This window comes from Enterobacter sp. 168J2 (genome assembly GCF_034107265.1).
Classification (GTDB): Bacteria; Pseudomonadota; Gammaproteobacteria; order Enterobacterales; family Enterobacteriaceae; genus Enterobacter; species Enterobacter nematophilus.
In genome coordinates this window covers 1426658-1542000 of sequence record NZ_JAWNEB010000001.1, presented here as the reverse complement: position 1 = coordinate 1542000, position 115343 = coordinate 1426658, and the positions used below count along the sequence as shown (strand labels likewise).

The 115343-nt window shown below is 57.1% G+C and carries 104 protein-coding genes and 2 pseudogenes (2 of these 106 running past the window's edge); 69 read left to right on the top strand and 37 right to left on the bottom strand.

Going from position 1 to position 115343, the window contains the following annotated elements; all coding sequences use genetic code 11:
• On the bottom strand, window positions 1-563 hold the 5' portion of the coding sequence (locus USG84_RS07385) for a VirK/YbjX family protein (protein WP_151412602.1). 379 nt of this gene lie to the left of the window's left edge; the window shows 563 of its 942 coding nt (coding positions 1-563); it begins with the start codon at window positions 561-563; the stop codon falls past the left edge of the window.
• 168 nt (window positions 564-731) lie between these two features.
• Between USG84_RS07385 and pphA the strand changes: the two genes are divergently transcribed.
• Window positions 732-1376: a protein-serine/threonine phosphatase gene (gene pphA / locus USG84_RS07380; protein ID WP_151412603.1), complete on the top strand. Its 645-nt coding sequence runs from the start codon at window positions 732-734 to the stop codon at window positions 1374-1376.
• A 34-nt stretch (window positions 1377-1410) separates the two neighbouring features.
• On the opposite strand, the gene USG84_RS07375 is transcribed toward pphA, so the two are convergent.
• The 4 genes from USG84_RS07375 to yebS form a co-directional block, all read right to left on the bottom strand.
• Window positions 1411-1650 (bottom strand): YebV family protein, encoded by a 240-nt coding sequence (locus USG84_RS07375; protein WP_006176013.1) that lies wholly within the window; start codon window positions 1648-1650, stop codon window positions 1411-1413.
• 105 nt (window positions 1651-1755) lie between these two features.
• Window positions 1756-3198 (bottom strand): 16S rRNA (cytosine(1407)-C(5))-methyltransferase RsmF, encoded by a 1443-nt coding sequence (gene rsmF / locus USG84_RS07370; protein ID WP_151412604.1) that lies wholly within the window; start codon window positions 3196-3198, stop codon window positions 1756-1758.
• 77 nt (window positions 3199-3275) lie between these two features.
• Complete coding sequence (locus USG84_RS07365; RefSeq protein WP_253542433.1) at window positions 3276-5909, bottom strand: PqiB family protein; 2634 nt, start codon at window positions 5907-5909, stop codon at window positions 3276-3278.
• Window positions 5878-7161 (bottom strand): membrane integrity lipid transport subunit YebS, encoded by a 1284-nt coding sequence (yebS, locus tag USG84_RS07360; protein ID WP_061097893.1) that lies wholly within the window; start codon window positions 7159-7161, stop codon window positions 5878-5880. The genes USG84_RS07365 and yebS overlap by 32 nt, the downstream gene beginning before the upstream one ends.
• 132 nt (window positions 7162-7293) lie before the next feature.
• Here yebS and USG84_RS07355 point away from each other — a divergent pair, with 132 nt between their 5' ends.
• The 4 genes from USG84_RS07355 (at window position 7294) to htpX (ending at window position 11717) form a co-directional block, all read left to right on the top strand.
• A complete protein-coding gene (locus USG84_RS07355; protein ID WP_008500476.1) occupies window positions 7294-7791 on the top strand; it encodes a GAF domain-containing protein in 498 nt (165 codons plus the stop codon).
• A 96-nt stretch (window positions 7792-7887) separates the two neighbouring features.
• On the top strand, window positions 7888-8574 hold the full coding sequence (gene proQ, locus USG84_RS07350) for an RNA chaperone ProQ (RefSeq protein ID WP_014884292.1): 687 nt from the start codon (window positions 7888-7890) through the stop codon (window positions 8572-8574).
• 19 nt (window positions 8575-8593) lie between these two features.
• Window positions 8594-10642, top strand: coding sequence for a carboxy terminal-processing peptidase (gene prc, locus USG84_RS07345; protein WP_320738220.1), 2049 nt, complete (start codon window positions 8594-8596; stop codon window positions 10640-10642).
• Window positions 10643-10835: 193 nt separating this feature from the next.
• Complete coding sequence (gene htpX, locus USG84_RS07340; RefSeq protein ID WP_010432647.1) at window positions 10836-11717, top strand: protease HtpX; 882 nt, start codon at window positions 10836-10838, stop codon at window positions 11715-11717.
• A gap of 50 nt (window positions 11718-11767) precedes the next feature.
• Here the strand turns inward: htpX and USG84_RS07335 are convergent, their stop codons facing one another.
• A complete protein-coding gene (locus tag USG84_RS07335) occupies window positions 11768-13141 on the bottom strand; it encodes an MFS transporter (protein ID WP_253542428.1) in 1374 nt (457 codons plus the stop codon).
• 178 nt (window positions 13142-13319) lie between these two features.
• Between USG84_RS07335 and kdgR the strand changes: the two genes are divergently transcribed.
• Window positions 13320-14111, top strand: coding sequence for a DNA-binding transcriptional regulator KdgR (kdgR, locus tag USG84_RS07330; protein ID WP_151412483.1), 792 nt, complete (start codon window positions 13320-13322; stop codon window positions 14109-14111).
• A 64-nt stretch (window positions 14112-14175) separates the two neighbouring features.
• On the opposite strand, the gene USG84_RS07325 is transcribed toward kdgR, so the two are convergent.
• Window positions 14176-14415 carry a YobH family protein gene (locus USG84_RS07325; RefSeq protein WP_041909477.1) on the bottom strand — a complete coding sequence of 80 codons (240 nt, stop codon included), beginning with the start codon at window positions 14413-14415 and terminating at the stop codon, window positions 14176-14178.
• Window positions 14416-14574: 159 nt separating this feature from the next.
• Here USG84_RS07325 and mgrB point away from each other — a divergent pair, with 159 nt between their 5' ends.
• The 7 genes and pseudogenes from mgrB to rlmA all read left to right on the top strand — a co-directional run bounded on the left by mgrB (window position 14575) and on the right by rlmA (window position 19807).
• Window positions 14575-14718 carry a PhoP/PhoQ regulator MgrB gene (gene mgrB, locus USG84_RS07320; protein WP_006175995.1) on the top strand — a complete coding sequence of 48 codons (144 nt, stop codon included), beginning with the start codon at window positions 14575-14577 and terminating at the stop codon, window positions 14716-14718.
• A 74-nt stretch (window positions 14719-14792) separates the two neighbouring features.
• Entirely contained in the window at window positions 14793-15083 is a 291-nt protein-coding gene (locus USG84_RS07315) for a YebO family protein (RefSeq protein WP_061097897.1), read from the top strand.
• Window positions 15084-15106: 23 nt separating this feature from the next.
• Window positions 15107-16096 carry an MBL fold metallo-hydrolase gene (locus USG84_RS07310; protein ID WP_080442009.1) on the top strand — a complete coding sequence of 330 codons (990 nt, stop codon included), beginning with the start codon at window positions 15107-15109 and terminating at the stop codon, window positions 16094-16096.
• A 524-nt stretch (window positions 16097-16620) separates the two neighbouring features.
• A pseudogene (locus USG84_RS07305) lies at window positions 16621-16765 on the top strand (DUF2627 domain-containing protein).
• 13 nt (window positions 16766-16778) lie between these two features.
• Window positions 16779-16988 carry a transcription antiterminator/RNA stability regulator CspE gene (gene cspE, locus USG84_RS07300; protein ID WP_001062678.1) on the top strand — a complete coding sequence of 70 codons (210 nt, stop codon included), beginning with the start codon at window positions 16779-16781 and terminating at the stop codon, window positions 16986-16988.
• 217 nt (window positions 16989-17205) lie between these two features.
• Entirely contained in the window at window positions 17206-18924 is a 1719-nt protein-coding gene (gene ftsI / locus USG84_RS07295) for a peptidoglycan glycosyltransferase FtsI (protein WP_061097899.1), read from the top strand.
• Between the two features lie 67 nt (window positions 18925-18991).
• Window positions 18992-19807, top strand: coding sequence for a 23S rRNA (guanine(745)-N(1))-methyltransferase (rlmA, locus tag USG84_RS07290; RefSeq protein ID WP_253542426.1), 816 nt, complete (start codon window positions 18992-18994; stop codon window positions 19805-19807).
• On the opposite strand, the gene mntP is transcribed toward rlmA, so the two are convergent.
• The 5 genes from mntP to manX all read right to left on the bottom strand — a co-directional run bounded on the left by mntP (window position 19804) and on the right by manX (window position 23963).
• Complete coding sequence (mntP, locus tag USG84_RS07285) at window positions 19804-20370, bottom strand: manganese efflux pump MntP (RefSeq protein ID WP_061099650.1); 567 nt, start codon at window positions 20368-20370, stop codon at window positions 19804-19806. The two genes, rlmA and mntP, sit on opposite strands and share 4 nt — an antisense overlap.
• Before the next feature lie 399 nt (window positions 20371-20769).
• Complete coding sequence (locus USG84_RS07280) at window positions 20770-21228, bottom strand: DUF986 family protein (RefSeq protein WP_061097901.1); 459 nt, start codon at window positions 21226-21228, stop codon at window positions 20770-20772.
• A 54-nt stretch (window positions 21229-21282) separates the two neighbouring features.
• Window positions 21283-22134, bottom strand: a complete 852-nt coding sequence (locus USG84_RS07275) for a PTS mannose transporter subunit IID (protein ID WP_006810994.1) — start codon at window positions 22132-22134, stop codon at window positions 21283-21285.
• Window positions 22135-22146: 12 nt separating this feature from the next.
• A complete protein-coding gene (gene manY, locus USG84_RS07270; protein ID WP_003859914.1) occupies window positions 22147-22947 on the bottom strand; it encodes a PTS mannose transporter subunit IIC in 801 nt (266 codons plus the stop codon).
• A 47-nt stretch (window positions 22948-22994) separates the two neighbouring features.
• Window positions 22995-23963 (bottom strand): PTS mannose transporter subunit IIAB, encoded by a 969-nt coding sequence (gene manX / locus USG84_RS07265; RefSeq protein ID WP_061097902.1) that lies wholly within the window; start codon window positions 23961-23963, stop codon window positions 22995-22997.
• 224 nt (window positions 23964-24187) lie between these two features.
• Between manX and USG84_RS24050 the strand changes: the two genes are divergently transcribed.
• A complete protein-coding gene (locus tag USG84_RS24050) occupies window positions 24188-24436 on the top strand; it encodes a protein YoaL (protein ID WP_414146778.1) in 249 nt (82 codons plus the stop codon).
• On the top strand, window positions 24424-25983 hold the full coding sequence (gene yoaE, locus USG84_RS07260; RefSeq protein ID WP_151412484.1) for a CNNM family cation transport protein YoaE: 1560 nt from the start codon (window positions 24424-24426) through the stop codon (window positions 25981-25983). The genes USG84_RS24050 and yoaE overlap by 13 nt, the downstream gene beginning before the upstream one ends.
• A 241-nt stretch (window positions 25984-26224) precedes the next feature.
• On the opposite strand, the gene sdaA is transcribed toward yoaE, so the two are convergent.
• The 3 genes from sdaA to pabB all read right to left on the bottom strand — a co-directional run bounded on the left by sdaA (window position 26225) and on the right by pabB (window position 29680).
• Window positions 26225-27589, bottom strand: a complete 1365-nt coding sequence (gene sdaA / locus USG84_RS07255; protein WP_320738219.1) for an L-serine ammonia-lyase — start codon at window positions 27587-27589, stop codon at window positions 26225-26227.
• Window positions 27590-27773: 184 nt separating this feature from the next.
• A complete protein-coding gene (locus tag USG84_RS07250; RefSeq protein ID WP_151412485.1) occupies window positions 27774-28352 on the bottom strand; it encodes a CoA pyrophosphatase in 579 nt (192 codons plus the stop codon).
• A gap of 2 nt (window positions 28353-28354) precedes the next feature.
• Entirely contained in the window at window positions 28355-29680 is a 1326-nt protein-coding gene (gene pabB, locus USG84_RS07245; protein WP_151412514.1) for an aminodeoxychorismate synthase component 1, read from the bottom strand.
• Between the two features lie 61 nt (window positions 29681-29741).
• On the opposite strand from pabB, the gene USG84_RS07240 reads away from it, so the two are divergent.
• The gene (locus tag USG84_RS07240) at window positions 29742-29924 is read left to right on the top strand and encodes a YoaH family protein (protein WP_008500497.1); all 183 of its coding nucleotides are present in this window, start codon (window positions 29742-29744) and stop codon (window positions 29922-29924) included.
• 6 nt (window positions 29925-29930) lie between these two features.
• Here the strand turns inward: USG84_RS07240 and USG84_RS07235 are convergent, their stop codons facing one another.
• A complete protein-coding gene (locus USG84_RS07235; RefSeq protein ID WP_151412486.1) occupies window positions 29931-30275 on the bottom strand; it encodes a RidA family protein in 345 nt (114 codons plus the stop codon).
• Window positions 30276-30408: 133 nt separating this feature from the next.
• Between USG84_RS07235 and USG84_RS07230 the strand changes: the two genes are divergently transcribed.
• The 5 genes from USG84_RS07230 to rnd all read left to right on the top strand — a co-directional run bounded on the left by USG84_RS07230 (window position 30409) and on the right by rnd (window position 36788).
• On the top strand, window positions 30409-32319 hold the full coding sequence (locus USG84_RS07230) for an ATP-dependent DNA helicase (protein WP_023293935.1): 1911 nt from the start codon (window positions 30409-30411) through the stop codon (window positions 32317-32319).
• 66 nt (window positions 32320-32385) lie between these two features.
• Window positions 32386-33081, top strand: coding sequence for a tRNA (adenosine(37)-N6)-threonylcarbamoyltransferase complex dimerization subunit type 1 TsaB (gene tsaB / locus USG84_RS07225; protein WP_061097906.1), 696 nt, complete (start codon window positions 32386-32388; stop codon window positions 33079-33081).
• Window positions 33082-33118: 37 nt separating this feature from the next.
• The gene (locus USG84_RS07220) at window positions 33119-33700 is read left to right on the top strand and encodes a Slp family lipoprotein (protein WP_151412487.1); all 582 of its coding nucleotides are present in this window, start codon (window positions 33119-33121) and stop codon (window positions 33698-33700) included.
• Between the two features lie 203 nt (window positions 33701-33903).
• The gene (fadD, locus tag USG84_RS07215) at window positions 33904-35589 is read left to right on the top strand and encodes a long-chain-fatty-acid--CoA ligase FadD (RefSeq protein WP_151412488.1); all 1686 of its coding nucleotides are present in this window, start codon (window positions 33904-33906) and stop codon (window positions 35587-35589) included.
• An 83-nt stretch (window positions 35590-35672) separates the two neighbouring features.
• Entirely contained in the window at window positions 35673-36788 is a 1116-nt protein-coding gene (gene rnd / locus USG84_RS07210; RefSeq protein ID WP_151412515.1) for a ribonuclease D, read from the top strand.
• A 75-nt stretch (window positions 36789-36863) separates the two neighbouring features.
• Here rnd and minE read toward each other — a convergent pair whose 3' ends face one another.
• The 3 genes from minE to minC are packed head-to-tail and all read right to left on the bottom strand — an operon-like array spanning window position 36864 to window position 38677.
• The gene (minE, locus tag USG84_RS07205) at window positions 36864-37130 is read right to left on the bottom strand and encodes a cell division topological specificity factor MinE (protein ID WP_024909868.1); all 267 of its coding nucleotides are present in this window, start codon (window positions 37128-37130) and stop codon (window positions 36864-36866) included.
• A gap of 3 nt (window positions 37131-37133) precedes the next feature.
• The gene (gene minD, locus USG84_RS07200; protein WP_008500505.1) at window positions 37134-37946 is read right to left on the bottom strand and encodes a septum site-determining protein MinD; all 813 of its coding nucleotides are present in this window, start codon (window positions 37944-37946) and stop codon (window positions 37134-37136) included.
• A 23-nt stretch (window positions 37947-37969) separates the two neighbouring features.
• A complete protein-coding gene (minC, locus tag USG84_RS07195) occupies window positions 37970-38677 on the bottom strand; it encodes a septum site-determining protein MinC (protein ID WP_151412516.1) in 708 nt (235 codons plus the stop codon).
• A gap of 123 nt (window positions 38678-38800) precedes the next feature.
• On the opposite strand from minC, the gene USG84_RS07190 reads away from it, so the two are divergent.
• The 3 genes from USG84_RS07190 to USG84_RS07180 all read left to right on the top strand — a co-directional run bounded on the left by USG84_RS07190 (window position 38801) and on the right by USG84_RS07180 (window position 40317).
• The gene (locus tag USG84_RS07190) at window positions 38801-39076 is read left to right on the top strand and encodes a YcgL domain-containing protein (protein WP_023336061.1); all 276 of its coding nucleotides are present in this window, start codon (window positions 38801-38803) and stop codon (window positions 39074-39076) included.
• A 47-nt stretch (window positions 39077-39123) separates the two neighbouring features.
• Window positions 39124-39783, top strand: a complete 660-nt coding sequence (locus USG84_RS07185; protein WP_061097911.1) for a fumarylacetoacetate hydrolase family protein — start codon at window positions 39124-39126, stop codon at window positions 39781-39783.
• Between the two features lie 93 nt (window positions 39784-39876).
• Entirely contained in the window at window positions 39877-40317 is a 441-nt protein-coding gene (locus USG84_RS07180; protein ID WP_151412489.1) for a YcgN family cysteine cluster protein, read from the top strand.
• A gap of 122 nt (window positions 40318-40439) precedes the next feature.
• Here the strand turns inward: USG84_RS07180 and dsbB are convergent, their stop codons facing one another.
• Both dsbB and nhaB read right to left on the bottom strand, forming a co-directional pair.
• The gene (gene dsbB / locus USG84_RS07175; RefSeq protein ID WP_028013517.1) at window positions 40440-40970 is read right to left on the bottom strand and encodes a disulfide bond formation protein DsbB; all 531 of its coding nucleotides are present in this window, start codon (window positions 40968-40970) and stop codon (window positions 40440-40442) included.
• Between the two features lie 46 nt (window positions 40971-41016).
• The gene (nhaB, locus tag USG84_RS07170; RefSeq protein ID WP_061097914.1) at window positions 41017-42555 is read right to left on the bottom strand and encodes a Na(+)/H(+) antiporter NhaB; all 1539 of its coding nucleotides are present in this window, start codon (window positions 42553-42555) and stop codon (window positions 41017-41019) included.
• 200 nt (window positions 42556-42755) lie between these two features.
• On the opposite strand from nhaB, the gene fadR reads away from it, so the two are divergent.
• Window positions 42756-43475: a fatty acid metabolism transcriptional regulator FadR gene (gene fadR, locus USG84_RS07165; RefSeq protein ID WP_028013515.1), complete on the top strand. Its 720-nt coding sequence runs from the start codon at window positions 42756-42758 to the stop codon at window positions 43473-43475.
• Window positions 43476-43534: 59 nt separating this feature from the next.
• Here the strand turns inward: fadR and USG84_RS07160 are convergent, their stop codons facing one another.
• Window positions 43535-45067 carry a SpoVR family protein gene (locus tag USG84_RS07160; RefSeq protein ID WP_100170101.1) on the bottom strand — a complete coding sequence of 511 codons (1533 nt, stop codon included), beginning with the start codon at window positions 45065-45067 and terminating at the stop codon, window positions 43535-43537.
• Between the two features lie 321 nt (window positions 45068-45388).
• On the opposite strand from USG84_RS07160, the gene USG84_RS07155 reads away from it, so the two are divergent.
• Together USG84_RS07155 and dadX are read left to right on the top strand one after the other, a co-directional pair.
• Window positions 45389-46687 carry a D-amino acid dehydrogenase gene (locus tag USG84_RS07155; RefSeq protein WP_151412490.1) on the top strand — a complete coding sequence of 433 codons (1299 nt, stop codon included), beginning with the start codon at window positions 45389-45391 and terminating at the stop codon, window positions 46685-46687.
• Window positions 46688-46696: 9 nt separating this feature from the next.
• Complete coding sequence (gene dadX / locus USG84_RS07150) at window positions 46697-47767, top strand: catabolic alanine racemase DadX (protein WP_253542412.1); 1071 nt, start codon at window positions 46697-46699, stop codon at window positions 47765-47767.
• Between the two features lie 47 nt (window positions 47768-47814).
• On the opposite strand, the gene USG84_RS07145 is transcribed toward dadX, so the two are convergent.
• On the bottom strand, window positions 47815-49548 hold the full coding sequence (locus USG84_RS07145; protein ID WP_061097918.1) for a potassium/proton antiporter: 1734 nt from the start codon (window positions 49546-49548) through the stop codon (window positions 47815-47817).
• A gap of 88 nt (window positions 49549-49636) precedes the next feature.
• Complete coding sequence (ldcA, locus tag USG84_RS07140; protein ID WP_151412492.1) at window positions 49637-50551, bottom strand: muramoyltetrapeptide carboxypeptidase; 915 nt, start codon at window positions 50549-50551, stop codon at window positions 49637-49639.
• 106 nt (window positions 50552-50657) lie between these two features.
• Here ldcA and emtA point away from each other — a divergent pair, with 106 nt between their 5' ends.
• Window positions 50658-51269: a membrane-bound lytic murein transglycosylase EmtA gene (gene emtA, locus USG84_RS07135; protein WP_041909508.1), complete on the top strand. Its 612-nt coding sequence runs from the start codon at window positions 50658-50660 to the stop codon at window positions 51267-51269.
• 36 nt (window positions 51270-51305) lie between these two features.
• Here emtA and ycgR read toward each other — a convergent pair whose 3' ends face one another.
• Window positions 51306-52037, bottom strand: coding sequence for a flagellar brake protein YcgR (gene ycgR / locus USG84_RS07130; protein WP_151412493.1), 732 nt, complete (start codon window positions 52035-52037; stop codon window positions 51306-51308).
• A gap of 207 nt (window positions 52038-52244) precedes the next feature.
• Between ycgR and USG84_RS07125 the strand changes: the two genes are divergently transcribed.
• Complete coding sequence (locus USG84_RS07125; RefSeq protein WP_151412494.1) at window positions 52245-52499, top strand: GlsB/YeaQ/YmgE family stress response membrane protein; 255 nt, start codon at window positions 52245-52247, stop codon at window positions 52497-52499.
• 112 nt (window positions 52500-52611) lie between these two features.
• Window positions 52612-54714, top strand: coding sequence for a TonB-dependent siderophore receptor (locus USG84_RS07120; protein ID WP_151412495.1), 2103 nt, complete (start codon window positions 52612-52614; stop codon window positions 54712-54714).
• 38 nt (window positions 54715-54752) lie between these two features.
• Here USG84_RS07120 and USG84_RS07115 read toward each other — a convergent pair whose 3' ends face one another.
• Window positions 54753-56438: an alpha,alpha-trehalase gene (locus USG84_RS07115; RefSeq protein WP_253542410.1), complete on the bottom strand. Its 1686-nt coding sequence runs from the start codon at window positions 56436-56438 to the stop codon at window positions 54753-54755.
• A 414-nt stretch (window positions 56439-56852) separates the two neighbouring features.
• On the opposite strand from USG84_RS07115, the gene USG84_RS07110 reads away from it, so the two are divergent.
• Window positions 56853-58193, top strand: coding sequence for a carbohydrate porin (locus USG84_RS07110; protein ID WP_151412496.1), 1341 nt, complete (start codon window positions 56853-56855; stop codon window positions 58191-58193).
• A gap of 14 nt (window positions 58194-58207) precedes the next feature.
• Here the strand turns inward: USG84_RS07110 and USG84_RS07105 are convergent, their stop codons facing one another.
• Window positions 58208-59164 (bottom strand): AraC family transcriptional regulator, encoded by a 957-nt coding sequence (locus USG84_RS07105; protein ID WP_151412497.1) that lies wholly within the window; start codon window positions 59162-59164, stop codon window positions 58208-58210.
• A gap of 115 nt (window positions 59165-59279) precedes the next feature.
• Between USG84_RS07105 and USG84_RS07100 the strand changes: the two genes are divergently transcribed.
• The gene (locus USG84_RS07100) at window positions 59280-60467 is read left to right on the top strand and encodes an MFS transporter (RefSeq protein ID WP_061097925.1); all 1188 of its coding nucleotides are present in this window, start codon (window positions 59280-59282) and stop codon (window positions 60465-60467) included.
• A 39-nt stretch (window positions 60468-60506) separates the two neighbouring features.
• Here USG84_RS07100 and gap read toward each other — a convergent pair whose 3' ends face one another.
• Entirely contained in the window at window positions 60507-61517 is a 1011-nt protein-coding gene (gene gap, locus USG84_RS07095) for a type I glyceraldehyde-3-phosphate dehydrogenase (protein ID WP_253542405.1), read from the bottom strand.
• A gap of 78 nt (window positions 61518-61595) precedes the next feature.
• Window positions 61596-62576, bottom strand: coding sequence for a GlxA family transcriptional regulator (locus USG84_RS07090; protein WP_253542402.1), 981 nt, complete (start codon window positions 62574-62576; stop codon window positions 61596-61598).
• 138 nt (window positions 62577-62714) lie between these two features.
• Between USG84_RS07090 and USG84_RS07085 the strand changes: the two genes are divergently transcribed.
• The gene (locus USG84_RS07085; protein ID WP_151412498.1) at window positions 62715-63686 is read left to right on the top strand and encodes a fatty acid desaturase; all 972 of its coding nucleotides are present in this window, start codon (window positions 62715-62717) and stop codon (window positions 63684-63686) included.
• Window positions 63679-64437, top strand: a complete 759-nt coding sequence (locus tag USG84_RS07080) for a phosphate/phosphite/phosphonate ABC transporter substrate-binding protein (protein WP_151412499.1) — start codon at window positions 63679-63681, stop codon at window positions 64435-64437. Before USG84_RS07085 ends, USG84_RS07080 begins: the two co-directional genes overlap by 8 nt.
• Here the strand turns inward: USG84_RS07080 and USG84_RS07075 are convergent.
• Together USG84_RS07075 and USG84_RS07070 are read right to left on the bottom strand one after the other, a co-directional pair.
• Window positions 64416-65312, bottom strand: coding sequence for a LysR family transcriptional regulator (locus USG84_RS07075; RefSeq protein WP_151412517.1), 897 nt, complete (start codon window positions 65310-65312; stop codon window positions 64416-64418). The two genes, USG84_RS07080 and USG84_RS07075, sit on opposite strands and share 22 nt — an antisense overlap.
• Before the next feature lie 23 nt (window positions 65313-65335).
• Window positions 65336-67624, bottom strand: coding sequence for an FdhF/YdeP family oxidoreductase (locus tag USG84_RS07070; protein WP_320738218.1), 2289 nt, complete (start codon window positions 67622-67624; stop codon window positions 65336-65338).
• A gap of 981 nt (window positions 67625-68605) precedes the next feature.
• Here USG84_RS07070 and USG84_RS07065 point away from each other — a divergent pair.
• The 27 genes from USG84_RS07065 (at window position 68606) to USG84_RS06935 (ending at window position 102874) form a co-directional block, all read left to right on the top strand.
• Window positions 68606-69100 carry a hypothetical protein gene (locus tag USG84_RS07065; protein ID WP_045260279.1) on the top strand — a complete coding sequence of 165 codons (495 nt, stop codon included), beginning with the start codon at window positions 68606-68608 and terminating at the stop codon, window positions 69098-69100.
• Between the two features lie 23 nt (window positions 69101-69123).
• The gene (gene tssJ / locus USG84_RS07060) at window positions 69124-69627 is read left to right on the top strand and encodes a type VI secretion system lipoprotein TssJ (protein ID WP_028013495.1); all 504 of its coding nucleotides are present in this window, start codon (window positions 69124-69126) and stop codon (window positions 69625-69627) included.
• 28 nt (window positions 69628-69655) lie between these two features.
• Entirely contained in the window at window positions 69656-70999 is a 1344-nt protein-coding gene (gene tssK, locus USG84_RS07055) for a type VI secretion system baseplate subunit TssK (protein WP_061097932.1), read from the top strand.
• A gap of 17 nt (window positions 71000-71016) precedes the next feature.
• Window positions 71017-72255, top strand: a complete 1239-nt coding sequence (locus USG84_RS07050; protein WP_061097933.1) for a DotU family type VI secretion system protein — start codon at window positions 71017-71019, stop codon at window positions 72253-72255.
• Window positions 72256-72257: 2 nt separating this feature from the next.
• A complete protein-coding gene (gene tssM / locus USG84_RS07045; RefSeq protein ID WP_253542391.1) occupies window positions 72258-75878 on the top strand; it encodes a type VI secretion system membrane subunit TssM in 3621 nt (1206 codons plus the stop codon).
• 16 nt (window positions 75879-75894) lie between these two features.
• Window positions 75895-76611, top strand: coding sequence for a type VI secretion system-associated protein TagF (tagF, locus tag USG84_RS07040; RefSeq protein WP_028013492.1), 717 nt, complete (start codon window positions 75895-75897; stop codon window positions 76609-76611).
• Window positions 76612-76622: 11 nt separating this feature from the next.
• Entirely contained in the window at window positions 76623-77639 is a 1017-nt protein-coding gene (gene tssA / locus USG84_RS07035; protein ID WP_320738217.1) for a type VI secretion system protein TssA, read from the top strand.
• Between the two features lie 75 nt (window positions 77640-77714).
• On the top strand, window positions 77715-78239 hold the full coding sequence (gene tssB, locus USG84_RS07030) for a type VI secretion system contractile sheath small subunit (protein ID WP_061099651.1): 525 nt from the start codon (window positions 77715-77717) through the stop codon (window positions 78237-78239).
• Between the two features lie 2 nt (window positions 78240-78241).
• Window positions 78242-79741: a type VI secretion system contractile sheath large subunit gene (gene tssC / locus USG84_RS07025; RefSeq protein WP_014884232.1), complete on the top strand. Its 1500-nt coding sequence runs from the start codon at window positions 78242-78244 to the stop codon at window positions 79739-79741.
• Between the two features lie 324 nt (window positions 79742-80065).
• A complete protein-coding gene (locus USG84_RS07020) occupies window positions 80066-80548 on the top strand; it encodes an Hcp family type VI secretion system effector (RefSeq protein WP_008502640.1) in 483 nt (160 codons plus the stop codon).
• A gap of 58 nt (window positions 80549-80606) precedes the next feature.
• Window positions 80607-81098 carry a type VI secretion system amidase effector protein Tae4 gene (locus tag USG84_RS07015; protein WP_023330611.1) on the top strand — a complete coding sequence of 164 codons (492 nt, stop codon included), beginning with the start codon at window positions 80607-80609 and terminating at the stop codon, window positions 81096-81098.
• Complete coding sequence (locus tag USG84_RS07010; protein WP_151412500.1) at window positions 81095-81448, top strand: T6SS amidase immunity protein Tai4 family protein; 354 nt, start codon at window positions 81095-81097, stop codon at window positions 81446-81448. The genes USG84_RS07015 and USG84_RS07010 overlap by 4 nt, the downstream gene beginning before the upstream one ends.
• Window positions 81449-81534: 86 nt before the next feature.
• On the top strand, window positions 81535-83295 hold the full coding sequence (tagH, locus tag USG84_RS07005; protein WP_253542384.1) for a type VI secretion system-associated FHA domain protein TagH: 1761 nt from the start codon (window positions 81535-81537) through the stop codon (window positions 83293-83295).
• Complete coding sequence (locus USG84_RS07000) at window positions 83292-84089, top strand: PP2C family protein-serine/threonine phosphatase (RefSeq protein ID WP_023336024.1); 798 nt, start codon at window positions 83292-83294, stop codon at window positions 84087-84089. The genes tagH and USG84_RS07000 overlap by 4 nt, the downstream gene beginning before the upstream one ends.
• Before the next feature lie 16 nt (window positions 84090-84105).
• Window positions 84106-85098 (top strand): hypothetical protein, encoded by a 993-nt coding sequence (locus USG84_RS06995; protein ID WP_061097938.1) that lies wholly within the window; start codon window positions 84106-84108, stop codon window positions 85096-85098.
• Between the two features lie 9 nt (window positions 85099-85107).
• Window positions 85108-85920: a type VI secretion system accessory protein TagJ gene (locus tag USG84_RS06990; protein WP_151412501.1), complete on the top strand. Its 813-nt coding sequence runs from the start codon at window positions 85108-85110 to the stop codon at window positions 85918-85920.
• A complete protein-coding gene (gene tssE, locus USG84_RS06985) occupies window positions 85913-86476 on the top strand; it encodes a type VI secretion system baseplate subunit TssE (RefSeq protein ID WP_116339346.1) in 564 nt (187 codons plus the stop codon). Before USG84_RS06990 ends, tssE begins: the two co-directional genes overlap by 8 nt.
• A 2-nt stretch (window positions 86477-86478) precedes the next feature.
• Window positions 86479-88350 carry a type VI secretion system baseplate subunit TssF gene (gene tssF, locus USG84_RS06980; protein ID WP_253542380.1) on the top strand — a complete coding sequence of 624 codons (1872 nt, stop codon included), beginning with the start codon at window positions 86479-86481 and terminating at the stop codon, window positions 88348-88350.
• A complete protein-coding gene (tssG, locus tag USG84_RS06975; protein ID WP_061097941.1) occupies window positions 88347-89390 on the top strand; it encodes a type VI secretion system baseplate subunit TssG in 1044 nt (347 codons plus the stop codon). Before tssF ends, tssG begins: the two co-directional genes overlap by 4 nt.
• A gap of 38 nt (window positions 89391-89428) precedes the next feature.
• Entirely contained in the window at window positions 89429-92044 is a 2616-nt protein-coding gene (tssH, locus tag USG84_RS06970) for a type VI secretion system ATPase TssH (protein ID WP_253542377.1), read from the top strand.
• A gap of 24 nt (window positions 92045-92068) precedes the next feature.
• Complete coding sequence (locus USG84_RS06965) at window positions 92069-93484, top strand: serine/threonine protein kinase (protein ID WP_253542375.1); 1416 nt, start codon at window positions 92069-92071, stop codon at window positions 93482-93484.
• A 65-nt stretch (window positions 93485-93549) separates the two neighbouring features.
• Window positions 93550-96111, top strand: coding sequence for a type VI secretion system tip protein TssI/VgrG (gene tssI / locus USG84_RS06960; protein WP_151412502.1), 2562 nt, complete (start codon window positions 93550-93552; stop codon window positions 96109-96111).
• Window positions 96111-96809: a hypothetical protein gene (locus USG84_RS06955; protein WP_253542373.1), complete on the top strand. Its 699-nt coding sequence runs from the start codon at window positions 96111-96113 to the stop codon at window positions 96807-96809. Before tssI ends, USG84_RS06955 begins: the two co-directional genes overlap by 1 nt.
• An 84-nt stretch (window positions 96810-96893) precedes the next feature.
• On the top strand, window positions 96894-97334 hold the full coding sequence (locus tag USG84_RS06950; protein ID WP_028013471.1) for a DcrB-related protein: 441 nt from the start codon (window positions 96894-96896) through the stop codon (window positions 97332-97334).
• 3 nt (window positions 97335-97337) lie between these two features.
• Window positions 97338-101762: an RHS repeat-associated core domain-containing protein gene (locus USG84_RS06945; protein ID WP_253542371.1), complete on the top strand. Its 4425-nt coding sequence runs from the start codon at window positions 97338-97340 to the stop codon at window positions 101760-101762.
• Between the two features lie 8 nt (window positions 101763-101770).
• On the top strand, window positions 101771-102334 hold the full coding sequence (locus tag USG84_RS06940) for a hypothetical protein (protein ID WP_061097954.1): 564 nt from the start codon (window positions 101771-101773) through the stop codon (window positions 102332-102334).
• Between the two features lie 114 nt (window positions 102335-102448).
• Entirely contained in the window at window positions 102449-102874 is a 426-nt protein-coding gene (locus USG84_RS06935) for a hypothetical protein (protein WP_151412503.1), read from the top strand.
• 59 nt (window positions 102875-102933) lie between these two features.
• On the opposite strand, the gene ychF is transcribed toward USG84_RS06935, so the two are convergent.
• Both ychF and pth read right to left on the bottom strand, forming a co-directional pair.
• Entirely contained in the window at window positions 102934-104028 is a 1095-nt protein-coding gene (ychF, locus tag USG84_RS06930) for a redox-regulated ATPase YchF (RefSeq protein WP_010432886.1), read from the bottom strand.
• A gap of 126 nt (window positions 104029-104154) precedes the next feature.
• Entirely contained in the window at window positions 104155-104739 is a 585-nt protein-coding gene (pth, locus tag USG84_RS06925; RefSeq protein ID WP_023336005.1) for an aminoacyl-tRNA hydrolase, read from the bottom strand.
• Window positions 104740-105013: 274 nt separating this feature from the next.
• Between pth and ychH the strand changes: the two genes are divergently transcribed.
• Together ychH and USG84_RS06915 are read left to right on the top strand one after the other, a co-directional pair.
• Window positions 105014-105289 carry a stress-induced protein YchH gene (gene ychH, locus USG84_RS06920; RefSeq protein ID WP_008499505.1) on the top strand — a complete coding sequence of 92 codons (276 nt, stop codon included), beginning with the start codon at window positions 105014-105016 and terminating at the stop codon, window positions 105287-105289.
• A 120-nt stretch (window positions 105290-105409) separates the two neighbouring features.
• Complete coding sequence (locus tag USG84_RS06915; protein ID WP_253542369.1) at window positions 105410-106468, top strand: MerR family transcriptional regulator; 1059 nt, start codon at window positions 105410-105412, stop codon at window positions 106466-106468.
• Here USG84_RS06915 and dauA read toward each other — a convergent pair.
• The 4 genes from dauA to lolB all read right to left on the bottom strand — a co-directional run bounded on the left by dauA (window position 106454) and on the right by lolB (window position 110808).
• Window positions 106454-108133, bottom strand: coding sequence for a C4-dicarboxylic acid transporter DauA (dauA, locus tag USG84_RS06910; protein ID WP_253542366.1), 1680 nt, complete (start codon window positions 108131-108133; stop codon window positions 106454-106456). The two genes, USG84_RS06915 and dauA, sit on opposite strands and share 15 nt — an antisense overlap.
• Window positions 108134-108257: 124 nt before the next feature.
• Entirely contained in the window at window positions 108258-109205 is a 948-nt protein-coding gene (prs, locus tag USG84_RS06905) for a ribose-phosphate diphosphokinase (protein WP_003856663.1), read from the bottom strand.
• A 125-nt stretch (window positions 109206-109330) separates the two neighbouring features.
• The gene (ispE, locus tag USG84_RS06900) at window positions 109331-110200 is read right to left on the bottom strand and encodes a 4-(cytidine 5'-diphospho)-2-C-methyl-D-erythritol kinase (protein ID WP_151412504.1); all 870 of its coding nucleotides are present in this window, start codon (window positions 110198-110200) and stop codon (window positions 109331-109333) included.
• A complete protein-coding gene (lolB, locus tag USG84_RS06895) occupies window positions 110197-110808 on the bottom strand; it encodes a lipoprotein insertase outer membrane protein LolB (protein WP_028013462.1) in 612 nt (203 codons plus the stop codon). Before lolB ends, ispE begins: the two co-directional genes overlap by 4 nt.
• Window positions 110809-111009: 201 nt before the next feature.
• On the opposite strand from lolB, the gene hemA reads away from it, so the two are divergent.
• The 6 genes and pseudogenes from hemA to kdsA form a co-directional block, all read left to right on the top strand.
• Window positions 111010-112266, top strand: a complete 1257-nt coding sequence (gene hemA, locus USG84_RS06890) for a glutamyl-tRNA reductase (protein WP_151412505.1) — start codon at window positions 111010-111012, stop codon at window positions 112264-112266.
• A 41-nt stretch (window positions 112267-112307) separates the two neighbouring features.
• Window positions 112308-113390: a peptide chain release factor 1 gene (gene prfA, locus USG84_RS06885; RefSeq protein ID WP_021240360.1), complete on the top strand. Its 1083-nt coding sequence runs from the start codon at window positions 112308-112310 to the stop codon at window positions 113388-113390.
• The gene (gene prmC, locus USG84_RS06880; RefSeq protein WP_253542363.1) at window positions 113390-114220 is read left to right on the top strand and encodes a peptide chain release factor N(5)-glutamine methyltransferase; all 831 of its coding nucleotides are present in this window, start codon (window positions 113390-113392) and stop codon (window positions 114218-114220) included. The genes prfA and prmC overlap by 1 nt, the downstream gene beginning before the upstream one ends.
• Before the next feature lie 8 nt (window positions 114221-114228).
• A pseudogene (locus USG84_RS24045) lies at window positions 114229-114324 on the top strand (siroheme synthase); the annotation flags it as partial.
• Window positions 114325-114353: 29 nt separating this feature from the next.
• On the top strand, window positions 114354-115163 hold the full coding sequence (sirB1, locus tag USG84_RS06875) for an invasion regulator SirB1 (protein WP_028013460.1): 810 nt from the start codon (window positions 114354-114356) through the stop codon (window positions 115161-115163).
• Window positions 115164-115199: 36 nt separating this feature from the next.
• Window positions 115200-115343 carry the beginning of a 3-deoxy-8-phosphooctulonate synthase gene (gene kdsA, locus USG84_RS06870; protein WP_028013459.1) on the top strand. The gene runs 711 nt beyond the window's last position, so 144 of the gene's 855 nt are visible here — the first part of the coding sequence; its start codon is at window positions 115200-115202; its stop codon lies beyond the right edge, outside the window.

The window sequence follows — 115343 nt, the reverse complement described above, 5'->3', positions numbered from 1 at the left end:
GGTCCCTGAAGTCCGCCAATAACCATAACGGGCTGACCATTGCTGCGGGCGACGCTAAAGGTCAGGCTGGCCAGAAGCGTATCCTCGTTGTCGCGCAGCCAGAGCGTGCTCTCACCTTCACGCTCGGCTTTGCCGGCTGAGGACGCATTAACCGTGTAGATCACGCCGTCTTTTGCATGGAACTGCACAACAGGTTGTTCCTGCGGGCCGGTCATAGCCTGGGCGAGACCGCTCTCCTTCAGGCTATCAATCCAGTGGTAATGGTTAACGATAGCGTCGGTGCGATCGGTTGCCGTCAGACCGCGCATCAGGTACTGCCGATGGGTCTTGCTGGGCAACGTAATTTGCGATGTCAGCAGTTTGTCGAAATCGTCACGGCCAGAGAGGGCTTCCAGCATACGGTGGGTGGAAGACCAAAATAGCAGGGAACGTAAAAGGAACTTCAGCCGGTATTCGCGTTTCCGCCAGATTGGCCCCGGGACGCGTTTGCCGTTCACCAGCTCGGAAATAATATTCGTGCGATGCGGGTAGAACACATCGTTATGTAGCTGTGTATTAGACACGTGAAGACCTCTCGTTTTTATTTCCCCTTATTCTAAGGAGCCAGTAAAAAGGGATTAATAGCGCGCGGATCTTTATTTCTCTTTGGTTTACCGTTTGTTTTACTTTGTAAGAACTGCGCCGGCCTTACTGCGCTTTTTACGGCGGCTATACTGTTAAAGGGAGGCCTTATGTATCAGCGAATCGAAGGTGGAGAGTGGCGTCACGTCTGGGTTGTCAGCGATATACACGGCTGTTACCAAAGGCTCATGGAGGAACTGAAACGTCGTCATTTCAATCCGTATGAGGATTTACTTATTTCCGTTGGCGATATGATCGATCGCGGTCCGGACAGCGTGAAATCGTTGCAGCTCATCAATGAGAAATGGTTTCGAGCCGTGCGGGGTAACCATGAGCAAATGGCAATAGATAGCCTGGATAATAATGATTTTGCGCTCTGGACAATGAATGGTGGAATGTGGTTTTCGCGGCTTGAGCATGAGGAGCAGCAGCGGGCGCGCTCGTTACTTAACGCCTGCCGGGAGTTACCGCATATTATCGAAATTACCTGCGCGAACGGGCTGAACGTTATTGCTCATGCTGATTACCCGACGGAGGAATACCGCTGGCAGAAACCGGTAAGCGCCCAGCGCGTGTTATGGGATCGCGACCGCCTGATGGGGTTTATGGTGGGCAAAGGGCGGGGAATTAGCGGGGCGGATCACTTCTGGTTCGGGCATACGCCCGTCGAAAGACGGTATGATTTCTCTAACCTGCACTATATTGATACGGGGGCGGTTTTTGACGGGTACTTTACGCTGGCACAGCTGCAGTAATAAATAACCCGCCTTCGGGCGGGTTCTCTTTAGGTCAGGCAAGGCGCAAGACCCAGGCATCGGTTTTACTATCGTAATGCTCACGGTAAAGAACAGAGTGTTCGCCATCAAGTATTGCCGGGACGCTGGTGTCCGCATCCCATGCATCAAGCTGCATGCACAAATCCGGGTCGGATTTGCAGGGAATACTTAACGTTCGATCGCCTTGTGCTTCGCCGCGCAGTTCTGCGTCGTCGATCTCAAAAGCGCCAATACGCACGCTGGTTTTCGTCATAGTGCTCTCCGGGTCGGTTGTCAAAATCTGGTATGACCAGTATGGGCATCCATTTTTGATCGTAGACAAGGAGAGCGAAATCGCCAGTAAAAAAATGCGCTTTTTTCAGGCGGTGCGATCGTTACCGGTAAACAGACGGCCATCGCGGACCAGCTCGCGTGGATAGCTGTTTTTAAGCCTTGAGCCTACCTTTTTGGCCAGCCCCAGCGGGTATCCCTGATAGGTCACCACCACTTCATCTGCGCAAGGCGAGGTGTCAGGATAAACATCGCGACCACGATACCACTCTTCAGCTTCCTGATGCGTCAGGGCGAAAGTATTCTCATGCCCGGCAAGCGCGATGACCGCCTCGTGCTGCCAGCGATACCCTTTGTTATGCACTTCCGCCAGGCGGATCCCGATGCGTGAAAAACGCACTTTGCCAATCAGCGGCTCAATATTCGCCGGGAAAAGCCAAATCTCTTTGTCACGCGTCCAGGGGCGCAGGCTTTCATCCCACTCCAGCCCAACCTTGCTGGCTGCGGCTTCAAGCTGCGCGACATCGCGGCCTTTAAGCGGTGCAAACGGGAAGGTGCCGACCTTGAATTTAGGTGCAGGCAGGGGAGCAACCGCCTGCGTTTTCCGCAGGCGCGCTACAAAGAACCCTTCGCAGTCGTAAATCTGCGGGAACACGTGGAGGAAACCTTCCGGCGTGACCGCCTCCTGTGCCGAGGAAAACAGATCGTTGAGCGGAAGGAACTCGACGGCATCCGGGTATTGCGCTTTCAGCCACAGGCAGACGTCTTCGTTTTCATCCCGGTTTAAGGTACACGTTGAATACACCAGCGTGCCGCCAGGGCGCAGGGCGTGGAACGCGCTGTCGATCAGCTCGCGCTGCGTGGCGGCGATCTCAAGATTGCTCTCCATGGACCAGTTCTTTAACGCGTCGGGATCTTTACGCACTACCCCTTCACCGGAGCAGGGGGCGTCCAGCAGGATGGCATCAAACATTTCCGGCAGGGCGGCGCCAAAGACGCGACCGTCGAAGTGCGTAAGTGCGACATTGTGAATACCGCAGCGGCTGATATTGGCATGCAGCACCTTCACGCGGCTGGCGGAAAACTCGTTGGCGAGGATCGCGCCGCGGTTGCCCATGCGCGCGGCAATCTGCGTGGTTTTCGAGCCTGGCGCAGCGGCGACATCCATCACCCGTTCAGGCACGTTGCCGTCGGCGAACAGGGCGGCAACCGGCAGCATCGAACTCGCTTCCTGAATATAAAACAGTCCGCTCAGATGTTCTGCGGTACTTCCCAGCGGCACGGCGTCTTCATCATCGCGCTCGATCCAGAATCCCTCTTCACACCACGGAACCGGCGTAAGCTGCCAGCCGTACGGAGAGACCAGCGTCAGAAAATCCTCTACGCTGATTTTCAGCGTGTTAACGCGGATGCTCCGGCGTAACGGACGCTGGCAGGCGGCGATAAAATCGTCCAGCGACAGATGAGAGGGAAGCGCCTCGCGCATGAGCGCCAGGAATTGTTCAGGAAGAAATACGGAGTTTTGAGCCACGGGCACACCACAGGGAAAAGTTCAGGTGCGCAGTGTAACATAAAGGCTCCGGTGCGTTGACACCGGAGCCTGTCAGATTAACGCGGCAGGGCTGTTCCCCATTCGCGCCACTCTTTCGGTTCGCTTTCCAGCAGCAGGAAGTGTTTACCCGACTGCGCTTTCGGCGCCAGCGGCGTTCCCGGCGGGGTGGCAAACGCAATACCGCCGCGGATGAACTGGTTGAAGGTACCGGTTTTCACCACGCCACCCGTCAGGCCAAAGTCCAGCGAATAGCCGGACGCCAGCCAGAACACCGAGTTATTACGCACCAGGTGCTGGTAACGCTCGCTGATGCGTAACGCCACCATCACGCGGTCGGAGAGCGTGCCGAGCGTGAGGCCCGTTACCGTACCCACCTCAATGCCGCGGAACAGCACCGGCGTACCGATGCCAAGCGAGCCCGCTTCCGGCACTTCCACCACAATGCTCAGGCCGTCAAGATAGCGCGAGTCGGTGATGGTGGCTTCCTGCAGCTCGAAATCACGACGGGCTTTGCCCTGGCCGGGCTCGACGTTAATGTACGGCTGCAGAATGGTGTCGAGATGCTCAACGCCTGCGGCCGAAATCTGCGGGGTCACCACCGAGAAGCGGGAACCCGAGCGGGCGAAGGTCTGCACATATTCCGGATAAAGCACCGCGGTGGCCTGCACCTCGTTACGCGAGGTGATCAGCGTCAGCTTCTGGATCTGCCCGATATCAATGCCCAGGTAGCGGATTGGCATGCCTTCAGCCAGCTTGCCGGCATCGAACGCATGCAGGGTAATCTGCCCACCCACGGCACGCGCGGCGGTTTCGGACGGGAAGAGGATCCGTTTATCGCCTTTGCGCAGGTTCGCGCCCGCGCCGCTGAGGTTATCGAAGCTGATCGCCCCGCGCAGCGCGCGTGAGAGCGGTGAGGCCTGCACGGTCAGGCCGTTGCCGTTAAGCTGCACCTTCGCGCCGCCCTCGGCCCAGAAGACGCTGTTTGGCGTCAGCAGCTTGCGATACTCCGGTTTGATATGCAGTTCGATATCAAACGCGTCGGCACGCGGGCGAACGGCGATCACCTCCCCAACCTCAAACTTGCGGTAGAGCACCACGGAGCCCGCCTGAACGTCCGGCAGCGTCTCGGCGCTTAAGGTCAGGGTAGTGGTTGGCAGATCGCTCAGGCTGTTTTCAATCGCTTTGTCCAGGTTGGCGTAGAGCGGGTAGCTGTCGCGAACGGGGCCTTTACTGCCCGGCAAAATGCGAATGCCGCCGTTAACCCATTCGCTGGCGCTGGCGCCGAGGAACTCCACGCCGTCCAGGCCCACCTTCACGTCGACGCGGCTGTTCACCACGAATTTACTATCGCCATGGACGAGGTTACTGTATTGCGGATCGATAGCCACCGAGAAGCTCACCCCATTTTCGGAGAGCGTTCGCTCCAGCACCTGACCTACCTGTACGCCGTGCAGAATCAGCGGCTGACCGGCCTCAATGCCGTAACTCTCGGGCGCATTCAGCGTAACCGTCACGACGCCCGGTTTTTGCAGCAGCGCTTTGTCCGCCGGGGCAATCACGAAGCTGTTGCTTGGCTTTCCTTCACCGGGGATCAGTTCAAAGGTATTTCCGGTCAGCAGCGCGCTGAGGCTGGCATCGTTCAGAGAGAGCTTCGGACTGCGCATCTCGATGCGCGTTTTCTCGCGCAGGAGATCGACCACGCTCGGATCGACCGTCATTTCGCCGGTCACCGAGCCGCCCGGGTTGAGCGTCATTTTGGTGAGCTGTCCGACCTGTAACCCCTGGTACATCAGCGGCGTTGAACCCGCTTTCAGCCCTTTGGCATCAGGCAGAACAAGCTTAACGATCACGCCACGCTGGCTGTGCGCCAGATCCGGGTATAAACCGAACGTGTCATCGGCCGTGGCAGGGCTTGAGTTTTCCGGGGAGTCAAAGGCAATGGCACCGTTCACCAGCGCGGCCAGGCTCTCAAGCTTCACTTTTGCGCCGCTCAGGCTGAGGTCGGCGTCCACGCCGGAGACATTCCAGAAGCGGCTGCCTTTTTTCACCAGATTGGTGAAGCGACGTTCGATCAGCACATCAATGGTTACGCCCTGTTTGTTTGGGTTGATGGTGTAATCGTACACGCGGCCAACCGGAATCTTGCGGAAGTAGACCAGAGAACCGCTGTTCAGCGAGCCCAAATCCGGTGCCTGAAGATGGATCATCAGATCGCCGTTATTGAGGCGGTATTTCGGCTGCGTATCCAGCGCGACAAAGTGATCCTGCGGTTCACCCTTGCCCGGCATCATGCCGATGTAGTTACCGCCAACCAGCGCATCCAGCCCGGACACGCCGGCCAGAGAGGCTTTCGGCGTTACCAGCCAGAACTGCGTTTCGCTGCGGAGGGCATCCTGCATGTCAGATTTAATACTGACCCGCACCTGAATCTTGTTAAGCCCTTTTCCAAGGGAGATGTCCTGAACCGTACCGACTTCTACCCCCTGAAAACGAACGGGGGTTCGCCCGGCGACGATGCCGTCGGCGGTCTGAAAATCAATGGTGACGGTACTGCCGCGATCTTCATAGCTCGTCCAGATAAGCCAGCCCGCAATCATCAGGGCGATGACGGGCAGCAACCAGAATGGCGAAATGCGGCGTTTAGTTTTAATTCTCGCTTCAGTCGGCGAAGCGGGGGTTTCCTGACTCATGTGCATCCCAAAGTAAGCGGCTATCCAGCCATTCCACAGCAAGAATAGTCAATATCACCGCAGAGCCGAAATAAAAAGCCGCGGGTCCCATAGTAAAAGCAAGAAGCTGGTCGCGATTGATCAGCGACATCATCAGCGAAATCACAAACAGATCCAGCATTGACCAGCGGCCAATCCAGGTGACGAATCGCAGAAGCAGAATACGGGTACGTAAACCTTGTTCACACTTAAAGTGAATGCTGACGAGCAGGGTAAACATCACTATCACTTTGGTAAAGGGAACCAGGATACTGGCAATAAAGACGATGGCCGCCACCCCAACGTTACTGTGCGCAAGGGAGATAATACCGGAAAGAATAGTATCTTCCTGACGGCCACCGTTCACGTAAATAATGGATATCGGCAGCATATTGGCCGGGATCAGAAATACCAGGGAGGCAATCAGCGCCGCCCAGCATTTTTGCAGGCTGTTGTTGCGTCGTAGCCTCAGCGGTATGTGGCAGCGCGGGCAGCGTCCACGCTTGTCGGGCAACCCAGTGTAATGGCATCCCAGACAGACGCGGAGGTTTTCATCCGGGCGGGTGGCAGGGCGCTGGGGGTAAAAACGTTCCCAAAGCTGCTCAACGTTCAGGTGGATCAGCGTCAGGATGCTGAGCAATACCAGGCAGATAAAGGCGAAAAGCCCGACGCCCGGCTGTAGAAAGGCATAGTCCTGCACCTTGATTGACGCCACGCCCACGCCCACCAGATAGATATCCAGCATGATCCACTCTTTAAGCTTTTCCAGCATCAGCAATACCGGACGCAGGTTCATCCCCAGGATGTTACCAAACCAGAGGTAGGCAATGGCGGCAACCAGCACCAGCGGCGCGCCGACAACGCAGAACAGCACCATGGCGGCGGTGAGGGGATCGCCCTGGCTCGTCATCTGCCAGATACCCTGCAGCACGTTGGCGTCAATGCGTACACCAAGCAGGTAAAGCTTCAGCAGCGGTTCGGTCCAGGCGAAGGGCATCAGCAGCAGCATGGTAACGGCCATGGCGGCAAGGCGGGTTAACGACCAGTCGCGGCCGTCACGAATTTTAGCGTCGCAGCGGGGACAAAAGGCGCTTTGGTGCGATTTCATCTTCGGCAACATAAAAAGCGTATCGCACTGGGGGCAACGCTGATAATGTGCACGAGGCAAAGCTTCGCTTACCGTATGGACAGTTATCTTTTTTGTCGGCGTAATTTTGGTTGTTTTTAAGGCCATCAGCTGCGCGCAAATAAGTATTGTTGAACGTTATATTAACTCATGAACGGATTCATCTTGAGCATGAGCGCATTTATTGCTTATTTTAATAGGCTATGCGGTAATTTTGTAAGACAACTAAGTGATTGAATAATGAACAAAACAGAATTCTACGCGGATCTGAACCGCGATTTTAAGGCATTGATGGCGGGTGAAACCAGCTTCTTAGCCACTCTGGCAAATACTAGCGCATTGCTGTTCGAACGGCTATCCGATGTGAACTGGGCTGGCTTTTATCTTCTGGAAGGTGAAACGCTGGTGCTGGGGCCGTTTCAGGGCAAACTGGCCTGCGTGCGCATTCCGGTAGGGCGCGGCGTATGCGGTACCGCGGTGGCCGAGAATCAGGTTCAGCGCGTGGAAGATGTTCATGCGTTTGACGGCCATATCGCCTGTGATGCTGCCAGCAATTCAGAAATCGTTCTGCCGCTGGTGGTAAAAAATCAGATTATTGGCGTTCTGGATATCGACAGTACGGTCTTCAGTCGCTTTACAACCGAGGACGAACAGGGGCTGCGCGAGCTGGTGGCGAATCTGGAAAACGTCCTCGCTGCAACCGATTATCAAAAATTCTTTGCGAGCGTCGCAGGATAATCAACGGATAACGTAGCATTTACTGATAGCGTCATTATAATGACGCCTGTTCATGCCTGCGCTTGTTGGCAACGTCCGTTGTAATCAGGAAATTTCATGGAAAATCAACCTAAGTTGAATAGCAGTAAAGAAGTTATCGCATTTCTGGCCGAGCGTTTCCCGCAGTGCTTCAGCGCGGAAGGCGAAGCTCGTCCCCTGAAAGTCGGTATCTTTCAGGATCTGGTGGCACGTGTTGAAGGGGAAATGAACCTCAGCAAAACTCAGCTGCGTTCTGCCTTACGTCTTTATACTTCGAGCTGGCGTTACCTGTACGGTATCAAACCGGGCGCGACCCGCGTGGATCTCGACGGCAACCCTTGCGGCGAGCTGGACGAGCAGCACGTTGAACACGCGCGTAAGCAGCTGGAAGAAGCCAAAGCGCGCGTTCAGGCACAACGTGCAGAACAGCAAGCGAAAAAACGCGAAGCCGCAGCGGCAAACGGCCAGGAAGAAGCGCCTCGTCGTGAGCGTAAACCACGCCCTGCGCCGCGTCGTCACGACAATAACGATCGCAAACCGCGTGCAGACAAACCAGCAGCGAAAGCCCCTCGCGCGCCTCGTGAAGAGCCGCGTCATACTCCGGTTTCTGACATTAACGCCCTGAGCGTGGGTCAGGCTCTGAAAGTAAAAGCGGGCAACAACGCAATGGACGCCACCGTACTGGAAATCACCAAAGATGGCGTTCGTGTACAGCTGACTTCTGGTATGTCAATGATTGTACGCGCAGAACACTTGTTGTTCTGAAACGGAGGCCAAGCCTGGCATGAACACTTTTTTTAAGCTCACCGCGCTGGCGGGCCTGTTTGCCATAACAGGTCACGCTTTCGCAGTGGACGATATCACGCGTGTTGATCAAATTCCGGTACTCAAGGAAGAGACGCAGCACGCGACGGTAAGCGAGCGTGTAACCTCTCGCTTTACCCGCTCGCACTATCGTCAGTTCGATCTCGATCAGGCCTTTTCGGCCAAAATCTTTGACCGCTATCTGAACTTGCTGGACTACAGCCATAACGTTTTGCTCGCCAGCGATGTCGAGCAGTTCGCTAAGCGCAAATCCGAGGTGGGTGATGAGCTGCGGTCAGGCAAGCTGGATCTGTTCTACGATCTCTACAACCTGTCGCAAAAGCGCCGCTTTGAACGCTATCAGTACGCGCTGAAAGTGCTGGAACGTCCGATGGACTTCACCGGCACCGACACCTTTAATCTCGATCGCAGCAAAGCGCCCTGGCCGAAAGACGAAGCCGAGCTGAACGCGCTGTGGGACGGAAAGGTCAAATACGACGAGCTGAGCCTCAAGCTGACCGGCAAAGATGAAAAAGAGATCCGCGACACGCTGACGCGTCGTTACAAATTTGCCATTCGTCGTCTGGCGCAGACCAACAGTGAGGATGTCTTCTCACTGGCGATGACCGCCTTTGCCCACGAAATCGATCCGCACACCAACTATCTTTCTCCACGCAATACCGAACAGTTTAATACCGAGATGAGCCTGTCTCTGGAAGGTATTGGCGCGGTGCTGCAGATGGACGATGACTACACGGTGATCAATTCCATGGTCGCGGGCGGCCCGGCGTCCAAAAGCAAAGCGATAAGCGTAGGCGATCGCATTGTGGGGGTAGGACAAACCGGTCAGAGCATGGTTGACGTCATTGGCTGGCGTCTGGACGATGTGGTTGCGCTGATCAAAGGTCCGAAAGGCAGCAAAGTTCGTCTGGAAATTCTGCCTGCCGGTAAAGGCACCAAAACCCGTATCGTGACCCTGACCCGCGAGCGTATCCGTCTGGAAGACCGCGCGGTGAAAATGTCGGTGAAAACCGTGGGTAAAGAGAAGGTGGGTGTCCTGGATATCCCTGGCTTCTACGTGGGGCTGACAGACGATGTAAAAGTTCAGCTGCAGAAACTTGAGAAGCAGAACGTGAGCAGCGTCATCATCGACCTGCGCACGAACGGTGGCGGTGCGCTGACCGAAGCGGTGTCGCTCTCAGGCCTGTTTATCCCGTCTGGCCCGGTGGTACAGGTGCGTGATAACAACGGTAAAGTTCGTGAAGATGCTGATAACGACGGCGTGGTCTATTACAAAGGCCCGCTGGTGGTCCTGGTTGACCGCTTCAGCGCGTCCGCATCTGAAATCTTTGCCGCTGCAATGCAGGACTATGGCCGCGCGCTGATCGTGGGTGAACCCACCTTTGGTAAAGGTACCGTTCAGCAGTATCGCTCGCTGAACCGTATTTACGATCAGATGCTGCGTCCGGAATGGCCTGCGTTGGGCTCTGTTCAGTACACCATTCAGAAGTTCTACCGCGTTAACGGCGGCAGTACGCAGCGTAAAGGCGTAACGCCGGATATCATGATGCCGACCGGCACGGAAGAGACCGAAACCGGCGAGAAGTTTGAAGATAACGCGTTGCCGTGGGACAGCATCAATGCTGCGACCTTCGTGAAGGCGGGGGATATGACGCAGTTTGGCCCTGAGCTGCTGAAAGCGCATAATGAACGCATCGCGAAAGATCCGGAATTCCAGTACATCATGAAGGACATTGCGCGTTTCAATGCCCTGAAGGATAAGCGGAATATTGTTTCTCTGAACTACGCTCAGCGTGAAAAAGAGAACAACGAGGATGATGCAACGCGTCTGGCGCGTATCAACGATCGCTTCAAGCGAGAAGGTAAGCCTCTGCTCAAGAAACTGGACGATCTGCCAAAAGATTACCAGGAGCCGGATCCATACCTGAACGAGACGGTGCATATCGCGCTCGACCTGGCGAATCTGGAAAAAGAGAAGCCTGCCGTACAGCCCGCTCCGGCAAAATAATCTCCCAACAGGCACAAGAAATTGTGCCTGTTTCTTTTTGTTCTGCATCCTTCCGTCAGGCTGATTTCCAATTGTGTAAAGTTGTGTCTTTCTGGTGACTTACGCCTACCGGATGCTTGAAAATAGCCGCAATACCCATACGATGTGGGTAATCGCATAGTGCGTTTTGTTAAACTGAGGTTAAAAGAAAATTATGATGCGAATCGCGCTCTTCCTGCTCACCAACCTGGCGGTGATGGTGGTTTTCGGGCTCGTGCTAAGCCTGACGGGAATTCAGTCGAGCAGCGTTCAGGGTCTGTTGATTATGGCGCTGCTGTTTGGTTTTGGTGGCTCTTTCATTTCCCTGCTGATGTCAAAGTGGATGGCGCTGAAATCCGTAGGCGGTGAGGTAATTGAACAGCCGCGTAACGATATGGAACAGTGGCTGATGAATACGGTGGCGCAGCAGTCTAAGCAGGCAGGCATTGCGATGCCGCAGGTTGCTATCTACCATGCCCCGGATATTAACGCGTTTGCTACGGGTGCCCGTCGTGATGCGTCTCTGGTTGCCGTGAGCACCGGATTGTTGCAGAACATGAGCCGTGACGAAGCCGAAGCGGTTATCGCGCACGAAATCAGCCATATTGCCAACGGTGACATGGTGACCATGACCCTGATCCAGGGCGTGGTGAACACCTTCGTTATCTTTATCTCCCGTATTCTGGCGCAGATTGCGGCTGGCTTCATGGGCGGCAACCGTGATGAAGGTGAAGAGAGCAACGGTAACCCGCTGATCTACTTTGCTGTATCGATGGTGCTGGAACTGGTGTTCGGTATCCTGGCGAGCATTATCACCATGTGGTTCTCTCGTCACCGTGAGTTCCACGCGGATGCCGGCTCTGCGAAGCTGGTAGGTCGTGAGAAGATGATTGCAGCCCTGCAGCGTCTGAAAACCAGCTACGAGCCGCAGGAAGCGAACAGCATGATGGCCTTCTGCATCAACGGCAAATCAAAGTCGCTGAGCGAGCTGTTTATGTCTCACCCGCCGCTGGATAAACGTATTGAAGCGCTGCGCAGTGGGGAATACCTGAAGTAACGCTAAGCGCTTAAATAAGCCGGGCTGGAGAAGACTCCGCCCGGCTTTTTTTATGCCTGAACGTCGGGTTGGGTTACGCGCAATCCGCTGACGATGGCCGCCAGGGTGGCAAGAACGCCTGCGGTGAGAAGCGCAACGTGGTTACCGTTTTGCCCGGCAAGGTTAAACATCAGGGCAACCAGCGCCGCCCCGGCGCTTTGCCCCAGCAGACGCGCGGTCCCCAGCATGCCGCTGGCACCTCCACTGCGGTGGCGCGGCGCCGCGGTAATAATGGTGTGGTTGTTGGGGGACTGAAACAGGCCAAACCCGGCACCGCACAGGATCATGCGCCAGATGATGTCCAGATCGGTTGGCGATGACGGAAGCAGCGCCAGCGCGAAAAGACCTGTTGCCATCACTGCGAGCCCCACCGCACCTAACAAACCGGCATGTACGCGTTCTATTAAATAACCGGCAAGCGGTGCCATCACCATCGTCGCCAGCGGCCAGGGGGTTAACAGCAGCCCGGTCTCCACTTCGGAACGTCCTATCACGCTTTGCAGAAAGAAGGGCAGTGAAACCAGAGCCAGCATCTGGGCGCAGAATGAGCAGACGGAGGTGCAGATGGAGAGCGAAAAGAGGGGAATTCGCAGCAGATCGACCGGCAGTAAGGGCACCGGCAGGGCAAGCTGGCGGCGAACAAAGAAGAAGCCGATCGCCAGCAGGGCAACAAGCTCCACGGCGGTAAGCATCAGGGATTGACCCTGCGCAAAACCGCTCAGGGCGGTAATCAGCAGACCAAAGGTGAGCGCATTCATCACCGCGCTTGCCACGTCAAAGCGCGGCATGCTGCTTTTCGGGCCGTTAGCGGGGAGAAAACGCAGGGCAAAGAAGATAGCCACGATACCCAGCGGCACGTTTATGGCGAACAGCCACTGCCAGGAGGCGACAGAAAGTATGGCTGCCGCAATGGTTGGCCCGGCGGCAGATGAGACCGCGACAATAAACGAGTTTATCCCCATGCCTCGCCCCAGATGACGCTGCGGATAGATCAGGCGGATTAGCGCCGTATTGACGCTCATCAGCGCCGCGCCGCCAAAACCTTGCGCGATGCGCGCCAGCGTCAGCGTATGCAGAGAGTCCGAAAGGGCGCACAGCAGTGATGTGAAGGTAAATACCACCAGCCCGCACTGATATACCCGACGGTAGCCGAACATATCGCCCAGAAAAGAGAAGGAGAGCAGGGAAACCACAATCGCAATCTGATAGGCGTTAACAATCCATATCGAACTGGCCGGGGAAGCATGCAGATCGGTGGCAATGGTGGGAAGGGCAACGTTCGCAATCGCGCCGTCAAGGACGGCCATTGAGATACCAATAATAATCGTAGCGATAGCGCCATACCGCTGGGGCAAAGGCAGTCCATCGGAAAGGTTCTTTTCCATCGGGGATAAATAGCTCAGAGTGAAATTATTCTCAGGGTAACTATTTTAGCATCGTTAACACCGTTTTATGTCGCAGATTTGTAACGAAGTAAACGCGGATTGATTGCAGGTAACATGACGGGAATTTATAATAAAAACCGGTTCTGATTTTTATAAAACACTCTCTATGAGGTGGTAAATGGCAATTGCGGATTTGGATAAACAGCCAGATTCTGTTTCTTCCGTGCTGAAGGTGTTTGGCATCTTACAGGCGCTCGGGGAAGAGCGTGAAATTGGTATCACAGAGTTGTCACAGCGCGTGATGATGTCAAAAAGCACCGTTTACCGCTTTTTGCAAACCATGAAATCACTGGGTTACGTTGCACAGGAAGGCGAATCTGAAAAATATTCTCTTACGCTGAAACTGTTTGAACTGGGTGCCCGGGCATTGCAAAACGTGGATCTGATCCGTAGCGCGGATATTCAGATGCGTGAGATCTCCCGCCTGACCAAAGAGACTATCCACCTGGGTGCGCTGGATGAAGACAGCATTGTTTACATCCATAAAATCGACTCCATGTATAACCTGCGCATGTATTCGCGCATTGGTCGTCGCAACCCGCTTTACAGCACGGCCATTGGTAAGGTTCTGCTGGCGTGGCGCGATCGTGAAGAAGTTAAACAGATCCTCAATGGCGTAGAGTACAAACGCAGCACTGAACGGACCATTACTAACACCGATGAGTTATTAACGGTGCTCGACAAGGTGCGTGAACAAGGGTACGGCGAAGATAACGAAGAGCAGGAAGAAGGGCTGCGCTGCATCGGCGTTCCGGTGTTTGACCGCTTTGGCGTCGTGATCGCGGGGTTGAGCATCTCTTTCCCCACGCTTCGCTTCTCGGAAGAGCGCCTGCACGAGTATGTGGCTATTCTGCATACCGCCGCGCGTAAGATTTCTGAACAGATGGGTTACCACGACTATCCGTTTTAACCCAGGCTAACATAAAAAACGCCGCATCTTTGCGGCGTTTTTTATTCGTCGTTAACGCTGTGGCTTAGCCATTATCAATCACGACGGAGGTCTTACGCAGTACCGGGCAGTTGGTTAACCCAATGATCCCGCTATCCGAATGGAGATACTGCGCCGTGCTGACTCCCTGTGCTGTTAAATACTTACATTGAATGCCTAACCCTGCGGCGTTTTCGGTGCTTCCCACCAGCACGCCATAACCCGTTAAAAGCAGGCCAATCCAGAGTATCGCCAGTGCAACAATTGTACGAATAATTAAGCGCATTATTACCTCTTTATCGTTGTTATCATGACGATAGCCTAAACGGTTTACGTAATGAAACAAGTGCAGGATTCTGAAAAGAGCCTGATGGCGCTACAGTTAGTCCTTGTTTAAGATAACCGTGATAACCTGGTCATATCAGGTCTTTAAACGGAGTGTGGAGTGAAAAAAATACGCTGGGTGATTCTGATTATCGTGCTGATAGCGTGCGTGGTGTTGTGGACGCAGACTATCAACGTGATGTGCGATCAGGATGTACAGTTTTTTAGCGGCGTTTGCGCAATCAATAAGTTTATTCCGTGGTAGCACGCATTTTTTCTTCAGGTGATTTCCTTCCTTCGCGCCAGTGGTAAAATAGACGTTTTTATTGAGGTGGTGAAATGGGTGAGTTACTGAATTCAGGGCTGCTAAATATGGCATCCCTGACGATCTCTTTGGTTGTTCTGCTGGTGGGGCTGGTCATTTGGTTTTTCGTAAACCGTGCCAGTTCACGTACCAACGAGCAGATCGAACTGCTTGAAGCGCTGCTTGAGCAGCAAAAGCGACAGAATGCGCTGTTGCGTCGTCTGTGCGAGGCTAACGAGCCGGAAGAGAAAGAAGTATCAAAAGAAGCGGTCGCTGAAGAGAACAACGATCAAGACGATTTTATTCGCCTGGTGGCTGAACGCTAATCGTATGATTCCGGGAGGTGGCTGTGGTCTGGAAAAATCCCTGGTATGACCCCTCCCTGAAGCATCACACCCCAAACGGTTTTCGTAACACCACTTCTGCAGGACACCAGCCTGGCGATCTTGACCGCTGGCGCAAAGAGCGTAAAGAAGCCGGCTTACCGAAGCCGCCCGCCCTCGGCTACGATGACTTTATCCGGCAGTGGTGGCAACCGGCCGATCTTCAACAACCGCAGGAGGATGGGGCGTGGTGGCTCGGACATGCGAGCATACTGCTGCAGCTGGACGGCAATATCCTTCTTACCGATCCCGTTTTTTCACGGCGTGCTTCTCCGCTCCCTTTCTTAGGGCCGCAGCGTAGAACGCCTCCGGCACTCTCTGTCGATCAACTGCACCAGCTTGACGCGGTCGTTATCTCGCATAACCATTACGATCATCTTGATGAATTCACCGTTCGCCATATTCTCAAACGCTTTCCCGACGTCAGCGTGTTTGTTCCTTTAGGCCTGGGCGGCTGGTTTCGTCGCCGGGGCGCAAAAAAGGTGGTTGAGCTCGACTGGTGGCAGAGTTTTACCTGGCAGGGGATGACATTAACCGCCGTACCGGCGCAGCACTGGAGTATGCGCACGCTCTGGAACCGCAATCGCTCATTGTGGTGCGGCTGGGTCTTTGAAGGGCGGCACCACCGGTTCTGGTTTAGTGGCGATACCGGCTATTCGCCCGAGCTGCTGTTGATACCGGAACGTCTGGGGAAAATTGATGCTGCAGCATTGCCCGTTGGCGCCTATGCTCCACGATGGTTTATGGCCGTACACCATATGGATCCTCAGTCTGCCGTTGCGCTGTGGCAGCAGTTAGGTTGCCCTCTGGCATTCCCTGTTCACTGGGGCGTGTTTGAGCTGGCGGATGAAGCGCTGGATGACCCCATAAAAGAATTAACTGACGCGCTGGACAGTGTAGCACCAGTTAATAATCCTTTCAGGATACTGAAAATTGGCGAATATTTATCCTTATAAACGAAGCGACAAATTGTTGCATATATTGTGTATGTATTCGGTGCCTGGAAAGTTTTATTTTTATCGAAACGTTTTGCTTGCCTTGTTTTGATGCAGAGTCATAAAAATTTCATTATTTTGGTGCATAACACTGTTTATTACCTGATGCATTTTAATACAGAAGGGTGCGGATTATTAACATCGCTTTTGGCTGAAACAATACGGTCACGTTACAATGATTTAAGCATAAGTTTTCACAATTTGTTCTAACTCAATCAACGCCGAAGATTTCTTTTCCCGTCTGCTGGACGCATTGTAATGATTGAGCTATGTTAAAAAAGTCTTAGATTACAGCGGCTGCGCAAGCAGCGTTGAGTCTGTGTAAGGGAGTATAGCCGTCTGTTTGTGAAGCGCATAATTGTGCAAATCCTTACAGACAGTGTTCGAATTTGTGCGGCGGATCGAGACATGTTTAAAAATGGCTTGCCATATTAAACATAGTGTGTGATAACACGTTTTGGGTCAAACGAGGTACAGTTCTGTTTATGTGTGGCATTTTCAGTAAAGAAGTCCTGAGTAAACACGTTGTCGTTGAATACCGCTTCTCTGCCGAACCTTATATTAGTGCCTCATGCAGTAATGTCTCAGTTTTATCTCAGTTAATGCCTGCGGGCTAAGAAAACACTCTAAGGAATTTTGCAAAATGGCAAAGATTAAAGGTCAAGTTAAGTGGTTCAACGAGTCTAAAGGTTTTGGTTTCATTACTCCTGCTGACGGCAGCAAAGACGTGTTCGTACACTTCTCTGCAATCCAGGGTAACGGCTTCAAAACTCTGGCTGAAGGCCAGAACGTTGAGTTCGAAATTCAGGACGGCCAGAAAGGCCCAGCTGCAGTTAACGTAACTGCTATCTGATCGAACCGCTGCTGACTGGGGCGCACAGCGCTTCACTCTCAGACATAAAGCCTCGCATCATGCGGGGCTTTTTTATTCCCTATCTTTCAAAATATTACTATCTTCCGTCTTGTTAGCAACTTGTTGCAAAGCTGCGAGGTTAGTATCACAGTTTCGCCTCCCTAAACGCATCTTTTCTCGTTAAATCAGAGCGTTGTTTAACAGTCCTGGGGTTCAGGTGAAGAAGAAATTGATATTAACCGCTGGCAATTTCACGCCGGCGCGTTTTGCGCTGCTCTGTTTCGCTATTTTCTGCAGTCTGGCCTTTTTACTTGGCCGCGTTGCCTGGCTACAAATCATCAAACCTGACAATCTGGTGAAGCAGGAAGATATGCGTTCCCTCCGTCAGCTGGCGATTGATGCGCCGCGTGGGATGATTATGGATCGTGAAGGGAGACCTCTGGCGGTCAGCGTGCCCGTCCGGGCCGTATGGGCCGATCCTAAAACGGTGCTGGCAAAAGGGGGCGTTGGTTTTGATGAACGCTGGCAGGCCCTGGCGAGCGCGCTGCATCTCTCGTTGAGCACCCTTTCATCACGGATTAACGCCAACCCCCAGGGGCGCTTCATCTACCTGGCGCGTCAGGTCGATCCTGCTCAGGCGAAGTGGATTGATAAGCTTAATCTGCCGGGGATTAATTTACGCGATGAATCCCGCCGCTTTTACCCGGCAGGCCACGTGGCGGCGAACCTGATTGGCTTTACCAATATTGACGGGCAGGGCATTGAAGGGGTGGAGAAAAGCTTCAATGCGCAGCTAACGGGAAAAGCGGGTGTCCGACAGGTCAGGGAGGATCGCTATGGTCGCGTGGTTGAAAACCTGACGGAAGTGGCGCCCACGCCGGCGCATAACATCCAGTTGAGTATTGACGAGCGTCTGCAAACCATTACCGAGGATGCGCTGGACAATGCCGTGGCCTGGAACAAGGCCGAGTCAGGGGCCTCCGTGTTAATTAATATCCCCACCGGGGAAATACTCGCTATGGCGAGCTATCCGGATTTCAACCCTAATAACCGGGAAGGCGCGACGATAAATGATTTTCGCAACCGGGCAATCAGCGATACGTTCGAGCCCGGTTCGACCGTCAAGCCGCTGGTGCTGATGACGGCCCTGCAGCAGGGGCTGGTCCAGCCGGACAGCGTCATTGATACCCACCCGTATACCCTTGACGGGCACCGTATCCGCGACGTGGGTTATTATCCTGAACTGACCATGACCGGGATCCTGCAAAAATCGAGCGACACCGGCGTATCCCGGCTCTCGCTGGCGATGCCTGTCCAGCATCTTATTGATACCTATCGAAACTTTGGGTTTGGCACCAACACGGGGCTGGGCTTGACGGGCGAAAGCGCCGGGCTGTTGCCACAGCGTAAATACTGGAGCCAGCTTGACCGCGCCACCTTTGCCTTTGGCTACGGCCTTATGGTCACGCCGCTTCAGCTGGCTCACGTCTACGCGACGATTGGCGGCTTCGGGCTTGAGCGTCCACTCTCCATCACCCGCATCGATCCCCCCGTTATCGGCCACCGCGTCATGCCGGAGGAGATCGCCCATGAAGTGGAGCACATGATGGAGAGCGTCGCGCTGCCCGGCGGCGGGGGCGTTAAGGCCGCCGTTCGCGACTATCGCGTGGCGGTGAAGACCGGGACGGCGAAGAAAATTGATGATAGCGGCAAATATGTCGATAAATACGTCGCCTATACCGCGGGCGTTGCGCCTGCCAGCGACCCGCGTTTCGCCCTGGTGGTGGTGATTAACGATCCTCAAAACGGGGCCTACTACGGCGGGGCGGTTTCCGCGCCGGTCTTCAGCGAAATCATGGGCAACGTGCTGCGCCTGGAGAATATCAAACCCGATGGCCTGCCTGCCGGTTCTGATCACCTTATCGTCATGCGGTGATCCAGCCGTTTTATAGCGGGGCGAATAGCGGTACACTTCGTCCTTTGGTTTATGTTCCGGAGTTGTCATGTCCTTCAGCTGTCCCCTTTGCCACGCGCCCCTGATGCGCACAGATAAAAGTTATGCCTGTCCGCAGGGACATCAGTTTGATATGGCGAAAGAAGGGTACGTGAATCTTCTTCCGGTGCAGCACAAGCGCTCCCGCGATCCGGGCGATAGCGCAGAGATGATGCAGGCGCGCAGGGCGTTTCTCGATGCCGGGCACTATCTGCCGCTGCGGGAGACGGTGGCGCAGATGCTGGGTGACATGCTGCCTGACTCCGCGTCCGCCATGCTTGATATCGGCTGCGGGGAAGGGTACTACACCGCACGGTTTGCGGATGTGGTGCATGAGAAGGGGGGAGTGACATTCGGTCTCGACGTGTCGAAAGTGGCGATCCGCGCGGCGGCTAAACGTTACGCTGGCGTGACGTTCTGCGTGGCATCCAGCCACCGGCTGCCGTTTGAGGATGCCAGTATGGACGCCGTTATCCGCATCTACGCGCCGTGTAAAGCAAACGAGCTGGCGCGCGTGGTGAAGCCCGGAGGCTGGGTGATAACAGTCACGCCGGGCCCGCGTCACCTGATGGAGCTGAAAGGGCTCATTTACGACGAGGTGCGCCTGCATGCCCCACACTCAGAACAGCTGACAGGCTTTACTCTGAAGCAGGAGCGCTCGGTGGCGTATGAAATGAATTTGAACGGGGAAGAAGCGGTAGCCCTGCTGCAGATGACGCCGTTCGCGTGGCGGGCAAAGCCGGAAGTATGGGATGCGCTAGCGGCGCGAACGACGTTTGGCTGCCAGACGGATTTCAGTATCCACGTCTGGCAGCGCGACGCTTAAGGCGCGAAGTGTGCCCAGAGGATCTGGGCACCAATGCCGATCAGCACAATACCGCCTAAGATTTCGGCGCGTTTACCCAGCAGCGGGCCGATAAACCGCCCGACCATCATGCCCAGCGTGGACATAATCAGCGTTGCACAGCCAATAGCCAGCGCGGTGGCGATAATGTTGACCTGCAGGAACGCCAGACCCACCCCGACGGCCATGGCGTCCAGGCTGGTGGCGATTGCCGTAGTGACCAGCAGCCAGAAGCCGTGGCGGTGCAGCGGCGCTTCATCTTCATCATCATTCCCGCGAAAACCTTCAATCACCATTCGGCCACCGAGAAACACCAGCAGGACGAAGGCAATCCAGTGGTTCCACTCCAGCACGAACTGGCTGGCGAGCATGCCTAAACCCCAGCCGATGAGCGGCGTCAGCGTTTCGATGGCACCAAAGATCAGACCGGTGCGCAGTGCTTCTGAGAATTTAGGTTTGTGGAGCGTGGCGCCTTTGCCGATGGAAGCCGCAAATGCGTCCATGGACATGCCAAAAGCGAGAAGGATCGTAGCGGAGATGTTCATAAGAGCGTCCAGACCGGGGATATCCATATGACACATCACTGCCCCCAGTAAACAGCAGTTGATGTATCTATGGTCTCGCCTGATCCCTTTTGCACGGTAAGCGTGCTGAAAGCGATCCGTACGCGCCACGTTTTTCAACGAGTATGTTGACACGTACATTTCCTGCGTGCAGGAAATCGGCTACTCCCCAACGACGGGCGCAACCTTAACATATTTTGAGAATATAAAACAACAACGAGAAAGGCTTAATTTATTCGCTTGTTTGATAACGATTTTCATTTAGGTTTATGCGTGAAAATATCGTTAATAAATATAAGTGAAAGAGGAGGGGAGATATAGCAACGGCTATATTCTTTGTGAAAGAATATCACAATATATAGCCGAGGTTATAATAATAACTCATTGAGTTTTAACGAGTAATTTGTAGATTTTCTCAAGGTCATCAATATTTTTGACCCGAATGAGCAGGCGGCGTTGTTCTAATTGCATCACTAACACGCCGTCTTCGGATAAATTCATCTCTTTAATGCGGTTATATTCTATCCATACGTTGGCGAAGAAGAATCCGTGTTTTTTAAAAATGAGCTTTGGCGAGCGGATCCAGAACAGGTAAATCGCCATTAATGCCAGCGCACATAATAACCATGTGGTTAATATTGCACCGTGGCTGGTCACGTTATTGTAAATCAGAATGACCACCAGGCCGGCGAAGATAAATGCATCAATGCGCCCTCGGCGCAAGAGGGGAAGGGTCAGCAGCGTCTCGCCGTGGCGGCGAGGCATAATGAACTCGTCGTAGATGGCATAAGCCAGAAGGGCAACAATAAACAAAACCAGTACGATGTCCGTAACAGTCATTCATCCTCCAGATAAAAAGACCGGGGGCAAGCCCCCGGTCGATAACGCAAAGTCTTACAGGCCCAGCAGGCCGACAGCGTAACCCGCGATACCGATGACGAAGAAGCCAACGATGATCCACAGCGGGTTCACTTTCTTACGCAGCAGCCACATACAGGCGAAGGTCAACAGCAGCGGCACCAGGCCAGGCATCAGCTGGTCCAGAATCGTCTGCACGGTGGTGACGCGGGTCTGACCATCCTGACCGGTGATGGTCGAAACCACCAGCGGGATGTTCACGTGCGTCCACTTGTTAACCAGCGCCCCCATCACAAACAGGCCGAGAATTGACGCCCCCTCGGTCAGTTTCTGCAGGAAGCCGCCGCCCATATCCTTAACGATGTCCACGCCCTTACGGTAGCCGTAGGCCACGCCGTAGTAACGGGTCAGCAGACGCACCGCGTTGAACAGGATAAAGAACAGCAGAGGCCCGAGCAGGCTGCCGCTCATCGCGATCCCGGCACCCAGGGCCGCGAAGACCGGACGAACGGTACCCCAGAAGATAGGGTCGCCCACGCCGGCCAGCGGACCCATCAGACCGACTTTGATACCGTTGATAGCACCATCGTCAATCTCCGCGCCGTTCGCACGCTGCTCTTCCATCGCCAGCGTCACGCCCAGAACTGGAGCCGCAACGTAAGGATGGGTGTTGAAGAATTCCAGGTGACGCTTAATCGCCTGACGGCGCGCTTCGTTGTTTTCCGGATACAGGCGTTTGATCGCCGGTACCATGGAGAAGCAGAAGCCCAGCGCCTGCATACGTTCGAAGTTCCATGAACCCTGAAACAGGTTAGAACGGATGAACACGCCACGAATATCACCCGGAGTGAGTTTTTTCTCGGTGGTAGTTTTTGTCATATCAACCATTTCGCTCACCTGTTAGTCCAGTTCGTTATCGAGATCGTTGTTACCAGCAGCCTGCGCTGGGGCACCCGCAACGCGGTTGTATTTCGGGCTGAGCTGGATGTAGAGAATCGCCATCACGGCACCAATCACGCCCAGAGCAACCAGGTTGAAGTTGGTGAATGCAGCGGTGACGAAGCCGAGGTAGAAGAACGGCATCAGGTAGCCTGCGCGCATCATGTTGATGACCATCGCGTAACCCACCACGACGATCATACCGCCCGCGATGTTCAGACCGCTGGTGACCACTTCAGGGATCGCGTTCAGCATGCCCTGAACTTCACTGGTGCCGACAGAGATCGCAACGATAACCGCCGGGATTGCGATACGCATCGCCTGCAGGAACAGGGACGACACGTGGATCCAGGAGAGCGCCGTGAGGTTGCCGTTTTCGGCCGCCTTATCCGCCGCGTGCTGGAAGGCCACGGTGATAGTACGAACGATGATGGTCAGCACCTGGCCTGCTGCGGCCAGAGGAATGGCCAGGGCGATACCTGCACCGATACTCTGATGACCGGCAATAACCAGAACGGTTGAGATGATAGAGGCCAGTGCGGCATCTGGCGCAACGGCTGCACCGATGTTCATCCAGCCCAGGGCGATCATTTCCAGCGTACCCCCGATGATGATACCGGTTTTCATATCACCCAGAACGGCACCAATCAACGTACAGGCCACCAGAGGACGGTGGAACTGAAATTCATCAAGTACGGATTCCATACCCGCAATACACGCGACGATGAACACCAGCACAATCTGAAGAGTGGTAATCTCCATTGTACTTCTCCTATAACATAAGCTTTATGTGAAAAACCGGCGCGGGCTTATTTCCCAACTTTACCGATCAAATCCATCATTTTCAGTTTCTGGTCAGTGGAAACCTTACGGGCTTCCAGCTCAATACCGCGGGCATTCAGCTTGTTGAACGCCTCGATATCTTTCGCATCGACTGAAATCGCGTTGTTGACCTGCGTTTTGCCCTGACGGAAAGCCATACCGCCGATGTTCACGGAGGTGATTTTCACGCCGCCTTCAACAATGCGCTCGACGTCTGTCGGGTTCGTAAACAGGAGCATCACGCGTTCACCCGCATATTTCGGGTTGTTGTAAACGCGGATCATCTTGGCGACATCCACCACGTGCGCGGTAACGCCCGGTGGTGCAACCTGAGTCAGAAGGGTTTTACGGACAGTGTCGGCGGCCACTTCGTCACTGACCACGATGATACGTTGTACGTTGGTCTCTTTGGTCCAGCGTGTCGCAACCTGTCCGTGAATCAGACGGTCATCAATACGCGCCAGACCGATGACCATGTAATCGTTCGGTCCCATCGGTTTTGCCGGTGCCGCTGCTTTCGGTGCCGCCGCAGCCGGGGCAGGGGCGGGTTTTTCAACCGGCTGAGCTTTCAGGGCTTTCACCCCTTCGCGACCGGTTTCAACGGCCAGCGCGACCAGCTCATCGAAGCTCGGGTTGTCGTCGCGCGCCATAAAGGTTTCCACCAGCATAGGAATGTTAACCCCGGCGACGACTTCATAATGCTCTTTATCGACGACAATACGGCTGGCAGCATTAAACGGACTGCCGCCCCATGTATCGACGAGAAACAGCACGCCTTTGCTGGTATCCAGCTTCGCGAGTTGAGCGTTGTACTTCTCAATCAGCGTCTCGGCATTTTCACCGGGAACGAAATCGATCCAGCCGACGTTTTCCTGCTCGCCCAACAGCATCTCTGCCGTTTTGAGTAGCTGCTCAGCAGCCCAACCATGTGTGCCTATGACAATAGCAATGGTCACTTGCTACCTCCTTTTATTATCATTAATACGCCTGCCGGACAGACGTACTGAGAATCGTATTGGCGAACCGAATCGATTCAGATAAGGGTTAGAGTTAAAAAACTAAGACTTCCGCGAATTATTTTAGACAGTGAAAAAATAATTTATGTGATGAAGATCCGTAATTTAGCTTTCCCGATCGAGAAAATTCTCAACACAAATTTAGTCTTATTACGTTTTTGCAAATGAACGTAAATCTTTGCTTAAAACCTATTGTCTCTGATATGTTTAGCCTCCGTTTAATTGTTCAGGAGTATAGGGCTACAGCCCACTATATGGACCGTCACCGACGTCAGTCATCTACCAGGCCATTCCGCGCCTTTTTCACCGGCGAACCACGCCACGTATCGACTCTGTCTGCCTCTTATTTGCCCACGTTGAGCGGGGCACCGTTTTGTCATTCCTTTAGCAGGAGCTTGTCATGGAATTCTTAATGGACCCGTCAATCTGGGTGGGACTGCTCACGCTGGTCGTACTGGAGATCGTTCTCGGTATTGATAACCTGGTGTTTATCGCCATCCTCGCGGACAAGCTCCCGCCAAAACAGCGTGATAAAGCACGTTTGATTGGCCTGTCGCTGGCGTTGATCATGCGACTGGGCTTGCTGTCCGTGATCTCGTGGATGGTCACGCTGACCAAACCGCTCTTCTCCGTGATGGACTACACCTTCTCCGGGCGTGATTTGATCATGCTGATCGGGGGGATATTCCTGCTGTTCAAAGCGACGACGGAGCTGCATGAACGGCTGGAGAACCGGCAGCACGATGATGGGCACGGTAAGGGCTACGCCAGCTTCTGGGTCGTGGTACTGCAAATCGTGGTGCTGGATGCGGTCTTCTCGCTGGATGCGGTCATTACCGCGGTCGGTATGGTGAACCACCTGCCGGTGATGATGGCGGCTGTCGTGATTGCGATGGCGGTGATGCTGCTGGCCTCGAAACCGCTGACGCGCTTCGTCAACCAGCATCCAACGGTGGTTGTGCTGTGTCTGAGCTTCCTGCTGATGATTGGTCTGAGCCTGGTGGCGGAAGGTTTCGGCTTCCATATTCCGAAAGGCTACCTGTACGCCGCGATTGGCTTCTCGATTCTGATCGAACTGTTCAACCAGATTGCGCGCCGTAACTTTATTAAGCAGCAGTCAAATCAGCCGCTGCGCGCCCGCACGGCGGACGCCATTCTGCGCCTGATGGGCGGGCGTCGCCAGGTAAACGTCCAGTCTGACTCCGAAAACCGTAACCCGGTGCCGGTCCCGGAAGGGGCGTTTGTGGAAGAGGAGCGCTACATGATTAATGGCGTCCTCTCCCTGGCCTCCCGCTCGCTGCGCGGCATCATGACGCCGCGCGGAGAAATTAGCTGGGTCGATGCGAACCTGAGCGTTGATGAAATTCGTCAGCAATTGCTCTCATCTCCGCACAGCCTGTTCCCGGTATGCCGCGGTGAGCTGGATGAAATCATCGGCGTCGTGCGGGCGAAAGAGATGCTGGTGGCGCTGGAAGAGGGCGTCAACGTGGAGGCCATCGCAGCTTCGTCGCCGGCGATTGTCGTGCCGGAAACGCTGGATCCGATCAACCTGCTGGGCGTATTGCGTCGCGCGCGCGGTAGCTTTGTTATCGTCACCAACGAGTTTGGTGTGGTACAGGGTCTGGTGACGCCGCTGGACGTGCTTGAAGCGATTGCCGGTGAATTCCCGGATGAAGACGAAACGCCTGAGATTGTGGCCGACGGCGAAGGCTGGCTGGTCAAAGGTGCGACCGACCTGCACGCGCTCTCGCATACGCTGGGGCTGGAAAACGTGGTTAACGATGAAGAAGACATCGCAACCGTGGCGGGGCTGGTTATCGCCGTAAACGGTCAGATCCCGCGCGTCGGGGATGTGATCGAGCTTCCTCCATTGCACATCACTATCGTTGAAGCTAACGACTACCGCGTCGATCTGGTCCGCATTGTTAAAGAACAGTCTGCACACGACGAAGATGAATAAGCCTGCTTAACGGGTACGATGTGCCCGTTACGATCTTCTGGCGGGGAAGATTTTCCCGCCAGCCATTGAGGCGTTACCACCGCGCCTGCTTCTCTCTCAACCCGTTCGCTATTTAGCCGCTGCCTGATGCCAGGCCGAGCGCGAGCAGCCGCGACCGTAAAAAGTGTAGTGGGGAAAGAAGAAGGAGACGAGAATGAAGGGAGAAATTCGCCCATCCGTTGCGGATGGGCGAAAGAGAGGATTAGTCGCACTGCACCTTAATGGCCAGACCGCCGCGCGAGGTCTCACGGTACTTCGCGTTCATGTCTTTGCCGGTTTCGTACATGGTTTCGATAACCTTATCCAGCGACACGCGTGGTTCGCTGGTACGGCGCATCGCCATGCGCGAGGCGTTAATCGCTTTGACGGAGGCAATCGCGTTACGCTCAATGCACGGCACCTGCACCTGGCCTGCGACCGGGTCACAGGTCAGACCGAGGTTATGTTCCATGCCAATTTCCGCCGCCACGCAAACCTGCTCAGGGCTTGCGCCCAGCAGCTCGGCCAGACCGGCCGCCGCCATGGAGCAGGCTACGCCCACTTCACCCTGACAGCCCACTTCAGCGCCTGAAATGGACGCGTTCATCTTGTACAGCGCGCCGATAGCGCCTGCCGCGAGGAAATAGCGGATATAGATATCCGGCGTCACAGGCTCGATAAAGTGATCGTAGTAGGCCAACACCGCCGGAACGATCCCGCACGCACCGTTGGTTGGCGCAGTCACGACACGCCCCCCCGCGGCGTTCTCTTCGTTAACCGCCAGAGCAAACATGTTGACCCAGTCGACCACGTTCATCGGGTCGTTAGAGAATTTGTCCGTGGTCACCAGCATACGGCGCAGGGCAGAGGCACGACGCGGCACGCGCAGTGGCCCAGGCAGCACGCCTTCGGTGTTCATCCCGCGATCGATACAGGCGCGCATGGTTTGCCACACGTTGGCAAAATAATCTTCGATCTCTTTTTTGCTGTGCAGCGCCAGCTCGTTCTGCATCACCATGCCGGACAGCGACAGGCCGGTCTCTTTGCAGTAGCCCAGCATCTCGGTGGCCGATTTGAACGGATAGGGCACGTTCACGTCGCCCGCGCTCTCTTTACCGAAATGCTCTTCGTCAACGATGAAGCCACCGCCGATGGAGTAGTAGGTTTTGCTGTAGATCTCTTTTTCGCCGCTCCAGGCGTGGATAGTCATGCCGTTTTCATGCAGCGGCAGGTTGTCGCTGCGAAAACGCATGCCGTCATCCGGCGGGAAATCCACTTCGTGCTGACCGTTAGCCAGCAGCAGGCGACCGCGCGCTTCAACGTCGCGGATGAATGCCGGGATGGCATCAATATCAACAGTGTCCGGCATATTGCCCGCCAGACCCATAATAATGGCGATATCGGTGTGGTGGCCTTTACCCGTTAATGACAGTGAACCGTAAACGTCTACGGCGACACGGGTAACGCTTTCCAGTAATCCTTTTTCGACCAGATCATCGACGAACTGTTTACCGGCCTTCATCGGCCCTACAGTGTGGGAAGAAGAAGGACCAATCCCCACTTTGAACATGTCGAATATACTAATCACTTTCACACTCCTGACAGGGTTACCGGGGTTCCAGTAACGATGTTATAACTGCGCATAGTGTAAGAGGGAACACCAACCTCGGCTTAACTATTCACATGAATTAAACTAATGGTTAACGATGGGTTTTGCTAATAGCGCGACGCGGATCGCAAACCTGCAAAAAAGGCTGGAATGTAAAGTATAGTCAAGGCTTCAGGCCGATTTGTAGCGCCAGTTCACGAATGATGCCCGCGGTCATGCCCCAGACAAAATAATGCTGATACCAGGACAACCACACTCGATGGTCATGCCCCCGGCGATGGATATCCAGGGGATGATAGCGGCTTAGCCGGAGCGCCTCTTCGAGCGGCATCTCAAACACCGCTGAGACTTCATCGACGCTGGCGTGATACTGAAGATTGGGGGGAATAATGCCGACCACCGGCGTGACCTGAAAGCCGGTCACGCTGTCGACCGGCGGCAGCACGCCGATGACCTCGACCCTTTCAGGCGGGATTGCCACCTCCTCCTGCGCCTCCCGCAGCGCGGCGGCAATCAGCGACGCGTCGGTGCTGTCCACCGCGCCTCCCGGGAAGGCCACCTGACCGGCGTGTTTGCGCATATGCGGCGAACGCTGAGTAAGCAGCAGGCCCGGCTGTTCCCGACGCACCACCGGGATCAGCACCGCCGCCTGACGTTCATTCAGCGAGGCGCGGTTGACCTGCGGCCGCAGCAGCTGAAAGCGCGACAGAAAATCATCCAGCGTCAGGTTCTCTTTCTCCACCGTTAGTTCTCCAGTTGCTTCAGGATGCGGTTCACCTTATCAAAGGTTTCCTGATATTCCGCCTCGACCTGGCTGTCCGCCACAATACCGCCGCCTGCAGAACAGTACAGATTGCCGCCGCAGGCCGTCAGCGTGCGAATGGTAATGCTGGTATCCATGGTGCCGCACAGGCTGATATAGCCGATGCTGCCGCACCAGGCGTTGCGGCGGTGCGGTTCCAGTTCGTCGATGATTTCCATGGCGCGAATTTTTGGCGCGCCGGTGATGGAGCCGCCCGGGAACGCGGCGCGGAGCAGATCGCAGGCGGTGCGAGAGGCGGGCAGGCGCGCGGTAATGGTGCTGACCAGATGATGTACCGCCGGGAAAGGCTCGACGACGAACAGCTCCGGCACGCGCACGCTGCCTGGTTCGGCGACCCGGCCAATATCGTTACGCATCAGGTCGACAATCATCAGGTTTTCGGCACGATCCTTCGGTGACGCGGCGAGTTTCTCCGCCTGCCGGCGATCGGCGTCGGGGTCCGCAATACGCGGTAATGTGCCTTTAATCGGGCGGGTCTGAATCGTACCTTCCGCCAGATGGATAAAGCGCTCCGGCGACAGGCTCAGTATTGCTCCCTGTTCGAGACGTACGAACGCGCTGAACGGCGCCCTGTTGCTGGCATTCAGACGGATAAACGCCTGCCACTCGTCTCCCTGGTATGCTGCCTGGAAGCGCTGGGCAAGGTTGACCTGATAGCAGTCGCCGCTTTGCAGATACGCCTGAACGCGCGCGAATTTTTCCGCGTATTCCGGCGCGGTCATGTTCGAGCGCCAGCCGGAGGTCAGGGTAAACGTCTCAGCTGGGGCAGGATGCTGCGCCTCAAGCCAGGCCAGACGCGCCTGCACGTCACCATGGCTCAGCAGGGAGACCGTTTTTTTCTGGTGGTCCACAATCAACGCCCAGTCGTACAGCCCCACGGCCATGTCCGGCAGGGAAATATCAGCCTGCGCATGCTCGGGCAGCGTCTCGAACCGGCGGCCCAAATCGTAGCCAAACAGCCCCAGCGCGCCCCCCTGGAAAGGCAGGTCCGGGGTCGGCGTAGCGGATAAGCCCAGCGCGTTGATTTCCTGCTGAAGCTTCATCAGCGGATCGTCCGTCGGCAGATCGTTGGTCGTCAGCGTCTTCAGCGGATCGGCCACCAGAATATCGAAGCGGCTGTAGGGGTGATCCGCATGGCCGGAGTGCAGCAGCATGGCAAAGGGAAGGTGGCTCAGTCGGGCAAACCAGAACTCAGCGGCGTCAGCGCGCCAGGGTAAGGTAACAACAGTGGGGAAGCGCATGTTCATGTATGGCATACTACCGGGCAGCGTGAAATAATTAGCGCGAATAATTTAGCAGGAGTTGACGATGTTTGCAGGTTTACCTTCTCTGAGCCATGAACAGCAGCAGAAAGCGGTTGAGCGAATTCAGGAACTGATGTCCCAGGGGATGAGCAGCGGACAGGCGATTTCCCAGGTGGCGGAGGAACTGCGCGCCACCCATACCGGCGAGCGGATCGTGGCGCGTTTTGAGGATGAAGATGAAGAGTAATCGGGCTTAAACCGCCGCGATAATCTTGATCTCAACCTTGTATTCCGGTTTCATCAGCGTGGCCTGTACGGTGCAGCGTACAGGCGCGTGACCCGCCACCACCCACGCATCCCAGGCTTTGTTCATCGCCGCGAAATCGTCTTTGTTTGCCAGGAAAATGGTCGCATCCAGAATGCGGGATTTGTCGCTGCCCTGTTTTTCCAGCACGGCATCAATCTGCGCCAGGGTATTCGCCGTCTGCTCGAACGCATCCGCGTCCAGATTTGACGGTACACCGGTGTAGTACAGCGTGTGGTTATGGATCACCACATCAGACCAGCGGGCTTCGGCATCAATGCGCACAATTGTCATAAACGTTTCCTCGTTATTTTTCGTCGTCAGGCGGCAAGACTGCCATATTGTTCTGCTGTCGTCACTATTTGGGGTGGCACAGGAGAGGATGGACTGACATAATCCCTGTGCAAAAATACAGTGAGAGAGCAACGTGGCAGACGATTTTTCCCCTGAAGGTCAATTAGCGCAGGCGATCCCCGGCTTCAAGCCTCGTGAGCCTCAGCGACAGATGGCGCACGCTGTTGCCCGCGCCATTGATAAGGCCCAGCCGCTGGTGGTTGAAGCCGGAACCGGCACGGGTAAGACCTATGCTTACCTTGCGCCGGCGCTGCGGGCGAAAAAGAAGGTGATTATTTCCACCGGATCGAAAGCGCTGCAGGATCAGCTCTACAGCCGCGATCTGCCTACCGTCGCAAAAGCGCTGAAATACAAAGGACGCCTGGCGCTGCTGAAAGGGCGATCGAACTACCTTTGCCTGGAGCGACTCGAACAGCAGGCGCTGGCGGGCGGCGATCTGCCGGTTCAAACCCTGAGCGACGTCATTATCCTGCGCGCCTGGGCGAACCAGACCGAAGAGGGCGATATCAGCACATGCGCGAGCGTGCCGGAAGACTCCCCGGCCTGGCCGCTGGTGACCAGCACTAACGACAACTGCCTCGGCAGCGACTGCCCGCTGTATAAAGACTGTTTTGTGGTGAAAGCGCGTAAAACTGCGATGGACGCAGACGTGGTAGTGGTGAACCACCACCTGTTCCTCGCGGACATGGTGGTTAAGGACAGCGGTTTCGGCGAGCTGATCCCGGAGGCGGATGTGATGATCTTCGATGAAGCCCATCAGCTGCCGGATATCGCCAGCCAGTATTTCGGCCAGTCGCTCTCCAGCCGCCAGCTTCAGGATCTGGCGAAAGATTTCACCATTGCCTACCGGACCGAACTCAAAGATACCCAGCAGCTGCAGAAGTGCGCCGACCGCCTGGCGCAAAGCGCGCAGGATTTCCGCTTGCAGCTTGGCGAGCCGGGCTATCGCGGCAACCTGCGCGAACTGCTGGCGGACAAAAATATCCAGCGCGCGCTGCTGCTGCTCGATGATGCCCTGGAACTCTGCTACGACGTGGCGAAGCTCTCCCTCGGACGTTCCGCCCTGCTTGATGCCGCCTTCGAGCGCGCCACGCTCTATCGCGGGCGGCTGAAACGGCTGAAAGAGATCAATCAGCCGGGGTACAGCTACTGGTATGAATGCACCTCCCGCCACTTTACCCTGGCGCTCACGCCGCTGACGGTGGCCGATAAATTCAAAGAGGTGATGGCGCAGAAGCCGGGAAGCTGGATCTTTACCTCCGCAACCCTGTCGGTAAATGACGATCTGCACCACTTCACCGAGCGCCTCGGCATTGAGCAGGCGGAATCACTGCTGCTGCCCAGCCCGTTTGACTACGAAAAGCAGGCGCTGCTGTGCGTGCCGCGCAATCTCCCGCTGCCGAACCAGCCGGGGGCGGCGCGGCATCTTGCGGCGATGCTCAAGCCGATGATTGAGGCCAACAACGGGCGCTGCTTTATGCTCTGCACCTCGCACGCCATGATGCGCGACCTCGCCGAGCAGTTTCGCGCCACCATGACCCTGCCGGTGCTGCTGCAGGGGGAAACCAGCAAAGGGCAGTTGCTTCAGCAGTTTGTCAGCGCCGGTAACGCCCTGCTGGTGGCGACCAGCAGCTTCTGGGAAGGGGTGGACGTGCGCGGCGACACGCTCTCGCTGGTGATCATCGATAAGCTGCCTTTCACGTCGCCGGACGATCCGCTGCTCAAGGCGCGTATGGAAGACTGCCGCCTGCGCGGGGGCGATCCGTTTGACGAGGTTCAGCTACCGGACGCGGTCATTACCCTGAAGCAGGGGGTAGGGCGTTTGATCCGCGACGTGACCGATCGCGGCGTGCTGGTCATTTGTGATAACCGGCTGGTCATGCGTCCTTACGGCGCAACCTTCCTCGCCAGCCTGCCGCCCGCCCCGCGTACGCGGGACATTAAACGCGCGGTGCGTTTCCTGGCAAACCCAACGGCGGAGTAATTCGCCCCGGAGTGTGCTAAGATGCGCGCCATTTTGTGACTGACCCTTGCGAGAGCGCGACGACTGATGCGAATTCTGGCTATTGATACCGCGACAGAGGCTTGCTCTGTTGCTCTGTTAAACGACGGTGCTGTTTCTGCTCATTTCGAAGAGTGCCCACGGGAACACACCCAGCGTATTCTGCCCCTGGTAAAAGCCATTTTAACCCAGGGCAACACCACCTTAACCGACCTCGACGCGCTGGCCTTTGGCCGCGGTCCCGGCAGCTTTACGGGCGTGCGCATTGGGATTGGCATTGCGCAGGGGCTGGCGCTGGGCGCTGACCTGCCAATGATCGGCGTCTCTACGCTTGCCACGATGGCCGAGGGAGCCTGGCGCATGACGGGCGCGACCCGCGTGCTGGCCGCTATTGACGCCCGCATGGGCGAAGTTTACTGGGCGGAATATACCCGCGATGAAAACGGCATCTGGCACGGTGAAGAGACGGAAGCGGTGCTTAAGCCTGAAGCCGTTACTGAACGCCTGAAGCAGCTGTCCGGCGAGTGGGCGACGGTCGGCACGGGCTGGCCGGCGTGGCCAGAGATGGCAAACGGCACCGGCGTGACGCTGGTGGACGGCAACATGCTCCTGCCTGCGGCAGAAGATATGCTCCCGATTGCCCGTCAGCTGCTTGCAGCAGGAAAAACCGTTGCCGTTGAACATGCGGAGCCGGTTTATTTGCGAAACACCGTCGCGTGGAAGAAACTTCCGGGCCGCGAGTGAATCTCAGTAACAGGAACTGAGAAAAAGGAGTCGCATCATGGCGGTTCAGACTAAAGTAGTACGCCTTTTTATGGCAGGCGCGGTTGCCATAGCACTGAGCGGTTGCGTAACCGTACCTGATGCGATCAAGGGCAGCAGCCCGACGCCACAGCAGGATCTGGTCCGGGTAATGAACGCGCCCGAGCTTTACGTCGGCCAGGAAGCGCGCTTCGGTGGCAAAGTGATCGACGTGCAGAACCAGCAGGGGAAAACCCGTCTGGAAATTGCCACGGTACCGCTCGACGGCGGCGCGCGTCCCGTACTCGGTGAAGCCTCTCGCGGGCGCATCTATGCCGACGTGAATGGCTTCCTCGACCCGGTCGATTTTCGCGGACAGCTGGTAACCGTTGTCGGGCCGATCACCGGTTCGGTGCAGGGCAAAATCGGCAACACGCCGTACAAGTTTATGACCATGCAGGTGAACGGCTATAAGCGCTGGCGTATCGCCCAGCAGGTGGTGATGCCGCCTCAGCCAATCGATCCGTGGATGTGGGGTCCACATCCTTATCGTTACGGTTATCCGGGATGGGGCTGGTATAATCCGGGCCCTGCGCAGGTTCAAACGATCGTAACTGAGTAACTTACTGTTATTATTAGGAAAGAGACAGCGGCTCAGCCGCTGTCTCTGTTTTTTTACGGATAAAACGAAAAAAAAGAGTGACGCGCTTCGCAACCTGCGATCTGAACAATTAATAAACTGGTACGCTGAGTTAATATAATGTTAACAAACTGTTTATTATCGGGGCTGTGATGACGACGAACACTCATTTCAGAGGTGATGCATTGCAAAAGGTTTGGCTTAACCGTTATCCCGCAGATGTGCCTGCGGAGATCAATCCTGACCGTTATCAATCCCTGGTGGAATTATTTGAGCACTCGGTAAGACGTTACGCAGACCAGCCCGCGTTTGTGAATATGGGCGAGGTGATGACGTTCCGTAAGCTTGAGGAACGTAGCCGGGCGTTTGCGGCTTATCTGCAGGAAGGGCTGGGGCTGCAAAAAGGGGATCGCGTCGCGCTGATGATGCCGAACCTGCTGCAATACCCGGTGGCGCTGTTCGGCATCCTGCGTGCCGGGATGATTGTCGTCAACGTCAACCCGCTTTACACGCCGCGCGAGCTGGAACACCAGCTGAACGACAGCGGCGCGGTGGCGATTGTCATTGTTTCCAACTTTGCCCACACGCTGGAAAAGGTGGTCGACAAGACTCAGGTGAAACACGTCATCCTGACGCGCATGGGCGATCAGCTTTCCACCGCCAAAGGGACGCTGGTTAACTTTGTCGTTAAATACGTCAAACGTCTGGTGCCCAAATACCACCTGCCGGATGCCATCTCCTTCCGCCGCGCGCTGCATGCGGGCTATCGCATGCAGTACGTCAAGCCGGAAGTGGTCTCAGAGGACCTGGCCTTCCTGCAATACACGGGCGGCACCACCGGCGTGGCCAAAGGGGCGATGCTGACCCACCGCAACATGCTGGCGAACCTCGAACAGGTCAATGCCACCTACGGGCCGCTGCTGCATCCGGGTAAAGAGCTGGTGATCACCGCGCTGCCGCTGTATCACATCTTCGCGCTGACCATGAACTGCCTGCTGTTTATCGAGCTGGGCGGGCAAAACGTATTGATCACCAACCCGCGCGATATCCCGGGGCTGGTGAAAGAGCTGGCAAAATACCCGTTTACCGCCATGACCGGGGTGAACACCCTGTTTAACGCGCTGCTCAACAACAAAGAGTTCCAGCAGCTCGATTTCTCCACGCTGCATCTCTCCGCGGGCGGCGGCATGCCGGTTCAGCAGGCGGTGGCCGAGCGCTGGGTGAAGCTAACCGGGCAATATCTGCTTGAAGGCTACGGCCTGACGGAGTGTGCGCCGCTGGTGAGCGTCAACCCGCATGACATCGACTACCACAGCGGCAGCATCGGCCTGCCGGTGCCGTCCACGGAAGCAAAGCTGGTGGATGATGAGGGTAACGAAGTGCCTCACGGCGAGCCGGGCGAGCTGTGCGTCAGAGGACCGCAGGTGATGCTGGGTTACTGGCAGCGCCCTGATGCGACCGACGAAATCCTCAAAGACGGCTGGCTGTACACCGGCGATATTGCGGTGATGGATGACGAAGGCTTCCTGCGCATCGTCGATCGCAAAAAAGATATGATTCTGGTCTCCGGCTTCAACGTCTATCCGAACGAAATCGAAGACGTGGTGATGCAGCACAGCGGCGTGCTGGAAGTGGCGGCGGTGGGCGTTCCTTCCGGCAGCAGCGGTGAAGCGGTGAAGATATTTGTGGTCAAGAAAGATCCTTCTCTTACCGAGGAAGCGCTGATAACGTTTTGTCGCCGTCAGCTGACGGGCTATAAAGTGCCGAAGCTGGTGGAATTCCGCGATGAGCTGCCGAAATCCAACGTCGGGAAGATATTACGACGAGAATTACGTGACGAAGCCCGTGCCAAAGTAGACAATAAGGCCTGAGCTTCACGTTAATCGCCCAGACGCCGGTTAAGCCGGCGTTTTTTATGGGCGCAAACAAAAGAGAATCCGATTTGAATTACCAGATGATCACGACCAACGACGAGCTGGCTTCGCTGTGCGAAGTGACGCGCGACTTTCCTGCCATCGCTCTGGATACCGAGTTTGTCCGTACTCGCACCTATTATCCACAGCTGGGTTTGATACAGATGTACGACGGTAAGCACGTCTCGCTGATCGACCCGCTCGGCATTACCGACTGGGCGCCGATGCGTGACCTGCTGCTGGATACTGCGGTAACGAAATACCTGCACGCGGGCAGTGAAGATCTGGAAGTCTTTCTGAACACCTTTGGCATCATGCCTCAGCCGCTGATTGATACGCAGATCCTCGCGGCGTTCAGCGGTCGTCCGCTGTCGTGGGGCTTTGCCGCCATGGTGGAGGAGTATACGGGCCTGACGCTGGATAAAAGTGAATCCCGTACCGACTGGCTGGCGCGCCCGCTTACCGAGCGTCAGCTGGAATATGCGGCGGCAGACGTGTTTTACCTGCTGCCGATTGCCGGACAGCTGATGAAAGAGGCGGAGGCCTCCGGCTGGCTGTCTGCCGCGCTGGACGAGTGCCGTATGACGCAGCAGCGTCGCCAGGAAGTGGTCGATCCGAAAGAGGCCTGGCGCGACATCAGCAACGCATGGCAGCTGCGTACGCGTCAGCTGGCCTGCCTGCAGCTGTTAGCCGACTGGCGCTTACGCAAAGCGCGCGAACGCGATTTGGCCGTTAACTTTGTGGTTCGCGAAGAGCATCTCTGGGCGGTCGCGCGCTATATGCCGGGCAGCCTGGGCGAACTGGACAGCATCGGGCTTTCGGGGAGCGAGATCCGCTTCCACGGTAAAACCCTGCTGGCGCTGGTCGCCAAAGCGCAGGCGCTGCCGGAAGAGGCGCTGCCTGAGCCGCTGCTGAATCTGATGGATATGCCGGGCTATCGCAAGGCTTTCAAGGACATCAAAGCGCTGGTGCAGGACGCCGCAACGGAAAGCAAGCTGAGTGCAGAACTGCTGGCGTCACGCAGGCAGATTAACCAGCTGCTGAACTGGCACTGGAAGCTGAAACCGCAGAATGGCGTGCCGGAACTGATGGCGGGCTGGCGCGGGGAATTGATGGCCGATCGCCTGAATACCTTGCTGGAAGGTTATCCGCGATAAAAATATGCCGGGCGATATACCCGGCATATTCCCCCGGTGGCGCTACGTCTGCCGGGGCGACGAACCACAACCGAATTAACGCGACTCTTCCGCTTCCGGAAGCGTCACGTTCAGCTCCAGAATCGAAATATCCCCGTCTTTTTGCTCCAGCTGCACCGTCACCATCTCCGGGTCAATCTGCACGTACTTACAGATCACTTCCAGGATGTCCTTGCGCAGCTGCGGCAGGTAGTGAGGCTCGGCGTCGCTACGACGACGCTCCGCAACGATAATTTGCAGACGTTCTTTTGCGATGTTGGCGGTGTTCTTTTTCCGCGAGAGAAAAAAGTCCAGTAATGCCATAACTTATCCTCCGAACAGGCGTTTGAGGAAACCTTTCTTCTCTTCTTCAATGAAGCGGAAAGGACGTTCTTCTCCCAGCAGACGGTCAACGGTATCGGCGTAAGCTTTACCTGCATCTGCCATTGTATCCAGGATCACGGGCTCGCCCTGGTTTGAAGCGCGCAGCACGGACTGATCTTCCGGGATGACGCCAACCAGTTTAATGCGCAGGATCTCCAGCACGTCTTCCATGCTCAGCATGTCACCTTTGTTTACGCGACCAGGGTTGTAACGGGTCAGCAGCAGGTGCTCTTTAATCGGGTCTTCGCCATTTTCCGCACGACGGGATTTGGAGGCGAGGATGCCGAGAATACGGTCTGAGTCACGCACGGAGGAGACTTCAGGGTTGGTGGTGATGATCGCTTCGTCAGCGAAGTAGAGCGCCATCAGGGCACCGGTTTCGATACCGGCAGGGGAGTCGCAGACAATGAAGTCGAACTCCATTTTTTTCAGCTCGTCGAGCACCTTTTCTACCCCTTCACGGGTCAGAGCGTCTTTGTCACGCGTCTGAGAGGCCGGGAGGATATAGAGGTTCTCGGTGCGCTTGTCTTTAATCAGCGCCTGGTTCAGCGTGGCATCGCCCTGAATGACGTTCACGAAGTCATACACGACGCGACGCTCACATCCCATGATGAGGTCGAGGTTACGCAGACCGATATCGAAGTCGATAACGACGGTTTTCTTTCCCTTCTGGGCCAAACCAGTAGCGATGGCCGCGCTGGAGGTGGTCTTGCCAACGCCTCCTTTACCCGAAGTAACAACAATAATGCGTGCCATAGAAATTCCTTGTTAAAAAGGGATTAATTCAACGGTTGAACGGTCAACGCGTCGTCTGCCAGAAGCAGGCGAGCCGCTTTGCCATAAAATTCGGCTGGGATCTTGTCGCTCAGCCAATATTCACCTGCGATGGACACCAGTTCCGCCGTCAGGTGAGTACAAAATATTTGCGCGTCCCGATCGCCACTTGCGCCTGCGAGCGCACGTCCACGCATCATACCGTAAACGTGAATATTGCCATCTGCAATCAGCTCTGCGCCAGCGCTGACGTGGCTTGTAACAATTAGATCACAGTTTGGTGCATAAATGCGCTGACCGGAACGAACCGGAACATCAATCATTCGCGTTTTTGTGACGGTAGTAACGTTTTGCGCCGCAGGAGGGGGCGTTTGCACGGCAACGGGTGCTGCACGTGGGGCTTTTTCTTTGCCCTCATTAAGAAGAGGCAGCCCCGCACGGTCGATTTCCGCTTTCAGCTCGGGATCTTTGCAGCCGCTGATGCCGACAATACGCAGCCCGGTCGAGGAGACGGCCTGCTGGAGACGTGTCCAGTTAACCGGCGCCTCAAGACCGCTGACGTTGATGACGACAGGGGCGTGCTTCAGAAAGGCGGGAGCCTGGGCGATTTTGTCTTCTAACGCCTGACGAATAACCTCGGGTTTTGCATCATGCAAATGTACCACTGATAAGGTGAAGCTACTGCCTTTAAGCTCGATGGGCGTGTTTGACATCCTGGCCTTACTCAATTTGCTATTAACCGCAACCATTCGCTGCGATATTCCGAAGAGTATCAGGCATGTTATAGTCAGGAGTATATTGAGGCAAGCAACCACCCATTAATTCAGAGTAAAAACATGTTTTGTGTGATCTACAGAAGTACAAGCCGTGACCAGACCTATCTTTATGTCGAAAAGAAAGACGATTTTTCACGCGTGCCGGAAGAATTAATGAAGAACTTTGGCCGACCACAGCTGGCGATGCTGCTGCCGCTGGACGGTCGTAAAAAGCTGGTGAATGCCGATCTGGAAAAAGTGAAAACGGCATTAGCCGAGCAGGGCTATTATTTACAGCTGCCACCGCCGCCTGAGAATTTATTAAAACAGCACCTCGAGGCGACCGGGAAAAAATAGTCTCAGCTGTTTTCGGGCATAACACATCAACCGATTAGGGGTCGAGCATGTATCAACATCATAACTGGCAAGGTGCATTACTGGATTATCCCGTCAGCAAAGTGGTCTGCGTGGGCAGCAACTATGCGAAGCATATTCAGGAGATGGGCAGCGCAACCCCAGAAGAGCCGGTCCTGTTTATTAAGCCCGAGACGGCGCTGTGCGATATCCGCCAGCCGCTGGCGCTGCCGCAGGGACTGGGGTCGGTGCATCACGAAGTGGAGCTTGCGGTGCTGATCGGCGCCACGCTGCGCCAGGCCTCCGAAGAGCATGTTGAGAAAGCGATTGCCGGCTACGGCGTGGCGCTGGATCTGACCCTGCGCGACGTGCAGGGCAAAATGAAGAAGGCGGGGCAGCCGTGGGAAAAAGCCAAAGGCTTTGATAATTCCTGCCCAATTTCGGGTTTTGTTCCGGTAAGCGAGTTTACTAATGACCCGCAGAACACCCCGCTCAGCCTGAAGGTTAACGGCGAGATCCGCCAGCAGGGCACCACGGCAGATATGATCCATAAGATCGTCCCGCTAATTGCCTACATGAGCCGTTTCTTCACCCTGAAGCCGGGCGATGTGATCCTCACCGGCACGCCGGAAGGCGTGGGCCCGCTCGCCAGCGGGGATGAGCTTGAGGTCGGTTTTAACGGCCTGTCGCTAAAAACCCGCGTGCTGTAACCGCATCTTGCCGCCTGAAGAGGGCGGCAAAACTTGCAACAACGTGCCAGACTCGTTATAAGGTGCGCTTTCTTTTGACGTGTGGACATCCTGATGAACGACATCCCTTTCTGGCAAAGCAAAACTCTCGACGACATGACCGACGCGGAATGGGAATCCCTGTGCGACGGCTGCGGACAGTGCTGCCTGCATAAGCTGATGGATGAGGACTCCGACGAGATCTATTTCACCAACGTCGCCTGCAGGCAGCTGAACATCAAAACCTGCCAGTGCCGCAACTATGAGCGTCGGTTTGAATTTGAGCCGGACTGCATCAAATTAACCCGTGAAAATCTGCCGACTTTTGAGTGGTTACCGCATACCTGCGCGTATCGTCTGCTGGCGGAAGGAAAAGATCTGCCGAACTGGCATCCGCTGCTGACGGGGTCGAAAGCGGCAATGCACGGCGAGCGCATTTCGGTGCGCCACATTGCGGTGAAAGAGTCCGAGGTGCGGGACTGGGAAGACCACATCATGAATCACCCTAATCGGTGATAATAAAAAACCCGCCGAGGCGGGTTTTTATTGGGGTGCGGCCTGATGCCCTCACCCCAACCCTCTCCCACGGGAGAGGGCGCAAAAACTAAAAACGGCAACTATCGTTGCCGTTTTGCTATTTACCTTCCGAACAGATCGCGCTTCTTCGGCTTGAACGGCTGGGCAATCAGCACCAGCAGCGCCACGACGAAGTAGGCCACAAAAATGCCCACCAGCCACTGCGGCATCTCCAGCGTCAGGAATTCCCATTGACGTACGGAGCAGTCACCGGAGGCGACAAACACCTGCGGCAGCCACTTATCCAGCGGCAGCCAGCTCGGGAAGCGGGCGGCGAAATCACAGGTCATAAACGGTGACGGATGCAGCTGCATCATGGTGTGCTGCCAGGAAAGCTCAATCCCTTTCCAGGCGCTGTACAGCCAGATTGCGATACCCACATAGCGCAACGGCGTTTTCGGGGCAATAGCGCCCACCAGGCCTGCACCCATAATGCCGAACAGCGCGCAGCGCTCGTAGATGCACAGCACGCAGGGCTTGAGTCCCATCACGTGCTGGAACCAGAGCGCAACCATTTCCAGCGCAAAGGCGGTCAGGGCCATCAACAACCACGCTCCGCGACCGCGGGAGCACTGGTTTAAAAATCTCAACATAATCATTTCCCTGGAACATGCTTAGAAAGCGCAGTGTAAACGAATTTTAATGCGCCGCAAGTATACCCGCTTGTAACAGCCATTGCGTACAGGGAACGAGAGTAATTTTGATGCACAGCAAACCAACAACGGTGAGTACCAGCGTGTACGGCAGCGCCATCCAGACCATTCTTCCATAAGAAAGTCGTATGAGCGGCGCCAGCGCCGAGGTCAGCAGGAAGAGAAATGCCGCCTGGCCGTTCGGTGTTGCAACGGAGGGCAGGTTTGTTCCGGTGTTGATGGCCACCGCCAGCAGTTCGAACTGCCCGGTGCTGACGATCCCTTGCTCCATCGCCGCTTTGGCCTCATTGATGTACACCGTCCCGACAAAGACGTTATCGGAAATAGAGGACAACAGACCGTTAAATAAATAGAACAGCGTAAGCTGCGAGTCCGGCGAGGCCTGGAGCACAAACGCGATAATCGGTGCGAAAAGGTGCTGATCGATAATCACCGCCACGACCGCAAAGAAGACCGCCAGCAGCGCGGTAAACGGCAGGGCTTCGGTAAAGGCTTTACCAATAGCATGCTCGTCCGTTACCCCGCTAAAGGTGGTCGCAAGAATAATGACCGAGAGGCCAATCAACCCGACTTCGGCAAGATGCAACGCCAGCGCGGCGATAAGCCAGATGCCGATGATCCCCTGCGCAATCAGACGCAGCGTCTCCTGGCGCGTACGCTGTTTGCGGCTCTGCTCGTCAAATTTATGCAGTTCATTGCGGACGGGCTCGGGCAGCTGTGCGCCGTAGCCGAACAGCCTGAATTTTTCGACCAGAATGCAGGTCGCTAACCCGCAGACCAGCACAGGCACGCTGACGGGGGCCATGCGCAGGAAAAATTCGCCAAAATGCCATTCAGCCGCTTTCGCGATAATCAGGTTTTGCGGCTCGCCCACCATGGTCATCACGCCGCCCAGCGCCGTACCGACCCCCGCGTGCATCATCAGGCTGCGCAGAAACGCGCGGAACTGTTCCAGCACGTCGCGGTTATGCGCCTCGACGTGGCTATCGTCCTGTAAATCTTCACTCGGGCGAGAGGAGGCCACGCGGTGATAAATGCCGTAAAATCCGACGGCGACGCTGATCACCACCGCGACAACGGTGAGCGCATCCAGGAAGGCCGACAGAAAGGCGGCGGCGAGGCAAAACGCCAGCGAGAGGATCGTTTTAGACGGAATGCTCAGCAGCAGACGGGTAAAGATAAACAGCAGAAGCTGTTTCATAAAGTAGATACCGGCCACCATAAAAATGAGCAGCAGGAGCACTTCAAGATTTGAGGCCAGCTCCGCTTTGACATGCTCTGCGGACGTCATGCCGATGACCACGGCCTCAAACGCCAGCAAACCGCCAGGCAGCAGGGGATAGCACTTCAGCGCCATGGCCAGGGTGAAGATAAACTCCGCTACCAGCAGCCACCCGGCGATAAACGGATTCACGCTAAAAATGATGGGATTAACGACCAGGAAAACCAGCAGTATCAGTTTGTACCAGTCAGGAGAATGACCTAAAAAATTGCGCCACAGCGCGCGCCCAAAAGAAATTTCCACAACAGACGTCCTTCCCGTCAAGTAAAACAAAACATCAGTATACGCAAAAATCGCGGCCCGGAGGCGGATAAGACCGCATTGTAAATTTCATAAAAATGAAACGGCGATCCCTCTTTTCTCACTTTGCCGCGCTACCTGCCGCTGCACGCCTCTGGTATGATGAGTCCAATTTGCAAAAGCTGTGTAATGGAAATCTCACTATGGTCATTAAGGCGCAGAGCCCGGCGGGTTTCGCGGAAGAGTACATCATTGAAAGCATCTGGAATAATCGTTTCCCTGCGGGGTCCATTCTTCCGGCTGAACGCGAACTCTCTGAACTGATTGGCGTCACTCGCACCACGCTGCGTGAAGTGCTTCAGCGACTGGCGCGCGATGGCTGGTTGACGATCCAGCACGGCAAGCCAACAAAGGTAAACAACTTCTGGGAAACCTCGGGGCTGAACATTCTTGAAACGCTGGCGCGCCTCGACCACGAAAGCGTTCCGCAGCTGATTGATAACCTGCTCTCCGTGCGCACCAACATCGCGACTATCTTTATTCGCACCGCTTTCCGTCAGCATCCTGAAGATGCGCTTGCGGTGCTGGCAAGCGCGAATGAAGTTGAAGATCACGCCGATGCTTTTGCCACCCTCGATTACAACGTGTTTCGCGGCCTGGCGTTTGCCTCCGGCAACCCGGTTTACGGCCTGATCCTCAACGGTATGAAAGGGCTCTATACCCGCATTGGTCGTCACTACTTCGCCAACCCTGAAGCCCGCAGCCTGGCGCTGGGCTTCTACCATAAGCTGAGCAAGCTCTGCACCGAAGGCCTGCACGATCAGGTTTATGAAACCGTGCGCCGATACGGCCACGACTCCGGCGAAATCTGGCACCGTATGCAGAAAACGCTGCCGGGTGATTTAGCGATTCAGAGCCGTTAAAAGAAAAACCTCTCAAGTGAGAGGTTTTTTTTCGTCGGGTGGTGCTTCGCTTACCGGGCCTAGAGCGTATTCAGCCGCGCCGGGCACCGATCCAGCAGCTCCACGCTGCCGTCCTCATTCTGCTGCTCCAGCTGCACGTCAAAGCCCCACAGGCGGTGCACGTGCTTCAGCACCTCTTTACGCCCTTTATCCAGCGGCGCGCGGTTGTGCGGGATATAGCGCAGCGTCAGGGAACGGTCGCCGCGCAGGTCCACGTTCCACACCTGAATATTGGGTTCAAGGTTGCTCAGGTTGTACTGGGAGGAGAGGCGGGAGCGGATCTCACGGTATCCCTCCTCGTTATGGATCGCGGAGATCTCCAGATAGTTGTTGCGGTCATCGTCCAGCACGGTGAAGAAGCGGAAATCACGCATGATCTTCGGCGACATGAACTGGCTGATAAAGCTCTCATCCTTAAAGTCGCGCATCGCAAAATGCAGCGTTTCCAGCCAGTCAGAACCGGCGATATCCGGGAACCAGTACTTATCCTCTTCCGTTGGCGACTGGCAGATGCGCTTAATATCCTGGAACATCGCAAACCCCAGCGCATACGGGTTAATCCCGCTGTACCACGGGCTGTTGTAGGGCGGCTGGAACACCACGTTAGTATGGCTGTGGAGGAATTCCATCATGAACCGCTCAGTGACTTTCCCCTCGTCATACAGATGGTTGAGGATGGTGTAGTGCCAGAAGGTCGCCCAGCCTTCGTTCATCACCTGGGTCTGTTTCTGCGGATAGAAATACTGGCTCACCTTACGCACGATGCGCAAAATCTCGCGCTGCCACGGCTCCAGCAGCGGGGCGTTCTTCTCCATAAAATAGAGCAGGTTTTCCTGCGGCTCGGACGGATAGCGACGCGCTTCGGCGATCGTTTTTTCCTCCTCGCGCTTCGGCAGGGTGCGCCACAGCATGTTCACCTGGCTCTGCAGATACTCCTCGCGGCTTTTCTGCCGGGCTTTCTCCTCCTGCAGAGAGATTTTCTGCGGGCGTTTATAGCGGTCCACGCCGTAGTTCATCAGCGCGTGGCAGGAGTCGAGCAGCTTCTCCACCTCGTCCACGCCGTAGCGCTCTTCGCAGTCGGTAATGTATTTTCGCGCGAAGATCAGGTAATCAACGATGGAGCTGGCGTCCGTCCAGCTGCGGAACAGATAGTTATTTTTAAAGAAGGAGTTATGCCCGTAGCAGGCGTGCGCCATCACCAGCGCCTGCATGGTAATGGTGTTCTCTTCCATCAGATAGGCGATACACGGGTTGGAGTTAATGACGATCTCATACGCCAGCCCCTGCTGGCCGTGCTTGTACAGCCGCTCCGTTTCAATGAATTTTTTACCAAACGACCAGTGCGGATAGTTGATCGGCATCCCGACGCTGGAGTAAGCGTCCATCATCTGTTCGGAGGTAATCACCTCAATCTGATGGGGATAGGTATCCAGGCGATACAGTTTTGCCACCCGGTCGATTTCGGCGAGGTAGACATCCAGCAGCTCGAAGGTCCAGTCGGGTCCATCGCTCAGACGTGTGTTGTCCTTGTTCAGGGAATCAATAGTAGCCATTAGCGCGCCCTCGTTGTGGGTGCTCTCTCTGTCTGGAGAGCCTCCTTTCAAGCATAGATCAACGTGTTAAAAAGCGTGCTGGCGCAGAAATTTTTTCTTTGCGATTTCCCGTTTTTGATACGGCAAAAAAAGCGCACTCTTCAGAATTTTATGCTGGTTAAAAATAAAGCTCAGCAGGAGATCCCAAATTACACCTTTCCCCTGATGCTGGGGGATGTGTGAGGCAAGTCACCATAAAAAAGTCGTATGTTGAATAATATTTTCAACTAGGTTATCAATCTGTAATTAGATGATTGTTCTTTTGCTCATTATGGAGTGGCTATGCGTGTTGTCATACTGGGAAGTGGTGTCGTTGGCGTAACCAGCGCCTGGTATTTAAGTCAGGCGGGACATGAGGTTACCGTTATCGATCGTGAATCCGGCCCGGCGCTTGAAACCAGTGCGGCAAACGCCGGTCAAATCTCTCCCGGCTATGCGGCCCCATGGGCGGCGCCCGGCGTGCCGCTGAAGGCGATCAAATGGATGTTCCAGCGCCACGCGCCGCTGGCCATCAGCCTTGACGGCACGCAGTTCCAGCTGAAGTGGATGTGGCAGATGCTGCGCAACTGCGACACCCGCCACTACATGGAAAACAAAGGGCGCATGGTGCGTCTGGCGGAATACAGCCGTGACTGCCTCAAAGCCCTGCGCGCATCGACGGGGATCGAGTACGAAGGCCGTCAGGGCGGCACGCTGCAGCTGTTCCGCACCGAGCAACAGTATGAAAACGCCACCCGCGATATCGCCGTGCTGGAAGATGCCGGCGTACCTTATCAGCTGCTTGAGGCCAGCCAGCTGGGCCAGGTTGAACCCGCGCTGGCCGAAGTGGCCCACAAGCTGACCGGCGGCCTGCGTCTGCCGAATGACGAAACCGGCGACTGTCAGCTCTTTACCCAGCGTCTGGCGCAGATGTGCGAGCAGGCGGGGGTGAAATTCCGCTTTAATACCTCTGTCGACAAGCTGCTGTCTGAAGGCGAAAAAATTTACGGCGTGAAGTGCGGCGACGAGGTGATCAAAGCCGATGCCTACGTGATGGCGTTTGGTTCCTACTCCACTGCCATGCTGAAAGGCATCCTCGATATTCCGGTCTACCCGCTCAAGGGCTACTCGCTCACCATCCCGGTGAAAGAGGAGAGCGGGGCGCCGGTGTCGACCATTCTGGATGAAACCTACAAAATCGCCATCACCCGCTTTGATAATCGTATTCGCGTCGGCGGCATGGCGGAGATTGTCGGCTTCAACACCGAACTGCTGCAGCCGCGTCGTGAAACGCTGGAGATGGTGGTGGGCGATCTCTTCCCGCGCGGCGGTTTTGTTGAGCAGGCGACGTTCTGGACCGGCCTTCGTCCGATGACCCCGGACGGCACGCCGATTGTCGGACGCACGCCGTTCAAAAACCTGTGGACCAATACGGGACACGGCACGCTCGGCTGGACGATGGCCTGCGGATCGGGCCAGCTGCTGAGCGACCTGATTTCCGGGCGCACGCCGGCAATTCCGTTTGACGATTTAAGCGCTGCGCGCTATCAATCAGGATTTACGCCATCGCGCCCTCAGCACCTGCACGGCGCGCATAACTAAGGAGCTGTCATGTCCCGTCCTGTTCTGGCTCAGCTGGATCTGCAGGCCCTGAAGGAAAACCTGCAAATTGTTCGCCGGGCAGCACCTGGTTCGCGCGTCTGGTCAGTCGTCAAGGCAAACGCCTACGGCCACGGTATTGACCGCATATGGAGCGCGCTCGGCGCGACCGACGGTTTTGCGTTACTGAATCTCGAAGAGGCCATCCTGCTGCGCGAGCGCGGCTGGAAAGGGCCTATTCTGCTGCTGGAGGGGTTCTTCCACGCGGACGATCTTCCGCTGCTGGATAAGTACCGGTTGACCACCAGCGTGCACAGCAACTGGCAGATTAAAGCCATTCAGGATGCGAAGCTCCACGCTCCGCTGGATATTTATCTCAAGGTGAACAGCGGCATGAACCGCCTGGGCTTCCAGCCCGAGCGGGTCCATACGGTCTGGCAGCAGCTGCGCGCCCTGAAAAACGTCGGCGAAATGACGCTGATGGCGCACTTTGCCGATGCGGAAAAACCGGACGGTATTGCTGATGCCATGGTCCGCATTGAGCAGGCGGCTGAAGGGCTCGATTGTCCGCGCTCCCTGTCGAACTCGGCGGCGACGCTTTGGCATCCTGAAGCCCACTATAACTGGGTACGTCCGGGGATTGTTCTGTACGGTGCATCACCCTCAGGCCAGTGGCAGGATATTGCCAACAGCGGCCTGAAGCCGGTCATGACCCTGCGCAGCGAGATCATCGGCGTGCAGACGCTGAAGATGGGCGATACGGTGGGCTACGGCAGCCGCTACCGGGCGAAGGGCGAGCAGCGTATCGGCATCGTCGCGGGCGGTTATGCTGACGGCTATCCGCGCATCGCGCCGACCGGCACGCCGGTCTGGGTGGATGGGGTGCGCACGGGCACGGTTGGCACCGTCTCAATGGATATGCTGGCGGTTGACCTGACGCCATGCCCGCAGGCGGGCATTGGTTCACCGGTCGAGCTGTGGGGCAACGAAATCAAAATTGATGACGTGGCGGCCGCGGCGGGAACGGTAGGGTATGAACTGATGTGCGCGCTGGCGCTGAGAGTGCCGGTTGTGACAGTGTAACTTGTACCTTTGCCGGGTGACGCGAAGCCGCCACCCGGCAAAAAAAACTACTCCGCGTCCTCTTCCATCGGCCTCAAACCGACCTTCCGCACCGCGTTATCTTCTTTTTCGGCAACCGTCCAGATCATCCCGGCAAACTCCACCTGGTCACCCACAACCGGCGCGGCGCCAAGCCGCTGCTGAATGATTTCGCCCAGCGTTTGCGGGTTATCGCCGTCTTCAGCACCTTCATCCAGGCCATAAATGAGCGCCACATCCGCAAATTTGGCGCTGGCTTCCAGAATAAAATCGCCGAAGAAACGCTGATCCAGCGCCACGGGAGGCGACTGGCTGAACAGCTTGCCCAGCGCGGGCAGGTCGCGCTCGCGGCCAATCACGCACAGAATATCCCCTTCGCGCAGGCGGGTGCTGCCGGTAGGGTGCAGCAGGACATTATCGCGAAACAGGGCGGCAATGCGCGTTTCGGCCGGCATGTGCAAATCGCGCAGCGAGGCTCCCACGCACCATTTGTCGGCGCTCAGCTGATAGACGAACTGCTCCCACGGGTTTTCCGGGTGAATATCCAGCCCCACGCGGGAGACCGGCCAGCCCACGGGCGGCACCACCACTTTGGCCTTTTTCGCCGCCCACCCGAGCGACGTGCCCTGGAACAGCAGGGAAATCAGCACCACGAAGAACGCCACGTTGAAGAACAGCCGCGCGTTGTCCAGACCGGCCATCATCGGGAACACCGCAAGGATAATCGGCACAGCGCCGCGCAGGCCGACCCAGCTGATAAAGACGCGCTCGCGCAGGTTAAAGCCGCGAAACGGCAGCAGGCCTGCAAACACGGAGAGCGGACGGGCGAAGAAGATCATCCACGCCGACAGCAGCAGCGCCGGAACGGCGATCGGCAGCAGGTCCGACGGCGTCACCAGCAGGCCCAGCACCAGGAACATGCCGATTTGCGCCAGCCACGCCAGGCCGTCGAAGTTTTGCAAAATGGCATGGCGGTTGCGAATAGGGCGGTTGCCCATCAGGAACCCGCAGAGGTAGACGGCGAGAATACCGCTGCCATCCAGCGCGGTGGTGACGGCAAAAATCAGGATCCCGCCGCTCAGCGCCAGCAGAGGGTAAAGCCCCGAGGGCAGAGAAATGCGGTTGATCGTCTGCTGTAGCAGGTATCCCCCCGCCAGGCCGATGACAATCCCCAGCCCGAACTGCTGCAGAATATGTAGGGCAAACATCCAGCTCAGGCCCGTCTCGTGCTGCTGGATCATCTCTATCAGCGTGATGGTCAGGAATACCGCCATCGGATCGTTACTGCCGGATTCAATCTCAAGCGTTGAGCCAACGCGTTCGTTAAGCCCTTTACCGCCAAGCAGGGAAAAGACCGCCGCCGCATCGGTAGAGCCAACGATTGCGCCAATCAGCAGGCCTTCCATCAGATCGAGATTGAAAAGCCAGGCGGCCATCATCCCGGTGAGGCCGGAGGTGATCAACACGCCGACGGTCGCCAGCGACAGCGCTGGCCCCAAGGCCACGCGGAAGGAGCTCGCCTGAGTGCGCATCCCTCCGTCGAGCAGGATCACCGCCAGCGCGAGGTTACTCACCATATAGGCGAAGGGATAGTTATCGAAGGGGATACCGCCGATGCCGTCCACGCCAGCCAGCATGCCGATGGCAAGGAAAATAACAAGAATGGGTATGCCGAGACGCGATGAAAATGAACTTAATAAAATACTGCTGGTTACAAGCACAGAACCCAAAATGAAAAGGCTGATTATCGCTGCGGCATCCAATGTTCTCTTACTCCCACCTCAATGTTAACGCTGTTACTAAAACCCTAACATATTAACAACGGTAACAGCGTTTTATTAAGGGGGTTTTTTATGCTTTTATGACCGGATGACCGCCGATCGTTAACCGACTGCCTGAAACATCGTGTGTCAGTGTCGCCTGCGCGCCCAGCGCAAGGGTAACGGTCTGCTGTTCATGACCAAAATCCAGACCGGTGATAACCGGAATATCCAGCCGCGAGCGGATAAAATCGACCATCGTTTCCAGGGTGTAACCCGAGTCATAGTCGTTCGGGGCAGAGCCGCTAAAGCTGCCGAGCACAATTGCGGACTGGCGATCGAGAATACCGGCATGATAAAGCTGCAATAGCATGCGCTCGACGCGGAAGGGATGTTCGTTAATATCTTCCAGCACCAGAATGCCGTCCTCGATTTGCGGCATCCACGGCGTGCCGATGAGCGAGACCAGCATCGCCAGGTTACCGCCCCACAGCTGGCCCTCACATTCCCAGTGCGGCCCATTCCCCTGCCATTCCACGCTGTAGGTGGGGTTGCGCAGCGCGCGCCAGAAATGCTCCACGGTGAACGCGTCCAGTTCCGGCGCGCCGAAGTTGCCGGCCAGCATCGGGCCGCTAAACGTGATGACGTTATGCAGCGCCAGCAGACCAAGCTGGATGGCGGTGAAATCGCTGTGGCCGCATATCAGCAGCGGATCCTGCTGCTGGCGCTGCGCCAGGCCCTGCCAGTCAATGCTCTCCAGCAGCCTGCTCGCACCGTAGCCGCCGCGCACCGCAAGGACTATTCGGTTTTCGCCCTTCAGGTTTACCAGGCTATTGATATCATTCAGCCTCTGCGCTTCCGTTCCGGCAAAACGCTGCTGGCGGCGGGGGATAATTGTCTGATTTTCTACCTGATGGCCGGAATCCAGTAAGCGCTGAACGCCCCGCTGCGCCGCGTCCTGGTTAATACAGTAGCCCGACGGCGCGATGAGATGAAACTGAGACATGGCAATTCCTTGCTGAATGAGAAACTAATTGTCTATATCATGCCGCGTATACGCTGCCTGCTTCAAGGGCGGCGCACCGCGATGACCGGCTATAAGGATAGATGACGTGAAATTGAGATGGTTTGCTTTTTTGATTGTGTTGCTGGCTGGCTGTAGTTCAAAACATGATTATCAAAACCCGCCCTGGAACCCGGAAGTGCCGGTGAAACGGGCCATGCAGTGGATGCCGATCAGTGAACAAGCCGGAAAGGCCTGGGGCGTCAGCCCGCGTCTGATCACCGCCATTATTGCGGTGGAGTCCGGCGGCAATCCCACGCTTGTCAGCAAATCCAACGCGGTGGGGCTGATGCAGCTGAAAGCGTCAACGGCGGGGAGAGAGGTCTACCGCTATATGGGCTGGAGCGGTCAGCCGTCGACCAGCGAGCTGAAGAACCCGGAACGCAACATTTCTATGGGTACCGCTTACCTGAGCATTCTGGAACATGGCGTGCTTAAGGGCATCGAGGACCCGGAAGTGATGCAATACGCGCTGGTGGTCTCGTACGTGAACGGCGCAGGGGCGCTGCTCAGAACCTTCTCCTCTGATCGCAAAGAGGCGATTGAGGAGATTAATGACATGGACAAAGATGAGTTCGTCGAGCATGTGGCGAAAAATCATCCGGCACCGCAGGCGCCTCGCTATATCTGGAAAGTACAGAAAGCGATGGATGCCATGTAATGCCGCAAACGGGCGGCGCTCGCTGCCCGACTTCTCTCAAAGTACCTTATTCGCACGTTCCCGTGCTTCCCGCTCCAGCGAATAGATAATGCGCTGCAGCTCGCGCTCCGCGCCTGGCCCGACGTTCAGGAAACGAAAGCTCAGCCGCGGCGAGGTAATCGTTTCATTTTTGCTGTCCACCACCGTGCGCTCGCTGATGGCGATCAGCTGTGCATCGAAATAAAAACGTCCCCAGCCCGCCATGTCCAGCTCAATTTGCGTGAACCGCATGCCTTCGACCAGGCCCTCCGGCTTCGGGGTATCCATCAGCGCGCCCATTCCGCCCAGTGACAGGTCAAAGAGACGGAAGCGGATCTCTTTTTTGTCCGGCATTTTGGCCTTACAAAAATAGGCAGGATGAAGCGGGGCGCTGATGCGAAAATATTCACGACGCTGAACAAACCAGAGGTTGGTGGGAAGGGGGGTAACAAAAGCCGGAAGTCCCTGGTATTCGCTCAGCTCCAGTCGCGGGAGGACAAACTCCACTTTGGCACCGTGGGTTTCGGCCATGACCACGATATTCTCTGCTTTCAGCGCCGCGCGGTTTTCATACTCCTGGCTGCCCAGGTCAATAACCAGCCGCTCCTGCGAGACGTCAAGGATTTTGCTGATGAACTGATTATTCGACCAGCTGATGCGCAGCGGCACTTCGCCTTTTTGCAGGTCGCGTAATACCCCTAATACAGCCAGCGGATTTTGCTTGAGGAACTGCTCACTGTAATGACTCACGCCGGATGGCTCCTTGATTAATGACAGACTGTCTTAGCGTTATCGGCAATCCACCCTCAAACTTAATACAAACCGGTGAGTTTTTTTTACCGTTGCCCGCAGGATAAGTCGGTGAGACGAAACTGGTTTTCCGGTGATGACCTATACTTAAGTTAGCTTTGCAGAAGGTTATCTGCACATGCGTTTAATCTGCAAGAGGGCATTGCTATGGGTATCATCGCCTGGATTATTTTTGGCCTTATTGCTGGCGCTATCGCAAAACTGATCATGCCGGGAAACGATGGCGGCGGCTTTATTTTGACCTGCGTACTCGGGGTCGTTGGTGCGGTTGTAGGTGGCTGGCTGGCGACGATGTTTGGTTTTGGTGGTGACATCAGTGGTTTCGACATGCACAGTTTCCTGATTGCTGTCGTGGGGGCCATTGTCGTGCTGGGCATATTCAGATTACTGCGACGAGCATAAAGTGACAGAACGGCTCTCTGCGGAGGGCCGTTTTTTTTGCCGCCATATTGATTTGCTAATCTAAATGATAATAATTGTCGTTCCGTATTGCATTTAACAACAAGACGACATTATGAACTCCTCACGTTTTAGGTTATGCGCCCTGGCGGGTGCCGTCACGCTGGCACTGCAGGTCCAGGCTTTCGCCGAAGAATCCACCATCGTCGTCACGGGCTCAGAGCAGGACAGCGCGCTGCCGGCCTGGACCAACAGCGCCACAAAATCGGCCGTTGCCGAAAGTAAAACGCCGCAGGTTATCAACACGCTCTCTGCGCCGGAAATTGAAAAGCGTCACGCGAACTCCGTGAATGAAATCCTGCGCTATGCCCCGGGCGTCTCAACCGAGGTGCGGGGTAACACCTCCTATATGAGCGAATACAAAATTCGTGGCTTTACCGTTGACCAGGAGTTCTACAACGGGCTGCAGCTGCCCTATAACGTCACCGGCAACACCAAGGCGCGCATCGATCCGCTGTTAATAGAGAGCGTCGATATCCTGAAAGGGCCTTCATCGGTGCTTTACGGCGGCGGTTCGCCGGGCGGGCTGGTAAATATTCAAAGTAAAAAGCCGCAGCGGGAAGCCCGAACCGAGGTCGGTTTTAACACCGGGAACCGTAATCTGAAAGAAGGCTACCTCGATTCGGCCGGACAAATTGCCGACAGCGACTGGAGTTACCGTCTGCTGGGCAAGGCGACGGAGAATGACGATCAGCCGCACACCAGCCGCTATGAAAATTACCTGGTCGCCCCGTCCGTTACCTGGCAACCCGACAGCAAAACCCGCCTCACCCTGGATGCGCTGGCGCAAAACTCCCCGAGCCTGACGCCGTCTAACCCGCTGCCGCTCGCTTATCTGCGTTCGAAATATGCCGATCGCCGGGATTACGCCGGAGATGAGTGGAGCGGGTTTAAGCAGCGCCAGTGGATGCTGGGCTACAGCTTCGAACACGAGTTCGACAGCGGCTGGGGCTTTAGCCAGAAAGCGCGCTATTTCGACGTCGATACCCACCAGAACAGCGTCTACGCGACGGGAACGGGAAGTGAGGTTTATCAGCTTAACCGCTTTGCCTATACCACCGATGAAGATCTTAAGAGCTTCAACATCGACAACCAGGTGACCAAAACCGTTGCGCTGGGCGGCTGGAAACACCATCTGCTGGCCGGGTTTGACTATCAGAAGCTAAACTCCCATTTCCACTACCGTTACGCGTCGACCACGCCGGGCATGGATATGCGTAATCCGGACTATTCGCAAATCCACGAAAGCGCGCTGGGGCTCTATACCGCCCAGAAAAACCGCCTCAGCTATCAGCAGAACGGGTACTACCTGCAGGATCGGGTGGAATTTGGCGGCTTAAATCTGCTGGGCAGCCTGCGATACGACGATTACCGATCCGTGACCACCGATTACCTGCAAAACGGCGATAAGGCCTGGGTATCGCAGGATCGCGTGACCAAACGCCTGGGGGCGCTTTATGCCTTCGAAAACGGTATTTCGCCGTTTATCAGCTATTCAGAAGGTTTTGCACCGGTGTCGCCGCAGGGAACGCTCACGGCGAAAGACGTCAAGCCGACCACCAGCAAGCAGGTAGAAGGCGGGGTAAAATATCTGCTGGCCGAGTATGCCACTACGTTTACCGCCTCGGTGTTTAACATCCGGCAGAAAAACGTCGTCACCTCCGACCCGGGCTTCCTGAACTATCGCCAGACCGGTGAAGTGGAATCCAAAGGCGCGGAGCTCTCCGCCATCAGCCGTCCGACGGACAACCTGACGCTGATTGCCAACTATGCCTACACCCACGCAATCAATACCGAAGATGATAAGTACCAGGGCAAGCGTCCAACCCAGGTGCCGGAGAATGCGTTTAACCTGTGGGGAGACTACACCTTCGAGAGCACGCCGCTGAAGGGGCTGATGCTGGGGGCAGGGGCGCGCTACACCGGCCCGATGGAGATTTCACCGTCTAACGATGCGGGTAAGCTGGGGGGCACCACGCAGTACGATCTGGCGGCCTCGTACCGGATGGGCGAAATTCTGCCTTCGCTGGCGGGGTTAACGCTTAAGGCGAGTATGCAGAACATCACCAACAAAGAGACGCTGACCTGCTACGACGCGACCAACTGCTGGATTGGGCGCGACAGGACGTATCAGCTAGGGGCGAGTTATAGCTTCTGAGGATCTAACCCTCTCCCCATTGGGGAGAGGGTTACCCCTTACTGTGCTGCGCTTTTCGCTGGCGCAGCCTCATCGTTCGCCGCAGGCTGATTTTCCGGCACGCTGTCGCACGGTTTCTCCTTAGGACAAACCAGATCCAGCATTTTCAACGTCACGCCGTTACTCCAGCCGAAACCATCCTGCAGCGGATATTCACCGCCGCCACCGCCGGTACCGGTAGAAGAGACATCATACTTCTCCACCAGCTTCTTCTCGCGGTCGTAAGTGTGCTGGACGTTCTTCAGGAAGCGCCAGGTTACGTCCATCGCCACCTTGTTCTGCCCGTAGTTCTGCAACCCTTCCGTGGCCACCCACTGCAGCGGCGCCCAGCCGTTTGGCGCATCCCACTGCTGGCCGCTGTTGATGGTGGTGGTGGCGATCCCGCCAGGCTTCAACAGGCGCGCGGAGGTGGCCGCAGCCACTTTATCGGCCCGATCCTGCGCCGCTGCCTTCACGTAGAGCGGGAAGAGCGCGGCGGCCGTGAGCTGGTTGCGCACCTTCTTGCTCTTGAGATCGTAATCGGCGTACCAGCCCTCTTTATCGTTCCACAGGTGGCGCTCAATGGCTTTTTGACGCGCGGTTGCTAATGCCTCGTATTTACTCGCCGCCGCGCTGTCGCCGGCCTCCTGGCCCGCTCGCGCGAGCAGTTTTTCCATTTTAAACATCAGGGCGTTCAGATCGACGGGCACAATGCTGGTGGTGCGGATAGTGCCGAGCTTTTGCGGGTCGTCCATCCAGCGGGAGCTAAAGTCCCAGCCCGAGGCCGCTGCGGAGCGCAGATCGCGGTAGATTTCCGTCGCAGGCCGGTTAGGGTTGCTCTTCGCCGTGGTGATATCGTCAAGCCAGGACTCCGGGCGCGGGGTATCGCGATCGTCCCAGTAGCGGTTGAGTACCGAACCGTCATCCAGCTTCACCACGCGCTGGTTAGCCTGCCCAGGCTGAAGGTTTTCTACACCCTCCATCCAGTAGGTGTACTCTTTTTCCATTTGTGGACGGTATTTTTTCAGCGCGTCTTTATCATGCGTCGCCAGCAGTTCCACCATCAAGGAGAAGAACGGCGGCTGGGAGCGGCTCAGGTAGTAGCTGCGGTTGCCGTTGGGGATATGGCCGAAGGTATCAATTTCCCAGGCGAAGTTATCCACCATATCGCTGATTTTGTCCCAGTGGCCGCTTTCGGCTAAGCCCAGCATGGTGAAATAGCTGTCCCAGTAGTAGATCTCGCGGAAGCGCCCGCCGGGCACCACGTAAGGTTTCGGTAACGGCAGCAGGGAATCCCACTTGTTGCTGGCTTTATCCGTGGTGCGCGTCAGCACAGGCCAAAGGTCGTCAATGTGTTCACGTAAGCTTTGTCCCGCAGGCGGCACATATTTTTCACCTTCCGCAGGCAGCGTGAAGTTCATCTCCACAAAGTGGCGCAGGTCAAAGCTGGTCTGGGTGTGCTGCATCCGATAATCTGCCAGAATCATCAGCGGGTCGCTTTTGGGAACGGCATCAGCAAAGGTTTTTTGATCGGGAAACAGTTTGGCACTCTGCACGTCGTTAAACAGAGGGCCAAGCAAAATATCGGGTGAATTTTTCTGGTAGGCTGGCTTTTCTTCAGCATAACCCATTGTTGCCACACCGAGCAGCGCGCCTCCCAGCGCGAGGTGCAAAAGAGCAGGGCGTAAAGTACGAGGTCTTATCATCGGTTCGTCTCCTGTATTCCTGAGCAGCGTGACCGCTGTTATCAATCACCTGAAAACCTTAGACGAATATCGCCCGCTTCGCGTGTTGAATATCCCATTTTGCGCAGAACCAGACAATTTACCGCTTCGCACGCCCTGTCCGGACGGATTTGTTGGGCAAATGGAATTGGAACAATTATATCTTTAAATAATCATATATATTTCGCATTAAAACATTGATGTGATTAATGGAATAAGAGTGTGAAGTAAAGGGTGTTTCTTCTGTTCATCGTGAGACGTTTTCTCCGCGGCGATCACACAAGTTAAAATTCATAATTCACTTATCAAAAAACATAATAGAACCCACAAGGCTATTTAGTCGAAATGGCGATGCTCAATATTTGCGTATTCACTTTTATAATCAGGATGGATTCTATGAAATTAAAAAAAGCGGTAATATTGATAAGTGCTTTCTATTCCGGCGCGCTTTTTGCAGCACAACCCTCGACGAACGTGGAAGAAAAACTGGCGCAACTGGAAGCGCAAATTCAGGCGCTTAAACAGCAGCAGGCGGCCGCCGCGCAGGCAGCACCCGCCGTTGTAGTGCAGTCGGAAGAGCCGGTGAACAAAGCCGAACCGCCAAAGCTGACGCTTTCAGGGTTTGGTGATATTAAATTTTATGGTGACGTTGAATTTAATATGGATGCCGCCAGTAAAACAGGCAGCTTAACGTCCGTTAAGCAAAGCGCTAATAGCGACTGGGCACCGGGAGATAAAGAACGCTGGGATATTAACGGGCGTATTTTATTAGGTTTTGACGGTTATCGTAAAATGGACAACGGCAATTTTGCCGGATTTTCCGTTCAGCCCCTCGGCGATCTCGTCGGGAAAATGTATCTCGATGATGCGGTATTCTTCTTCGGTTCCGAGAACGACTGGGAAATTAAAGTCGGACGTTTCGAAGCGTACGATATGTTCCCGCTCAATCAGGATACCTTTGTGGAATACTCAGGAAATACCGCAGACGATCTCTACAGCGACGGCTACGGCTATATCTACATGCTGAAAGAGGGGCGCGGGCGAACCGACAGCGGGGGTAACTTCCTGATGAGCAAAACGCTGGATAACTGGTATTTTGAGCTGAATACCCTGTTTAAAGACGGCAGCGATTTGTACGTCGACCAGCGTTATCACGGCGCAGAACTTGAGAATGATAAAAATGTGGCCTACGCGCGCCCGGTCATCTCGTGGCAGAACGGGCCGTTCTCCACCGCGGTCGCCATGGAGACCAACCTGGTGAACAACGCTTACGGCTACCGTGACGACGCAGGGCGCTGGGTCGATCAGTCCGACCGGACCGGCTACGGGTTTACCATGACCTGGGACGGGCTCAAAACCGATCCGCAGGACGGCGTGGTCATGAACCTGAACACGGCTTACCTGGACGCGACGGGCGAAACCGACTTTACCTCAGGCATCAATGCCCTCTGGCGCAATTTTGAGCTGGGTTATATCTACGCCCATAACGAAATCGACGAATTTAATACCTCGACCTTTGACGCAGAGTGCGAAAACGACTGCTGGATCACCGACCCGGGCGAGTACGACATTCATACCATCCATACGTCGTACCTGATCCCGAACGTCATGAAGATGAAAAACTTCAACATCTATCTCGGCGCGTATGCGTCCTGGGTCAACGCTTCCCCGAAAGAGGGCGATAAGAAAAACGACGATCGCTACGGTGGCCGCGTGCGCTTTAAATACTATTTCTGATGCCCGCCTGCTGGTCAGACCTCTTCCGGGGTCTGACCGGCTTCCCGCAGCGTGCCCGGCGCATGCCCAATGATGCGCTTAAAGGCCCGGCTAAACGCCGCCAGCGATCCATAGCCCAGCCTAAGTGCGACCGTTTCAATTGGCTGATTTTCGTGGCGAATGTACTGAATCGCCAGCCGCATTCTGAGTTCGCTGAGATATTTTGCCGGGGTCGTCCCCGTCGCGGCCAGAAACCGTTCGGCAAACACGGAGCGTGAGGTGCCCGCTTCTTTCGCCAGATCCGCCACGCTCCAGTTCAGGCCAGGCTGCTGGTGCATGGCGTAAATGGCCCTGCTCAGCCGCGGGTCGCGTAAGACCTGCACCCAGCCGGTGGCTTTCCCGCAGCCAGCCTCAACCCAGCCGCGGACGATCAGCGCCGCCACCACGTCAGCCAGCCGGGCCAGGATCCCGGCAAACCCAACCTGTCGCGTCATCGACTCGCGCTCCATCGCCGCCAGCAGCGGATGGATTTCCGGCCAGGTGGACATCAGTCGGCTGACCATCATCACCTCCGGCATTGCTTTGATCAGCGGCTGCATCCCGCCGAGCTCGAAATCCATACACCCGCTAAAGATGATGGTGTTCTCGCTCTCCAGACAGGGCTCGCAGGTAATCGCACAGACCGAGCCGCAGATAGGCTCGCTGGGAAAGGCGTTCACCGGAGTAATGGCTGCCTGCGCGTCAGAGAGCAGGGCATGGGAATTGCCGCCAGGAATAAACAGCGCGTCGCCGCTGCTCAGTTCAAACGTTGCGCCGCTGTCCATTCGGAGCAGGGCGTTTCCGTGGCTCACAAAATGGAACTGCGCCTTGCCGGGCGCCTGGTGGAACGCCACGCCAAACGGCGTGCTGGCTTCAATCCGTCGGTATTTCACGCCCGACAGGCGCATGCCGCGTAAAAGCTCGCTGATCAAATCGGGGGACTGTACGGTCATGGCGCAACTCCGGACGAATAATCAATAAGTGGAGATTATATGTCATAGATCGTCCACGGTGAACCCTCTATGCTTTTGCGACAGTTGTCACATTTTTATAACGGGAGAACAACAGATGAATTCATGTGTCGTGGCGAGAGAAGCCGTCGCGCCTGCCAGACCGGCATGGCGGGCCGTCTATTCACTGGGGCTGGGCGTGTTTGGTTTGATAACGGCAGAGTTCCTGCCAGCCAGTTTGCTGACGCCGATGGCCGCGAGCCTGGGCGTCAGCGAGGGCATGGCCGGGCAGGCCGTCACCGCTACCGCGCTGGTGGCGCTGGTCACCGGGCTGCTGATCACCCCGGCGACCAAAAGTATTGACCGCCGCTGGGTACTGATGTTTTTCTCCGTGCTGCAAATCATCTCCAGCCTGCTGGTGGCCTTTGCGCCCACGCTGCACGTCCTGCTGATGGGGCGCCTGCTGTTAGGGGTCGCCATTGGTGGCTTCTGGGCGATGTCAACGGCCACCACGATGCGCCTGGTTCCGGCGGATAAAGTGCCGAAAGCGCTGGCGGTGATCTTCTCCAGCGTGTCGATTGCCACCGTGGTTGCCGCCCCGCTGGGGAGCTATCTGGGCAGCCTGATCGGCTGGCGCAACGTCTTTGTGCTCTGCATTCTGCCGAGCGTACTGGCGCTGCTGTGGCAGATCTGGGTGCTGCCGTCCATGAAGCCCGAGAGCAGCGGTAGCCTCAGCACGTTGTTCCGCGTGCTGCGTCGACCGGGCATGATCGGCGGCATGCTGGCAACTATTCTGATCTTCAGCGGCCATTTCGCCTTTTTTACCTACCTGCGCCCGTTCCTGGAAACGGTGGGGCAGGCCAATGTTGAAACTATTTCACTGATCCTGCTGGGCTTTGGGCTGGCGAACTTTGTCGGTACTTCCGTTGCCGGACATCTTCTGGCACGTAATCTGCGCCTGACGCTGGCGCTGGTGCCGTTCGCCATGGGCATACTGGCGCTGACGATGGTGGCGTTTGGCCATCTGGCGATGCTGGACGGGTTCCTGGTGGCGCTGTGGGGCTTTGCGTTTGGTCTGGTTCCGGTGGGCTGGTCAACCTGGCTTGCCACCACCGTTCCGGATGAAGCCGAAAGTGCAGGGGGGCTGCTGGTGGCCTCAATCCAGCTGGCGATAAGCGCCGGTGCGGCAGGGGGCGGGGCGGTATTTGATCTTAACGGTGCCAGCGGCGTGTTTGCCGGCAGCGGGTTCCTGCTGGTGACGGCCATGGTGATTGTGTTGATGGGCGTGAAGGTCAAAGCGGAGTAATGTATGCCGGGTGAGCGCTTGCGCCACCCGGCATCAGACTTACAGCCCTTTCTTATCCATCAGCACCGCCAAATCCACCAGGCGGTTAGAGAAGCCCCACTCGTTGTCATACCACGCCAGGATCTTCACCATGTTTCCGCCAATCACCAGCGTGGAAAGCCCGTCGATAATGGAGGATCGCGGGTCGCCCTGGTAGTCGCTGGAGACCAGCGGTTCATCGCTATAGCCCAGGATCCCTTTCAGCGGCCCGCTGGCGGCCGCGTTGCGGAACGCCTCATTCACCTCTTCGGCGGTCACGCTACGGCTGAGCGTTACCGTCAAATCCACAATCGACACCACCGGCACCGGCACGCGCAGGGAGTACCCGGTCAGCTTGCCGTCCAGGGAGGGGATCACCTTGCCCAGCGCTTTCGCCGCGCCGCTGGAGTACGGCACAATCGACAGCGCCGCCGCGCGCGCGCCGCGCAGATCTTTCTCCGGCTGGTCGTGCAGCGCCTGGCTGTTGGTGTAGGCGTGCGTCGTGTTCATCAGACCATGCTCGATCCCGAACTGCTGATGCAGCACCTGAGCCGCCGGCGCCAGGCCGTTCGTGGTGCAGCTCCCGTTACTGACGACCACGTGCTGAGCCGGGTCGTACCGGTCGTGGTTCACCCCCATCACAACCGTCAGATCGTCATTCTTGCCGGGCGCCGAGATGATGACGCGCCTGGCGCCACCGTGCGTGACGTGCACCGCCGCTTTTTCCCGATCGGTAAAGAAGCCTGTGGCCTCAATCACCACGTCAACGCCGACATCGCGCCACGGGATATTTGCCGGATCCCGTTCGCTAAATACCACGATGCGCTGACCGTCCACCTGCAGCGCGCCGTCAGCCGCTTCAACGGGCGCAGGCAGTTTGCCCAGAAGGGAATCATATTTCAGCAGGTGGGCGAGGGTTTTACTGTCCGTCAGATCGTTAATGGCCACAATCTGAAGATCCGGGTTACCCAGCGCCGCGCGCAGGAAATTACGTCCGATACGGCCGAAACCGTTAATACCGATCTTAACCATGGTGCACTCCTTATCTCTGTTGTCTGGAGTCACTGTAGGCGTCGGGCCTGTTGGCGTAAACGACAAAAAAGGATCAGATTACGCCAGATTGCGGCAGTGGAAGCGCTGGCGGTACTCGCCTGGAGTGAGGTGGAGCTGTTTCTCAAATACGCGGCGCAGGTTGATGCTGGTGCCAAACCCGCTTTGCTCGGCAACGCGCTCAAGGGGATCGTGGGTTTGCTCAAGGAGCTGTCGGGCGGCGGCCAGACGCGCTTCGGTCACGTAGCGGGCAGGCGAGACGCCCGCGTCGCGGGTAAACACCCGGGTGAAATTGCGCGGGCTCATCGCCGCCTTTTCGGCCAGATTTTCCACGCACAGGTCGGCGGTGAGGTTCTGAAGGATCCAGGTTTGCAGCTCGCTGATGGGCCCCGATGCGCCAGCCTGCTGCAGGCTATAGCGGCTGAACTGCAGCTGTCCGCCGGGGCGGCGCAGATACATCACCATATCCTGCGCCACGTCGCGGGCGAGGGTAAATCCGTAGTCGTCTTCCACCAGCGCCAGGGTCAGATCGAACCCGGAACTTACGCCGCCGGAGGTCCAGATGGGGCCATCCTGAATATACAGCGGGCCGCCTTCGACGCGGATAGCCGGATACTGGGCCTGCATTGTCTCCAGCAGCCGCCAGTGGGTGGTCGCGCGGCGGCCGTTCAGCAAGCCGGTCTGGGCAAGCAGCATCGCGCCGCCGCAAATCGAGGCGATCCGCCGGGCGTGCGGCGCAGCGAGGTGCAGCCAGTCCACCACCGCCGTGCTCTCCTGCTCGTTCATCCCGCGTCCGGTGATGATAATAGTGTCCAGCGGTTCGCGCGGATCCAGCTCCGGCAGGCGATAGTCCGCCAGCAGGTTCAGGCCGGACTGGCCGTGGATCACCTGGTGGGGCTGCGTGGTGGCGATGATGATACGGTAGCGCGGCCGGGTAAGCCCTTCCGGATGCAGCCGGTTGGCCTGCATCAGAATATCGGCGATACCGGCGGCTTCAAACAGCATGCCGCCGTCGGGAACAATAATCAGGATCTTCTTCATGTCCTGAAAAGTACCTTTATTGCAAAATAAGTCAAGAGCCCCGATCCCGGCAAAGCAAAGCGATTTAAGTTCTTTGTCATTTCAGGCGTTATCCCCGATCGTCAGAGCATTGTCTCTGGCGAAACGGCGTCTGAAGGAATGCGTAAACGAAGCTCCCTCTATTTACATCCGCAGCAGCGCAATCACATCCACCGTCTTGCATCCGGGATGCTGTGGCGAAGCGAACTCCCCACGTGGCTGCTGATCGTTACCATTTATACCGGCTGGTTTACCACGCTAACGTTCTGGCAAACGCTCGGCCTGCTGCCCGCCACGCTGCTGCTTATCTGGTTTACCGCCTGGTATATGTCCCTGCAGCACGAGCTGATCCACGGGCACCCCACCCGTTTTGCCCGGCTTAACCAGCTGTTTGGCACGCTCCCGCTGGCGGTCTGGTATCCGTATGGCCTGTACCGGGATTCCCATCTGGCCCATCACCGTCACGATAGCCTGACCTTTCCGGCGGATGACCCGGAGTCGTACTATTTTACCGAGGCGAGCTGGGCGCGCTTTTCCCCGTGGCAGAAGCGTGCGATCCGGGCCCGAAATACCTTTGTCGGGCGGCTGGTGCTGGCACCGCTGCTGGATATCCTTCAGGCGCTGGGCGGCGCCGTGGCGGCGTTTCGTGGTTTTCACCTGCGGGCGATGGCGATGTGGCTGGTTCACGCTCTGCTGCTGGCGGCACTTTTCGCGTGGATGGCGCATCACGGCTTTTCACCCGTCTGGTTTGTGCTGGCGGTAAGCTATCCGGCGCTGGCGCTGACCAAAGTCCGCTCGTTTTACGAGCATCGGGCGGCGGACGATCCGCTCGCGCGCTCGGTCATTAACGAGGCCGGGCTAGTCTGGCGGGTGCTGTTTTTGAATCTCAACTACCATTCTATTCACCACGATTTACCGGGCGTTCCCTGGTACGGGTTGCCGACGATCTACCGGCAAAACCGGGAGGCGTACCGGCAGCGTAATCACGGCTTTGTGGTCCGGGGCTACGGTGAATGGCTACGCCAGTTCTGGACCCGGCCAGTGGAGGTCACCGTCCATCCCGGAAAACAACAGGAGGAGAGGCATGAGTAACCTGCTGGCGTTGCCCATGTACGCCGTGGATCGCGCCGATACCCGCGCGCTCTGGCTGGCGGTGCAGCGTCTGCTGGCCGCGCGCGGCGTGCCCGTCGATGGTGCTCCCGGCTGGCCGGAGTCAGACCTGCTGACCCACTGGCAGCAGCCTGCGCTTATCCTCAGCCAGACGTGCGGCTACCCGCTGGTGACGCAGCTCCCGGAGGTACAGGTGGTGGGCTGTTTTCACTACACGGCACCGGGCTGCGAGGGGAGCCAGTACCGCAGTTTTCTGGTAGCGCGCGCGGAAGATAGGCATCTCACGCTGGCGGATTTTCGCGGACGTCGGGCGGTCTGTAATTCGGTAGACTCGCAGTCCGGCTATAACGCGCTGCGAAAAAAGGTGGCTCCGCTGATTGTTGACGGGCCATTTTTCTCACAAACGTCCTTCAGCGGCAGCCACCGTCAGTCGCTGATTGACCTGCAGCGCGGGAAGAGCGATATCGCCGCCATCGACTGCGTGACCTGGGCGCTGCTGGCGCGTCATGAGCCGGAACGGCTAGCGGGTCTGGCGGCGTTCGATAGAACGCCGCTGACGCCTGGGCTGCCGTTAATCACGTCGCGACGCACGCCCCCCGAAATGCTCAGCGTCATTCGCGATGCGCTCCACGCGCTGGTCAGTTCACCGGAATACCGGGAGGTCTGCGCCGCGGCGCTGATCGGCGGTTTTAGCGCGGTGACGCGCCAGGCCTACGCCTCGTTGCTCGCGTGATAAATCGCCTGCGCGTCGGTAAAACAGCGCAGCGCCAGCGAAGAGACGGGTTTCTGCCTGCGCATAATCAGGCCGACGGGAGCCTCGATGTTCGCATCGGCGATGGGAACGATCCTGAAAGTGCCGTTCAGTTCTTCAAGCCCGTTGTTCAGCGGCATCACGGCGCAGCATACGCCGCTCTGAACCGCCTGAATGATCTGGTACGTGGAGTCGCTCTCAAAAACGGACGTCGGTTCGATGCCGGCAGCGTTAAAGCTGGCCTCCATATGCGCCCGGTAATGCATCCCTTTGGTCAGGAACCCCAGCGGAAAATCCGTCAGGTCGTGCCAGGTCAGCGCTTCCCGGCCGGGCTGGAAATGGCGGGTGTCGTGAAGCAGGCCCATCTTCGTTTTGGGAAGCTGGATAATGTCATACAGGCTGGTATCGATGCTGTTCAGGTAGCAAATTCCCAGCTCAAGCTGGTTGCGACTGACGCCGTCGGCAATCTGCGCCGAAGACATAGAATAGAGGCTGTATGTCAGCTCCGGATATTTTTGCGTCAGATGGCGGATGAAGATCATCGGATCCACGCTCGCCAGCGGCACCATCCCCAGACGTAATTCCCCCACCACCTGGCCTTTGCACAGCGCGGCTTCCGCCTGCAATCCGTCGTGCGCGGCAAGAAGCGCGCGCGCCCACGCCAGAATACGCTCGCCCTCCGGCGTAAACCCTTCAAAGCGCTGACCGCGCACGATCAGCACCAGCCCCAGCTCCTCTTCCAGGCTGCGGATGCGCATGGAGAGGGTCGGCTGGGTGATGTTGCACCGCGAGGCCGCTTTACCAAAGTGGCGGGTCTCGTCGAGCGCGAGTAAATATTTTAACTGTTTTATGTCCATCACTCTTCTCTGCGCGTGAAGCCTTACAGCATGCGGATCTCTTTCGAGCGCAGGGTAATGCGTACCGGAACCGATTTATACGACGGCGTACCGCTGTCCTTATCGAGATAATCGAGCGGCACCAGCACGTTGGCCTCCGGGTAATACGCGCCGACGGAGCCCGGGGCGATGTTGTACGCCACCACCGTAATATCCTCCAGACGCTGAGCGCTGCCGGGGAGGGCGGTTTCGATATCCACGCGGTCGCCGTGTTCCAGCCCTGACTGCGCCATATCCTCTTCGTTCATAAACAGCACGTCGCGGCGGCCAAAGACCCCGCGGTAGCGATCGTCCAGGGCGTAAATGGTGGTGTTGTACTGATCGTGGCTGCGCAGCGTGATCAGGCGCAGCACATGCTCGCCTTCACCGCTGGCGTTTTCCTTTACGCCGTCGAATACCGAGAACATCGCTTTGCCCGTCGCGGTCGGCCAGATGCGCTGCGTGGGCGGCAGCGGCATGCGGAAGCCGCCGGGAACGCGGATCCGCGCATTGTAGTTCTCAAAGCCAGGAATGGTCTGCTCGATCAGTTCGCGGATGCGGTCGTAATCCTCGACCAGCGTCAGCCAGTCCACGCGTGTCTCCGGCAGGGTCGCCTTCGCCAGACCAGCGACGATGGCAGGTTCCGAACGTAGCAGCGGCGAGGCGGGTTTCAGCTTGCCGGAAGAGGCATGCACCATCGACATGGAGTCTTCGACGGTGATGGACTGGCGGCCGGTGGCCTGCATATCCAGCTCCGTGCGGCCGAGGCACGGGAAAATAAAGGTCTCTTTGCCCACCAGCAGATGGGTACGGTTCAGCTTGGTCCCGACGTGCACGCTCAGATCCAGGGACCCCATCGCCGGGAAACCGTTCTCGTGATCGGGCATCGCAACCGCAAAGTTACCGCCGAGGCAAATGAGCGCTTTTGCGCGACCGTCGATCATGGCCTGCGTCGCCTGAACCGCATCGTGTCCGTGACGGGAAGGAGGCTCAAAGCCAAACACCTCTTTCAGGCGGTTCAGGAAGGCCGGGGCAGGCTTCTCGCTAATCCCGACGGTCCGGTTCCCCTGAACGTTAGAGTGGCCGCGCAGGGGGCAGATCCCCGCCCCGGGCTTGCCGATATTCCCGCGCAAAAGCAGCAGGTCAGCAATCAGGCGGACGTTCGCCGTGCCTTTATTGTGCTGGGTAATCCCCATTCCGTAAGTAATGATGGTGGCGTTTGATTTCGCATAGGCCTCGGCCACCTTTTTAAGCGCCGCCTGGCTGAGCCCGGACTCGCGCTCGATATCATCCCAGCGGGTCTGCGCGATATCGGCGGCAAAGTCCTCAATGCCCTGGGTGTGTTCGGCAATAAACGCGCGATCCAGCACGCCACCGCGTTCGGCCTCCATTTCCAGAAGATGTTTGGCAATGCCCTTCAGCGCGGCGGCATCGCCCCCGGCCTTCACCTGGAAATAGGTGGAGGCAATATCCGTAGAGCTATAGGTTGCCATTTCAATCACGCTTTGCGGGTCCGCAAAACGTTCGAGGGCGCGCTCGCGCAGCGGGTTAAAGACGATAATCGGCACGTTGCGGCGAGCCAGCTCGTGGAGGGTACCCATCATTCGCGGATGGTTGGTGCCGGGGTTATGGCCGATGGAGATCACCAGCTCGGTCTTGTCGAAATCGTCCAGCGAGACGGTGCCTTTCCCAATTCCGATGGAGCGCGGCAGGCCGACGCTGGTGGCCTCGTGACACATATTCGAGCAGTCCGGGAAATTATTGGTGCCGTACTCGCGGGCGAACAGCTGGAACAGATATGCCGCTTCGTTGGAGGCGCGCCCGGAGGTATAGAACTCGACCTGGTCCGGTTCGAGCCCGCGCAATATTTCCCCGATGCGTTGAAACGCTTCGTCCCAGTCGACGGGCCGGAAGGTATCGCTTGCCCGGTCGTAGCGCAGGGGATGCGTCAGACGACCGTAACCTTCCAGCTCAAAGTCCGATTTAGCCAGCAGCGAGGAGACGCTGTTTTCCGCCAGAAATGCGGGGATCACGCGTTTGCTGGTGGCTTCCCAGGTCACCGCTTTCGCGCCGTTCTCGCAGAACTGGAATGTCGATTTGTGCTCTTTATCGGGCCACGCGCAGCCGGGGCAGTCAAAACCGTCAGGCTGGTTGGTGCGCAGCAGCGTAGCGGGGGCTTCAAAGGTATCCATTTGAGTACGTACCGCAATGGCCGTCGCCTTCAACGCGCCCCAGCCGCCGGCAGGACCATCATAGTGTCTGATACCGGGAACTGAGCGTCTTTTCGTGTTCATACATACTCCTGACGTGTTTGGTCGCGCAACGGCTGGGTAATAAGCAAAAGCAATGACACGTAGGGATAGAAATCCATGCGGTCGAGTTACGGCTCTTGCCTTTAATTATATTTCATAACAATGAGTTAAAAGGATTAGTGCGTAACTATTTAAAGAAATTATAACGAATTTTTAGCATTTTAATAATAAATTGTATCTATCATCCGGTAGGCAGGATAGATAGCGTGGAGCGAGAAAGTATGTAGCGCAGGTAAAGTTTCGAATGAAAATGGCTGTCGCTCAAAAAATGGAAACTTCGCGGCTGACAGGTGCTGTAACAGCTTCGGCATTCGAAATAGTGGCGGGAAGGTTTACTGAGGCTTAATGATTAATGGAAATGTATAATGACTTACAGGGTAATTATCACAACACGAAATATAAGTTATTTTGAGCCGTGAAATTAAAGGTGCGCGGCGTAAGTAAAATAGCGATGCTGTTGTCAGGTAATGCAGGTATTATTAAAGTTACCCTGTTAGTGCAACAAATAATTCATCGTCGATATATTCTTCTGATATCACCAAAACGACAATTCTACTAATTATGGTAGTGGCGATAATAGCATTAATGCGTTAATGAAATCAGTTATCTTTTGTTTTTTCTGCTTTAATAACATTGGGTTATGTGGTTATAAGTTGATGAAATAAGTAGAACCAGGTCATTACGGGTTTTTTTATCAGATAAATCCTATAATGTTTCGACTGCTTCAATTACCACCACTTACGAGGCGGTAAATATTGAATTGAAGCAAAGCTCATGTAAACTTGTTTACCGTTTGTCAAAATATGTCAGGAAGACGCTGGGCCTTATTCTGAAGGGCTCGTGCGGTAGCTATGCCTTTAAATTAGTAACACACCGAAATTATCCTGACTATTTTAACAATAGCACCTAAGTCAAATTTCATCCCCTTATCTCCATCATCAAAATATCGCTACGGAAAAGCATATGAAAATGCGCGTACTGTTTTCACTTCTGTTTGTAATGGCGGTGGCGGGCTGTAAAGCGCCACAGAAACCGGCAATCACCGACGACACGATCGTGACCAGCCAGGTCAACGGTGTCACCCTGACCCACCGTCACGCCGTGGTGCCGCCAACGGAATTCACCCAGCTTAACGAGCCCTATCGCGCCATGTATCCGGCCTCCCTGATGAGCCGTCCTGATTTTGGCGGAAAGGTTATCCGTACGCTGGAAACCGGAAAAACCTATGTCGTGCTGGGGCAGGTTGAACACTACTGGATGGCGCTCGCCGATGAGGGGAACGACCAGCTGATTGGCTACGTCCCGATGCGTGCCGTTATCAAAGCCGACCAGTACGAAGCCACCGTTCGTAAACAGGCCATTCGTCCTAAGGCGCGTAAAAAAGCGACCTGCGTCGATGTGGATGGCAACAGCAAAGCCTGTAAAGACAGCGCTAACGGTACCTGGATCCTGAACTAAACGGCTTTCGTGGGCGTATTTTTATGAATAATAAAAAGTTTCATCGGCTGTGGTTAGTCTTTTACGCGGCGATTTTCGCCCTTGTCAGTGGTTGTACGTCGTCTTCACACAGCGACCCTTCCCGCTACAATCTGCAGTTTCAGGCTCATCCACAAATCAATGATTCTGCGCCACTTAAAGTCCGGGTGCTGTTGTTGAAATCCGATGCGGATTTCATGTCCAGCGACTTCTATTCCCTGCAGAACAACGCGTCAGCAACGCTTGGCGCGAATCTGCTGAACAGCGATGTTTTCTTCCTGATGCCGGGACAGCTCTCCAAAACCCTCAGCGGTCAGAGCGATCCCGAGGCGCGCTACATCGGCGTGATGGCGGAATATCAGAAGCTGGACGGTAAAAAATGGCGCGTTTCACTCCCGCTGCCTGTGCCAGGCGAAAATCATATCTACCAGTTCTGGAAATGGTCCGCGGATGAACTCCAGGCCAACGTTTTTCTCGACGTAAACGGCATTCGGGTCATCAGCCAGTAACGCGCTTCACAACAGGAAACACATCATCATGACCAAAGCAGAAAAGGTCGTCTGGACCGAAGGCATGTTCCTGCGTCCACACCATTTTCAGCGGACTGAAAGTTATCTGCTCAACCATGTTCGTGAGTGGGGTGCGCTGCAGCGTTCCTATCTCTGGGGCTTTCTCGACGTAGAACTGGACGAAGCGATGCTTCGCCAGGGCTGCATTGCCCTGAGCTACTGCAGCGGGTTACTGCCGGACGGCACCTTTTTCCAGGTACGCAACGGACGCAATGGTCCCGCGCCGCTAAAAATTCCTGACAATCTCACCAACGAAAAGGTGGTGCTCGCGCTGCCGGTTCGTCGCGGCGAGCGGGAAGAGGTGATTTTCAGCGAAGAGCCGGCCTCGCTGGCGCGCTTCGTCGCGTTTGAGCAGGAGGTGGAGGACGATAACGCCATGTCGGTGGGGGATGCCACCGTCCAGTTTGGCCGCCTGCGCCTGACGCTGATGCTGGAAAAAGACCTCACGGCAGAATGGACAGCCATCGGCGTGGCGTTTGTGACGGAAAAACGCAACGACAACCACGTGCGGCTGGACAACAGCTACATCCCGCCGATGCTGAACGCCAATAACAGCCCGCAGATCTACAGCATGATCAACGATCTGCACGGCCTGCTGGTGCAGCGTAGCCAGCAGATTGGCGGCCGCCTGCGCCAGCCTGGCCGCTTTAACACCTCCGAACTGATTGAATTTACGCTGCTCTCGCTGGTGAACCGTCATCTGGGCGAGGTTTCACATTTAAAAACGCTGCCGCTGCTGCACCCGGAAACCCTCTGGCGCAGCTGGCTGCCGTTTGCCACCGAACTCACGACCTGGACGTCGCAGCGCACCACCGAGAGCGTGCTGCCGATTTACGATCACGACGATCTGGCGAACTGCTTCAGCAAGCTGATGCTGATGCTGCGCCAGGGGCTGGCGCTGGTGATGGAAGATCACGCGATCCAGCTGCCGCTTAACGAGCGCTCGCATGGCCTGAACATCGCCACCGTTCCTGAAACCAGCATGGTGCGCGAATTTGGCTTCGTGCTGGCGGTGAAAGCCAACGTGCCTGGCGACCATCTGCAAACCCATTTCCCGGCGCAGATGAAAATCGCGCCGGTGTCGAAAATTCGCGATCTGGTTCAGCTTCAGCTACCGGGCATTATGCTGCGCGCCATGCCTGTCGCGCCGCCGCAGATCCCGTGGCATGCCGGCTACAGCTACTTCGAGCTGGAGAAGGGCAGCGAGCTGTGGCACGAGATGGATAAGTCCGGCGCATTCGCCCTGCATCTTGCGGGTGAATTCCCGGGGCTGGATATGGAGTTTTGGGCCATCCGTAGCCCGACAGAATAATAAAGCGAGCGCTTAATATGCAGGAACGACAGGACACCGGCAGTGATGCCGCGTTTACCGGAGCCAGTAGCAACAACCCGCTGGTGGCGGCCGCCAATCCGCTGCTCAATGCGATTCCGCAGATCCGTCATTCGGTATCACATGACGATCAGGTGGCGTTACGCCAGCGCCTGATTGATGAGATTCGCCGTTTTGAAGTCCGCTGTCAGCAGGCGGGGCTGCCCTACGAAGTGATCGTCGGGGCGCGCTACTGCCTGTGCACGGCGCTGGACGAGGCCGCCGCGCTTACCCCCTGGGGCAGCAGCGGCGTCTGGTCCAGCAATGGCCTGCTGGTGACGTTCCATAACGAAACCTGGGGCGGCGAGAAGTTCTTTCAGCTGCTGGCGCGCCTGTCGCAGAACCCGCGCGAGCATATTCTCCTGCTGGAGATGATCAACTACTGCCTGCTGCTCGGCTTCGAGGGGCGCTACCGGGTGCTGGACAATGGCCGTACCCAGCTTGAAACCATCAAGCAGCGGCTGTGGCAGATGATCCGCGGCGTGCGCGGCAGCTATCCGCCGCCGCTTTCTCCCCATCCGGAAGATCGCCCGGTGCTTCGCAAGCTGTGGCGGCCGATGGTTCCTCTGTGGGCCTGCGTGGCGCTGGCCGGGTTTATCGCCTGCCTGTTTTATATCGTGCTTAACTGGCGCCTTGGCGACAACACCAGCCCGGTGCTGGCGAAGATTTATCAGTCCCAGCTGCCGGAAACCACCATCCAGCAGCCGGCGCGCCAGCTGCCCGCGGTGCTTAACCTGCGCGGCTTCCTGAAGCCTGAAATCGAGGCGGGCCTGGTGGCGGTGAAAGACGAAGCGGATCGCAGCGTCGTGATCCTGAAGGGCGACGGGCTGTTTGCCTCCGCTTCGACCGTCGTGCGCGACCGCTATGAACCGGTCATCAACCGCATTGCGCAGGCGATGAACAACGTCAGCGGCAAAATTCTGGTGGTGGGCTACAGCGATAACGTGCCGATCCGCAGCGCGCGCTTTGCCTCTAATTACGAGCTCTCACTGGAACGCGCGCGATCCGTACAGAAAATGCTGCAGGGAAGCCTCTCTCAGCCCGGCCGTGTGAAGGCGGAAGGGCGGGGCGAGATTAACCCGGTAGCGCCGAACACGACGCCGGAAAACCGCGCCCGTAACCGCCGTGTGGAAATTACTCTGCTGGTGTCGCCTGAAAACACGCAGGCCGAGCTGAACGGATTGCCGCAAGGAAACTAAGGATGCTGACTACACTTCTTTCCATTCTGACCAACCGCATTCTGTGGAGCTTCCTCGGCGTAACGGCGCTGGCGGCGGTGATCTGGATGATTGGTCCGCTGTTGTCCATCGTGGACACCCGACCGCTCGAATCCGAACAGAACCGCATCATCAGTATCGCCGTGGTCTACCTGCTGTGGGCGCAGGGCCATATTCTGCCGCGTCTTTATAACGCCTGGCTGAACCGCAAGCTGATGGACAAGCTCAACGAGAACACCGCCAGCCCGGAGGCGGCGGATCCGCAGCAGCGCCTGAACAGCGAGGAGCAGATCCTCGCCAGCCGTTTTGATGAAGCCGCGCAGATGCTTAAAAAAGCGCACTTCAGCAAGGCGGGCCAGGGCGCCCAGTGGACGCAGCGCTTCAGCTCGCAATATCTCTATCAGTTGCCGTGGTACGTCATTATCGGCGCGCCGGGCTCCGGTAAAACCACGGCGCTGGTGAACTCCGGGCTGCAGTTCCCGCTGGCCGACCGTTTCGGTAAAACCGCGCTGCGCGGTATTGGCGGCACGCGCAACTGCGACTGGTGGTTCACCAACGAGGCCGTGCTGCTGGACACCGCGGGTCGCTATACCACACAGGAGAGCGAGCAGGCGCAGGATGCCGGTGAATGGCTGCAGTTCATGGGATTACTGCGCAAGTACCGTCGCCGCCAGCCGATCAACGGCGTTATCGTCACGATCAGCATTTCGGACCTGCTGACCCAGTCTGCCGAGGCGTCCCGCCAGCAGGCGGTGAACCTGCGCCAGCGCCTGTCCGAACTGCATGAACAGCTGGGTATCCGCTTCCCGGTGTACGTGATGGTGACCAAGGCCGACCTGCTCAAAGGCTTCCGCGCCTGGTTTGCCGACTACGATAAAGCGCAGCGCGACCAGATCTGGGGCTTTACGCTGCCGTGGGAGCAGACTAAACACGCCGATTACGACCTGATGGGCAACTTCCAGCAGGAGTTTTCTCTGCTCCAGCAGCGCCTTGATGCCGGGCTGCCGGAAACCATGCTCAAAGAGCATGATGCGAAAACCCGCGCCGAAGCGTATCTCTTCCCGCAGGAGTTCGCCGCGCTGCGTCCGCTGCTGGCGGACTACCTGAGCACGGTCTTCGCCCGCTCCAACTTCGAAACCGAGTTCTCGCCGCGCGGGATCTACTTCGCCAGCGGGACGCAGGAAGGCATGCCGTTCGACCGCGTAATGGGCGAACTAAACCGCGCGCTCTCCCTGCCGGAAGGGGCAGAGAGCGATAACTGGGATTCGGTCAGCAAAGAGGCGCCAATCCCGGGCGCGAAGGGCCAGAGCTTCTTCATCAAGAACCTACTGCAAAACGTTATTTTCCAGGAAGCCGGGATCGCCGGGGAAAACCGCTGGTGGGAGCTGCGCAACCGGGCGGTGATCTGGTCCGGCTACGCGGCGCTGCTGGCCCTGCTGGCGATCCTCGGCGGGCTGTGGCTGACCAGCTATGCCAAGAACAAAGCCTATCTGGAAGAGGTGGATGCGAAGGTGCCGCTGCTGGACCAGCAGAGCAAAGCGCTGCAAAACCAGCCGCAGCGTGACCTGTTCGATCTGCTGCCTCTGCTGAATGGCCTGGTGGACCTGCCGAAAAGCGACGCGTTTGATGTCAACGATCCGCCAGTCTCCCGCCGCATGGGGCTATACCGTGGGGATGACGTCAGCGATGCTTCCCAGTCCCTGTACCAGAAGGCGCTGGATCAGCTTCTGTTGCCTGCCGTTGCGATGCACATTACCACCTGGCTGCGCAACGACAACGGCAGCGACGTGGAGTATAGCTATGAGGCGCTGAAAGCCTATCAGATGCTCTATCAGCCGAAGCACTACGACGGTAAATTCCTGCACTCCTGGGTGATGCTCAACCTGCAGCGCAACCTGCCGCAAAACGTCACGAAGGCGCAGCTGCAGCAGCTCGAATGGCATCTCACCCAGCTGCTGGAGCCGAAAATTCAGGCCTCGCCGTACGCTCAGGACGAATCCCTGGTGGCGCGTGAAAGAGCGCTCATTAACCAGCAGCCGCTTTCAACCCGCGTATACGGTCGCCTGAAGCGCCTGCTGGAACATGACGACAACCTCAAGCCGGTCTCTCTTTCCGACCTGGGCGGGCCGCAGAGCGAGCTCGTGTTTTCCCGCAAAAGCGGCAAGCCGGTGAGCGAAGGCGTGCCGGGTCTTTATACGCCGGACGGTTACTGGAAAAGCTTTAACAGCCAGATTGACAGCGTGACGACCGCCCTGCATGAAGACGACGCCTGGGTGCTGGGCGCCGCGACCGCGCAGGAAGATAAACAGCAGATCGATAACGCCGTGCGCCAGCTCTACATGCGCGACTTTATTGCGAACTGGGATCGTTTTCTCGCCGACATCCAGCTAAACAACAGCGCCGATCTTTCCCAGCGCATCAACACCGCGCGCCTGCTCTCTGGCGCAAATTCGCCCCTGCGCCGTCTGGTGCAGAACCTGAGCCAGGTGCTGACGCTCTCCCGCGATGCCCCGGCACCGGAAGATGCCGGTAAAGCGCAGGCGCAGAGCAACCGCGCCACCCGCACGCTGGAAGCGCTGTTCAGCAATAATGACAATGCCCCGACGCATGCCGCCGCGATGACTCAGGCCCCGGAGCAGCTGGTGACGGACCACTACGCGCCGATGATTGAGCTGGCCCAGCCGCTGGAAAAGGGCGGCAAGACCATCGTCTTTGATGATTTTCTTAAGCAGGTAGACGAGCTTTATCGCTACCTGACCGCCGTGCAGGACGCCGCCAACAGCGGCATGCCGGCACCGGGCGGCGAGGCGATCAGCCGTCTGCAGGCCAGCGCCGGTCGTCTGCCGGGCGGGCTGCAAACCATGTTCAGCAACATGGCGGTGGGGGCCAGCAGCGATACCCAACGCCGCGATCTGGAAAACGTGCGCAAGCGCATTAACGTCGAAGTCGGCGGTTTCTGCCGTCAGGCAATTGCCGGTCGCTACCCGCTGGTGCGCAGCGCCAGCACCGAGGTGACGCCGGACGATCTCGCCCGCATGTTTGCGCCGGGTACCGGGCTGATGGACACCTTCTTTCGCGACAACCTGACCAACAAAGTGGATACCACGCAGGCGAACTGGCGCTTTATGCCGGGCATCGACGGTAAAACCCTGCCGGGCAGCGAAGGGCTGCTGAGGCCGTTCCAGCAGGCCCAGTCGATTCGCGACGCTTTCTTTGCTAACGGCGCAACCACGCCGTCTTTCAAGGTAACGGTTCGCACCGTGCGAATGGATAACACCATTCTGAACCTGACCCTGGACGTCGACGGCCAGCTGCTGCGATACAGCCACGGCCCGCAGGCCGTACAGATCATGAACTGGCCGGGGCCGGGCGGCACCAACCAGGTCCGTATGCAGCTGGGGCTGGCTAACGGCAGCACCGCGACGCTTACGACCAACGGCTCCTGGGCGCTTAACCGCTTTTTCGACAAAGCGAGCACCAGCCCGGGCGCGGGAAGCCTGAGCCGTCAGGCCACCTTCAACGTTGACGGACATCAGGTCACGCTGGAGTTCGCGCCAAACAGCATTCGCAACCCGTTCCAGCTTCCCCGTTTCTCATGCCCATAACCGCAAGGACAGCCGTATGACGAATACCCCTGCGATGAACCGCTACAGCTGGTATGGCAAATTACCCAGCGCCGGAGATTTCCTGCAGCGTCGCTTTCCTGACACCTTACAGCGCCAGTGGTCGCACTGGTTTCAGGTTGGCCTGCTGGCCTGGCAGCAGGAAGAGCAGCGCAGCGGCGAACGCCAGTTCACCAAAGCTCCGGTCTGGAACTTCGTCGTCCCGCCGATGCTGGGCAGCCAGATGATCCAGATGGGCTGCCTGCTGCCCGGCCGCGACAGCGTCGGCCGACAGTACCCGGTTTGCATTCAGCTGAGCTTCGCCCCGTCAGAATGGTCGACCAGCCTGCTCAGCCAGGCGGAGAGCTGGTATCAGCAAATTGGTCGTCTGGGGCTGCACGCGGTGCGCAACAGCTTTTCCGCCTCGCAGCTGGATGAGATGCTGATGTCCATTCCGGCGCCGCAGCCCGTCGAGCCGCAGAAGCGTTCCGACATCCTCGACGTGATTGGCTACGACGAGGATGGCCAAAGCACGCTGGGCTGGCCGCAGGCGGCAGAGTGTTTTGACCCGCTGCGTCAGACCAGCTACTGGTGGACCAACCGCTGCGACGGATACCCGCTGTACACCCACGTTCACAGCGGCAACTTCACCGGGCAGCTTTTCACCCTGCTGTTCGACCCGGCAGGGGGCGCCCGTCCGGGACGTCACGGTCTCTATCCGCCCATGTTTGAATAAGCAGGGAACGTATGAATATCGAAGAATTTCTCGCGCCAATAAGCTCCGACAAGCCCTGTGGCGACAATCTGGAATATGACGCTGACTTCCAGGCGATGAACCAGGCATGCCAGGGCAAAGCGGAACAGCAATTTGGCGACACCATCATTCCGGCAGAGCCTGCGGACTGGAACACGGTAGAAAAACTGGCCACCAGCCTGCTGAGCCGCACCAAAGATCTTCGCGTGATGCTGGCGTTAACCCACGCCTGGACCCGCCGTCGCGGCCTTGCGGGCTACGCGGACGGTCTGCTGCTGGTGCAGGAGGCGATCGCGCGCTACTGGGAGCCGCTCTATCCGCTGCTGGAAGAGTATGGCGAAACCGACCCGTTCTACCGCATTAACGCCCTGGCGGGGCTGAGCGATAAATCCGAGCTCACCGTCGCGGTACGTAACGCCTCGCTGCTGCGTTCAAACGGCGATGAAATTTCGCTGCGGGATGCCCAGGCGCTGCTGGACGGCAGTAAAACCGAGTGTCCGGACTATCCGGGCGGCCGTCCGCGGCTGATTGACGAGCTGGCCCGCGGCGACCAGCCGGGGACCGCGGCTGTCATTGTGATTAACGAGCGGCTGCTGGCCATCCGCGAGCTGCTTACCGGGCATCTCGGTGAAAGCGGCGTACCGGAAATGGAACAGCTGCTGAAGACCGTGGGACTGGTCGCCAGCGCCTGTCAGGTGACCGACATCAGCAAGCTGCTGCCGAACCGCGATGCGCAGGCTGAACAGCACGCTGAGCCGCAGCCTGCGGCAGCGCAGCCCGTTCAGCCGGTAACCGACTGGCGCAGCGTGCAGGTCACCAGCCGCGCCGACGCCCAGCTGATGCTGGAAAAAGCGAAGCAGTATTTTGCGCAGTACGAACCGAGCCACCCCGCGCCGCTGATGATTGAACGGGTGCAGCGGCTGTCAGAACTTAACTTCATGGACATTATTCGCGACCTGGCGCCAGACGGCGTTAACCAACTGGAAAACATCTTTGGACGCCGCGAATAACGCGTCCAGGCATTATGACGACAGGCATGGAGCCTGCCGTTTCACCTTCACCGCGCATCTTTGATGGAGAACATCATGGCAATGAGTAACAGTGGGCAGAAATTCATCGCACGTAACCGTGCCCCCCGCGTGCAGATCGAGTACGACGTAGAGATCTACGGTGCAGAACGTAAGATTCAGCTGCCGTTCGTGATGGGCGTTATGGCCGATCTGGTCGGCAAACCGGTAGAAAACCTGCCGGCCGTCGACGAGCGTAAATTCCTTGAAATCGACATCGACAACTTTGACGAACGCATGAAGGCGCTGAAGCCGCGCGTGGCGTTCCAGGTGGATAACACCCTTACCGGCGAAGGTAAGCTCAACGTGGATCTGACCTTCGACAGCATGGACGACTTCCTGCCGGACGCGGTGGCCCGCAAGGTTGAGCCGCTGAACAAGCTGCTGGAAGCCCGTACACAGCTCTCCAACCTGCTCACCTATATGGACGGCAAAAACGGCGCGGAAGAGCTTATCGCTAAAATTCTGCAGGATCCGACGCTGCTCAAATCTCTGAGCCAGCTGCCGAAAAATGACGACAGTGCGAAAGGTAGCGAGGAATAATCATGAGCAACCAGACTCAACAACATGAGCAGCAGGCGGGTCAGGCGTTCAGCCAGGATGAGTTCAGCGCGCTGCTGAACAAAGAGTTCCGCCCGAAAACCGATCAGGCGCGTTCCGCCGTGGAGAGCGCGGTCAAGACCCTGGCGCAGCAGGCGCTGGAAAATACCGTTACCTTCTCGAACGACACCTACCGCACCATTCAGAACCTGATCGCCGGTATCGACGAGCAGCTGTCGCAGCAGGTGAACCAGATTATTCACCACGAAGAGTTTCAGAAGCTGGAGAGCGCCTGGCGCGGTCTGAGCTACCTGGTGAACAATACAGAAACTGACGAGATGCTGAAGATCCGCTTTATGAGCATCTCCAAGCAGGAGCTTGGCCGCACCCTGAAACGCTTTAAGGGCGTGGGCTGGGACCAGAGCCCGATCTTCAAGAAAATCTACGAGCAGGAGTACGGTCAGTTCGGCGGCGAGCCGTTTGGCTGCATCGTGGGCGACTATTACTTCGACCACAGCCCGCAGGACGTTGAGCTGCTGGGCGAGATGGCGCGCATCGGCTCTGCGGCGCACTGTCCGTTCATCACCGGTACCGCACCGGGCGTAATGCAGATGGAGTCCTGGCAGGAGCTGGCTAACCCGCGCGACCTGACCAAGATCTTCCAGAACACCGAATACGCCGCCTGGCGTTCGCTGCGTGAATCCGAAGATGCCCGCTATCTGGGGCTGGTGATGCCGCGCTTCCTGTCGCGCCTGCCGTACGGCATTCGCACCAACCCGGTGGACAGCTTTGATTTCGAAGAGCAGACCGACGGCGCGAACCACAACAGCTACTCGTGGGCGAACGCGGCCTATGCGATGGCAGCGAACATCAACCGCTCCTTCAAAGAGTACGGCTGGTGCACCTCGATTCGCGGCGTGGAGTCCGGCGGGGCGGTGGAAAACCTGCCGTGCCACACCTTCCCGAGCGATGACGGCGGCGTGGACATGAAGTGCCCGACCGAGATCGCCATCAGCGACCGCCGCGAAGCCGAGCTTGCGAAAAACGGCTTTATGCCGCTGGTTCACCGCAAAAACTCCGACTTTGCGGCCTTTATTGGCGCGCAGTCTCTGCAAAAACCGGCCGAGTACCACGACCCGGATGCCACCGCCAACGCGCGTCTGGCCTCTCGTCTGCCGTACCTGTTCGCCTGCTGCCGCTTTGCTCACTACCTGAAGTGCATCGTGCGCGACAAAATCGGCTCCTTCCGCGAGCGCGAAGAGATGGAGCGCTGGCTGAACGACTGGGTGATGAACTACGTCGACGGCGACCCGGCTAACTCCTCTCAGGAGACCAAGTCCCGTAAACCGCTGGCGGCGGCGGAAGTGCAGGTGCAGGAGATCGAAGACAACCCGGGCTATTACGCCGCGAAGTTCTTCCTGCGTCCGCACTACCAGCTGGAAGGTCTGACCGTTTCTCTGCGTCTGGTTTCTAAACTGCCGTCGCTGAAGACGAAAGACGCGTGATGAAGGCACGGACAGCTCCCTCTCCCTTGAGGGAGAGGGCTGGGGTGAGGGGGAAAATACGGCTGCAGTGGTTGTTCAGTTTTCCTCAAAAATCTCTGTCCGTATGAAATCAAAAAATAATTCCCGGTAATGCAGGGTTTAGTAATTAAGACTTCACATTCTTTCCGTTCATTCAGGGGGAATGTAAGACTGTCAAATGACACGGGTCATTTGATATGAGGCAGAGGTAAAATATGGACGGTTTTATTCAGCCCCATGCTTTCCTGTTTGCCATATAAGTGCTTTTTCGAAAGCAATATTGTTCATCCACGAAGAGTAGATATTATGGCTATTGATATGTTTCTGAAGGTCGAGGGTGTTACGGGCGAATCTAAAGATTCTAACCACACCGGCTGGACTGATATTACCTCCTTCTCCTGGGGCGCTTCCCAGCCAGGTAATATGAGCGTTGGCGGTGGCGGCGGTGCCGGTAAAGTTAACTTTAACGACCTGCACGTTAACGCGCTGATCGACAAATCCACCACAGCTATTCTGAAACACTGCGCCAGCGGTAAACACCTGACTAAGGTTGAGCTGTCCGTATGTAAAGCGGGTGGCCAGCAGGTGGAATATTCCCGCATTACGCTGGAAGATGTGCTGGTGACTTCCGTTCAGTACACCGGTGCAGACAACGGCGATACCGTTGGTGTGACCTACGCATTCCAGGCTGCGAAAGTGAAACAGCAGTACTGGGAGCAGACCACGTCGGGTGGTAAAGGTGCTGAAAGCAGCGCTGGCTGGAATATCAAAGAAAACAAAGAAGCATAATAATAGTGGGCCCGAAAGGGCTCACTTTACCCTGAGCTTCTTATCAAGGAGAAACGAGATGTCTCATATGCGTCCTGCTTTTGGTGCCGCCTGGAACCGTTTCAGAGAAGTGAACGTAAACGTAGAACAGGTTGGCAAATTATTGGGTGGAAAAGTTCAGCATAATATCGACGCCGGTATCTTTAAAAATGCCTGCCCAATTCGTATGAGTTACGTTTTAAATTACTGTGGAATTCCAATTCCTTCTAACAGTAAATATGCGACAGTGACCGGAAACGACAAAAAGCGCTATATGTTCCGCGTTAAAGATATGATTGCATTTCTACCCACGGTGCTGGGCAATGCAGATATGTCGGTCTCTTCCCCCACGCCAGCGCAATTTGCAGGCAAGCAAGGCATTATCATCTTTACCGGGCATGGCTGGAGCGACGCAACCGGTCATGTAACACTCTGGAATGGTAATATTTGTTCTGATGACTGTCATTTCCTTGGTTCGCCTGGTAATGGTTCATTTATTCCTACCAACGCCACATTCTGGAGCCTGAAATGAAACGTTTACTGCTGTTCGTATTGGCATTAAATGCCTCTGTTGTTTATGCCCAAACGCTGCCTGCCGTCAGCGCTTTTTCTCAGCAACAAATTTTTGATAACTGGGTGCAAAATCGGTGCATCAGTAAGATCGCGGACAGTAAAAGTCTGAAAGATGATGCAGAGGCCAGCGCGGCCGCATGGCTTGAAGCAAGCGATCTGCCTGCTGAAAATTTTGAAAAAGCTGACAAGGTGATTGCAACTTTACTGAAAGAAAACGTGGGCGGTACTCAGTCGGGTCATTATCAGGTATTGAAGTGCAGTTTAATCGCCAACAGCGACGCGATTCGTCCGCTTAAAACCGCAAAATAGAAGCAACGGAAGCGGCCCCAAACGCCGCCGTTCTCGTCCCGAGAGCGGCAGCGTTTGAGCGCTAATCATACCAGCAGGAATACGCCATGCGATTCACGATTATTTCTACGAAACCCGGTCATCAGCCGCCGCAGAGCAGCTGTGATTTTTACGCCCCGGGCGGCACCATTGGGCGCGGTACGGATAACAATCTGGTATTGCCGGACAATGACCGCACCATCTCGCGTTTGCAGGCCATTGTCCACGTCGACGCCCAGGGCGAATGCCGCGTCACCAACCGTGGCAGCGTCACCCGCGTGGTATTAAATGATATTCCGCTGGAGCGGGGACGTCAGGTTGAACTCCAGGATGGCGACATCCTCGGTATTGATGACTACCGTATCGAAGTGACCGAACTGATCCACGATACGCAGCCGATAAGCCGTATGGCGGCCAGCATGCAGCAGCAGTCACGTCCGACAGCCGCACCCGCTGCGCCCGCAGCGCAAGCGAAGCCTGCTAACCCCGCGCCACGCGGTAAGGCGGAACCGACCGCCGTGCCGTCCGAAATCTGGGACAGCCTGATGCAGGAGTTCTCCATCTCCGACAGCATCTCCAGCAACCGCGCAAAACCCCAGCCTGCGGCCTCACAGGATCCGTTCTCCCAGCCCGCAGCGCCGGAGCGTAATGCCGAAGATCCGCTCGCGATGTTCAACGACAGCGATCCAACGCTTGAGCGTAAGAACGTCGACCCGGACACGCTGTTCAGCGACGAAGCTCTGTTCAAAAAAGAGAGCATTTTTGACGACGTGACGCCTTCCACGCTGGTGCCGCCGGTTGAGGGTCAACCCGCCCCTAAAGAAGACGCGGTGGACGAGCTTGACCCGCTGGCGCTGTTCGGTGGAAAGGCCAGCGCGCCAGCCGCGCGCAATGATGACCCGCTCGGGCTGTTGGGCGGGGCGCCGTTAACCCACCCGGATGACATTGCTGACGAAAAGCCAGCCCCAGCGCCTGAACCGGAGCAGGAAGAGGACGTCCTTGCCGATTCTCCGCTGTTCGCTCCAGAGCCGCAGGAATCGCCGCGTGAAGAAGAGCCCGCGCGGCCTGATTACGCAGGCTTCACCATGCCTACGCCGCAGGCCGTTGCGCGCAGCAGCGCTCAGGCACCGAAGGGGCGCCTGCGCATCGACCCGGTCAATAACGCGGCATCTCCAACCGCCAGCGCGAATAACGGCGAGAAGGGTGAAGTGCTGCAGGGCGAGCTGCTGCAGGCGCTGCTTGAAGGCATGGGCCTGAGCGAAATGCAGCCCGTTCCGCAGTTTGACCGGGAAAATATGCGTCAGCTGGGGCAGATTCTGGGCATGTTCTCGCAGGGGACCGTGGCGCTGCTCTCGTCTCGCTCCATCCTGAAACGCGGCGTAAAAGCCGATATGACCATGGTGCTGGACGATGCCAACAACCCGTTCAAGCTGTTGCCGACCGGAAAAACCGTCTTAATTCAGATGTTCGGCACCCCGATGCCGGGCTTTATGCCGCCGACCAAGTCGGTGCGCGACGCGCTGATCGACCTTCAGGCGCACCAGCTGGGGATGATCTCCGGTATCCGCGCCATCATCGCCGCGATGCTGCAGTCGTTTAACCCGGAACAGCTGGAGGAGCAGGCGAAGCAGAACGGCATGACCTCGCGTCTGGCGCTGCCGGGCAGCCGCAAGGCCGCCCTGTGGGACTATTTTGTTCGCAGCTATGGCGAAACGGCGGGCGAAATTGAGGATGACTTCCACACCCTGTTCGGCGAAGCCTTCCTTCATGCGTATGACATGGAGGTGAATCAGTACAAAGACTCACAGAGCGGATCGGAAGACAAATGAATATCGCAACCGCTTCTCTCTCCCGCCAGGGGACGCGCGCCAGCAACCAGGATCAGACGGGAGAAACCATAGGGGAACGTTCGGCCTGCTTTGTCGTCTGCGACGGCATTGCGGGTCTGCCCGGTGGTGAAGTCGCCGCGGAACTGGCCCGCAACAGCATTATCTCCCGCTTCGATGGCGACAAGCACCTCAACGCGCAGCATATCCGCGACTACGTGCAGACGGCGAACCGCACCATTCTGAGCGAACAGCAGGCCGTTCAGGACTATCGCCGGATGGGCACGACGCTGGTCAGCCTGTTCATTGACCGTGACTACGGGCTGGCGTACTGGGCGCATGCCGGCGACAGCCGCCTGTACCTGTTTCGCCGGGGATGGCTGTGGCACGTCACCACGGACCACAGCCTGGTGCAGCAGATGAAGGATGCCGGGCATCAGACGGACGATCTCAACAGCAACCTGCTTTATCTGGCGCTGGGAATTGAAAACGGCGGACCGGAAGCGAGCTACAGCGACGTGGTGCAGGTGGAAGACGGCGATGCCTTTTTACTCTGCACCGACGGGTTCTGGCACGGCGTCAGCGAAGAGCAAATGAAGCAGTCGCTGCACATGGTCAATACGCCGCAGGAGTGGCTGACCTTAATGAACCAAATCATTCAAAAGAATGGCGAACAGGAGGGGAATGCGCAGGATAACTATACCGCCCTGGCGGTATGGATGGGCAACCCTCAGGACACCACTTTGCTGCATACCCTATCTGACGCAGCACAATTTCTTCCCTGCGGAACTGATTAGACACACAAGGAACGATATGAAACTTTGGCTATCGGGTTTGGCACTTCTGGCGGTGACCTCCACCGCGCAGGCTGAGAATTTCCGCATCGTGCAGTCTCCTGCGCAGAAGCTGGATATCTGGATCGACAATATCAAAGACAACACTCCGCAGAGCTGGTGTAAGCCAGAGGTGGCGCTGCGCATTGTGGCGAACGGCAAGAAAGACGTCTCTGTGCTGGAAAACTTTGTGCCGCGTCTTGGTTCGCTGCTGGAACACCAGTGCAGCAAACTGAATAAACTCAGCTGGACGCTCAACGATCCCGAGGGGACAACGCTGGCGCAGGGCACGGCAGCCAAAGCGCAGGAATGGGCGCTGGTGGTGAAACAGCAGCAGGCTGCGCCTGCCGTCACCACGACCACTTCCAGCGGCGCGTTATTGCCTCCGGATCAGAACGTTGCCGCCCATACGGTTGCCGCGGACCGCACGCCGTGGCAGGAGTTTACTCTGCAGGACGGCTGCCACCTGCGCACCTTCTGGGAGGGCGGCGCGTCCGCTCCGGCGCTCTTTATTCCAGATTCTGACACCACCCGCTGCGGTAACGGCAGCTGGCTGAGCGGTCACACCGTTATCTCTCAGTCCCGCAACGGCGGTCAAAAAGAGATGGCGGTGACCTACATTCACGGCTTCCCGGTGATGGGGCTGAATCAGAGTGCCGATCCGGAAAACGCGCTTATCACCTCCGTTAACAAAGAGCGCATGGTATTCAGCACCCCTGATAGCGACCAGAGCTGGATGATCCTGCCTTACGACAGCACCCTGAACAGCTGGAAGAGCAACGGCACGGTGGCGGTAGAAATTTCCCGCGAAACCGCCAGCGACGATGCAAAGCTGCAGGCGCGTATTGCGGCGGTGAAGAAAACCTGGAGTGCCTGGGTCGCACCCGGCACTCAGCTGAATATCGTTCTGATTGATACCCTGCGCCCTCAGCTGCGCGATCCGGCAGTGGGCGCCTGGCGCGCGGCGAATTAAGGAATGGCTATGAATACGCTCTATCAACACCTGGCGGGTGAAACGCTCAACGACGCGCTGGCGCGCCTCGAAGCAGAAATCAAAGCCCGTCCGGCGGATGCCGACCTCCGCGCCGCGTTCGTGCAGTTTTTAACCCTCAGCGGCAACTGGACGCGCGCGCTGACCCAGCTGAAAAGCTGGCTGGCGCTGAAGCCGCAGGCGAAGCCGGCCGTCACGCTGCTGGAGCAGTCCATTCAGGGCGAGCTGCAGCGCGCGCAGGTGATGGCGGGGCAGGCGCGTCCGGCCATGCCTGAAGCCCAGTGGCCGTGGCTAACCACCCTGGCCGCAGCGCTGAACGAGGAGGGCGATCGAGCCCGGTCGCTGCGCCTTGAAGCGCTTGACCAGGCGCAGGCCACCCCCGGTCACGTCACCCTCGAAAACGATGAAACACAGGCATTTGACTGGCTGATGGACGGCGATGCCCGTCTCGGCCCGGTGTGCGAAACCATTGTGAACGGCCGTTATTTCTGGCTGCCGTTTAACGCTATCGCTGAGATCCGTTTCCAGGCCCCGGCGAGCGTGACCGACCTGGTCTGGCGTCACGCGCTGGTGCGCCTGACCGACGGTACGGAGCAGGTGTGTCAGATCCCGGCGCGTTACCCGTTTGCTGCCGAGGCTTCGGATGCGATCAAACTGGGCCGCACTACCGAGTGGCGCCCGCTCGACGAGGACGGCACCCTGTACGAAGGGATGGGCCAGAAAGCCTGGCTCAGCGAGCAAAGCGAAAGCCCGCTGCTGTCCTTAAGCCTCGTGTCGTTTGCGACGGATGGAGCCGATGAGTAATCCCGCTGGCGAAGGCGATCTGCTGCGCAGCGGCTGGCAAGCCCGCAGCAGGCAGGAAAAGGTGGGGGCGCGCGACAAAATGCAGCCGTCGCTGCTCGATCGCCTCACCGATAACGACCCGGAAAAAAAGCGCGAGCCGGCTAACAGCAACCTGATCACCCACGCTGCGCTGCGTCGTAACGTGCTGCGGGATCTGCAGTGGCTGTTTAACACCATCAATCACGATGCCTCCGGCGATTTGAGCGCCTTGCCGCACGTGAGCCGCTCGGTGATTAACTTTGGCGTCGCGCCGCTCGCCGGGAAGAGAATGTCGGATATTGAATGGCACGATATTCAGCGCAAGCTCACCGAGGCCATCATCAATTTCGAACCGCGCATTTTGCCCCAGGGGCTGCAGGTCCGCTGCGTGTCGGATACCTCCTCGCTGGATCTGCACAACGTGCTCTCCATCGAGATCAAAGGGCGCTTATGGTGTGTGCCGTACCCGCTGGAGTTTCTGTTTCGCACCGATGTCGATCTGGAAAACGGCCATTTTGAACTGAAAGATGCGGGGTAATCATGGAAAGTAAACTGCTCGAATATTACAACCGTGAGCTGGCCTACCTGCGCGAAATGGGGGCCGAGTTTGCCGAACGCTATCCGAAGGTCGCCGGGCGGCTGGGCATGCGCGGCATCGAAGTGGCGGACCCGTACACCGAACGCCTGATGGAAGGTTTCGCGTTTCTGACCTCTCGCGTGCAGATGAAAATGGACGCGGAGTTTCCGCGCTTCTCACAGCGTCTGCTGGAGATGATCGCGCCGAACTACCTTGCGCCCACGCCTTCAATGGCGATTGCGGAAATTGAGCCCGACAGCAGCCGCGGCGATCTGAGCAACGGCTTTATCGTGCCGCGCGGCACCATGATGGACAGCCTGGCGCTGAAGAAAACCGGCGTAACCTGCAGCTATACCACCGCGCACGAGGTTAATCTGCTGCCGCTGAAAATCGACAAAGTGGAACTTGGCGGCGTGCCCGCTGACCTGCCGCTGGCGCAGCTCGGCTTAAGCCAGCGGGGGATCAACAGCGCCCTGCGGATCCGCATTGCCTGCGACGGCCCGCAAAACCTCGGGCACCTGAATTTTGACCGGCTGGAGTTTTTCCTCAGCGGCCCGGACATTGAGGCGCTGAAGCTGCTGGAGCTGGTCATGGAGCACCACGCCGGGATTGTCTGTCAGACGGTCAGCCCGCAGCCGCAGCGACAGCTGCTGGCAACGGATGCGCTGCGTCAGGAGGGCTTTGCCCCGGACCAGGCGCTGCTCCCGGACGATCTGCGCAACTTTGACGGCTACCGTCTGCTGCAGGAGTATTTTGCCTTTCCGGCCCGCTTCCGCTTTATCAGCCTGAGCAGTCTGGGCGCGCTTATCCAGCGCTGTGAAAGCGAAAAAGCCTTCGATATTTTCATTCTGCTGGATAAGACGGATGAACAGCTGGAGCGCGTGGTCGACGCCAGCCATCTGGCGCTGCACTGCACGCCGGTCATCAACCTGTTCCCGAAGGTGGCGGCCCGGCAGAAGCTGAATGAAGGGCAGCATGAATACCATCTGGTGGTCGATAACATCCGCCCGCTGGACTACGAAATTTACGCGGTAAATAAAATATTTGGCAGCGCCGATGGCCAGCGCGACGACCAGACGTTTCGTCCTTTCTGGAGCACCTGGAGCGGCGACGCGGGCAACTACGGGGCCTATTTTTCCCTGCGCCGGGAACAGCGCGTGCTCTCTGAGCATGCCCTGCGCTACGGCACCCGTACCGGCTATATCGGCTCGGAGGTCTTTGTCTCGCTGGTGGATGAGCAGCATGCGCCGTGGCAGGAAAACCTGCGCTACATCTCCGCCGAGGTGCTCTGCACCAGCCGCGACCTGCCGCTGATGCTGCAGCAGGAGCTCGGGCAGTTCATTATGGCCGACTCCATGCCGGTGAAATCCCTGACTCTGCGCAAAGGCCCGACGCCGCCGCGTCCGGCGCTGTCGGAAGGGTTCAGCACCTGGCGGCTCATCAGCCAGCTGCAGATGAACTATCTCAGCCTGATGGACAGCGAGAATGAAGAGGGGGCGGCGGCGCTGCGCCAGCTGTTAGGGCTGTACGCCAATCTGGCCGAAACGCCGGTTGCGCGTCAGGTGGAGGGGGTTCGCCACTGCGTGCTGGAGCCGGTGCACCGCCGCGTGCCCGAGCCCGGCCCGGTCGTTTTCGCCCGCGGAATTGGCATCACCCTGACGGTGGACGAGCGTGCGTTTTCCGGCGCCAGCCCGTGGCTTTTCGGCAGCGTGATGGAGCGCCTCTTTGCCCGTCTGGTCTCCATCAACAGCTTTACGGAGTTCACTCTTAAAAGCCAGCAGCGCGGCGAGATAGGCTACTGGGCGCCGCGCATGGGTAAAAGGGCACTGGTATGAGTGACGCTGCCACCGCACCGCTGCGCGTGCATCGCCTGACGAAGCTGCCGGATACGTTCTGGCACGGGGTCCGCGAGACGCCCTGGCGCTACGATCTGTTTCAGCTGTTAAGGCGCATTGATGCCCAGGGCGGCGAGCGCTACCCGCTGGGACGCGCGCCGCTGCCGAAATTTGAGCCGCTGCGCATTGGCCAGCAGCCCTCCATGAGCTTTGCGCCGTCGACGCTGGCCCAGGTACGACAGCGCGAGGAAAGCGGGCTGCACGAGGTGTCGATCCTCAGCTTTGGCCTGTTTGGCCCGAACGGCCCGCTGCCGGTGCACATGACCGAGTACGCCCGCGAGCGTATTCATCATCACCAGGACACCAGCCTCAGCGCGTTTGCCGATCTGTTCCATCATCGCCTGGCGCTGCTGTTTTACCGCGCCTGGGCGGACGCACAGCCCGCCGTTTCCCTCGATCGCGCCGACAACAGGCGTTTTGAAGGCTACCTGGCGTCGCTGATCGGCATGGGGCAGCCGGGTCAGATGAACAAGGGCAGCCTGAGCGCCCATGCCCGCTTTACCCACGCCGGGCACCTGACCCGTCACGGGCGGGACCCGGAGGGGCTGGAGAAGATCCTGCGCAACTATTTTAAAGCGCCGGTTAAGCTGGTGAGCAACGTGCCGCAGTGGATGCCGCTCTCCGCGCGCGAGCAGGCGCAGCTGGGAGCAGGACGCCGCATCCCGCGCATGGGGGAATCCGCTTTTCTCGGCGTTGCGGTGCGAGACGTGCAGCATAAGTTTCGCATCGAGATTGGCCCGCTGAGCGCGCAGGAGTACAACCGTTTTCTGCCCGGCGAAGCGTGGGTCACCGAGCTGCGCGACTGGGTGCGCCAGTACGCGGGGATTGAGTTTGAATGGGAAACACGGGTGATCCTGCGTGAAGACGCGGTGCAGGGCACCACGCTCGGCGGCACCGGGCGATTAGGCTATAACACCTGGCTGGGGCATCAACCCCAGCCTGTCCCGCGTGGCGATCTGGTGTATCGCGCAGAGCGGTAATCCTTCCGTATACCGAATCATTGTTAATGGAAACTAACATGTCAGAAATTAGCCGTGCCGTGCTTTTCGGCAAACTGGATACGCTGTTATTTACCTCTCTGGAAAGCGCGACTGCCTTCTGCAAGCTGCGCGGCAACCCCTATGTTGAGCTGGTGCACTGGCTGCATCAGCTGATGCAGCAGCAGGATGGCGATCTGCAGCAGGTCATCCGCCATTTTGCCCTCGACGAACAGCAGCTGACGCGCGATATCGTGGCGGCGCTGGACGCCCTGCCGCGCGGCGCAAGTTCCGTTTCCGATCTCTCCGAACATATCGACAGCGCCGTGGAGCGCGCCTGGGTCTTCGGCTCGCTGAAGTTTGGCGTCAGCCGCATTCGCGGCGGCCATTTGCTGATCGGCATGCTGAAAACCTGGAACCTGGCGAACGTGCTGAAAAGCATTTCGGCGCAGTTCACCCGTCTTAACGTCGAAGTGCTGATTGAGCAGTTCGATGCCATTTGCGCCAACAGCAAAGAGACGCAGCAGGCCGCTGCCGCCGTCGACGCGCCCGCGGGTGCGGTACCAGCGGCGCAGGGTACGCTGGCCCAGTACGGCCAGGACCTGACCGCCCGCGCTCGCGACGGGAAGATTGACCCGGTTGTCGGGCGCGACGAGGAGATCCGCCAGATGGTGGATATCCTCATGCGCCGCCGCCAGAACAACCCGCTGCTGACCGGGGAAGCCGGGGTCGGGAAAACGGCGGTGGTGGAAGGGCTGGCGCTGCGTATCGCCGACGGCGACGTCCCGGAGCCGCTGCAAAATATCCAGCTGTGGCTGCTGGATATCGGCATGCTGCAGGCCGGCGCGGGCATGAAAGGCGAATTTGAAGCCCGTCTGCAGGCGCTCATTAACGAAGTCCAGTCCAGCGCCACGCCGATTATTCTGTTTATCGATGAGATCCACACCCTGATTGGCGCAGGCGGCCAGCAGGGTACCGGCGATGCGGCGAACCTGCTGAAGCCGGCCCTGGCGCGCGGTCAGCTGCGCACCATCGGCGCCACCACCTGGGCGGAATACAAAAAGTACATTGAGAAAGACCCGGCGCTGACCCGTCGTTTCCAGACGGTGCAGGTTCACGAGCCGGACGAAGCGAAAGCGATTCTGATGCTGCGCAGCACCGTGTCGCCGCTGGAGACGCACCACCAGGTCCTGCTGCTCGACGAAGCGGTCAGCGCGGCGGTGAAGCTGTCCCATCGCTACATTCCGGCGCGTCAGCTGCCGGACAAAGCCGTTGCGCTGCTCGACACCGCCTGCGCCCGCGTGGCCGTCAGCCAGAGCGCGCCGCCGGCGCAGCTGGAAGACTGCCTGCGCCATCTTGCCGCGCTGGAGGTGGAAATTGAGATCGCTGAACGTGAAGCCCGCGTCGGTGCCGGTGATGCCGATCGCGTAACGGCATTAACCACAGAGCGCGACGCGTATGAAACAAAACGCGAAGCCCTGTCCCGGCGCTGGGAAGAAGAGCGCAGCCTGGTGCAGGAGATTATCCGCCTGCGCGCCGCGCTGTTTGCGGCGGGCGAGGAAGAGACCGCTGAGCTGCGCAGCCAGCTGGCGGAGCAGCAGCAGGCGCTGAACGCCTTACAGGGTGACGAGCCGCTGCTGTTTGCGGCGGTAGATGAAAACGTGGTCGCCGCGGTGGTCTCTGACTGGACCGGGATCCCGCTGGGCCGGATGGTGAAAAACGAGATCGACGCGGTACTCAACCTCGCCGATACGCTGAACCAGCGCGTTATCGGCCAGCGTCACGGGCTGGATCTCATTGCCCGCCGCGTGAAAACCTCGCGGGCGAAGCTGGACGATCCGAACAAACCGGTGGGCGTATTTATGCTGTGCGGCCCGTCCGGCGTCGGGAAAACCGAAACCGCGCTGGCGCTGGCGGAATCCCTGTACGGCGGCGAGCAGAACGTTATCACCATCAACATGAGCGAGTTCCAGGAAGCGCACACCGTTTCCACCTTAAAAGGTGCGCCTCCGGGATACGTAGGGTATGGTGAAGGCGGCGTGTTAACCGAGGCCGTGCGCCGCCGCCCCTACAGCGTGGTTCTTCTGGACGAAATTGAAAAAGCGCACCCGGACGTACATGAGATTTTCTTCCAGGTCTTCGATAAGGGCTGGATGGAGGACGGCGAGGGGCGCCACATTGATTTCCGCAACACCATTATCATTCTGACGTCCAACGTGGGCACCGAGCTGATAAGCGCCATGTGCGCCGATCCGGAGCTGATGCCGGAGCCTGACGCGTTAAGCGGCGCGCTGCGCCAGCCGCTGCTGGAGGTATTCCCGCCGGCGCTGCTGGGCCGTCTGCTGGTGGTGCCGTACTACCCGCTCAGCGACGAGATGCTTGGGCAGATTGTTCGCCTGCAGCTCAAGCGCATTCAGCGTCGTCTGGAAGAGAATCACAGCATTGTTTCTGAGTTTGACGACAGCGTGGTGGAACAGATTGTTCAGCGCTGCACCGAGGTGGAGTCCGGCGGCCGCATGGTGGATGCTATCCTGACTAACACCCTGCTGCCTCAGATGAGCCAGATCTTACTTACTGCCAGCCGCAGCGACGAGCAGTTCCGACGTCTGCACGTCACCTGCGAGCAGGGCGAGTTTCACTGTCAGTTTGCCGCGTAATAATCATCAAGAGAACTGTAAAAGATGACGGATAATGATAACAATCGGACTGTCCCAAACGCGCTCCCGGTCGGGTACCGCTTCAACGAGTTTGAAATCAAAGAGGTGATCGGCGGCGGCGGTTTCGGCATTGTCTATCGCGCGTGGGATCATCAGCTCGAACGCACTATCGCTATCAAAGAATTTATGCCTTCCTCGCTCGCCGTGCGCGGCGACGACATGACCCTGGTGCTGCGCAGCGAGCGTTTTGGCAAAGCGTTTTCCGCGGGCCTGAACAGTTTCATCCAGGAAGCGCGTCTGCTGGCGCGTTTTAACCATCCGAACCTGCTGCACGTCCTGCGCTTCTGGGTGCAAAACGACACGGCCTACATGGGGACGCTGTTTTACAGCGGCACCACGCTTTCGCGCCTGCGCGAAGAAAAGCCGGAGCTGATCAACGAGGCCTGGATCCGCCGCACGCTGCCGATGCTGTTCGGCGCGATCAAAACCATCCACGACGAAGGCTATCTGCACCGCGATATCTCTCTGGATAACATTCAGATCCAGGATAACGGCCTGCCGGTGCTGCTCGATTTCGGCTCCGCGCGCCGCACCATCGGTAACCTCTCTGACGAAACGGAAACCATGCTGCGCCCCGGCTTTGCGCCGATTGAGCAGTACACCGACGACAACGAGAGCGAGCAGGGCCCGTGGACGGATATTTACGCCCTCGGCGCGGTGCTGCGTACCCTGATTGTGGGCTCTCCGCCGCCGGTCAGCGTGGTGCGCTCCATTCAGGACACCTGCAAACCGCTGGTTGAAATCATGCCGCAGGGCTACTCCATCCCGCTGCTGCAGGCCATCGATCGCGCGCTGGCGCTGCACATGGAGGATCGTCCGCAGTCTATCGACGAATTCGCCGCGCTGATTGAGATGCCGGTCGCCGGGATCAACGATGTGCTGACCGCCAAAAAGACCGGCACCATGCTGGTTCCGGTTGAGGAAGAGAAGCCGGCTTCGGCACTCGACTGGCGGCGTTACAAGATCCCGGGCATGGTTGCCGCGGGCGTGCTGGTGGGCGTTGTCGCCGGCGCGATGCTGTTCAGCGGCGGCAATGATGCGCCTGAGCAGGCTGCACAGGCCCCGTCAGAGACGCGTCCGACTGAAACCGCTGCGAACACGCCAGACGTGAAGCCAGAAGCGGCGAAGGCGAGCGAGCAGGCGGCGCAACAGACGCCACCGCCTGTCGAGAGCCCTGTTGCGCTGGTCTATATCCGTATCCAGGACGGTGAAACGCTGAAAGTGAACGGCGAGCCAAAAGCGCTGCGTCCGGCGACCAACGGCTATGCCTCGCTCAAGCTGCCAGCCGGTGAGGCGAAGATTGAACTGCAGGGCAACGGGAGAACGCGCAGCCAGACGCTGGATATCACCAAGCCGGGCACCTGGCTGGTGAATCCGTAGAATTACGCTCAGTCACAGATGCGAACCTCTTTTCTGAATCGCATAAGCTAGATGGAATAAAGATTATGCTCAACCGAATTACCGTTCAGCTCCCGGTGGAGGGGCTTCTGTTCTGGAAACTGACGGGCCGCGAGGCGATGTCCGAGTCGTTCGCGCTGACGCTGACCGTGCTCGGCACGGACGCGCGCATCGACCGCAGCAGGTTGCTCGGCCAGCCGGTCACGGTGACCATCCCGACGCAGAACCTGCTGACCTCCCGGTACATTAACGGCAAGATTACCCGCGTGGCGGTCAGCGCCGTTGAGCTGACGGGCACGCGCTATGCGGTGTACCAGCTGACGGTGGAGCCGGACCTGTGGCCGATGAAGCGCGACCGCAACCTGCGTATTTTCCAGGGGCAGACGGTGCCGCAGATTGTGAAAACCCTGCTGGGCGAGCACCAGGTTAACGTTGAGGATAAACTCACCGGCAGCTACCGGGTGTGGGACTACTGCGTGCAGTATCAGGAGTCGAGCCTGGACTTCATCAGCCGCCTGATGGAGCTGGAAGGGATTGCGTATCACTTCAGCCACGAGGCGGACAAGCACACTCTGGTGCTCACCGACGCCGCCACGCAGCATCAGCCGTTCAGCGGCTATGAGGTCATTCCCTACCACCAGACGCCGTCCGGCGGCAGTACGGATGAAGAGGGCATCAGCCAGTGGGCGCTGGAGGACAGCGTGACGCCGGGGATTTACAGCCTCGACGACTATGACTTCCGCAAGCCGAACGCGTGGCTGTTCCAGGCCCAGCAGAACCCGGCGTCGCCGAAGCCGGGGAGCATCGACGTGTACGACTGGCCGGGGCGCTTTGTGGACAAAGGGCACGGGGAGTTCTATGCCCGTATCCGTCAGGAGCGCTGGCAGGTTGAGCATCAGCAGATTCAGGCCACCGCCACGGCGGGGGGTATAGCGCCGGGGCACACCTTCACGTTAACCAACGCGCCGTTCTTCAGCGACAACGGCGAATATCTGGTGACGGCGGCGGGCTACCACTTCGAAGAGAACCGCTATGCGAGCGGCGAGGGGGAGACCATTCACCGCACCGATTTCACTGTCATCCCGTCGGCGGTGGTGTACCGTCCGGCGCAGTCCACGGCGTGGCCGCGCACCTACGGCCCGCAGACCGCGAAGGTGGTGGGGCCGAAGGGCGAGAGTATCTGGACGGACAAATACGGCCGGGTGAAGGTGAAATTCCACTGGGATCGGCTGGCGAAGGGGGATGACACTAGCTCCTGCTGGGTGCGCGTGTCGAGCGCGTGGGCGGGCCAGGGCTACGGCGGGGTGCAGATCCCGCGCGTCGGCGACGAGGTGGTGGTGGACTTTATCAACGGTGACCCGGACCGCCCGATTATAACCGGCCGCGTGTACAACGACGCGAGCATGCCGCCGTGGGCGCTGCCGGCTGCGGCGACGCAGATGGGCTTTATGAGCCGCTCGAAAGGGGGCTCCGTGGATAACGCCAACGCCCTGCGCTTTGAGGACAAGGCGGGTGCAGAGCAGGTGTGGATCCAGGCCGAACGCAACATGGACACCAGCGTTAAGAATGATGAAACGCACAGCGTCGGCGGGGCGCGCAGCCATTACGTGAAGAAAAATGAGCTGCATCGCGTGGAAGCGAATCAGACCCAGGCGGTGAAAGGCGGAACCGAGATCCTGACGGGGAAAGGCAAGCTGGATGCGGCGGTAGAGCAGTATGTCATTGCTTCCGGGACGAAGCTGCGGCTGGTCTCAGGTGAAAGCGCCATCGAGCTGAACGCTAACGGCAAGATTAACCTGATCGGCAAAGAGTTTAATTTCTTCGTGGAAGGGGATGGCTATATCACCACGGGCGGTAAGCTGCACCTGAATACCTCTGGCACCAAGCCGGGCACAACGGCACCGGGCTCGGGGCATAAAGGGGATATTGATGCGGCGGTGCAGGCGTATTTTGCGCCTGAACAAAGCAAGAAAGGGGCAGGAGCGTCTCCAGTGCCATCAGAGTCTGCAACGAAACCAGCACCTCAAGCAACAGTAAGTAATGCCACTTCAGCAACACCGACTCAAAGTGATGATAAGTTTTCAAAGATCTCTCCTATTATTTTCCAGAATGAAGGCGGGTACGTTAATGATCCTAACGACTCCGGGGGAGCTACCAATAAAGGAATTGCGTGGAAAACATGGCAGAAATATGCCAAGGAAGATCTTGGTGTTGAACCCACATTGGATAATCTAAAAAATTTAACCAATGAACAGGCTGAGACAATTTACCGTAAACGTTACTGGGAACCGTCTGGATTTAACAATCTTAATGATCCTAAACTCGCACTAATGTCTTATGATTGGACCATAACCTCCGGCGGAGCCGGTAAACAAATCCAAAAATTGCTGAACAATGAGTTTGGCCAGCAGCTAATTGCAGATGGGAAAATAGGGCCTAAGACTATAGAAGCAATGAACAGCGTAAGCGACTCAGCGAAACTTACGTCCAGAATAGCGGACATCCGTAAAGAATATTATGAAAACCTTGTGGTAAATAATTCTAAGAATGCTAAGTTTTTGACAGGTTGGTTAAATCGAGTTGATCGGTGTGCACAGGTGGCTTTGTAATGAATATAAAATTAGTAATGTTATTGATGGTTGCAGGTTTTAATAGTGGCCATGCAATCGCTAAAGATATGTTTTCTGGTCAGTGGAGCGGAGAGCAAAAAAATGAGTCTACACTCACTTTACGATTAAATCAAGTTGGTCAAAATGTGAATGGTAGTTATTGTTATGTTACTCAAAACGGTAACCGCATTGACTGTCCCCCAGATGATGAGAATAATCTAAAGGGTGTTATTGCTGAAAATCGAGCAAATGTGGAATTTAACTCTTCATTTGGTGGCGGAAAGGGACACGCGAAACTGGAAGTTGTTGGTGATAAAATGATCTGGACTTTAATTACACCGCCACAGAAAGGTGAATATTATGCTCCTCAGAATTATAAGCTAACAAAAATGTTAAAGTCGTCGACACCCGAAAAAAGAACTTTTGAAACCGAGAAATTCAATATTACTCTTGTAAATAAATGTGGTTCGTTTGAAATAGACTGCAATAGTATGTTTTATCTTGGGATTAGAAAAAGTGACAATAGTACAATTTCATTAGATGGGAAGACATTCAAAGATACGGCTGGCAAAGTAACTGGTTCTTTATTTAAGAATGGCGAAATTACCTATACAGTTACCTATAACCCATTGAAATTGGTAGTCAGTAAAGGTGGTCATGTTTTAGTTGATCAGCCAGGTCAATGGGTTAATAAATAGAATGTATTACTAAAAGGTCAGCATTCTCTGGCCTTTATTTTTCTGCCTTTACAGTCTTTAATATTAATCATCCCGAGTTCACTTATGAAATACACCCTCCAGGAAGGTTCGTTTTCCCTTTTTCCTGCTGCCTGGCAGGATAACAGCATGAACATTATTCGCGATGACGAAAGCGGGCTGTCCGTGGTGGTCAGCCGCGGCGTTATCCCGGACGGCAGCGACTACGAACAAGAGTTTCATCGCCAGTGGGACGTGCTGCGTCCTCAGATGGGTGAGATCGCCCAGAGCGAATTCCGGAGCGTAAAAGCCGGGCCTGATGGAAAAATTAACGGGCTGGAAGTCGAGACTACCTTTGACCGTAACGGACAGCGCCTGTGGCAAAAACAGCTTGCCGTGCAGACGCCGGGCAAACCGGTATTGATGATTTTTACCCTCTCGGCATTAAGAGCCTTCACCGAAGAGGACGAGGTGCGCTGGAGCGCGCTTAAGCAGAGTCTGACGCTAAACGACAACCGGAATGTGTAAGGCATGAGCGATAACAACGCGGCCCGTAAGGGCGACGAGATTATTCACTCCAGCATTTTTGCTGACATCACCAGCATTGTGGCTGAAGGTGCCGCCTATGCGGTGATCGGTGCGGCGGTAGGGCTGGCGGCTACGGCGGCCGCGCCTCTACTCGGTGCGGGTGCTGCCGCAGCGGGCGTGGCGGCGATTGGATCCAGCTGTCTGTTAAGCGGAATTATCGGTGGCGTGCTGGCGAACGTGGCGGGCATCACCGACGATATCAGCAACGCCGCGGAAGGGTTAGGCAACGCGCTTTTCCCGCCGTCGCCTGCGGGCAAAATCACTACCGGTTCGAATAACGTTCTGACCAACGCAATCCCTGCCGCGCGCGCGGCAGGGACGCTGACGCCCGCCGATACGCCGTCCCCTGAGCCGCAGTCGCCGGGCAGCTTTGCCGATTACGCGGGCATGCTGCTCTCCGCGGCCGGACAGTTTGGCAGCGAAATGTGGCAGCCGAGCGTGGCCTCTGCCGCAGCGGGGACCTCGCCGCTGGAAGAAGACAAGGTGGCGTGCGAAAAGCACTCCGGGCCGCAGTATCTGGCGGAAGGCTCTAAAAGCGTCTTTATCAACGGGCAGCCCGCGGTGCGCGCAAAAGATCGCACCACCTGTGAAGGCACCGTTTCCGACGATGTCTCCCCGAACGTGATCATCGGCGGGGAGACGCTCACGGTCCGCGATATCAAAAGCGGTAAAACGCCTGGCCTGGCGCTGGGGATGATTGCGCTCTCCCTGCTGCGCGGGCGTCCGGGCAAAATTCTCAAAAACATGCCCTGCGCGCTGGCGGCGGCCGGCGGCGGGATGCTGGCCGATATGGCGGTGAATGCCGTGTTTGGCTCCTCGCACCCGGTTCACGCCGCCACCGGCGTGAAGGTGCTGAATGACGACGACGAACTCGATTTCTCGCTGCCGGGGCGCTTCCCGCTTCGCTGGCAGCGCAGCTACAACAGCCTGACCACCCGCGAAGGGCTGTTCGGTCTGGGCTGGGCAACCACCTTTGACAGCTATCTGACGCTCGACGAAAACAATGCCACCTGGTTTGACGAAACCGGGCGCGAGCTGAGCTTCGAGCTGCCGCCTGTCGACCGCGCGTTTTACAGCATCAGCGAAGGCATTATTATCCGCCGCAATGAGAGCGGCGACGTGGCGATTGCCGACGATGACGGCGCGGTGTGGCGTCTGTATAAACCAACCCTGGCAAATCCCTCCATCCTGCGTCTGGCCTCACTCAGCGATGAATACGGCAACGCGCTGCTGACGGAGTGGGATGAGCACGGCAGGCTGGTCGGCCTGCACGACGAGCCGCGGGCAATCGACGTCACCCTTGGTTATGAGGATGAGCGTTTCCCGCAGCGCGTTACCGCTGCCAGCCATTTCGACGGCAACCAGACATGGCCGCTGATGCAGTGGGGCTACGACGCGCGCGGCCAGCTGGCGAGCGCGACGGATGCCTCCGGCGTGGTGACGCGTGAATACCGCTATAACGAGCACGGGCTGATGGTCTGGCACCGTCTGCCGGGCGGTCTGGAGAGCGAATACCGCTGGAAACAGTTCGATCACTGGCGCGTGGTGGAAAACCGCACCAGCACCGGCGACGGCTGCCGCTTTAGCTACGATTTAGCCGCCGGGCTGACGACCGTCGAGCACTACGACGGTCAGACGCGCCGCCACTACTGGAACGCGCAAAATCTGATTGTCCGCTACGTTGACGAGCGCGGTGAAAACTGGCGCTACGAGTGGGACGACAACGAGCTTCTGACGCGTCGCATCGATCCGCTCGGCAACGCCGTCACCTTCGTCTACGACGAAATGGGCAACCGGGTTCAGGAGACCGACGCCGACGGCAATGCCCGCACCACCGCCTGGCTGGAGCACCGCGCGCTCCCCTCGGCCATTATCGAAGCCGACGGCAGCGCCACCCGCTTCTGGTACGACGAACACCACGGACTGAAGCGCGTGGTGGACCCGATGGGGCAGACCACGCTACTGCGCCGAGACGAGTTCGGCCAGGTTGTTGAGGAGGTCGATGCCGCCGGAAACAGCCGCTACCAGGAGTACAACGAGGCCGGACAGATTGTGCGTGCGACGGACTGTTCCGGTCGTATTACCCGCTACCGCTATCATCCCCTGGGCTGGCTGGTGGTCGAGATTAGCGCCGACGGTGAAGAGACGCGTTACCGCTACGACGCCGCGGGGCGCCCTGTGCAGCTCGATCGTCCGGAAGGCTGGACGGAGTCGCTCAAATGGAACGAACGTGGCCTGCCGGTGAAGCATGCTGGCGCCGACGGAAAAGAAAGTGAGTTCAGATACGATGAGGCCGGGCGCTTAACCGCTACGCGCAATACTCAGGGCGAAGAGGTGCGCCGCCGCTGGGACAGCCGCGGACGTCTGCTTGCTCTTGAAAACGAAAACGGCGAAGCGTACCAGTTCCGCTGGGGCGCGGACTCTCTGCTGCTGGAAGAGGTGGGGCTCGATGGCGTGGCCTCGCAGTATCGCTACGACGCCTGCGGGCGCACGATTGCGCGCACGTTTGCCGCCGGCCATCCGGAGGCCATCACCCACGCCTTCGCCTGGAGCGCGAGCGGCCAGCTGGTCGCCCGCACCACGCCGGAAGGACAGACCCGCTACCATTACACTCCGTCCGGGCTGTTAAGCCGGATAGGGCTGCATCCGGCGCTTTCAGCCGACGCCTGGACCACCGAGGCAGAGCAGGAACTTGCCTTTGAGTATGACGCGCTTGGTCGCATCACGCGCGAAGCGGGCGAGCACGGAGAGCTGGCTTGGCAGTACGACGCGCTGGGTAACCGCACCTCCGTCACGCTGCCCGATGGCCGCGAGCTTAAGCAGTTTTACTACGGCAGCGGGCATCTGCTCGGCATTGCTCTTGATAAGCTGTCGGTCTCTGATTTTACCCGCGACGAGCTTCACCGCGAGACCAGCCGCACCCAGGGGCTGCTGACCACCCGCAGCGAATACGACCGCCTTGGCCGACTGCATCGCCGGGACGTTTTTACCGGCAACGCCCAGCGCCCGTCGCCGCGCCGCTGGTCCCGCCGCTGGGATTACGACTATCGCAATAACCTGGTGCGGGAAGAGCGGGACGATAATCCGTTCAGCTGGTACCGCTGGCAGTACGACAGCGCCGGGCGTCTGCTCGTTCAGGACGGCACGCTGCCTGGCCAGGAGCAGTGGCGCTGGGATGCGGCCGGTAACCCGCTGGAAGGTTCTGCTGAGAAGGTCACGCACAATCGTCTGACGCAGCTGAACGGCATTCGCTGGCGCTATGATATCCACGGCCGCACCGTGGAGAAGGACAACGGTCAGACCCGCTGGCACTACCGCTACGATGGCGAGCACCGCCTGACGGAGGTCATCAGCCAGCCGCGGGATCGCAACAGGCCGCAGACGCAGGTCAGCTTCCGCTACGATCCGCTCGGTCGGCGCGTCAGCAAAACGCGACGCCAGATGCTGGGCGGACAGCCAACCGGCAAGCCGGTCACCACCCGGTTTATCTGGGAAGGATTCCGCCTGCTGCAGGAGGTGCACGGGGATGTACCGCTCACCTACGTCTACAGCGATCAGGACAGCTACGATCCTCTGGCGCGTATTGACGGCGTAGATGCCCCGGAGATCTTCTGGTTCCACTGCCAGCCGAACGGCACGCCGGAGCGGATGACGGATATCGAAGGGCAGGTGCGCTGGGAAGGTGTGAACAGCGCCTGGGGCAAGCTGCTGCGGGAAAGCGAGACGCAGGTATCAGGATATTCTCAGAACCTGCGCATGCAGGGGCAATACCTGGACCGTGAGACAGGGCTGCACTACAATCTGTTCCGGTATTACGACCCGGACTGCGGAAGGTTTACGCAGCAGGATCCGATAGGTCTGGCGGGGGGGATAAACCTTTACCAGTATGCGCCGAATGCGCTGGGGTGGGTGGATCCGTGGGGGTTGACTCCTGAAGATCTGATTCGCTACCGCCCACACGATTCCCTTTCTGCTCAAAACGGAGCTCGAAGCTCTGCTATCTCTAGGGCATGGGTGCAAGAAAAAGCCTTATTGCAGGATGGTGGGGCTGGCACCAGGAATTGGACAGCGCATGAGAGAGATTTAATATTGAAGACTCCGAACAAGAGTCTTACCTCCGTGATGTCACGGGCAGGCTATACTGGGCATCATATCAACTCGGTAGAAGGCAATGGTACACTTGGTTCTAAATGGCAAGGTGATCCGAGGAATATTGTCTTTTTGAAAAATCATAACCATCCCGACAAGTTCAATGAGCATGTCCATGGTGATCAAGGACATAGAGGGAATACTAAAAACTCGACGCGCGGGCGCTTAATTGATAGAGAAAGAACACTAAAATCTAGACAACGATGTAAGCAATTATAGGGGGAAAGATGAACATAAAAAATGCAGTCCAAGACTTTGTTATCAAATTCAAAATGAATGATTTAAATATGGGAGAGATAGACTATGCAGACGATGAAAATGAAACTTCTTTTCCAGTGAATTTAAATGGCGAGATTCGTTTTTTTTATAGCCATTTGATTTTAAATGACCACCCAACATTTGATGGTACTTTCTTTATACAGATTGTTGAGTCCCAAGAGCTTAATGAAATGTTATCAGGCTGGCGAGTTCAAAATGACACGACCTGGCGCGATGAATATATAATATTTGCTGAACGAAATGGAGATGTTCTTTTTTGTGATACCCAAAGTATCACATCTCCTGTTTATGGTAGTGTTCAAAAAAGAAATTTCATTATTTCCAATTCGTTAGCCGACTTTTTGGATGCTTTTTGTTCTGCCATTGAGATAGAACAAAGTAAATATGATGGTGATGCTACAGATGATGATTTTAATTTCAGAGAGGACTTTCTGGAAGATATCGATTTAATGCTAAAAAGCAAGCTTAAGGATGTTGAGGCAGAAGGTTTTAAATATTTCTTTTTTGGTTAGTTAACAATCAAAACTCACTCTTTTAGAGACCTCCTTGCTTCTGAAGGCATTTATCGCTGATATTCCTTTTATATAGGCAAGGAGGTCTCTTTTCGGATGATAATGAATAAACATATGAAAAGCGTATGCTATAAATTCGATGAAAAAAGAGTTACATCCCCTGTTGCAAAAGGAATAGAGTTTCACGACAATCAAAAATACGCCGAGGCTTTAGAGCAATACCAAAAAGCCTGGCAAGCGCTTCCTGAGCCAAAGCTCGAATGGGAGCTCGCCAACTGGATCTCTGCCTGCATGTACAGCGCATATTTTGATCTCGCGGATTACGCTGAGGCAAAGAAATGGGGAGAGACAACATTACGGACACGTGGATCGGATATAGACACTGCACCCTTAATCGATCTCGGCATGGTCTGTTATGAGTTGAATCAATTCGAGGAAGCGTATAAATATTTTAACGATGCTTATAACTACGGCAAAGAACGTGCGTTTCAGGATAGACCTAAAAAATATCTGGAGTTCTATCTGCGCAAGAGGGGATAAGTTCGTTACTCTATAAAAAAATCCACGCCTAAGCGTGGATTTTTCCCATTCAAAACCAATCAAACGTTAAACAGGAAGTTCATCACATCGCCATCTTTAACGATGTAATCTTTCCCTTCCGCACGCATCTTGCCTGCTTCTTTCGCGCCTTGCTCACCCTTATAGGTGATGAAGTCTTCAAACGCGATAGTCTGCGCGCGAATAAAGCCTTTCTCGAAGTCGGTGTGGATCTTACCGGCCGCCTGAGGTGCAGTTGCACCCACAGGAATCGTCCACGCACGCACTTCTTTCACGCCAGCGGTGAAGTAGGTCTGCAGGTTCAGCAGCTCGTAGCCTGCACGGATCACGCGGTTCAGGCCCGGCTCTTCCAGACCCAGCTCGGCCATGAACTCTTCACGGTCGGCATCGTCCAGCTCGGCGATATCGGATTCAACGGCCGCGCAAACTGCCACAACCACAGAACCTTCAGCCGCTGCGATTTCACGCACTTTGTCCAGGTACGGGTTGTTCTCGAAACCGTCTTCGTTAACGTTGGCGATGTACATGGTTGGCTTCAGGGTCAGGAAGCTCAGGTATTTGATCGCCGCTTTGTCTTCTTCAGTCAGGTTTTTCAGCGCGCGCAGCATGCCCGCGTTTTCCAGCTGTGGCAGACATTTTTCCAGCGCAGCCAGTTCCGCTTTCGCGTCCTTGTCGCCGCCTTTGGCTTTCTTCTGCACGCGGTGAATGGCGCGTTCGCAGGTATCGAGGTCAGAGAGCGCCAGCTCGGTGTTAATGACGTCGATGTCGTCAGCCGGATCCACTTTATTGTTAACGTGGATGATGTTGTCGTTCTCGAAGCAGCGCACAACGTGGCCGATCGCTTCGGTTTCACGAATGTTGGTCAGGAACTGGTTACCCAGACCTTCGCCTTTGGAGGCGCCTTTTACCAGGCCCGCGATGTCCACGAATTCCATGGTGGTTGGCAGAATGCGCTGCGGCTTCACGATTTCCGCAAGCTGGTCCAAACGCGGATCCGGCATTGGCACCACGCCGGTGTTCGGTTCGATGGTACAGAACGGGAAGTTCGCCGCTTCGATACCCGCTTTGGTAAGCGCGTTAAACAGGGTGGATTTGCCCACGTTTGGCAGACCGACGATACCGCATTTGAATCCCATTTCTAAATCACCTTAATATCTTAATAATCAATCCGTTAACGATAACCGATTGATGAAAAGTAAATAACTACGCCTATTATACACGTAACCCGCATGACGCGCGGTAAAAAAGCCGTATCGGGCGGATTATTGCGCTTTGAAAGCGTGTAAGCGGTTTGTCGCTTTAGTTAAGCCATCTTTCAGCCATATTTCGGTGCAGCGCGCCGCTTCGTCTACCGCTTCGTCAATCAGTTTCTGCTCAGAAACCGGGGGCTTACCGAGAACGAAACCGACAACTTTGTTTTTATCGCCCGGATGGCCGATTCCCACGCGCAAACGGTGGAAATTCGGGTTATTGCCCAGCTTGCTGATGATGTCTTTAAGACCGTTGTGGCCGCCGTGCCCGCCGCCCAGCTTGAATTTTGCCACGCCGGGCGGGAGATCCAGCTCATCGTGAGCCACCAGAATTTCATCCGGATTGATGCGATAAAACGTTGCCATCGCCGCCACCGCTTTGCCGCTAAGGTTCATAAAGGTGGTGGGCACCAGCAGGCGAACATCCGCGCCAGCGAGGTTGATACGTGAGGTATAGCCGAAGAATTTTGGTTCTTCACGCAGGGGAGCACGTAACCGTTCAGCCAGCAGATCGACGTACCATGCCCCGGCGTTGTGGCGGGTTGCCGCATATTCTGCGCCCGGGTTGGCGAGGCCGACAATCAGTTTAATCGTCACGATTCAATTCCTAATGGGTTCCAGATCTGGCGCGTAGTTTACTGTCTGGCGCGCCGCTTGACAAAATTCTGCGATCTCCACAGCGGAATGCAAATAATTACTTATCTGAACAATTAGAATTTCAAGCTGTTCAAGGTGTTATTTGTAAATTTTTGTCTGGGAGTTATCTGTAATTGTGATCATTCACGCAACTCATAAAAGGGGCGTTGTCTATACTTTACACACAAGGATTAGGGGCTTTTCCCCTGACAACCCAAAGTTCCAGAGGTGACACATGAAACGCAAAAACGCTTCGTTACTCGGTAACGTGCTGATGGGGTTGGGGCTCTTCGTGATGGTAGTCGGCGTAGGTTATTCCATTTTAAACCAGCTGCCGCAGCTTGATCTCCCACAATACTTCGCGCATGGCGCGGTACTGAGCATCTTCCTCGGTGCGGTGTTGTGGCTCGCCGGGGCGCGCGTGAGCGGACATGAGGAAGTCTGCGATAAATACTGGTGGGTGCGCCACTACGACAAACGCTGTCGTCGCGACCAGCATAAGCACAGCTAGTGCCTGATTAAGAACATCGAAACGACTCCATCCGGAGTCGTTTTTTTTGCATAGCATATTGACCCTAACGTAACGTAAGGCTCCAGAGTGGTGGCACTGGCAAAGTAAAAAGGAGCAGTTATGTTGATTCAGGTGGGTGAGCTGGCGAAACGAGCCGGTATCACCGTGCGGACATTGCATCACTACGAGCAAACAGGGCTGTTGCTGCCTTCTGCCAGAAGCGCGGCAGGTTACCGGCTTTACAACCTGGCGGATGTCCAGCGTCTGCATATGATCCAGGCGCTGGCAAAAGCGGGGCTGGAACTTGCTGAAATCAGGGACTTTCTGGAAAAGGAGTCGCTGTCATTAAGCGAATTACTCGATGCGCAAATCACGCTGCTGGATAAACAGCTGCGCAGCATACACACGCTGCGCGACCGGCTGGTGGAGCTGCGTACCGGGCTTACCGACGATGCGACGCCGGATCTGGAATCCTGGCTACAGACTCTGGAGTTAATGAATATGTACGATCGCTGGTTTAGCAAAGAAGAGTTACAGCAGCTGCCGTTTGCGGTGCAAAAGGATGCGCTGGCGGCTATCTGGTCAGGGCTGGTGGCAGAGGCAAACGCGCTGCTGGAACAGGATATACCCGTAACTGACTCGCGGGCGATGGATCTGGCAACGCGCTGGATGGAACGCCTGGAGCAGGACACGGCGGGCAAGCCGGAGTTTCTCACCCGCCTGAACGAGATGCACAGCGTGGAGCCTCAAATGCGCGAGCAGACCGGCATCACGCCGGAGATGACCGATTACATCACGCGGGCGTTTGCGGAATCTAAGCTCAGCATCTGGGAGAAGTATCTCACTGCCGAAGAGATGGCCTTTACCCGGGTGCACTACTTTGACCGCATGATGGAGTGGCCGCCGCTGGTGGCGAAACTGCACCAGGCGCAGCGGGAAAATCGCGATCCTGCCTCGGAGGAGGCGCAAAAGCTGGCGGAAAACTGGCTGGCGTTGTTCCAGTCGTACGCAGGGACGAACCCTGAGACTCAGCAAAAGTTTCGCACAGCCATGCAGCAGGAGCCGCATCTGATGAAAGGCACGTGGATGACGCCTGCCGTGCTGGGATGGCTTCAGCAGGCGATCGGGGTAATGATGCAGAGACGTTTCTCTGCATCGGGTAACTCACAGATCCGCTAACGCGGCTTCGCGGTTAGGGTAGAAGGAGAGTCGGCCAGGGATTGGCTGTACGCCCGCGCGCGCCATGGTGCGCAGGGGCTGGAATTCCAGGTTGCTCACCCGCAGCTCGCAGCCTTCCGGCAGACGTGCAACGAAGCGCTGGAAGGCATCCAGACCGCCGGCATCCAGCACCGGAACGGCATCCCACTTCAGTACCACAATTCGTTTGCCCGCGATGCGGGACTCCAGTTCGCTAAAAAGACCTTCCGCCGCGGCGAAGAACAGCGGGCCAATCACGCGCAGAACCAGCACATCGTCAGGCACCTCAACGTTAACCGGAGAGAGGCGCGTCATCTGCGCGATGCGGCGCATAAACAGCAGGGAAGCGAGCACGATCCCGACGCTGATGGCGATAACCATATCGAACAGCACGGTCAGCGACATGCAGATCAGCATCACGATGATGTCGTCTTTCGGCGCGCGACGCAGAAGATTGACCACCTTATGCGCCTCGCTCATGTTCCAGGCCACCATCAGCAGCAGGGCGGCCATGGCGGAAAGCGGCAGCCATGAGAGCAGCGGAGCAAGGATCAGCAGCGCCAGAATCACCAGCAGGGAGTGGATGACCGCCGAAACGGGTGACGTTGCCCCCGCGCGCACGTTGGCCGCAGAACGGGCGATGGCTGCCGTTGCGGTAATACCGCCAAAGAACGGTGCGATGAGGTTGCCTAAGCCCTGACCGACCAGTTCGCTGTTGGCTTTGTGCTTAGTGCCGGTCATGCCGTCGAGCACCACGGCGCAGAGGAGAGATTCAATCGCCCCCAGCATCGCCATCGAGAACGCGGCGGGCAGCAGGGCGCGCAGCGAATCCCAGCTCAGTGTAAAAGTGGAGCCCGGCATGTCCCACGGCAGCACCAGCTGCGGCAATAGCTGCGGAATGCCGCTACCCTGCGAACCGTCCGCCAGAACATAGTGGAACTGCGAACCAATAGTCGCGACATGGCCGCCGAACATATTGACGATAGCCATCACCGCGCAGCCCAGCAGCAGCGCGGGCAGATGCCCCGGCAGGCGAATACCGAGGCGAGGCCAGACGATCAACGTCCCGAGCGTGACAATCCCGATGGCGGCGTCGCCCAGGTTGGCCGTCGGCAGCGCCATAAACAGCGCCCCCACTTTTTGCAGGTAGTGTTCCGGTACGTGTGGCATCTGCAGGCCGAGGAAATCCTTGATCTGCATGGTTCCGATGGTAATCCCAATCCCCGAGGTGAACCCGAGCGTGACGGAAAGGGGAATATATTCAATCAGGCGTCCAAACCGGGCCAGACCGAACAGAATTAAAAAGAGGCCGGACATCAGGGTGGCAACCAGCAGGCCTGCCAGACCAAACTGTTGTGAAACCGGGTAGAGGATCACCACGAAGGCGGCGGTCGGGCCGGAGACGCTGAAGCGCGAGCCGCCCGTCAGGGCAATAACTATCCCGGCAACGGCCGAGGTGTACAGACCGTACTGTGGCGCAACGCCGCTGCCAATGGCCAGCGCCATCGCCAGCGGGATGGCAATAATGCCGACGGTGATCCCGGCAATCAGGTCACGGATAAAGCGTGACGAAGTGTACTTTTCTTTCCAGCAGGCGTCGATGAGGGCGCGAAAGGGCAGAACATGTGAGGAGGCTACGTTTTTCACAATTATCTATCATCCGTATGCGCATCATCTGTCATGTGAATGGCAGGTGAAGGAGGCATTAATCATACAAATAAAACCCAGAGACAAAAAAACCCGCCGCAGCGGGTTTTTTGGCCGTGTTCGATTAGTGTTCGAACATTGCAGAGATGGATTCTTCGTTGCTGATACGACGAATCGCTTCGGCCAGCATCCCGGACAGGGTCAGGGTACGCACGTTTGGCAGTGCCTTGATCTCGTCGCTCAGTGGGATGGTATCGCATACCACAACTTCGTCAATGACGGAGTTGCGCAGGTTGTTCACGGCATTACCGGAGAAGATCGGGTGAGTCGCGTAAGCGAACACGCGCTTGGCACCACGCTCTTTCAGCGCTTCAGCGGCTTTACACAGCGTACCGCCGGTATCGATCATGTCGTCAACCAGCACGCAGTCGCGGCCAGCCACGTCACCGATGATGTGCATCACCTGAGAAACGTTAGCGCGCGGACGACGCTTGTCGATGATGGCCATGTCGGTATCGTTCAGCAGCTTAGCGATAGCACGGGCACGTACCACGCCGCCGATGTCCGGAGAAACCACGATTGGGTTGTCCAGGTTCAGCTGCAGCATGTCTTCCAGCAGGATTGGGCTGCCGAATACGTTATCAACCGGGACGTCGAAGAAGCCCTGGATCTGCTCTGCGTGCAGGTCAACGGTCAGGACGCGGTCAACGCCGACGCTGGACAGGAAGTCAGCGACAACTTTAGCGGTAATTGGCACACGCGCGGAACGGACGCGACGGTCCTGGCGGGCATAACCAAAGTAAGGGATTACAGCAGTGATACGGCCTGCGGAAGCGCGACGCAGGGCGTCGACCATAACAACCAGTTCCATCAGGTTGTCGTTCGTTGGAGCACAGGTGGACTGGATGATGAAAATATCACCACCGCGTACATTTTCGTTAATTTGTACGCTGACTTCGCCGTCGCTAAAGCGACCTACAGCGGCGTCGCCGAGGGAAGTGTACAGGCGGTTGGCAATACGTTGTGCTAGTTCCGGGGTGGCGTTACCAGCAAAAAGCTTCATATCAGGCACGAGAAGAACCTCAGGCATGCGTCCAGTGGTGGATAGCGTTCGCCGTAAACTGTGCGGGCCAGGCAAAGGCTATCCAGGCGGTGTATTAAAGAGCGCGATGCAACGTCTGGAACAGGGTGACGTTGTCACCGAAACTCAGTCTGCGCCAGAATGGCCTGCTGTAGGGGGGAGGTGTTCATCCCGCGCGCTACAAAACCATGCAGCCAATCCGGCGCTTGCTCAAGCACCTGACGAGCGGCGGATTCGGTGTCAAATTCAGCAAAGACACAGGCCCCTGTACCAGTCAGGCGCGACGGCGCGTATTCTAACAGCCAGGAAAGCACCGCATCAACCTCGCGAAAACGTTTTCTTGCGATATCCTCGCAATCGTTGCTGAATTCACAATTTAATAACGTTTCTATTGACCGAATCGGGGTATTTCTTTTCAGGTCAGGATCTTTAAAGATGACTGGAGTCGGAATGCTCACGCCGGGGTGGGCAACCAGATACCATTTTTCCGGCGGGTTGACCGGGGAGAGGATCTCGCCCACGCCCTCGGCAAAGGCCGCGTGGCCGCGAACAAACACAGGGACATCTGCGCCCAGCGTTAAGCCCAAACCAGCCAGTTCATCCGTCGACAGCCCGCAGCCCCAGAGGTGGTTCAGCGCAACCAGCACGGTGGCGGCATTGGATGATCCCCCGCCGAGACCGCCGCCCATCGGCAGACGCTTCTCGATGCGGATATCCGCCCCGCTTCCCGCCGGCAGACGGCCCGATTCCGCGGCGGCTTTCATCAGCAGGCGCGCGGCGCGGACGATCAGGTTGTCCTCATGCGCCACGCCGTCGACCGGCGTCAGCAGGCAAATCTGCCCATCCTGACGCGGCTCGATGGTAATCGTGTCGCCATAGTCAATAAACTGAAACAGCGTCTGCAGGGTGTGATACCCGTCAGCACGCTGGCCGGTGATGTATAAAAACAGGTTCAGTTTTGCCGGAGAAGGCCAGTGGGTCATCATTTAACGATCCAGTTGTCCATTTTCAGCTTGATGCGCTGGCTGCCCTGGGTCAGCTCCATGTTCGATGGCAGCGACGGTTTACTCTTGCTGTCATAGGCGCTGTACACCACTTTCCAGGTTTTGCCGTTCTGGGTGTAATTGACCTGGCTCAGACGGTACTGGTCGTCAAGCGTATAGTCGGTCGCTTCTCCCGGCAGGCCGAGGATCCACTGGCGCAGGCTGTTCAGCGGAATAGGCATCCCGGTCAGCTTGCCAATCATCTCTTCGGCATCGGTCGCCGTGTAGTGCTGGCCTTTATTATCGGTGATCTGCGCTTCGCCCGGTTTGGCGATAAGCTCCAGCTCGGTGCTGCCAAGCGGGTTCAGCAGCAGCAGGCGATAGTTGTCCTGCCCCGTTTGCTGCCAGAAGAAGCGGGCATAAACCTTTTGTTCGTCAGAGAGATACGCGAAGGCGCCGCGCGTCTGGTACTGCTTCAGGTTAAGGACGTCCTGCTGGTGCTGACGCCACTGCGGTGAATCAGGGCTTTTGCCCGGGCCTTTTGGTTGGGTGACAGTACAGGCGGTCAGAACCAGTGCCGCCAGCGGCAGCAGGCGAATCAGTCGGGTCATAATGAGGACAAATCCTTGAGATACGTTGCAGTTATAACTGTTAATGCTAGCGTCCCGCAGTGCTACCGTCTACGTTCAAATTATCTCAAAGCGTTGAGTAACCTATTACTCCGAAAGGAGGCGGTCTCTTTTATTGATCTCGCGCATCCTGTATGATGCGTCCTGCTAACCTTATTAACGCTGGTACTACTCCCGCTCAACATGACCCTATTAGCACTCGGCATAAACCACAAAACGGCCCCGGTTTCGCTGCGAGAACGCGTTACGTTTTCGCCGGATACGCTTGACCTGGCGCTGGACAGCCTGCTTGCCCAGCCGATGGTGCAGGGGGGCGTGGTGCTCTCGACGTGCAACCGTACCGAGCTGTATTTAAGCGTGGAAGAGCAGGATAACCTGCACGACGCGCTGATCCGCTGGCTATGCGACTACCACAATCTCAACGAAGACGAACTGCGTAACAGCCTGTACTGGCATCAGGATAACGATGCGGTCAGCCATCTGATGCGCGTCGCCAGCGGGCTGGATTCGCTGGTGCTCGGCGAGCCGCAGATTCTGGGGCAGGTGAAAAAAGCGTTTGCGGATTCGCAAAAAGGGCATCTCAAGGCCAGCGAGCTGGAGCGCATGTTCCAGAAGTCGTTCTCCGTGGCGAAGCGTGTGCGAACCGAAACCGACATTGGCGCCAGTGCGGTTTCTGTTGCTTTCGCAGCCTGTACCCTTGCACGTCAAATCTTTGAATCCCTTTCCACCGTCACCGTGATGCTGGTAGGCGCGGGCGAAACCATCGAGCTTGTGGCGCGCCATCTGCGCGAACATAAAGTGAAAAAGATGATTATCGCGAACCGCACCCGCGAACGCGCGCAGGTGCTGGCGGACGAGGTGGGTGCCGAAGTGGTTGCGCTGAGCGATGTTGATGAACGTCTGAAAGAGGCGGACATTATTATCAGCTCTACCGCCAGCCCGTTGCCGATCATCGGTAAAGGGATGGTGGAGCGTGCCCTGAAATCCCGCCGTAATCAGCCAATGCTGCTGGTGGATATCGCCGTTCCGCGCGATGTTGAGCCAGAGGTTGGCAAGCTGGCTAACGCCTACCTTTACAGCGTGGATGACCTGCAAAGCATCATTTCGCACAACCTCGCCCAGCGTAAAGCGGCGGCGGTGCAGGCGGAAACCATTGTTGAGCAGGAAACCAGCGAATTTATGGCCTGGCTGCGCGCGCAAAGCGTCAGCGAGACCATCCGCGAGTACCGCGGGCAGGCGGAGCAGGTGCGTGATGACCTGACTGCCAAAGCGTTAGCGGCCCTGGAACAGGGCGGCGACGCGCAGGCTATTATGCAGGATCTGGCGTGGAAGCTGACCAACCGCCTGATCCATGCACCAACCAAATCTCTTCAACAGGCTGCCCGTGACGGGGATGATGAACGCCTGACTATTCTGCGCAACAGCCTCGGGCTGGAATAGCGCCCTATACCCATTTTCTAAGACAAGGTGCACTTACGCCTATGAAGCCTTCTATCGTCGCTAAACTGGAAGCTCTGCACGAGCGCCATGAAGAAGTACAGGCGCTGCTCGGCGATGCCGGGACCATCGCGGACCAGGAACGTTTTCGCGCGCTTTCGCGTGAATATGCGCAGTTGAGTGATGTATCAAAATGCTTTACCGACTGGCGACAGGTTCAGGAAGACATTGAAACCGCGCAGATGATGCTCGACGATCCTGAGATGCGCGAGATGGCGCAGGAAGAATTGCAGGATGCAAAAGCCCGTTCCGAAGAGATGGAGCAGCAGCTTCAGGTGCTGCTCCTGCCGAAAGATCCGGACGACGAGCGTAACGCGTTTGTGGAAGTGCGCGCCGGTACCGGCGGTGACGAAGCAGCGCTCTTTGCCGGGGATCTGTTCCGCATGTACAGCCGCTACGCCGAATCGCGCCGCTGGCGCGTGGAGATCATGAGCGCCAACGAAGGCGAACACGGTGGCTACAAAGAGGTTATCGCTAAGATCAGCGGCGACGGCGTGTACGGCCGTCTGAAGTTTGAATCCGGCGGTCACCGCGTGCAGCGCGTGCCGGCTACGGAATCTCAGGGCCGCATTCACACCTCCGCCTGTACGGTGGCGGTGATGCCGGAGCTGCCGGAGGCGGAACTGCCGGATATCAACCCGGCGGATCTGCGCATTGACACCTTCCGCTCCTCCGGCGCGGGCGGTCAGCACGTTAACACCACCGACTCCGCTATCCGTATTACCCACCTGCCGACCGGCATCGTGGTGGAGTGTCAGGACGAACGTTCGCAGCATAAAAACAAAGCCAAAGCGTTGTCCGTGCTGGGCGCACGCATCCACGCGGCGGAAATGGCGAAGCGTCAGCAGGCGGAAGCCTCTACGCGTCGTAACCTGCTGGGTAGCGGCGATCGCAGCGACCGTAACCGCACCTACAACTTCCCGCAGGGCCGCGTGACCGACCACCGCATCAACCTGACCCTGTACCGTCTGGACGAGGTGATGGAAGGGAAGCTGGATATGCTGATTGAGCCTATCGTGCAGGAATACCAGGCCGACCAGCTGGCGGCGCTGTCCGAGCAGGAATAATGGATTTTCAGCGCTGGTTACGCGAGGCGGCCGGGGAGCTTTCCGAAAGCGAAAGCCCGAAGCGCGACGCCGAAATATTGCTGGAACATGTGACGGGTAAAGCCCGCACGTACCTGCTGGCTTTTGGTGAGACGCTGCTGACCGCCGAGCAGGAAGCACGGCTCGCCGCGCTGCTTGCCCGCCGTAAAAACGGTGAGCCGGTGGCGCACCTTGTCGGTGAGCGCGAGTTCTGGTCGCTACCGCTTTACGTCTCGGCGGCGACGCTGATCCCGCGTCCGGACACCGAGTGTCTGGTAGAGCAGGCGCTGGCGCGTTTACCCGCAGCGGCCTGCAGCATTCTCGATCTCGGAACGGGGACGGGGGCTATCGCGCTGGCGCTCGCCAGCGAGCGGCCTGACTGCGATGTGACGGCAGTGGATGTGATGCCCGACGCGGTGGCGCTGGCGCAGCGTAACGTTGAGCGTCTCGGGCTCGGCAACGTAACGGTGATGCAAAGCAGCTGGTTTGCCGCGCTGGAGAACCGCTCATTTGCGATGATTGTCAGCAATCCTCCTTACATTGACGAACTTGACCCGCACCTTGCGCAGGGAGACGTTCGCTTCGAACCGTTGACGGCGCTCGTGGCCGCCAATGCGGGATTAGCCGATCTTGATCACATTGTGACAACGTCACGGGAGCATTTGCTTCCCGGCGGCTGGCTGCTCGTGGAGCATGGCTGGACGCAGGGAGAATCCGTGCGGGAACTGTTTACCCAGGCAGGCTACGCCGCTGTCGAAACCTGCCGTGACTACGGCGGCAACGAACGCCTGACGCTGGGACAGTGGTCTTGAGTTCCGGGTATCTGCCATTTACTGATAAAGGCGTAAGGCTGACTGAAAGGCAGTTTGGCGTTATCATCTACATCGTTTTGAGTTTTATCGCGCCTGAGCGTCGTTGTTCGCTCAGTCGTTACTGGGGTAAGTCATGAGGTCCTTAGCCGATTTCGAATTTAATAAAGTGCCGCTTTGCGATGGCATGATCCTGATTTCGGAGATGATACGCGACGATTTTACGTCGCAGTACGTCTACGATGAGCTGGAGAATCTGGTCAGCCTGGCGCGTGAAGAGATCAATCAGGCGCGCCCGCAGGACTGGCAATTAGAGAAGCTTCTGGAGCTTTTCTACGGCGAATGGGGTTTCTGCGACACGCGTGGCGTGTATCGCCTGTCTGACGCATTATGGCTGGACCAGGTCTTAAAAAATCGTCAGGGCAGCGCCGTTGCGCTGGGCTCTATTTTGCTGTGGGTTGCGCACCGCCTGGATATTCCGCTGGTGCCGGTCATTTTCCCGACGCAGATGATCCTGCGCGCGGAGTGGCTGGACGGTGAGATGTGGCTCATTAATCCTTTTAACGGCGACACGCTGGATGAGCATACGCTGGACGTCTGGCTGAAGGGCAACATCAGCCCGGTGGCCGAGCTCTTTAACGAAGATCTCGACGAAGCCGACAACGCCGAAGTCATCCGCAAGCTGCTGGATACGCTGAAGTCAGCGCTGATGGAAGAGCGTCAGATGGAGCTGGCCCTGCGCGCCAGTGAAGTGCTGCTGCAGTTTAATCCGGAAGATCCGTACGAAATACGCGACCGCGGGCTTATCTATGCCCAGCTCGACTGCGAGCACGTGGCGCTGAACGATCTGAGCTATTTCGTCGAGCAGTGCCCGGAAGATCCGATTAGCGAAATGATTCGCGCGCAGATCAACGCGATCTCGCACAAACAAATTACACTGCATTAATCTTAATTCCGATTCACACCTGAATAAGGCGATCCTATGAAACAAAAAGTGGTTAGCATTGGTGATATCAAGGTAGCAAACGACCTGCCGTTCGTGCTGTTTGGCGGTATGAACGTGCTGGAATCCCGCGATCTCGCCATGCGTATCTGCGAGCACTACGTGACCGTGACCCAGAAGCTG

Excerpts from the sequence above, each read along its gene's own strand:
- pphA (WP_151412603.1), top strand. The coding sequence starts at position 732 with ATGTATCAGCGAATCGAAGGTGGAGAGTGGCGTCACGTCTGGGTTGTC.
- USG84_RS07375 (WP_006176013.1), bottom strand. The coding sequence starts at position 1,650 with ATGACGAAAACCAGCGTGCGTATTGGCGCTTTTGAGATCGACGACGCA.
- USG84_RS07365 (WP_253542433.1), bottom strand. The coding sequence starts at position 5,909 with ATGAGTCAGGAAACCCCCGCTTCGCCGACTGAAGCGAGAATTAAAACT.
- yebS (WP_061097893.1), bottom strand. The coding sequence starts at position 7,161 with ATGGCCTTAAAAACAACCAAAATTACGCCGACAAAAAAGATAACTGTC.
- USG84_RS07355 (WP_008500476.1), top strand. The coding sequence starts at position 7,294 with ATGAACAAAACAGAATTCTACGCGGATCTGAACCGCGATTTTAAGGCA.
- proQ (WP_014884292.1), top strand. The coding sequence starts at position 7,888 with ATGGAAAATCAACCTAAGTTGAATAGCAGTAAAGAAGTTATCGCATTT.
- prc (WP_320738220.1), top strand. The coding sequence starts at position 8,594 with ATGAACACTTTTTTTAAGCTCACCGCGCTGGCGGGCCTGTTTGCCATA.
- htpX (WP_010432647.1), top strand. The coding sequence starts at position 10,836 with ATGATGCGAATCGCGCTCTTCCTGCTCACCAACCTGGCGGTGATGGTG.
- USG84_RS07335 (WP_253542428.1), bottom strand. The coding sequence starts at position 13,141 with ATGGAAAAGAACCTTTCCGATGGACTGCCTTTGCCCCAGCGGTATGGC.
- kdgR (WP_151412483.1), top strand. The coding sequence starts at position 13,320 with ATGGCAATTGCGGATTTGGATAAACAGCCAGATTCTGTTTCTTCCGTG.
- USG84_RS07325 (WP_041909477.1), bottom strand. The coding sequence starts at position 14,415 with ATGCGCTTAATTATTCGTACAATTGTTGCACTGGCGATACTCTGGATT.
- USG84_RS07315 (WP_061097897.1), top strand. The coding sequence starts at position 14,793 with ATGGGTGAGTTACTGAATTCAGGGCTGCTAAATATGGCATCCCTGACG.
- cspE (WP_001062678.1), top strand. The coding sequence starts at position 16,779 with ATGGCAAAGATTAAAGGTCAAGTTAAGTGGTTCAACGAGTCTAAAGGT.
- rlmA (WP_253542426.1), top strand. The coding sequence starts at position 18,992 with ATGTCCTTCAGCTGTCCCCTTTGCCACGCGCCCCTGATGCGCACAGAT.
- mntP (WP_061099650.1), bottom strand. The coding sequence starts at position 20,370 with ATGAACATCTCCGCTACGATCCTTCTCGCTTTTGGCATGTCCATGGAC.
- USG84_RS07280 (WP_061097901.1), bottom strand. The coding sequence starts at position 21,228 with ATGACTGTTACGGACATCGTACTGGTTTTGTTTATTGTTGCCCTTCTG.
- USG84_RS07275 (WP_006810994.1), bottom strand. The coding sequence starts at position 22,134 with ATGGTTGATATGACAAAAACTACCACCGAGAAAAAACTCACTCCGGGT.
- manY (WP_003859914.1), bottom strand. The coding sequence starts at position 22,947 with ATGGAGATTACCACTCTTCAGATTGTGCTGGTGTTCATCGTCGCGTGT.
- USG84_RS24050 (WP_414146778.1), top strand. The coding sequence starts at position 24,188 with ATGAACGTAAATCTTTGCTTAAAACCTATTGTCTCTGATATGTTTAGC.
- yoaE (WP_151412484.1), top strand. The coding sequence starts at position 24,424 with ATGGAATTCTTAATGGACCCGTCAATCTGGGTGGGACTGCTCACGCTG.
- pabB (WP_151412514.1), bottom strand. The coding sequence starts at position 29,680 with ATGAACATGCGCTTCCCCACTGTTGTTACCTTACCCTGGCGCGCTGAC.
- USG84_RS07240 (WP_008500497.1), top strand. The coding sequence starts at position 29,742 with ATGTTTGCAGGTTTACCTTCTCTGAGCCATGAACAGCAGCAGAAAGCG.
- USG84_RS07235 (WP_151412486.1), bottom strand. The coding sequence starts at position 30,275 with ATGACAATTGTGCGCATTGATGCCGAAGCCCGCTGGTCTGATGTGGTG.
- tsaB (WP_061097906.1), top strand. The coding sequence starts at position 32,386 with ATGCGAATTCTGGCTATTGATACCGCGACAGAGGCTTGCTCTGTTGCT.
- USG84_RS07220 (WP_151412487.1), top strand. The coding sequence starts at position 33,119 with ATGGCGGTTCAGACTAAAGTAGTACGCCTTTTTATGGCAGGCGCGGTT.
- rnd (WP_151412515.1), top strand. The coding sequence starts at position 35,673 with ATGATCACGACCAACGACGAGCTGGCTTCGCTGTGCGAAGTGACGCGC.
- minE (WP_024909868.1), bottom strand. The coding sequence starts at position 37,130 with ATGGCATTACTGGACTTTTTTCTCTCGCGGAAAAAGAACACCGCCAAC.
- minD (WP_008500505.1), bottom strand. The coding sequence starts at position 37,946 with ATGGCACGCATTATTGTTGTTACTTCGGGTAAAGGAGGCGTTGGCAAG.
- minC (WP_151412516.1), bottom strand. The coding sequence starts at position 38,677 with ATGTCAAACACGCCCATCGAGCTTAAAGGCAGTAGCTTCACCTTATCA.
- USG84_RS07190 (WP_023336061.1), top strand. The coding sequence starts at position 38,801 with ATGTTTTGTGTGATCTACAGAAGTACAAGCCGTGACCAGACCTATCTT.
- USG84_RS07185 (WP_061097911.1), top strand. The coding sequence starts at position 39,124 with ATGTATCAACATCATAACTGGCAAGGTGCATTACTGGATTATCCCGTC.
- USG84_RS07180 (WP_151412489.1), top strand. The coding sequence starts at position 39,877 with ATGAACGACATCCCTTTCTGGCAAAGCAAAACTCTCGACGACATGACC.
- dsbB (WP_028013517.1), bottom strand. The coding sequence starts at position 40,970 with ATGTTGAGATTTTTAAACCAGTGCTCCCGCGGTCGCGGAGCGTGGTTG.
- fadR (WP_028013515.1), top strand. The coding sequence starts at position 42,756 with ATGGTCATTAAGGCGCAGAGCCCGGCGGGTTTCGCGGAAGAGTACATC.
- USG84_RS07160 (WP_100170101.1), bottom strand. The coding sequence starts at position 45,067 with ATGGCTACTATTGATTCCCTGAACAAGGACAACACACGTCTGAGCGAT.
- USG84_RS07155 (WP_151412490.1), top strand. The coding sequence starts at position 45,389 with ATGCGTGTTGTCATACTGGGAAGTGGTGTCGTTGGCGTAACCAGCGCC.
- dadX (WP_253542412.1), top strand. The coding sequence starts at position 46,697 with ATGTCCCGTCCTGTTCTGGCTCAGCTGGATCTGCAGGCCCTGAAGGAA.
- ldcA (WP_151412492.1), bottom strand. The coding sequence starts at position 50,551 with ATGTCTCAGTTTCATCTCATCGCGCCGTCGGGCTACTGTATTAACCAG.
- USG84_RS07125 (WP_151412494.1), top strand. The coding sequence starts at position 52,245 with ATGGGTATCATCGCCTGGATTATTTTTGGCCTTATTGCTGGCGCTATC.
- USG84_RS07120 (WP_151412495.1), top strand. The coding sequence starts at position 52,612 with ATGAACTCCTCACGTTTTAGGTTATGCGCCCTGGCGGGTGCCGTCACG.
- USG84_RS07115 (WP_253542410.1), bottom strand. The coding sequence starts at position 56,438 with ATGATAAGACCTCGTACTTTACGCCCTGCTCTTTTGCACCTCGCGCTG.
- USG84_RS07110 (WP_151412496.1), top strand. The coding sequence starts at position 56,853 with ATGAAATTAAAAAAAGCGGTAATATTGATAAGTGCTTTCTATTCCGGC.
- USG84_RS07105 (WP_151412497.1), bottom strand. The coding sequence starts at position 59,164 with ATGACCGTACAGTCCCCCGATTTGATCAGCGAGCTTTTACGCGGCATG.
- USG84_RS07100 (WP_061097925.1), top strand. The coding sequence starts at position 59,280 with ATGAATTCATGTGTCGTGGCGAGAGAAGCCGTCGCGCCTGCCAGACCG.
- gap (WP_253542405.1), bottom strand. The coding sequence starts at position 61,517 with ATGGTTAAGATCGGTATTAACGGTTTCGGCCGTATCGGACGTAATTTC.
- USG84_RS07090 (WP_253542402.1), bottom strand. The coding sequence starts at position 62,576 with ATGAAGAAGATCCTGATTATTGTTCCCGACGGCGGCATGCTGTTTGAA.
- USG84_RS07085 (WP_151412498.1), top strand. The coding sequence starts at position 62,715 with ATGCGTAAACGAAGCTCCCTCTATTTACATCCGCAGCAGCGCAATCAC.
- USG84_RS07080 (WP_151412499.1), top strand. The coding sequence starts at position 63,679 with ATGAGTAACCTGCTGGCGTTGCCCATGTACGCCGTGGATCGCGCCGAT.
- USG84_RS07075 (WP_151412517.1), bottom strand. The coding sequence starts at position 65,312 with ATGGACATAAAACAGTTAAAATATTTACTCGCGCTCGACGAGACCCGC.
- USG84_RS07070 (WP_320738218.1), bottom strand. The coding sequence starts at position 67,624 with ATGAACACGAAAAGACGCTCAGTTCCCGGTATCAGACACTATGATGGT.
- USG84_RS07065 (WP_045260279.1), top strand. The coding sequence starts at position 68,606 with ATGAAAATGCGCGTACTGTTTTCACTTCTGTTTGTAATGGCGGTGGCG.
- tssJ (WP_028013495.1), top strand. The coding sequence starts at position 69,124 with ATGAATAATAAAAAGTTTCATCGGCTGTGGTTAGTCTTTTACGCGGCG.
- tssK (WP_061097932.1), top strand. The coding sequence starts at position 69,656 with ATGACCAAAGCAGAAAAGGTCGTCTGGACCGAAGGCATGTTCCTGCGT.
- USG84_RS07050 (WP_061097933.1), top strand. The coding sequence starts at position 71,017 with ATGCAGGAACGACAGGACACCGGCAGTGATGCCGCGTTTACCGGAGCC.
- tssM (WP_253542391.1), top strand. The coding sequence starts at position 72,258 with ATGCTGACTACACTTCTTTCCATTCTGACCAACCGCATTCTGTGGAGC.
- tagF (WP_028013492.1), top strand. The coding sequence starts at position 75,895 with ATGACGAATACCCCTGCGATGAACCGCTACAGCTGGTATGGCAAATTA.
- tssA (WP_320738217.1), top strand. The coding sequence starts at position 76,623 with ATGAATATCGAAGAATTTCTCGCGCCAATAAGCTCCGACAAGCCCTGT.
- tssB (WP_061099651.1), top strand. The coding sequence starts at position 77,715 with ATGGCAATGAGTAACAGTGGGCAGAAATTCATCGCACGTAACCGTGCC.
- tssC (WP_014884232.1), top strand. The coding sequence starts at position 78,242 with ATGAGCAACCAGACTCAACAACATGAGCAGCAGGCGGGTCAGGCGTTC.
- USG84_RS07020 (WP_008502640.1), top strand. The coding sequence starts at position 80,066 with ATGGCTATTGATATGTTTCTGAAGGTCGAGGGTGTTACGGGCGAATCT.
- USG84_RS07015 (WP_023330611.1), top strand. The coding sequence starts at position 80,607 with ATGTCTCATATGCGTCCTGCTTTTGGTGCCGCCTGGAACCGTTTCAGA.
- USG84_RS07010 (WP_151412500.1), top strand. The coding sequence starts at position 81,095 with ATGAAACGTTTACTGCTGTTCGTATTGGCATTAAATGCCTCTGTTGTT.
- tagH (WP_253542384.1), top strand. The coding sequence starts at position 81,535 with ATGCGATTCACGATTATTTCTACGAAACCCGGTCATCAGCCGCCGCAG.
- USG84_RS07000 (WP_023336024.1), top strand. The coding sequence starts at position 83,292 with ATGAATATCGCAACCGCTTCTCTCTCCCGCCAGGGGACGCGCGCCAGC.
- USG84_RS06995 (WP_061097938.1), top strand. The coding sequence starts at position 84,106 with ATGAAACTTTGGCTATCGGGTTTGGCACTTCTGGCGGTGACCTCCACC.
- USG84_RS06990 (WP_151412501.1), top strand. The coding sequence starts at position 85,108 with ATGAATACGCTCTATCAACACCTGGCGGGTGAAACGCTCAACGACGCG.
- tssE (WP_116339346.1), top strand. The coding sequence starts at position 85,913 with ATGAGTAATCCCGCTGGCGAAGGCGATCTGCTGCGCAGCGGCTGGCAA.
- tssF (WP_253542380.1), top strand. The coding sequence starts at position 86,479 with ATGGAAAGTAAACTGCTCGAATATTACAACCGTGAGCTGGCCTACCTG.
- tssG (WP_061097941.1), top strand. The coding sequence starts at position 88,347 with ATGAGTGACGCTGCCACCGCACCGCTGCGCGTGCATCGCCTGACGAAG.
- tssH (WP_253542377.1), top strand. The coding sequence starts at position 89,429 with ATGTCAGAAATTAGCCGTGCCGTGCTTTTCGGCAAACTGGATACGCTG.
- USG84_RS06965 (WP_253542375.1), top strand. The coding sequence starts at position 92,069 with ATGACGGATAATGATAACAATCGGACTGTCCCAAACGCGCTCCCGGTC.
- tssI (WP_151412502.1), top strand. The coding sequence starts at position 93,550 with ATGCTCAACCGAATTACCGTTCAGCTCCCGGTGGAGGGGCTTCTGTTC.
- USG84_RS06955 (WP_253542373.1), top strand. The coding sequence starts at position 96,111 with ATGAATATAAAATTAGTAATGTTATTGATGGTTGCAGGTTTTAATAGT.
- USG84_RS06950 (WP_028013471.1), top strand. The coding sequence starts at position 96,894 with ATGAAATACACCCTCCAGGAAGGTTCGTTTTCCCTTTTTCCTGCTGCC.
- USG84_RS06945 (WP_253542371.1), top strand. The coding sequence starts at position 97,338 with ATGAGCGATAACAACGCGGCCCGTAAGGGCGACGAGATTATTCACTCC.
- USG84_RS06940 (WP_061097954.1), top strand. The coding sequence starts at position 101,771 with ATGAACATAAAAAATGCAGTCCAAGACTTTGTTATCAAATTCAAAATG.
- USG84_RS06935 (WP_151412503.1), top strand. The coding sequence starts at position 102,449 with ATGAAAAGCGTATGCTATAAATTCGATGAAAAAAGAGTTACATCCCCT.
- ychF (WP_010432886.1), bottom strand. The coding sequence starts at position 104,028 with ATGGGATTCAAATGCGGTATCGTCGGTCTGCCAAACGTGGGCAAATCC.
- ychH (WP_008499505.1), top strand. The coding sequence starts at position 105,014 with ATGAAACGCAAAAACGCTTCGTTACTCGGTAACGTGCTGATGGGGTTG.
- USG84_RS06915 (WP_253542369.1), top strand. The coding sequence starts at position 105,410 with ATGTTGATTCAGGTGGGTGAGCTGGCGAAACGAGCCGGTATCACCGTG.
- ispE (WP_151412504.1), bottom strand. The coding sequence starts at position 110,200 with ATGATGACCCACTGGCCTTCTCCGGCAAAACTGAACCTGTTTTTATAC.
- lolB (WP_028013462.1), bottom strand. The coding sequence starts at position 110,808 with ATGACCCGACTGATTCGCCTGCTGCCGCTGGCGGCACTGGTTCTGACC.
- hemA (WP_151412505.1), top strand. The coding sequence starts at position 111,010 with ATGACCCTATTAGCACTCGGCATAAACCACAAAACGGCCCCGGTTTCG.
- prfA (WP_021240360.1), top strand. The coding sequence starts at position 112,308 with ATGAAGCCTTCTATCGTCGCTAAACTGGAAGCTCTGCACGAGCGCCAT.
- prmC (WP_253542363.1), top strand. The coding sequence starts at position 113,390 with ATGGATTTTCAGCGCTGGTTACGCGAGGCGGCCGGGGAGCTTTCCGAA.
- sirB1 (WP_028013460.1), top strand. The coding sequence starts at position 114,354 with ATGAGGTCCTTAGCCGATTTCGAATTTAATAAAGTGCCGCTTTGCGAT.